This window comes from Variovorax sp. LjRoot84 (assembly GCF_964254305.1).
Taxonomy (GTDB): domain Bacteria; phylum Pseudomonadota; class Gammaproteobacteria; order Burkholderiales; family Burkholderiaceae_C; genus Variovorax.
This window is the reverse complement of sequence record NZ_CAXUTE020000002.1, coordinates 334886-447821: the sequence shown is the minus strand read 5'-3', so window position 1 is coordinate 447821 and position 112936 is coordinate 334886. Positions and strand designations below refer to the sequence as shown.

Annotated in this window: 102 protein-coding genes and 8 pseudogenes; 54 read left to right on the top strand and 56 right to left on the bottom strand. The window is 63.2% G+C overall.

Annotated features, from left to right (window positions below; genetic code table 11):
- Nucleotides 1-35: 35 nt before the first annotated feature.
- A complete protein-coding gene (locus tag ACSQ9I_RS32815; RefSeq protein ID WP_093110988.1) occupies nt 36-539 on the top strand; it encodes an Lrp/AsnC family transcriptional regulator in 504 nt (167 codons plus the stop codon).
- Nucleotides 540-647: 108 nt separating this feature from the next.
- On the opposite strand, the gene ACSQ9I_RS32810 is transcribed toward ACSQ9I_RS32815, so the two are convergent.
- Complete coding sequence (locus tag ACSQ9I_RS32810; RefSeq protein ID WP_436316201.1) at nt 648-2720, bottom strand: thioredoxin domain-containing protein; 2073 nt, start codon at nt 2718-2720, stop codon at nt 648-650.
- A 78-nt stretch (nt 2721-2798) separates the two neighbouring features.
- Here ACSQ9I_RS32810 and ACSQ9I_RS32805 point away from each other — a divergent pair, with 78 nt between their 5' ends.
- Both ACSQ9I_RS32805 and ACSQ9I_RS32800 read left to right on the top strand, forming a co-directional pair.
- The gene (locus ACSQ9I_RS32805; protein WP_436316200.1) at nt 2799-3044 is read left to right on the top strand and encodes a hypothetical protein; all 246 of its coding nucleotides are present in this window, start codon (nt 2799-2801) and stop codon (nt 3042-3044) included.
- A gap of 134 nt (nt 3045-3178) precedes the next feature.
- Entirely contained in the window at nt 3179-3490 is a 312-nt protein-coding gene (locus ACSQ9I_RS32800) for a hypothetical protein (RefSeq protein WP_436307225.1), read from the top strand.
- A 647-nt stretch (nt 3491-4137) separates the two neighbouring features.
- On the opposite strand, the gene ACSQ9I_RS32795 is transcribed toward ACSQ9I_RS32800, so the two are convergent.
- Nucleotides 4138-5727 carry a hypothetical protein gene (locus ACSQ9I_RS32795; RefSeq protein WP_436316199.1) on the bottom strand — a complete coding sequence of 530 codons (1590 nt, stop codon included), beginning with the start codon at nt 5725-5727 and terminating at the stop codon, nt 4138-4140.
- Nucleotides 5728-6261: 534 nt separating this feature from the next.
- A complete protein-coding gene (locus ACSQ9I_RS32790; protein WP_436316197.1) occupies nt 6262-7416 on the bottom strand; it encodes a GTPase in 1155 nt (384 codons plus the stop codon).
- A gap of 418 nt (nt 7417-7834) precedes the next feature.
- Here ACSQ9I_RS32790 and ACSQ9I_RS32785 point away from each other — a divergent pair, with 418 nt between their 5' ends.
- The 3 genes from ACSQ9I_RS32785 to ACSQ9I_RS32775 all read left to right on the top strand — a co-directional run bounded on the left by ACSQ9I_RS32785 (nt 7835) and on the right by ACSQ9I_RS32775 (nt 9115).
- Complete coding sequence (locus ACSQ9I_RS32785) at nt 7835-8047, top strand: hypothetical protein (RefSeq protein WP_436298182.1); 213 nt, start codon at nt 7835-7837, stop codon at nt 8045-8047.
- A gap of 267 nt (nt 8048-8314) precedes the next feature.
- Entirely contained in the window at nt 8315-8638 is a 324-nt protein-coding gene (locus ACSQ9I_RS32780; RefSeq protein ID WP_436316196.1) for a hypothetical protein, read from the top strand.
- Nucleotides 8639-8731: 93 nt separating this feature from the next.
- Complete coding sequence (locus tag ACSQ9I_RS32775; RefSeq protein ID WP_436316195.1) at nt 8732-9115, top strand: hypothetical protein; 384 nt, start codon at nt 8732-8734, stop codon at nt 9113-9115.
- A 499-nt stretch (nt 9116-9614) separates the two neighbouring features.
- Here the strand turns inward: ACSQ9I_RS32775 and ACSQ9I_RS32770 are convergent.
- Nucleotides 9615-10547 (bottom strand): annotated as a pseudogene (locus ACSQ9I_RS32770) (M20/M25/M40 family metallo-hydrolase); the annotation flags it as partial.
- A gap of 66 nt (nt 10548-10613) precedes the next feature.
- Between ACSQ9I_RS32770 and ACSQ9I_RS32765 the strand changes: the two are divergent.
- Nucleotides 10614-11648 (top strand): IS630 family transposase, encoded by a 1035-nt coding sequence (locus ACSQ9I_RS32765; protein ID WP_106561526.1) that lies wholly within the window; start codon nt 10614-10616, stop codon nt 11646-11648.
- On the opposite strand, the pseudogene ACSQ9I_RS32760 reads toward ACSQ9I_RS32765, so the two are convergent.
- The 6 genes and pseudogenes from ACSQ9I_RS32760 to ACSQ9I_RS32735 all read right to left on the bottom strand — a co-directional run.
- A pseudogene (locus tag ACSQ9I_RS32760) lies at nt 11633-12130 on the bottom strand (M20/M25/M40 family metallo-hydrolase); the annotation flags it as partial. The gene ACSQ9I_RS32765 and the pseudogene ACSQ9I_RS32760 sit on opposite strands and share 16 nt — an antisense overlap.
- A 142-nt stretch (nt 12131-12272) precedes the next feature.
- Entirely contained in the window at nt 12273-12695 is a 423-nt protein-coding gene (locus ACSQ9I_RS32755) for a GNAT family N-acetyltransferase (RefSeq protein ID WP_436316194.1), read from the bottom strand.
- A gap of 108 nt (nt 12696-12803) precedes the next feature.
- Nucleotides 12804-13529, bottom strand: a complete 726-nt coding sequence (locus ACSQ9I_RS32750) for a site-2 protease family protein (RefSeq protein ID WP_436316193.1) — start codon at nt 13527-13529, stop codon at nt 12804-12806.
- Between the two features lie 10 nt (nt 13530-13539).
- Complete coding sequence (locus ACSQ9I_RS32745; protein ID WP_436316192.1) at nt 13540-14514, bottom strand: DUF2167 domain-containing protein; 975 nt, start codon at nt 14512-14514, stop codon at nt 13540-13542.
- A gap of 417 nt (nt 14515-14931) precedes the next feature.
- Nucleotides 14932-15537: a class I SAM-dependent methyltransferase gene (locus tag ACSQ9I_RS32740; protein WP_436316191.1), complete on the bottom strand. Its 606-nt coding sequence runs from the start codon at nt 15535-15537 to the stop codon at nt 14932-14934.
- Nucleotides 15538-15639: 102 nt separating this feature from the next.
- On the bottom strand, nt 15640-16092 hold the full coding sequence (locus ACSQ9I_RS32735) for a hypothetical protein (RefSeq protein WP_436316190.1): 453 nt from the start codon (nt 16090-16092) through the stop codon (nt 15640-15642).
- Between the two features lie 695 nt (nt 16093-16787).
- On the opposite strand from ACSQ9I_RS32735, the gene ACSQ9I_RS32730 reads away from it, so the two are divergent.
- Together ACSQ9I_RS32730 and ACSQ9I_RS32725 are read left to right on the top strand one after the other, a co-directional pair.
- A complete protein-coding gene (locus ACSQ9I_RS32730; protein ID WP_436295582.1) occupies nt 16788-17273 on the top strand; it encodes a hypothetical protein in 486 nt (161 codons plus the stop codon).
- 181 nt (nt 17274-17454) lie between these two features.
- Complete coding sequence (locus ACSQ9I_RS32725; RefSeq protein WP_436310430.1) at nt 17455-18480, top strand: lysyl oxidase family protein; 1026 nt, start codon at nt 17455-17457, stop codon at nt 18478-18480.
- A 62-nt stretch (nt 18481-18542) separates the two neighbouring features.
- On the opposite strand, the gene ACSQ9I_RS32720 is transcribed toward ACSQ9I_RS32725, so the two are convergent.
- Nucleotides 18543-18974 carry a LuxR C-terminal-related transcriptional regulator gene (locus ACSQ9I_RS32720; RefSeq protein WP_436316189.1) on the bottom strand — a complete coding sequence of 144 codons (432 nt, stop codon included), beginning with the start codon at nt 18972-18974 and terminating at the stop codon, nt 18543-18545.
- Nucleotides 18975-20141: 1167 nt separating this feature from the next.
- Here ACSQ9I_RS32720 and ACSQ9I_RS32715 point away from each other — a divergent pair.
- Complete coding sequence (locus tag ACSQ9I_RS32715) at nt 20142-21113, top strand: JmjC domain-containing protein (protein ID WP_436316188.1); 972 nt, start codon at nt 20142-20144, stop codon at nt 21111-21113.
- 236 nt (nt 21114-21349) lie between these two features.
- Here ACSQ9I_RS32715 and ACSQ9I_RS32710 read toward each other — a convergent pair whose 3' ends face one another.
- Nucleotides 21350-21976, bottom strand: coding sequence for a TetR/AcrR family transcriptional regulator (locus tag ACSQ9I_RS32710; RefSeq protein WP_436316186.1), 627 nt, complete (start codon nt 21974-21976; stop codon nt 21350-21352).
- Between the two features lie 127 nt (nt 21977-22103).
- Here ACSQ9I_RS32710 and ACSQ9I_RS32705 point away from each other — a divergent pair, with 127 nt between their 5' ends.
- The gene (locus ACSQ9I_RS32705) at nt 22104-22607 is read left to right on the top strand and encodes a DinB family protein (protein ID WP_436316185.1); all 504 of its coding nucleotides are present in this window, start codon (nt 22104-22106) and stop codon (nt 22605-22607) included.
- A 97-nt stretch (nt 22608-22704) separates the two neighbouring features.
- Here the strand turns inward: ACSQ9I_RS32705 and ACSQ9I_RS32700 are convergent, their stop codons facing one another.
- Nucleotides 22705-23019, bottom strand: a complete 315-nt coding sequence (locus ACSQ9I_RS32700; RefSeq protein ID WP_436316184.1) for a helix-turn-helix domain-containing protein — start codon at nt 23017-23019, stop codon at nt 22705-22707.
- A gap of 98 nt (nt 23020-23117) precedes the next feature.
- Between ACSQ9I_RS32700 and ACSQ9I_RS32695 the strand changes: the two are divergent.
- The 3 genes and pseudogenes from ACSQ9I_RS32695 to ACSQ9I_RS32685 form a co-directional block, all read left to right on the top strand.
- Nucleotides 23118-23630 (top strand): annotated as a pseudogene (locus ACSQ9I_RS32695) (IS91 family transposase); the annotation flags it as partial.
- A gap of 558 nt (nt 23631-24188) precedes the next feature.
- Nucleotides 24189-24524, top strand: a complete 336-nt coding sequence (locus tag ACSQ9I_RS32690; protein WP_436316183.1) for a hypothetical protein — start codon at nt 24189-24191, stop codon at nt 24522-24524.
- A gap of 637 nt (nt 24525-25161) precedes the next feature.
- Nucleotides 25162-25391, top strand: a pseudogene (locus ACSQ9I_RS32685) (IS30 family transposase); the annotation flags it as partial.
- Nucleotides 25392-25429: 38 nt separating this feature from the next.
- On the opposite strand, the gene ACSQ9I_RS32680 reads toward ACSQ9I_RS32685, so the two are convergent.
- Together ACSQ9I_RS32680 and ACSQ9I_RS32675 are read right to left on the bottom strand one after the other, a co-directional pair.
- Entirely contained in the window at nt 25430-26506 is a 1077-nt protein-coding gene (locus ACSQ9I_RS32680) for a DUF4892 domain-containing protein (protein ID WP_436316182.1), read from the bottom strand.
- Between the two features lie 644 nt (nt 26507-27150).
- The gene (locus ACSQ9I_RS32675) at nt 27151-27897 is read right to left on the bottom strand and encodes an SGNH/GDSL hydrolase family protein (RefSeq protein WP_436316181.1); all 747 of its coding nucleotides are present in this window, start codon (nt 27895-27897) and stop codon (nt 27151-27153) included.
- 421 nt (nt 27898-28318) lie between these two features.
- On the opposite strand from ACSQ9I_RS32675, the gene ACSQ9I_RS32670 reads away from it, so the two are divergent.
- Nucleotides 28319-28675, top strand: a complete 357-nt coding sequence (locus tag ACSQ9I_RS32670) for a YgjV family protein (protein ID WP_436316180.1) — start codon at nt 28319-28321, stop codon at nt 28673-28675.
- Between the two features lie 413 nt (nt 28676-29088).
- On the opposite strand, the gene ACSQ9I_RS32665 is transcribed toward ACSQ9I_RS32670, so the two are convergent.
- From ACSQ9I_RS32665 to ACSQ9I_RS32655, 3 genes are all read right to left on the bottom strand, one after another.
- Entirely contained in the window at nt 29089-29802 is a 714-nt protein-coding gene (locus ACSQ9I_RS32665; RefSeq protein WP_436316178.1) for a UPF0149 family protein, read from the bottom strand.
- Between the two features lie 350 nt (nt 29803-30152).
- Entirely contained in the window at nt 30153-31052 is a 900-nt protein-coding gene (locus tag ACSQ9I_RS32660; RefSeq protein ID WP_436316177.1) for an alpha/beta hydrolase, read from the bottom strand.
- Between the two features lie 887 nt (nt 31053-31939).
- A complete protein-coding gene (locus tag ACSQ9I_RS32655; RefSeq protein ID WP_436316176.1) occupies nt 31940-32260 on the bottom strand; it encodes a hypothetical protein in 321 nt (106 codons plus the stop codon).
- 426 nt (nt 32261-32686) lie between these two features.
- Here ACSQ9I_RS32655 and ACSQ9I_RS32650 point away from each other — a divergent pair, with 426 nt between their 5' ends.
- Nucleotides 32687-33076 carry a hypothetical protein gene (locus ACSQ9I_RS32650; RefSeq protein WP_436316175.1) on the top strand — a complete coding sequence of 130 codons (390 nt, stop codon included), beginning with the start codon at nt 32687-32689 and terminating at the stop codon, nt 33074-33076.
- 569 nt (nt 33077-33645) lie between these two features.
- Here the strand turns inward: ACSQ9I_RS32650 and rraA are convergent.
- Nucleotides 33646-34278 (bottom strand): ribonuclease E activity regulator RraA, encoded by a 633-nt coding sequence (rraA, locus tag ACSQ9I_RS32645; RefSeq protein ID WP_436316174.1) that lies wholly within the window; start codon nt 34276-34278, stop codon nt 33646-33648.
- Between the two features lie 115 nt (nt 34279-34393).
- Here rraA and ACSQ9I_RS32640 point away from each other — a divergent pair, with 115 nt between their 5' ends.
- The 6 genes from ACSQ9I_RS32640 to ACSQ9I_RS32615 all read left to right on the top strand — a co-directional run bounded on the left by ACSQ9I_RS32640 (nt 34394) and on the right by ACSQ9I_RS32615 (nt 43998).
- Nucleotides 34394-36361, top strand: coding sequence for an aconitase family protein (locus ACSQ9I_RS32640; RefSeq protein ID WP_436316173.1), 1968 nt, complete (start codon nt 34394-34396; stop codon nt 36359-36361).
- Complete coding sequence (locus tag ACSQ9I_RS32635; protein ID WP_436316172.1) at nt 36351-37103, top strand: Crp/Fnr family transcriptional regulator; 753 nt, start codon at nt 36351-36353, stop codon at nt 37101-37103. Before ACSQ9I_RS32640 ends, ACSQ9I_RS32635 begins: the two co-directional genes overlap by 11 nt.
- 49 nt (nt 37104-37152) lie before the next feature.
- On the top strand, nt 37153-38040 hold the full coding sequence (locus ACSQ9I_RS32630; protein ID WP_436316171.1) for a LysR family transcriptional regulator: 888 nt from the start codon (nt 37153-37155) through the stop codon (nt 38038-38040).
- 226 nt (nt 38041-38266) lie between these two features.
- Nucleotides 38267-39256 (top strand): Bug family tripartite tricarboxylate transporter substrate binding protein, encoded by a 990-nt coding sequence (locus ACSQ9I_RS32625; RefSeq protein WP_436316170.1) that lies wholly within the window; start codon nt 38267-38269, stop codon nt 39254-39256.
- Between the two features lie 41 nt (nt 39257-39297).
- Complete coding sequence (locus ACSQ9I_RS32620; RefSeq protein ID WP_436316169.1) at nt 39298-42804, top strand: indolepyruvate ferredoxin oxidoreductase family protein; 3507 nt, start codon at nt 39298-39300, stop codon at nt 42802-42804.
- 9 nt (nt 42805-42813) lie between these two features.
- Nucleotides 42814-43998 (top strand): acetyl-CoA C-acyltransferase family protein, encoded by a 1185-nt coding sequence (locus ACSQ9I_RS32615; protein WP_436316168.1) that lies wholly within the window; start codon nt 42814-42816, stop codon nt 43996-43998.
- 552 nt (nt 43999-44550) lie between these two features.
- Here ACSQ9I_RS32615 and ACSQ9I_RS32610 read toward each other — a convergent pair.
- Both ACSQ9I_RS32610 and ACSQ9I_RS32605 read right to left on the bottom strand, forming a co-directional pair.
- On the bottom strand, nt 44551-45531 hold the full coding sequence (locus ACSQ9I_RS32610; protein ID WP_436313353.1) for an IS5 family transposase: 981 nt from the start codon (nt 45529-45531) through the stop codon (nt 44551-44553).
- Between the two features lie 898 nt (nt 45532-46429).
- Nucleotides 46430-46555: pseudogene (locus ACSQ9I_RS32605) on the bottom strand (fumarylacetoacetate hydrolase family protein); the annotation flags it as partial.
- Between the two features lie 373 nt (nt 46556-46928).
- On the opposite strand from ACSQ9I_RS32605, the gene ACSQ9I_RS32600 reads away from it, so the two are divergent.
- From ACSQ9I_RS32600 to ACSQ9I_RS32560, 9 genes are all read left to right on the top strand, one after another.
- Nucleotides 46929-47126 carry a hypothetical protein gene (locus tag ACSQ9I_RS32600; protein ID WP_436316167.1) on the top strand — a complete coding sequence of 66 codons (198 nt, stop codon included), beginning with the start codon at nt 46929-46931 and terminating at the stop codon, nt 47124-47126.
- A 141-nt stretch (nt 47127-47267) separates the two neighbouring features.
- Entirely contained in the window at nt 47268-48857 is a 1590-nt protein-coding gene (locus ACSQ9I_RS32595; protein WP_436316166.1) for a GMC family oxidoreductase, read from the top strand.
- Nucleotides 48858-48897: 40 nt separating this feature from the next.
- Nucleotides 48898-50400 carry an aldehyde dehydrogenase family protein gene (locus ACSQ9I_RS32590; protein ID WP_436316165.1) on the top strand — a complete coding sequence of 501 codons (1503 nt, stop codon included), beginning with the start codon at nt 48898-48900 and terminating at the stop codon, nt 50398-50400.
- A gap of 75 nt (nt 50401-50475) precedes the next feature.
- Nucleotides 50476-51726, top strand: a complete 1251-nt coding sequence (locus ACSQ9I_RS32585) for an ABC transporter substrate-binding protein (RefSeq protein WP_436316164.1) — start codon at nt 50476-50478, stop codon at nt 51724-51726.
- Between the two features lie 15 nt (nt 51727-51741).
- Nucleotides 51742-52599 (top strand): branched-chain amino acid ABC transporter permease, encoded by an 858-nt coding sequence (locus ACSQ9I_RS32580; protein ID WP_436316163.1) that lies wholly within the window; start codon nt 51742-51744, stop codon nt 52597-52599.
- On the top strand, nt 52596-53603 hold the full coding sequence (locus ACSQ9I_RS32575; protein ID WP_436297282.1) for a branched-chain amino acid ABC transporter permease: 1008 nt from the start codon (nt 52596-52598) through the stop codon (nt 53601-53603). The genes ACSQ9I_RS32580 and ACSQ9I_RS32575 overlap by 4 nt, the downstream gene beginning before the upstream one ends.
- On the top strand, nt 53600-54304 hold the full coding sequence (locus tag ACSQ9I_RS32570; protein WP_436296992.1) for an ABC transporter ATP-binding protein: 705 nt from the start codon (nt 53600-53602) through the stop codon (nt 54302-54304). The genes ACSQ9I_RS32575 and ACSQ9I_RS32570 overlap by 4 nt, the downstream gene beginning before the upstream one ends.
- 3 nt (nt 54305-54307) lie before the next feature.
- Nucleotides 54308-55009 (top strand): ABC transporter ATP-binding protein, encoded by a 702-nt coding sequence (locus tag ACSQ9I_RS32565; protein ID WP_436316162.1) that lies wholly within the window; start codon nt 54308-54310, stop codon nt 55007-55009.
- Between the two features lie 68 nt (nt 55010-55077).
- A complete protein-coding gene (locus tag ACSQ9I_RS32560; RefSeq protein ID WP_436296994.1) occupies nt 55078-56058 on the top strand; it encodes a tripartite tricarboxylate transporter substrate-binding protein in 981 nt (326 codons plus the stop codon).
- A gap of 463 nt (nt 56059-56521) precedes the next feature.
- Here ACSQ9I_RS32560 and ACSQ9I_RS32555 read toward each other — a convergent pair whose 3' ends face one another.
- Nucleotides 56522-56902 carry a hypothetical protein gene (locus ACSQ9I_RS32555; RefSeq protein WP_436316161.1) on the bottom strand — a complete coding sequence of 127 codons (381 nt, stop codon included), beginning with the start codon at nt 56900-56902 and terminating at the stop codon, nt 56522-56524.
- 65 nt (nt 56903-56967) lie between these two features.
- Here ACSQ9I_RS32555 and ACSQ9I_RS32550 point away from each other — a divergent pair, with 65 nt between their 5' ends.
- A complete protein-coding gene (locus ACSQ9I_RS32550; protein ID WP_436316160.1) occupies nt 56968-57930 on the top strand; it encodes a pectate lyase family protein in 963 nt (320 codons plus the stop codon).
- Nucleotides 57931-58035: 105 nt separating this feature from the next.
- On the opposite strand, the gene ACSQ9I_RS32545 is transcribed toward ACSQ9I_RS32550, so the two are convergent.
- A complete protein-coding gene (locus ACSQ9I_RS32545) occupies nt 58036-59013 on the bottom strand; it encodes a helix-turn-helix domain-containing protein (protein ID WP_436316159.1) in 978 nt (325 codons plus the stop codon).
- Between the two features lie 180 nt (nt 59014-59193).
- Here ACSQ9I_RS32545 and ACSQ9I_RS32540 point away from each other — a divergent pair.
- From ACSQ9I_RS32540 to ACSQ9I_RS32515, 6 genes and pseudogenes are all read left to right on the top strand, one after another.
- A pseudogene (locus tag ACSQ9I_RS32540) lies at nt 59194-59280 on the top strand (HAD family hydrolase); the annotation flags it as partial.
- Nucleotides 59281-59707: 427 nt separating this feature from the next.
- On the top strand, nt 59708-60073 hold the full coding sequence (locus ACSQ9I_RS32535; protein ID WP_436316158.1) for a TetR-like C-terminal domain-containing protein: 366 nt from the start codon (nt 59708-59710) through the stop codon (nt 60071-60073).
- 147 nt (nt 60074-60220) lie between these two features.
- On the top strand, nt 60221-60709 hold the full coding sequence (locus ACSQ9I_RS32530; RefSeq protein ID WP_436316157.1) for a hypothetical protein: 489 nt from the start codon (nt 60221-60223) through the stop codon (nt 60707-60709).
- 266 nt (nt 60710-60975) lie between these two features.
- Nucleotides 60976-61269 carry a type II toxin-antitoxin system Phd/YefM family antitoxin gene (locus ACSQ9I_RS32525; protein WP_436316156.1) on the top strand — a complete coding sequence of 98 codons (294 nt, stop codon included), beginning with the start codon at nt 60976-60978 and terminating at the stop codon, nt 61267-61269.
- Nucleotides 61266-61658, top strand: coding sequence for a hypothetical protein (locus ACSQ9I_RS32520; protein ID WP_436316155.1), 393 nt, complete (start codon nt 61266-61268; stop codon nt 61656-61658). Before ACSQ9I_RS32525 ends, ACSQ9I_RS32520 begins: the two co-directional genes overlap by 4 nt.
- Nucleotides 61659-61736: 78 nt before the next feature.
- A complete protein-coding gene (locus ACSQ9I_RS32515; RefSeq protein WP_436316154.1) occupies nt 61737-62324 on the top strand; it encodes a nucleotidyltransferase family protein in 588 nt (195 codons plus the stop codon).
- Nucleotides 62325-62386: 62 nt separating this feature from the next.
- Here ACSQ9I_RS32515 and ACSQ9I_RS32510 read toward each other — a convergent pair whose 3' ends face one another.
- Nucleotides 62387-62779: a carboxymuconolactone decarboxylase family protein gene (locus ACSQ9I_RS32510; protein WP_436316153.1), complete on the bottom strand. Its 393-nt coding sequence runs from the start codon at nt 62777-62779 to the stop codon at nt 62387-62389.
- The gene (locus tag ACSQ9I_RS32505) at nt 62776-63645 is read right to left on the bottom strand and encodes a hypothetical protein (RefSeq protein ID WP_436316152.1); all 870 of its coding nucleotides are present in this window, start codon (nt 63643-63645) and stop codon (nt 62776-62778) included. The genes ACSQ9I_RS32510 and ACSQ9I_RS32505 overlap by 4 nt, the downstream gene beginning before the upstream one ends.
- 33 nt (nt 63646-63678) lie before the next feature.
- Here ACSQ9I_RS32505 and ACSQ9I_RS32500 point away from each other — a divergent pair, with 33 nt between their 5' ends.
- Together ACSQ9I_RS32500 and ACSQ9I_RS32495 are read left to right on the top strand one after the other, a co-directional pair.
- A complete protein-coding gene (locus tag ACSQ9I_RS32500; RefSeq protein WP_436316151.1) occupies nt 63679-64572 on the top strand; it encodes a LysR substrate-binding domain-containing protein in 894 nt (297 codons plus the stop codon).
- A gap of 266 nt (nt 64573-64838) precedes the next feature.
- Nucleotides 64839-65219 carry a hypothetical protein gene (locus tag ACSQ9I_RS32495; protein WP_436316150.1) on the top strand — a complete coding sequence of 127 codons (381 nt, stop codon included), beginning with the start codon at nt 64839-64841 and terminating at the stop codon, nt 65217-65219.
- 249 nt (nt 65220-65468) lie between these two features.
- Here the strand turns inward: ACSQ9I_RS32495 and ACSQ9I_RS32490 are convergent, their stop codons facing one another.
- The 16 genes from ACSQ9I_RS32490 to ACSQ9I_RS32415 all read right to left on the bottom strand — a co-directional run bounded on the left by ACSQ9I_RS32490 (nt 65469) and on the right by ACSQ9I_RS32415 (nt 82465).
- Nucleotides 65469-66098 carry an EthD domain-containing protein gene (locus tag ACSQ9I_RS32490; protein WP_436316149.1) on the bottom strand — a complete coding sequence of 210 codons (630 nt, stop codon included), beginning with the start codon at nt 66096-66098 and terminating at the stop codon, nt 65469-65471.
- A gap of 28 nt (nt 66099-66126) precedes the next feature.
- Entirely contained in the window at nt 66127-66822 is a 696-nt protein-coding gene (locus ACSQ9I_RS32485; RefSeq protein ID WP_436316148.1) for an EthD family reductase, read from the bottom strand.
- A gap of 5 nt (nt 66823-66827) precedes the next feature.
- The gene (locus tag ACSQ9I_RS32480; RefSeq protein WP_436316146.1) at nt 66828-68009 is read right to left on the bottom strand and encodes an NADH:flavin oxidoreductase/NADH oxidase; all 1182 of its coding nucleotides are present in this window, start codon (nt 68007-68009) and stop codon (nt 66828-66830) included.
- 75 nt (nt 68010-68084) lie between these two features.
- Nucleotides 68085-68945 carry a DMT family transporter gene (locus ACSQ9I_RS32475; protein WP_436316145.1) on the bottom strand — a complete coding sequence of 287 codons (861 nt, stop codon included), beginning with the start codon at nt 68943-68945 and terminating at the stop codon, nt 68085-68087.
- Nucleotides 68946-68948: 3 nt separating this feature from the next.
- Nucleotides 68949-70133: an MFS transporter gene (locus ACSQ9I_RS32470; RefSeq protein ID WP_436316144.1), complete on the bottom strand. Its 1185-nt coding sequence runs from the start codon at nt 70131-70133 to the stop codon at nt 68949-68951.
- A gap of 29 nt (nt 70134-70162) precedes the next feature.
- On the bottom strand, nt 70163-70804 hold the full coding sequence (locus ACSQ9I_RS32465; RefSeq protein WP_436316143.1) for a 3-oxoacid CoA-transferase subunit B: 642 nt from the start codon (nt 70802-70804) through the stop codon (nt 70163-70165).
- Complete coding sequence (locus ACSQ9I_RS32460; RefSeq protein WP_436316142.1) at nt 70801-71460, bottom strand: CoA transferase subunit A; 660 nt, start codon at nt 71458-71460, stop codon at nt 70801-70803. The genes ACSQ9I_RS32465 and ACSQ9I_RS32460 overlap by 4 nt, the downstream gene beginning before the upstream one ends.
- Nucleotides 71457-72731, bottom strand: a complete 1275-nt coding sequence (gene fahA / locus ACSQ9I_RS32455; RefSeq protein ID WP_436316141.1) for a fumarylacetoacetase — start codon at nt 72729-72731, stop codon at nt 71457-71459. The genes ACSQ9I_RS32460 and fahA overlap by 4 nt, the downstream gene beginning before the upstream one ends.
- Nucleotides 72728-74032, bottom strand: coding sequence for a homogentisate 1,2-dioxygenase (gene hmgA, locus ACSQ9I_RS32450; RefSeq protein WP_436316140.1), 1305 nt, complete (start codon nt 74030-74032; stop codon nt 72728-72730). The genes fahA and hmgA overlap by 4 nt, the downstream gene beginning before the upstream one ends.
- Before the next feature lie 137 nt (nt 74033-74169).
- Nucleotides 74170-75129: an MBL fold metallo-hydrolase gene (locus ACSQ9I_RS32445; RefSeq protein WP_436316139.1), complete on the bottom strand. Its 960-nt coding sequence runs from the start codon at nt 75127-75129 to the stop codon at nt 74170-74172.
- Nucleotides 75130-75160: 31 nt separating this feature from the next.
- Nucleotides 75161-75871: an ABC transporter ATP-binding protein gene (locus tag ACSQ9I_RS32440; protein ID WP_093111897.1), complete on the bottom strand. Its 711-nt coding sequence runs from the start codon at nt 75869-75871 to the stop codon at nt 75161-75163.
- Between the two features lie 15 nt (nt 75872-75886).
- Nucleotides 75887-77665 carry a branched-chain amino acid ABC transporter ATP-binding protein/permease gene (locus ACSQ9I_RS32435; RefSeq protein ID WP_436316138.1) on the bottom strand — a complete coding sequence of 593 codons (1779 nt, stop codon included), beginning with the start codon at nt 77663-77665 and terminating at the stop codon, nt 75887-75889.
- Nucleotides 77662-78585 carry a branched-chain amino acid ABC transporter permease gene (locus tag ACSQ9I_RS32430; RefSeq protein ID WP_436316137.1) on the bottom strand — a complete coding sequence of 308 codons (924 nt, stop codon included), beginning with the start codon at nt 78583-78585 and terminating at the stop codon, nt 77662-77664. The genes ACSQ9I_RS32435 and ACSQ9I_RS32430 overlap by 4 nt, the downstream gene beginning before the upstream one ends.
- A gap of 57 nt (nt 78586-78642) precedes the next feature.
- Nucleotides 78643-79839, bottom strand: coding sequence for an ABC transporter substrate-binding protein (locus ACSQ9I_RS32425; protein WP_436316135.1), 1197 nt, complete (start codon nt 79837-79839; stop codon nt 78643-78645).
- A 62-nt stretch (nt 79840-79901) separates the two neighbouring features.
- Nucleotides 79902-80678, bottom strand: a complete 777-nt coding sequence (locus tag ACSQ9I_RS32420) for an SDR family NAD(P)-dependent oxidoreductase (protein ID WP_436316133.1) — start codon at nt 80676-80678, stop codon at nt 79902-79904.
- 29 nt (nt 80679-80707) lie between these two features.
- Complete coding sequence (locus ACSQ9I_RS32415) at nt 80708-82465, bottom strand: FAD-dependent oxidoreductase (RefSeq protein ID WP_436316132.1); 1758 nt, start codon at nt 82463-82465, stop codon at nt 80708-80710.
- A 135-nt stretch (nt 82466-82600) separates the two neighbouring features.
- On the opposite strand from ACSQ9I_RS32415, the gene ACSQ9I_RS32410 reads away from it, so the two are divergent.
- Nucleotides 82601-83422, top strand: coding sequence for an IclR family transcriptional regulator (locus ACSQ9I_RS32410; RefSeq protein WP_436316131.1), 822 nt, complete (start codon nt 82601-82603; stop codon nt 83420-83422).
- A gap of 301 nt (nt 83423-83723) precedes the next feature.
- Entirely contained in the window at nt 83724-83951 is a 228-nt protein-coding gene (locus ACSQ9I_RS32405; protein ID WP_436316130.1) for a hypothetical protein, read from the top strand.
- Nucleotides 83952-84070: 119 nt separating this feature from the next.
- On the opposite strand, the gene ACSQ9I_RS32400 is transcribed toward ACSQ9I_RS32405, so the two are convergent.
- From ACSQ9I_RS32400 to ACSQ9I_RS32390, 3 genes are all read right to left on the bottom strand, one after another.
- Nucleotides 84071-84973: a PEP/pyruvate-binding domain-containing protein gene (locus ACSQ9I_RS32400; protein ID WP_436316129.1), complete on the bottom strand. Its 903-nt coding sequence runs from the start codon at nt 84971-84973 to the stop codon at nt 84071-84073.
- 144 nt (nt 84974-85117) lie between these two features.
- Nucleotides 85118-86815, bottom strand: a complete 1698-nt coding sequence (locus ACSQ9I_RS32395) for a PEP-utilizing enzyme (RefSeq protein ID WP_436316128.1) — start codon at nt 86813-86815, stop codon at nt 85118-85120.
- Entirely contained in the window at nt 86796-87425 is a 630-nt protein-coding gene (locus tag ACSQ9I_RS32390) for a TetR/AcrR family transcriptional regulator (RefSeq protein WP_436296806.1), read from the bottom strand. Before ACSQ9I_RS32390 ends, ACSQ9I_RS32395 begins: the two co-directional genes overlap by 20 nt.
- A 431-nt stretch (nt 87426-87856) precedes the next feature.
- Between ACSQ9I_RS32390 and ACSQ9I_RS32385 the strand changes: the two are divergent.
- Nucleotides 87857-88475: pseudogene (locus ACSQ9I_RS32385) on the top strand (tyrosine-type recombinase/integrase).
- A gap of 101 nt (nt 88476-88576) precedes the next feature.
- On the opposite strand, the gene ACSQ9I_RS32380 reads toward ACSQ9I_RS32385, so the two are convergent.
- From ACSQ9I_RS32380 to ACSQ9I_RS32350, 7 genes and pseudogenes are all read right to left on the bottom strand, one after another.
- A complete protein-coding gene (locus ACSQ9I_RS32380; protein WP_436316127.1) occupies nt 88577-89401 on the bottom strand; it encodes an SDR family NAD(P)-dependent oxidoreductase in 825 nt (274 codons plus the stop codon).
- A 131-nt stretch (nt 89402-89532) separates the two neighbouring features.
- Nucleotides 89533-90532 (bottom strand): annotated as a pseudogene (locus ACSQ9I_RS32375) (NADP-dependent oxidoreductase).
- Between the two features lie 223 nt (nt 90533-90755).
- The gene (locus ACSQ9I_RS32370) at nt 90756-91586 is read right to left on the bottom strand and encodes an alpha/beta fold hydrolase (protein WP_436316126.1); all 831 of its coding nucleotides are present in this window, start codon (nt 91584-91586) and stop codon (nt 90756-90758) included.
- 99 nt (nt 91587-91685) lie between these two features.
- A complete protein-coding gene (gene acuI / locus ACSQ9I_RS32365) occupies nt 91686-92672 on the bottom strand; it encodes an acrylyl-CoA reductase (NADPH) (RefSeq protein WP_436316125.1) in 987 nt (328 codons plus the stop codon).
- Nucleotides 92673-92707: 35 nt separating this feature from the next.
- The gene (locus ACSQ9I_RS32360; protein WP_436316124.1) at nt 92708-93496 is read right to left on the bottom strand and encodes an SDR family NAD(P)-dependent oxidoreductase; all 789 of its coding nucleotides are present in this window, start codon (nt 93494-93496) and stop codon (nt 92708-92710) included.
- Nucleotides 93497-93556: 60 nt separating this feature from the next.
- Nucleotides 93557-94651 (bottom strand): alkene reductase, encoded by a 1095-nt coding sequence (locus tag ACSQ9I_RS32355; RefSeq protein WP_436316123.1) that lies wholly within the window; start codon nt 94649-94651, stop codon nt 93557-93559.
- 52 nt (nt 94652-94703) lie between these two features.
- Nucleotides 94704-95549: an alpha/beta fold hydrolase gene (locus tag ACSQ9I_RS32350; RefSeq protein WP_436316122.1), complete on the bottom strand. Its 846-nt coding sequence runs from the start codon at nt 95547-95549 to the stop codon at nt 94704-94706.
- Between the two features lie 132 nt (nt 95550-95681).
- Between ACSQ9I_RS32350 and ACSQ9I_RS32345 the strand changes: the two genes are divergently transcribed.
- A complete protein-coding gene (locus ACSQ9I_RS32345; RefSeq protein WP_436317094.1) occupies nt 95682-96287 on the top strand; it encodes a TetR/AcrR family transcriptional regulator in 606 nt (201 codons plus the stop codon).
- A 300-nt stretch (nt 96288-96587) separates the two neighbouring features.
- Here ACSQ9I_RS32345 and ACSQ9I_RS32340 read toward each other — a convergent pair whose 3' ends face one another.
- Genes ACSQ9I_RS32340 through acnA form a run of 3 tightly spaced genes read right to left on the bottom strand, consistent with a single transcriptional unit; the run spans nt 96588 to nt 100906 of the window.
- Nucleotides 96588-97325: an ABC transporter substrate-binding protein gene (locus tag ACSQ9I_RS32340; protein WP_436316121.1), complete on the bottom strand. Its 738-nt coding sequence runs from the start codon at nt 97323-97325 to the stop codon at nt 96588-96590.
- A 15-nt stretch (nt 97326-97340) separates the two neighbouring features.
- A complete protein-coding gene (locus ACSQ9I_RS32335) occupies nt 97341-98237 on the bottom strand; it encodes a GntR family transcriptional regulator (RefSeq protein WP_436295598.1) in 897 nt (298 codons plus the stop codon).
- A gap of 17 nt (nt 98238-98254) precedes the next feature.
- Nucleotides 98255-100906 carry an aconitate hydratase AcnA gene (gene acnA, locus ACSQ9I_RS32330; protein WP_436317093.1) on the bottom strand — a complete coding sequence of 884 codons (2652 nt, stop codon included), beginning with the start codon at nt 100904-100906 and terminating at the stop codon, nt 98255-98257.
- A 96-nt stretch (nt 100907-101002) separates the two neighbouring features.
- On the opposite strand from acnA, the gene ACSQ9I_RS32325 reads away from it, so the two are divergent.
- From ACSQ9I_RS32325 to ACSQ9I_RS32295, 7 genes are all read left to right on the top strand, one after another.
- Nucleotides 101003-102055 carry a lactonase family protein gene (locus tag ACSQ9I_RS32325; protein WP_436316120.1) on the top strand — a complete coding sequence of 351 codons (1053 nt, stop codon included), beginning with the start codon at nt 101003-101005 and terminating at the stop codon, nt 102053-102055.
- Between the two features lie 77 nt (nt 102056-102132).
- Nucleotides 102133-103116 carry a Bug family tripartite tricarboxylate transporter substrate binding protein gene (locus ACSQ9I_RS32320; RefSeq protein WP_436316119.1) on the top strand — a complete coding sequence of 328 codons (984 nt, stop codon included), beginning with the start codon at nt 102133-102135 and terminating at the stop codon, nt 103114-103116.
- A gap of 79 nt (nt 103117-103195) precedes the next feature.
- Complete coding sequence (locus tag ACSQ9I_RS32315; protein WP_436316118.1) at nt 103196-104131, top strand: Bug family tripartite tricarboxylate transporter substrate binding protein; 936 nt, start codon at nt 103196-103198, stop codon at nt 104129-104131.
- Entirely contained in the window at nt 104128-104637 is a 510-nt protein-coding gene (locus tag ACSQ9I_RS32310) for a tripartite tricarboxylate transporter TctB family protein (RefSeq protein ID WP_436316117.1), read from the top strand. Before ACSQ9I_RS32315 ends, ACSQ9I_RS32310 begins: the two co-directional genes overlap by 4 nt.
- 9 nt (nt 104638-104646) lie before the next feature.
- Nucleotides 104647-106146, top strand: a complete 1500-nt coding sequence (locus ACSQ9I_RS32305; RefSeq protein WP_436295603.1) for a tripartite tricarboxylate transporter permease — start codon at nt 104647-104649, stop codon at nt 106144-106146.
- Between the two features lie 422 nt (nt 106147-106568).
- Complete coding sequence (locus ACSQ9I_RS32300; protein WP_436317092.1) at nt 106569-106748, top strand: hypothetical protein; 180 nt, start codon at nt 106569-106571, stop codon at nt 106746-106748.
- A gap of 60 nt (nt 106749-106808) precedes the next feature.
- Nucleotides 106809-107687: an amidohydrolase family protein gene (locus ACSQ9I_RS32295; RefSeq protein ID WP_436316116.1), complete on the top strand. Its 879-nt coding sequence runs from the start codon at nt 106809-106811 to the stop codon at nt 107685-107687.
- Here ACSQ9I_RS32295 and ACSQ9I_RS32290 read toward each other — a convergent pair.
- Both ACSQ9I_RS32290 and ACSQ9I_RS32285 read right to left on the bottom strand, forming a co-directional pair.
- Nucleotides 107596-107886 carry a hypothetical protein gene (locus tag ACSQ9I_RS32290; RefSeq protein ID WP_436317124.1) on the bottom strand — a complete coding sequence of 97 codons (291 nt, stop codon included), beginning with the start codon at nt 107884-107886 and terminating at the stop codon, nt 107596-107598. The genes ACSQ9I_RS32295 and ACSQ9I_RS32290 overlap by 92 nt on opposite strands.
- A gap of 575 nt (nt 107887-108461) precedes the next feature.
- On the bottom strand, nt 108462-109007 hold the full coding sequence (locus ACSQ9I_RS32285) for a hypothetical protein (RefSeq protein ID WP_436316115.1): 546 nt from the start codon (nt 109005-109007) through the stop codon (nt 108462-108464).
- 448 nt (nt 109008-109455) lie between these two features.
- On the opposite strand from ACSQ9I_RS32285, the gene ACSQ9I_RS32280 reads away from it, so the two are divergent.
- The 3 genes from ACSQ9I_RS32280 (at nt 109456) to ACSQ9I_RS32270 (ending at nt 112572) form a co-directional block, all read left to right on the top strand.
- The gene (locus tag ACSQ9I_RS32280; protein ID WP_436316114.1) at nt 109456-109992 is read left to right on the top strand and encodes a hypothetical protein; all 537 of its coding nucleotides are present in this window, start codon (nt 109456-109458) and stop codon (nt 109990-109992) included.
- Between the two features lie 214 nt (nt 109993-110206).
- Nucleotides 110207-110590, top strand: coding sequence for a hypothetical protein (locus tag ACSQ9I_RS32275; RefSeq protein ID WP_436304951.1), 384 nt, complete (start codon nt 110207-110209; stop codon nt 110588-110590).
- 617 nt (nt 110591-111207) lie between these two features.
- Nucleotides 111208-112572 (top strand): IS1380 family transposase, encoded by a 1365-nt coding sequence (locus tag ACSQ9I_RS32270; RefSeq protein ID WP_436298218.1) that lies wholly within the window; start codon nt 111208-111210, stop codon nt 112570-112572.
- Nucleotides 112573-112936 lie beyond the last annotated feature (364 nt).

Below are 112936 nucleotides of genomic sequence, written 5' to 3'. Positions count from 1 at the left end.
CCCTAGTTCTGAGAATTTTGTTCTCCTTATCCTCCATGAACGACGTTTTCATTCCCCTTGACAACCACTCGCTCCAGATCCTGCTCGAGCTGCAGCGCGACGCGCGCCAGACGGTGCAGCAGATTGCGGACAAGGTCGGGCTTTCGTCCACGCCCTGCTGGCGCCGCATCAAGGAGATGGAAGCTTCCGGCGTGATCCGCGGCTACACGGTCGTCGTCGATCGCGAGAAGGTCGGCCTCAACCTCGCGGCCGTGACCGAGGTCAACCTCGACCGGCACAGCGAATCGAAAGTGCGCGATTTCGAGAAGGCGGTGGAGGCGAGCCCGCAGATCGTGCGCTGCGTCTCGGCGACGGGTCCGGCCGACTACATCCTCACCGTGCTGGTGCCCGACATCAAGCACTACGAGAAATTCCTGCACACCACCTTGTTCGAGCAGGCCGGCGTCACGCACGTGCGTTCGGCGATCGTGCTGAGGGAAGTGAAGTCCGAAGGAAGCCTGCCGGTCGACCTCGGGCCGACCAAGAGGGCGCGCGCCTGAGCGGGTCGAAGCCGCGTGCAACCGTCGGCGCAAGGGCACCGTCGGCCAATTTCCGCGTGTTGAACGATCGCCGGCCTTCTCTTGAACCGATGGCTCGGCCGCAAGCCCTCAAGCAGTGCCGTCCGATGCTGCGAACTTGCCGGCCGTGCCAGAGAACCCCTTTGCCAGTTGCTCTCGCAGCGCTTCGACCGATCGCGCCGGCAGCTCACAGCTTCCATTCCGACACAGGTAGGCCTCGCCCGCAATCCGTCCTTCGAGCAGCGGCACCGACCCCGGAAAGCCACGGAAGAGCGTGACCAGTGGCGCAAACGCCGGCTGCGCCGCCGCCCACAGGCGTTCGCTGCCCGGTCCCGCCGGGATCGCAAGATTAGCCCCCCGCTCAGCCAGCAGCTGTGCGTGCAGCAACGCTGGCGCGGCCATCGGCGCTCCCTCCATCAACGCGCCGCGGCCCTCGAGCGTCGCGCTTGCGATGTCGGTCCAGTCGTTGCGTTCATAGGGGCCCGCCAGTCGCAGCAACAGCTCGCACGCCGCCGCAGTACCCGAGGGCACTGCGCCGTCGTAGAGGCTGTGCGCCCGCATCGGCAGCTGCGTCGACGTGCTATCGAAGAAGCCTTCGACCGCATCGTGGAAGCGCTCGACCATTCCGCCGCACAGGTCGAGCGCGGCGTTTAGCCACTCCAGCTCGCCGGTGGCTGCATGCAGTTCCACGAGGCCGAGCCCGAGTTGCGCATGGTCGGCTAGGTACCCCTCATCGCGCAGCGTGCCGTCGCGCCAGGCGTGGTGGACCCGCCCATCCCGGACCATGGCGGCCAGCAGGAAGCGCGCGAGCTCTCGCGCAGCCTGCACGAAGTCGTCTCGCCCGAGCAGACGCCCTCCTTCAGCAAATGCGCGCAGCGCCATGCCGTTCCAGTCGGCCAGCACCTTGTCGTCGGTAATCGGCCAGGCGCGCTGGGCACGCGCGGCGTAGAGGCGCTCGCGCACCGAGCGTTCCCAGGACGCGAAGGCCTCGGGTTCCTGGTCGAGTTCGGCGCGTACGCCTTCCGGATCGCGGCGCTCGAGCACGTTCGTGCCGTGCTCCCAGTTGCCCTGCACCGTCACGCCATGCAGACGCGCCGCGGCCTGTGCATCGGCGCCGAGCACGGCGCGGAACTCGGCCAGCGTCCAGACGTGGAATTTGCCCTCGACGCCCTCAGCGTCGGCGTCCTGCGCGCAAGCGTAGGCTGCCGGCGCAGCCGCGGGGTGCATCTCGCGCAGCAGGTACGTCAATGTGCCCTCGGCGACAAGGCGCAGCCTCTCTTCGCCGGTCAGCCTGAAGGCGCCGGCATACACGCGCGCGAGCTGGGCGTTGTCGTACAGCATCTTTTCGAAGTGCGGCACATGCCAGCGCTCGTCGGTCGAGTAGCGAGCGAAGCCACCACTGACGTGGTCATACATTCCGCCTGCGGCCATGTGGTGCAGCGTCGCAACGAGCATCGTGCGCGCGTTCCCGTCGCCGCTGGCGGCCAGCGCCAGCAGATACTGCAGCAGCGGAGTCTGCGGGAACTTGGGCGCGCTGCCGAAGCCCCCGCGCGTTTCGTCGAAGCGCAGGGCGATCTGGGCCACGGCTCGCCGGTGCATGTCATCGGCCGATGTACGGGCCGAGAGGGTCGTGCCGCGGCGCACGAGATCGAGCAGCGTTTGGGCCTCCCGCTCGATGTCACCCCGCCGGTGGACCCAGGCCTCGCGCACGGCGGCGAGCACCTCGGAAAAGCTGGGGATTCCTTGGCGCGATCGCGGCGGGAAGTACGTGCCGCCGAAGAAAGCGCGAAGTTGCGGCGTGAGGAACATGCTCATCGGCCAGCCGCCGCGGCCCGTGAGCGCCTGCAGCGCGCTCATGTAGACGTGGTCGACGTCGGGCAGTTCCTCGCGGTCGACCTTGATCGCAACGAAGGCATCGGCCAACTGGCGCGCCAGCCCCACGTCCTCGAAGCTCTCGCGCTCCATCACATGGCACCAGTGGCAGGTGGCGTAGCCCACTGACAGCAAGATGGGCTTGTCCTCGGCGCGCGCCTTGGCGAACGCCTCCTCGCCCCATGGAAACCAGTCCACCGGGTTGTGCGCGTGCTGCAGCAGGTAGGGACTCGTCTCGCGAGCAAGGCGGTTGGTGGGGCGGTCCGCGGGTTGCGAACTGCGAGGCGTCATGGACAGCGGCCCCGGCCTCGGAGTTTGTCTGGGAACGTTCGCCATTGTTTTAGCCTATGCCTTATCGAAGGCGCGGTCATGATCAAGGAAAGAAAGTACGCTACACCTCCACGGGAATGTGGCGGCGCTGAGATCCACGACGCCGACAAGGTCGAAGCGGTGCTGCGCTATCACGAGCGTACCAACGCGGCCGGTACAGCCAGCGAAGTCGGCCGACGACCGACTCAGCCGATGTCCGGGTCGGTGCCTCTTGAGAGTCTCGGCCACACATGCGCGTTGATGGTCCTGTGCGAAGGCGCTGCCATGGAACCCAGCATTGCATAGATTGTCTAAGAGTCAGCGCCGCAGTCGATGATGTCCATCTTGGCAAAGTCGCCGGCCCGCAAGAGGTATCAGTCTTCCCGATACGCTGTCAGAAACGACTGCGACGAACCACCGCCACCAGAAGGAAATGAATCGTGCATGAGCTGACCTTCCACACTCTCCTGTACCGCTACTTCTTTTTCGAGTGGCTCTTCCGGGACGCCACACAAGGCAGCCTCATCGAGCGCTCAGCGGCCTGGCGGCACAACCAATCTCAAGCTCACTGGCTTCCCACTTACATGCGACGCTGGCTGTGGTGCGCCGTGCTGTTGTACGGGTTGGGGGGGATTGTCGAAATCCTGATTGGCGCGCCGGCGGTATCGGCGCTGTTCTATGTGCCGAGCGCCTTGAGCGTGTCGGTGAATGCGGTGATCGCGGCGGCTTGGCTGGGGCTGAAGACCTTGTAGGAACCTCTCTGAGATCGCGGCCCCGGGTCGACGAATCAGAAGTTGTGGGCTTTTTCGCCGTGATCGGCGAGGTCGAGTCCTTGTTCCTGATCTTCGTCGCTGGGCCTGCGGCAGCTGGGGCTACAAGGAATTTCGCGCGACCCGGAAGACCAGGGTGCGTGGCTTCTCACGTCGTCCAATGAGAATGGCATCTTCGCTTGCCGCGAGGACGCACTGAGGTGGCTCATCGCTCACGCGCAACTATTTCAGCCAAATGATCACCGGAACCGCCGGCCGGTCCGGGCAGTTCATCGATCCGCTATAACGATCTGATAGTCGTCCGCTGTACCTGCATTCGACGCCATCAAACAATATGGTTGCCTCGATTGCAGACCGAAACTTCGACAACTGAAAACGGATTTCACCTGTTCTTTCCTCCGGTCCATCCTGCGTGCAGATACCCACGTGCCGCATCGTCAACGGCCCCGAGAATTCCTTAGTTCGATTCACGGTCCGTTCGGTAACGCTGGCGCTTAACTCCCACTGCCCGAACTCGCCGGAATATCCGATAACTTGCAGCGATTGGGCCTCCGCTCGCGTCACTACAGCGACCAGTAGGATCAGACCCAAGCACGTCCTCATCAGATTCTCCCCAGGGCACCAAAATCTCATGGCCGCTTCGCCAAGAACGCGCGCGCGTCGTTAACCTCGGTTCGGGTCTTGTCAGCGCCATCGGCGATCGTGATGACCTTGCCAAAATACTCCCGAGCCCTGGCCGAATCGCCGACCTTTTCGGCGGCTTTTGCCGCACCAACATAGGCGCCCAGCCGATTGGGTTCCTTCTTCAGTGTCGCTTCGAAAGCAACGAGCGCTTCCTTGGCCATTCCGCGCTCGAGCAGCATGACGCCGTAGAGTTCGCGCGCGGGCTTGAGGACGCCCGGCGTCACCGGATGCTTGTCGGTCCCGTCCTCGGCATCGGCGGCTGCACTCATCGCTTTCAGCGCGTCGTCATGCTTGCCTTCGGCGTACAAGACCCACGCGGTTGCAACCTGGCGCTGAATATCGACCTGCTCGGACCAATATGCATCCTTGGCTTCGCGCAACTTGTCTCGCAATTCGGCGAGCTTGGCGATGTCCGCATTGGCGGCTGCAGTGTCACCCGAACGGGCAGCGCCGAGCGCCCGCGCAAAATGCGTGATCGCTTGTACGTTGGCCAGCGGGCTGGGACGGATATGGAGGTCAGCCGCGGCCTTCCAGTCGCCGCGTTCCACCGCGTAGCGCGCCGGCGAAGCGGCCAGCGCATAGGGCCCAGCGAGGGAAGTCTCGGTGAAACCGGTGACCCTGTTCATCTCGTCGATGACGGCGCTGGCATTCTTGTCCTGCCCGAGCTGCAAATTGGCATAGACCAGGTAGTCCATGGCGTGCAGTTGATCATGGCCCTCCTTGCCCTGCGCCGCGACACGTGCCGATTCCACGTTGGAGGCAATCGAGTCCTTCCAGTAGCCGACGCGCGTGAAGACGTGCGACGGCATGTGCTGAGCGTGAGCCGCCGCGGGCGCGATCTGGGAATAACGCCTGGCGGCATCAAGTCCTTTTTCTGCGAGCGCCGGAGAGTCGTAAAGATGAATCAGATAGTGCGTCACTCCCGGGTGCTGTGGCTGTCGCTTCGCGATCTCCTCCAGGATGGCCGCACCTCTTAGCTGGTTGGCGTACGTCTTGTCAGCTGGCGAAGCCGAGGTGTTGAGGGCAAGCGCATAGAAAATTTGAGCTTCATCATCATTTGGATAGCGCTGCGCCATCTGTTCCATCGCCTTGGCATAGGCCTGCATGCGCGTGCGGTGATCGACCTTGTCGTAGTCAGCGTACATGGCGCTCAGCGCATCGAGGTAGTCGCGTTCCCGCCGGGTGTTGGCGCCAACGCTCTTTCCCTTCGTCAGCGCGGCGGCGCCCTCGGCGAGATTCTTCGCGGGCGGCGGGCTGTGGGGATTCCAAAGCAGGCTCAGAGCAATGCCCCAATAGGCGATCCCGCAAGCGGGATCGGCTTTCAATACATCCTCGAAGACACTTTGCGAGCCCCGGTACCAGAACGAGTGCTGATACAGCATCCCGCGGTCGAAAAGCTTCTGTGCGTCCGGCGTGCACGACGCCTCGAAATGCACCTTGCCAAGCTTTTCGTCACCCACTTGTCCAAAGGCCGGTAGGGCAAGCGACACGCCGGTTGCAAGCATCGCAACGAGGACGAACGACGACTTGGTCATGACCGGCTCCTTAGGGCGTCAAGAGTTCGCCCGAGCGTCTTCCAGTCTATGCCTTTTTCGCGTCGATAACGAAGACTTCGCAACGGCATCGAAGCCGACGTGGACGTCCGGTTGCTCGAAGATTCTTGGGCTCGGCTTGCTCAATGCGAGTAACAGCGCGGGGCTTGACAGACTTCGGCGCTCTGCCCTCGTGGTGAAAAGGTCGGTCGGTCAAGTCACGCCTGCCCGCGATCCATCCGCTTCGCGTCGTCCTGACCTTGCCATCAGACAGCCGCTTTGGGCTCCATCTGTCGCCTTGGCGAAGGGCGGAGCCGGCCAGGAGCCGTCCTCGTCGCAAGGCGGCTTTGAGTAGCCAGAGCCAGGATGTGAGGGGCCAGGTGGGAATTGCTCCTCCTCAGGGATGACCTTCGCCAGACCATCCTGCGGAATGTGGCCACCGGCATACCGGCCCCTGGCGGAAGCCGGCTTCGGGAAGATATCGAGCAAGTGAATGGCAAACGAGTGGCGAACGGCGGGACCGAGGGCTGACACGGCTCATGTGTGCAGCTCGACGATTTCGCCATCCGCGACGCAGTGGTCGTGCCCGACCTGCTGCCCTTCGAACCCTGACCTGCCCCAGACGCGCGCGTAGCGCAACGAGCGCGCCAGATCCTGATGCACCAGCCGCGCGACGTCGCCCACAGTCTGGCCGCGGCGAAGCGTAAATGGCCGGTGCTTGTCGGCGGGATGCCCCGGAGTCTTGGTGTAGACGCGCACGATGCCGAGGTTCTGGAATAGCCACGGGCCGATGTCCCCCAGGCCGTGACCCGTGGCCGCGGAAACGGCGAACACCGGCAGGCGCGAGCCCGACAGCTCGCGCAGTGCGAGGAGTTCCGCATCGAGGTCGGCCACGCCATCCGCCTTGTTCGCGAGCATTAGGGTTGGCAGCCGCAGCGCGAAGGGGTCCTCGTCCGCGGTCGCCTCCAGACGCTCTGTAAGCGTCACGCGCTGCTGCCCCAGCATTGACCGCACGGCCTGCAGCTGCTCTATGCACGAGGGCTCGCCCAGATCCACGACCAGCAGCGCCGCGTCGGCCGTCTGCAAGGTGTTGACCAGCCATGGCACAGGATGCTCCGGGGCGATCGGCGGCAGGTCGATCAGTTGGAAGTGCACATCCTCGTGCGGCATCATCCCGGCTTCCGGGTACTGCGTCGTGAACGGATACAGACCGACGTGCGCCGCGGAACCCGTCAGCCGCGCGTGCAGCGAGGACTTTCCTGCGTTCGGTGGCCCTATCAGCGCGATCTGCGCCGCGCCTTCGGCGCGGATCACCAGCGCCGGGCCGCCGTGCCCTGCGCCCTTCGTAGCACCTTCCAGCTGTTCGGCGAGTCCCTTGATGCGGGCCTTGATATCTGCCTGCAGGTGCTCCGTGCCCTTGTGCTTGGGAATCGTGCGCAGCATCTCGCGCAACCACTCCATACGTTCGCACGGGTCGCGGCTCTTGCGGAAGGCGGCTTCGGCCGCCTTGTAGTCGGGCGAAAGATTCGCGGGCACGATATCAGCGTCCTCGCCTCTATTGTGTTCCTCGTGCAGCTCCAGGCCCCCGACCCGGCGTACGCAGGCTCCGAGCAGGCCCGAGCCCACTTCCGCCTTGCCCTCAAGATCGCCTTCGGTTTCGTCACGCTGATCTGGCTCATCGACGCGATGCAATGGGCACTGGGCCTGGAGCCGGACCCGTACGGCGTCCGCCCGCTTTCGGTGCTGGGCCGGGGTTCGGTCCACTTCGGTGTCAGCGGTTTGGTCCTGCTCAGGTTGAGGCGCCGCAGTGCCCCGGCATGCCGGTGGGGTTCACTCACTCCGAGAGCGCTCCTTCAAGTTCTATGAAGAGGCCGCTGAGAAGACAAAGGGACACCAGCAGTTTCTGACCTATCAAGGCGCGCTTTCCGAGAGCGAGAAGGTCTTGCGCAGCTGGCACGACATGCCGCAACACCAACAAAGCCCGTCTCCATCGGGTTTCGAGCTCGAGGTGGAGGTGCGCTTTCGGACGTGAGCCTACGGATTTGCGGAGGGGCGGTCGGACCAAGCTTCCATGCGGCTAAGATTGCACACCACCACATGGAGACATTGCATGACGCTCGATGAGTACACGGAAGCAGCGAAGAAAATCTATGCGGAGCAGCAGAGCCTCGCGCAGTCGATGTCGCAGCTGGCGCTCTCGGCCAGAGCTGTACCGGCCAACCCTGAATTCGTGGCTCTCATGACGAAGCAGTGGGGGCTGGTGCAGCAATTGGCCTCGCTCAATACGGAGCTGATGCTCGGCATCATGGTCCCCAAGAAATAGGGGCGGGCCACTACTGGCTGCGGCAACGCGAGCCTTTCCGTAATTTTTTGTGCGAGGCATGGCATGACGACCAGGAGCATGTATGCCAAGCAGGAAGACGACGAAGGCGGCAGCGGCCGCCGCGGCGGCGTTGCCGTCGATCCCCAAGGAGCTGATTGACCAGTTCGTGAAGGGGCCCATGAGTGCCGAGGCGGCGCAAGCCGCGGGGTGCGAGTCTGTTGCCGGACATCCAGGTTAGTGAGCCACTCGAGTTCGGAGGAGGATGCTATGCGTATTGCTCGCTGGTCCATCATTGGCGTACTTGCTTCGCTTTTGGGTGGCTGTGCAAGTACGCAAACACCCACCTCTGAAGCGCAACATGCGCTGGCGCCGACCGGTAAGCTTCGGGTGGCAATTCTCTCGGCGCCGCTCTACGCGATCAAGGACCCTGCGACAGGCGAGTTCAAAGGCCAGGCTGTCGATCTCGGGAAGGAACTGGCACGCCGCGTTGGCGTGCCGTTCGAGCCGGTCCCCTATGCAAACGCCGCAGCAATACTCAGCGCAGCGGAGTCCGCAGAATGGTATGTCGCGCTGATGGGCATCAATGCGTAGCGCGCGGCTGCCATCGAATTTTCCGCGCCCTACCTTGAAGTCGAGCAGGGGTATCTCGTCCGCACCGGCGTACCTATTTCCACGATGGCGGACGTGGACAAGCCCGGAGTCCGAATTGCGGTGTTCGAAAAGTCCGGCGCCGATCTGTACCATTCGAACACCCTGAAGAATGCGACGCTTGTCCGCGCAAAGAGTATCGATGAGTTGTTCGATGCTGTGTTCGTATCGACGCAGGCGGACGTCATCGCCGCGACCAAGTCAGCCCTCTTCGAGCGGTCCGGCAGTCACCCGGGCTCGCGAGTGCTCGACGGCCGGTTCCTCGTCGAACCAGTCGGCATGGGCGTGCCCAAGGGGCGCAAGCCCATCGCTGCTTCGTACGTCGGCAAGTTCGTCGAGGATGCAAAAGCAGTCCACCTGGTCAAGACCGCAATCGATAGAGCCAGCCTGCATGGCGTAGCCGTCGCGCCATTGAAATGACATTCTCCAACGTTGTGTAGCAGCGGACAGCAGGCAGCCGACACCATCGAGCCCCCCGTTGGACGACCGTTTTGCGGCGCCAAGTGCGACTCGCCGAAGGACGGCTTCGGGCCGCGTTCGGCCCTTGCTCACGGGTCTCGTCTTGCATGACTACGCGAAAAGAGATCTATTTCTCACGTGGCAGCCGAAAGCATCGGTGATCGAGTGGGCGCGATGGCTCGCGGAGTTTCCTTCTTCGATCTTCCGCGTCCGCTGAGAGGTGCGGCGCGAGCCGCACCCAGCATGCGCCTACTTAGAAGCGTGCTTCGGGGCGTCGCCGCCCTCTGCCACATTCCGGGGTGCTCGCAGGACTGCGGGTCCAACTACTGAACGGGCTTGTCGCACCAAGGGAAAGCCGACCTCGTCAGCAGCGCCCAAATTCATCCTACAACCACGCGCCATCTGTCGCCAGCCACGTCCCCCGCTTCATGCCCCGGGGTCGGGCTCGCCCGATGGCGAATTACTGAGAAAGCTGCTTAACCATCCGGTACATGAACTCGCGGCCATCATAGAGCCGCGGAATAGCAACACGCTCGTCCAGGCCGTGGGCGCGAGCGTCGCTGGGCTCCGAGAAGATGCCGGAAACGCCGTACATCGGGATGCCGACGTTGCGCATGAAGCGGCTGTCGGTTGCGCCCGTGCTCATCGTCGGGACCACCGGGATGCCGGGCCACATCTGTTGAGTGATGGAATCGACGACTTCCAGCACGTCGGCGCGCAGCGGCGACGGCGGGCTCTTGAGCGGCGGATTGCTTGCTTCAATCTTGATGCGACTGCTGCCCAGTACCTTGCGCAGAGTGGCATCAACCTCAGCGGGATCGTCGTGCGGCAGGATGCGGCAGTTCACCGTCGCTTTTGCCGACTGCGGCAGCGCGTTCTCCGCATGGCCGGCCACGAGTTGCGTCGCCACGCAGGTGGTGCGCAGGGTGGCGTTGTACAGCGCTGAGCGCGACAGGCGATCGATCGCGGCCTCGTCCGGCGTTCCAGACGCGACCGCGCGCATGTCCTGAGCCATCTGACCGGTTTCGAACTGGGCGCTTTTTTCGAAGTAGCTGCGCGTGACGTCGGCCAGTTTCACGGGGAAGCGGAACGCACCGAGTCGATCCAGTGACGCGCTGAGCTCGTAGATCGGGTTGGCGGGAGTAGGCAAGGAGCTGTGGCCGCCGACATCGCGCACCTCGAGCTTATAGGTCGTGTACATCTTCTCGGCTACCTGCATGCGGTGCAGCACGGGCTTGCCGTTGTTGAGCTGGCCGCCGCCGCCCTCGTTGATACCGAACTCCGCGTCGAGCAGCGCGCGCTGGTTGTTCACGAGCCAGAAAACACCGTTGGTGGGCACGTCACCGAGTTCCTCGTCTGCCGTGAGCGCCAGCACGATGTCGCGATTGGGCTTACTCAGTAGTCGATAATTTAGGCTACAAAATTCACCGCGGCGATCGGTTTGATGATCCAATAGTGCATGAAGCGAGATGGCCGCACGCTGGATCACAAAACGCTTGAAGAGATTCGCCTGATGGCGGTGGAGCGAGTTCGCGACGGGGAGAAGCCATCTGCAGTGATTGCCGCCTACGGTTTCAGCCGCACAACCATCTACAAATGGCTGAAGGCCTCGTCGGGTCGAGGCAAGGGACTCAAGGCATTGCGCGGCACGCGCGGCACCGGGCGACCACGGACGCTGAGTGCCGCGCAAGAGCGCCAAATATTTCGTTGGATCAATGGGCGCGACCCGCGACAGTACGGACTGGACTTTGGGCTGTGGACACGCGCCATTGTCGTGGCGCTGATCGAGCAGAAGTTCGGCGTGAATATGGGGGTGACCGCAGTCGGTGCGTTGCTGGCCAAGCTCGGACTGACCCCGCAAAAGCCGCTGCAACGCGCCTACCAACGCGATCCTCAAGCCATCGAGCGCTGGCAGCGTGAAACCTACCCCGGCATCGCCACGGCTGCGAGGCAAAGTGGTGCCGACGTCTACTTCTGGGACGAATCGGGCTTTCGGGCTGACACCGTGCACGGCAAGACCTGGGCGCCCATGGGCAAGACCCCGGTTATCGAGCGGCCCGGCCAACGCCAGTCGATCTCCGCGGCATCGGCCGTCAACGCCAGGGGTGGATTCTGGTTTGCGACTTACCAGGGTGCGCTCAATGCCGAACTGTTCATCGAATTGCTCAAGAAGATGATGAAGGGTCGCAGCAAGCCGGTGCACTTGGTGGTCGACGGATTGCCGGCCCACAAGAAAGCCAACGTGCGCGAGTACATCGAATCCACTCAGGGCAAGCTGAGCATGCACATTCTGCCGGGCTACGCACCGGACCTGAACCCGGACGAACTGGTCTGGAGTCACGTCAAACGTACCGGCGTGGCTCGCAACCCATTGCGAGCTGGCGAGAAACTCGAAATCCGCGTCGACCAGCAACTGCGCAACATGCAGAAGAATCGCCGGCTTGTTCGATCATTCTTCGAAGCGCCCTCTGTCGCCTATATTTCCGACTGCTGAGTAAACCCCTCGCGCTTGAGTTGGCCCAGGATAGAGACGAACGAAGCCGCCATGGCCTTGTCATCCGATGCGCCGCGCGCGGTGAAGTAACCGTCGTCTTCCTTGAGCTTGAACGGATCCGTCTTCCAGTCCTGACGGCGAGCCTCGACCACGTCGAGGTGGGCCAACAGCAGGAGCGGCTTCTTCCCGCCCGTGCCCTTGTAGCGAACGACCAGATTGCCCTTATTGGGGTAGGGCTCGAAGAGTTGAATCTCGTCGGCCTTGAAGCCCGCATCCAATAGGTGCTTGCGCATGGCCTGCGCCGCCTCGGTGTTGTTGCCCGTCAGATGGGTCGTGTTGATCTCGACGAGTTCCTTGTAGATGTCGTGGAAACGCTGCTGCTCGGGTGTCAGCGGCGGCGTCTGCGCTTCTGTTTGGGCGCCAGCCCAGGAAGTGACGCACAGCAGTGCCGCCGCGGCGCAATGTAGTAACTTGTTATTCACCAAAATGGGCCTCCGTATCGGACGATCTTCATGCCCCGCCAAAGCCGATGCGGCGAGGCTCCGCTCAGTATATTTGGCTGCTTGCAATGGGCCAGAAACGCCTGGCTGACGCGTGCTCGTGGCCGCAATCTGCCCTGGGTCCTCAAAGCTTCTTCATCATGAACGCTAGGTAGAACCCATTGGTGTGGTTGTCGATGCGGCCAAACTCATGGTAGCCGCGCCTCGCATAGAAGTCGGGGGCCTGCCACTCAAACGTGTCGAGCTTGGCGCTGCGCGCACCCAAGGTCTTCGCCTTCGCCTCGGCCTGCTCAAGCAGTTTGCTGCCAAGCCCGGTAGCCCTGACTTCCTCGTCGACCCAAAGCACGTCGATGTGGAGCCAGTACAGGAAGACGTACCCGCGAAGCCCTCCGACCATTCGACCTTCTTCATCCCTGGCGCTGAGCCACACCGGTTGCGATTCGGGATACTCGCCCACGAAACCGTAGTTGAAGTAGCGCAGCCGTCGACCGAGCTCGCCCGACCTCACCTCCTCTTGTGTCGCTTCGATGATGGTCCAGGCTGTCATTGAGAGGCTCACGATGTTGCGGAGGCGGCCGATTCTGCCCGGCCTTCAAAGTCGGCTCCTGGCCGTTACCGGGTACGCAAGAATCCAGACCGATCAGATCGACTTGGGCTAGCCATGCAGACTACGGACTGCGCCCAACATCTCGTGAGTGTCATGAGCCATGACCGCGAGAAACGCCAGAAGGCCCAGATAGTAGACGCAGTAGGTCAAACGGGTCTCGGCCGTGACCGCGTAGTACGCCTGGTTAGCAGGATCCTCCGGATCGTATTTCCAGGCGCGGATCACCTGGGGCGCCGCGAGCACGGCGACGAGAATGAGCAGCGGACTCGGTCGCCAGAGAAAGACCGCTACAAGAACGGGAACTCCGACTAGCCACACGCGCGGCGTAAGAACTGCGGTGATCCGACCACCATCCAGCGGAGAGATGGGAATCAGGTTGAAGAGGTTGATGAAGAACCCCGCGTATGCCAGCGCAAGCAACAAGGTGCTGCCCCCTTCGCGTGCAGCGAAATAACAGCCGAGCGCGGCCAGGCTACCCAACAGCGGCCCGGAAAAACCGACCCATGCCTCCGTCTCGACGTCGTGCGGCTGATCCTTCAGCTCGATCCAGGCGCCCACGAACGGGATGAAAGTTGGCAGCCCAACATCGAGTCCGCGCTGGCGCGCGGCAAGGTAGTGGCCCATCTCGTGGACGAAGATGAGTCCCACGAAGCCGACGGCGTACCGCCAGCCGAAGATGAGAGCGTATGCAACGACCGACAGCAGCATCGAGCCGCCGGTGAGCAGCATCTTGCTGAACTTGCCCGCCGTCAGCAGCAGGAGAACCAGCTTCATTGCCGGAGGCTTAGCCCTTAGGAGATGTCGGGTTGTTGCTGATCGGAGCAGTCGCATCCTCAGGGAGCTGTGCCGTCGTGGCAGGAACGTTTGTCTTCTTCTTAAAAATCTTGGTCGCGCCCCACGCAGCGGCGGCAGCTGCAAGAACGCCGACCTTTGCAAACTTCGCGAGGAAAGCGAGAAGTATTGCGAACAGGCCAAGCTTCTTCGCCGCCGCCCCCGCCACCAGCGCCGCGAGACCGTAGGCCGCGACCTTGTCTGTTGAGCTGTTGAAGTCCGCGTACTTCTTGCCGTCGTTGTACTCGAGCGCTGAAAGCAGCCTGAGTGCGTCTGGCTTGTATGTCTCGATGGCCTTCGCGTCGGTCACCAGGTTCAGGCTGATGTATCCATCGCGTCCCAGTGCGTACGTGTTGTAGTTGACGCCTTGCTCGCCCGCCGGAGCGCCCTTGTCGATCGTGAGAGCGGACCACACGAGGCGATGGCTCGACGCGTCGTAGTGCGGCTTCTGCGCCCAGCCGACGACGTCCATGGCCGGTATGCCGCGCTTGGTGCGTTCTTCGTTCGCTGCCGCAGTTCCCTCCTTCAGGCTCTTCAGCAGATCGTCGGCATTCCAATCCTTGGCGTCGTCGTCCTTGATGTAGCCCTCCTTGACGACGTTCACGACAGCGAACCAAGGCGCATCGCTTGCGGGAACGATCGCCCCAACGAACCCGTCGCCAACGCGATTTCCCATCGCTGCCAACAACTGTGTCGCAGCAGGATTCGGAATCCAGACATACCCGGCGGGCAACCTCAGATATGCTTGGTCGCGTACAGGAACATCGACCGGCCCGAGCTGCTTGGCGGCCTGCGCGGCAGCGAAAGCAGCCTGGCGCTCAGCTTCGAGTGAATTGGCCGAAGTGGTGTTGGGTGCAGCGCCGGCGCCGGCAACGGCGGACCACGCGATCAGGATTCCCGCGGCGACGCGGGCAAAGCGACAAATCATGCTCACTCCTCAGTTGTTTTTGATTTTTCCCATCTGAGAGTCTACCGAGCGGCCGCAGGTGGAGATTGTGAATTTCTGGGCGGATTTGGACACGTTTTCGTGGTGTCAATGGGATGGCACTGGCGCTAAAGCGGCGTGCGCGATGCGCACTTACAAGTTCCGGGTGCCTGCGAAGGTCCGCATTTGGCCGACTGTAGGCGGTTGCTGTCTTCGGAGCTTCGGGCCCATTGCAGACGTACGGATGGCCAGGAATCAGTGACTAGACACAATATCGTGGTCGTTGCCGGTGGCATCAACCACACTGTTGCCTCTTGGTTCGCGTGAGTGGCCTCAAAGTAACCGTTGCGGACGGCGCCCGCTCGCCAAGCGGCCCGACACAGTCGCACTTTTGCCTGGAGGGCTTTCCGGGGGGAGACGTCACTCTGCGACGTACTCCAGTGAGAACAGTGGCACCTCGGCTTGCCGGCTCAGCCACACGCCGCCGCCCACCTCCTGAAAATGCCGCGACAGCCCGTGCCGGTACACCTCGGCGCGGTGGCGAAAGATGTGCGGGTCGGTCACGCCCTCATCCACGATGTCGCGCGCGTAGTCCTCGCGCGTCACGGCCTCCACATACAGGGCGCCCTGACACAGTAGGCTCAGGTTGCGCAGAGCGCGCTTCACATCTGGCGGGCTGAGATAAGGCAGCACGCCCTGGCAGATGACGAAGTCAAAGGGCTTCCTGACTTGGTAATCCACCACCGAGCCGCGCTCCCACCCGTAGCGCCCGCACAGGTATTCGCTGAACTCCACTCCGTGGTAACTCGCCAAGGGGAATTGCCGCGCCACGATGTCACGCCAGAGCCCGATGCCGCAACCCACGTCCAGCACCCGCCTTATGGGCACGCGCAGGTATCGCAGGTAGGCGCAGACAAACGCGCCCAACCGCTCGACATGCTGGGGGTCCACCACTTTGGTCTTCTTGTCGAAGTAGTAGCGCTGGTAATAGGCTTCGTCGAAGGTGGCGGCACCGGCTGATTGCATATTCACACTACTCGTCAGGCGCTGTAATGTTACTAGGCAGACAAAGGCCGGACCTTCCGGCTGTGGCGGCCCCGAACGGCAGCTTGTGGCCCGGATTCTGACTTACTTTCCGAGCTCTGGCGCGTTGTGCGGGTCTTGCCACTGCTTGACGCCCCATGATTCGGCCAAGGAATCACGACATGCGCGCGCGAGTCGCAGCGACAATTGTTCGAGCTCTGGTCCCTTCTTGCCTGCGTTGAGCGCGTCCCTGAACTCCACCATCGCCGATTCGACGTGGCGGTCTTCCACCATCACAAGTTCTCCCCAAAACAGCAGGAGGAATCTGCTCCTCGCTGCGGCTACCTCCTCCGGTGATTTTGATGTTGCCATCGTCGAAGCAGCCTGAGTGGCATCAGTGTAAAGCTTCAGTTGTCTGTCAAGAAACGGCCTTGTGGCCTCGACTCTTCGCGTTTCAGCTTGGCCGCGTTGCGTAAGGAGGAACTGGTATGCGCCCCAGCAGAAGGCAACCACTGCGCCCATCGCCGTGAGTATTTTTAGTGTCGATTCGAGGGACATCTTGAAGGTCTCCTATTGGCCGGGGGCGGCCTACCAGCACAAAGTCAGAACTGTGGCCTCCCTGACTACGCCGATTCCGACAATCCTTGCACCTTCTAGGATCTGAAATTGTGATCCAACGACCTGATCCCCGTAGTCGACATTGGGTGCATAGATGAACGCGACCTCAGCATCCATACATATTCCGGGCTGAATCGGCGCGCTGGATTCATCGCCCGAAAAGACTACCCCCAAGTACTCTCCACTCCCGACGCGAAAGTGAGGTCTGTACTTGTGGGTCAAGTAGACGGGCCTCGTCCGACCGCCAACGTCCGCGGCAACGAACTGAACTATTACCTTCGCACCGGGCATATGTGAGCTTGATCATAGGACTGCTGATGAGCGAACTGGGGCCGGGTTGTGAGTGTCGGGTTCTGGCCGACAGCTCCAGTTCGGGGTCCGGGTTCGAAGGTCCGCTCCTGCTGCAGCCGGATCTGACAGTGTCGAAGGAAGCTTTGGCGAGTCAGTCAGGCTGAGGCGCCCGGCGTGGCCTGCCCCAACTTCATCTGGCAGCGACGAACTTTCAGATGCTGACAGCCATCGCCCGGGGTTGCACGCTGTTCCCCTTTCGTGGAATGGCGCTTAGTACTAAAAGCTGACATCGTGACGATGCCAACTGCAGATTCGAATACAGGATCTGGTGAGGGCGACCTTTGGTGACCACGCGTGACAGCCGCACCAGCTGTCGATTGTTCCGTCATGGCGTCATCGTCCCGCTCAGGCGCGGCAAATCGAAGGTGGCCGACATGACGGAAGTCCACGAGGAGACAAGCATGAAGAAGCGGTATTGGCTGAGGCCGGTCGTAGTGGCTCTGGGTGTTTACGCCGGAACGGCACTGGCTGCGCAACTCGAAAACCTGAGCGGGCAGTCTTGCGGGGACTCCACGGGCACCTGGCACTTCGTCAACAACCAGACGGGAGGCGCCGGCGCCGGCACGCTCAGCGCGACCTGGTCATCGGGGAATTCCTGCAGCGTCAGTCCCTCGAAGGTGCTCCAGAGCACCCAGCATTTCAACTGCACGGGTGCTGGCACGCTGCTCAGTGCCTCGACGAACCTGCCTGGCAGGCTGGTGCTGTCCGACTTCAGCTGCGAGACCAAAGAGCCGCCCCCGTGCGACCCGAAGAAGGAGATCTGCAAGTAGCCGATTTCGATCTCGCGCGCGCTCGGAGGGAGGGGGAACTCCCCCCGATTCGCGCGGTTGCCCGCCATCCGCGCCGCACGCTGCGTCGGAGACTGGCGTGTCGAGTGCATGACGAATGGCTCGACTTGCGGGTCCGAGCCCCAACGAAGACTTGTCTCTCATAACCTGGAAAGCCGCGCCGATGAGCACGAACCCTTCCCACTTTCGGTCGGTCGCCTTTGGCTCGCTGGCGGCTTGTGTTGTGGCGCTTGCCAGCAGTGCGATGGCTCAGACGGTGGTTGACCGGCCGCCCAACCTGAAACCTCTGCCCGCTTCGAGCCTCTCGCTCGTAGCCGACGCGTCCGCTAGCTCCATCTTGCGCTTCAGCACGACGAGTTGGAACAACGGAACCGGGCCGCTTCAACTCGAGGCAGGATCCGTCGACACAGGGTCGGGTAAGCAGCAAGTGTTTCAGCGCGTCTTCCTGAGCGATGGCACATCGTTTCTCCGTCTCGCCGGCTACTTCGAGTGGCACCCCGCCCACAGCCACTTCCACTTCGACGACTATGCGCTGTACACGCTGCAACCCGTCAACGCTCCGGGCGGCTCAGTGCGAACCGGAAGCAAGATGACCTTCTGCGTGATGGACACCACCAAGATGGACACGACGTTGCCCGGGGCGCCCGGGCAAGCGGTGTACAACACCTGCGGCCGGTCTATTCAAGGCATGTCCGTCGGCTGGGGCGACACCTACGGAAGCCATCTCGCCGGTCAAGAGATCGACTTCACGGACAACGCGGATGGCATCTATCAGCTGAAGATCGAGATCGATCCGAAGAAGGTCATCATCGAATCCGAAGAGAACGACAACGTCTCCTGTGTTCTCTTGGATATCAAGAAGCCGAGCACGGTCACCGTGCTGGACAGCAGCGGAAGCTGTTCAACGGCGGTGTCGATCACTCCGAACACGGCGCAGGCCGGAACGTCCGTTCAGGTCACCATCACGGGCTATGGATTCAGCGACGGCATGACGGTGACCTTCGAGGGCGGCAATGGTCCGCGACCGATCGCGAGCAATGTCCGCTTGGCCAGCGATACCTCGACGCTCGACATGATCACCGCCACGGTGACGGTGCCGTTCAAGAAACGTGGTGGCCGCAACCCGGTATGGGATGTTCGTGTCGGTCCGGGTGGAGTGCTGCCCAAGGCATTTACTGTGACGGAATAAGGAATGGCAACAAGAGGTGCGCATGACGGATCTGCGCACGAGGCGTCCCGGTCATTGCATCCTCAGTTGCAGCTCGAGGCCGCGGGATGCGAACGCAGCGCTACCAAGGCGCGTCGGCGCACCCCGAGCTTGCGAAACACGCTTTGCAAGTGCTTCTTGACCGTGTCTTCCATGACCCCCAGCTGGTTGGCGATTTCCTTGTTGGTGCACCCGCAGCGCAGCAGGTCGACGATCTGTTGCTCGCGGTGCGTGAGCGTGGTGCTGCTGCGTGCCGAATGGAGTGGCTTGGCTGCGACGATGCAGGGGGAGGCCGACAGCAGGTCCGCAATTGCATTCGCCAGCACGCGTATAGTTTGAATGGACTCACCATCCAGGCGGTCTAGCATGGCCTTGTCGAGCAGCAGGACAGCTGGCGACTTCTGCTCAATGCTGTAGCCCAGGCGCGCTGGGTCAGTGAGCGACTCGGCGTGCAATTCGATTCCCGGCTCGTGCATCAGCCTCGCCATCTTTGCCAGAAGCAACGCTTGGCGGTCTGACGCGATCATGACCGTGATTGGACGAGGCAACTGAGGCGTGCTGCTTTCTCTCCGTTCATCGTGCCCCTCTCTCGGTAAAAGCATGCCAGTCCTTCAAAATGTTCAGTGGTTCCTTCGTTCGTCGCAAAACCTCGACCCCGATGAACACGCGGGATCCATATCATGGAGACGAGGCTACGCCGCAAGTCCCCGTCGCTCCATAGGCGCTTTGTCATGAAGGCGCATGGGTACTATGTACTAGCGCCATAGAAGGCATCAAGGGGCGAGTTCGAGCGCGACCCGAGGTAGCGGCCCCTCGAGAGTGCGGAAGCAACCCGCAAGAGCTACACGTTGTCCCGGGTCGACATGTGGCCGAGACCGTGAGTTGAGGATGCGGCTGCGAAGGGCCACAGCGATCGAGGGCGACGGGCCGCGCTTACCCACCGGTTGCACGTGTTCCCCTTTTGTGGAATGGCGCCCAAAACCAAAAACTGACATCGTGACGATACCAACTGCAGCAAGGACGCCGTCGTGGTGCTTAGACAATGTGGAGCGCGCCTAGCGCTTGCAGGTATTTGCCTGGCAGCCCTGTCGGCAACCGCGGGGGCACCGCTGTTCGCAGCCGAAGCTCAAAAGCCGTCCTCCGTCGACGTCGTCCCGATCGAACAATCAGTCGGCGTCGATCTCCAGGCCGACGAGTCTGGCTTGGTAAGCCATGGCGGCGCGCTCTACAGCCCGTTCAGCACCGCTTTTGACACGGCCGCGTCAACACCTCACGCCTACGCCACGTCGACAAGACAGAACGCGGACGACGGATCGCCCGACCTCGTGACGACGGCGGTCACCGCCCTCGTTGCTGTTGGGTTCCTCGTCGTTCTTGTTCGCGTCCTCATTGCGAGTTAGGGGCGCCTACGTCTTGACTCAAAGGCAAACGTCTGCAGATGAGCGGTTGGATGGGCAGTACCGTGCTCGACCACGAGCGAAGGAAGCTGACCCACGCAAGGAAGGGCCGGCACGGATGAAGCCATCGCGATTGACGAGGTGTCCGGGCGAGACGAGGCCCCGACCTTCAAACACCCAGGGTATCGCGGACCTGTTGCGGGCACCATCAACTTGTACGACACAACAGTAAGAGCGTTCGTGGACATGAACAACAGCAACAGCAGTTTGAGTGGGGAGCAGACCAAGAGTTGCCGCGTGTGGACGGACGACTCCGATCGCTTTTCTGTGAACAAGATCGCGGCGTTGCGTCACAATTTCCACGAACACCCGCTCTTTCAAGTGGCTAAACTCGCACAGCTGGCAAAGGAGCTCGTCCCCTTCAAAAAGTGCCGGTTCATCCGGCCAGGCATCTCGCAGGCTTCCAGTTTCACGCACGACAGCGAGCATCCTGACGGCCGTGGCATCAACGAAGTGTTTCGACACATCGAGGAGCCTGGCTCTTGGGTCGCCCTCTACAACATCGAGGTCATTCCTCGCTACGCGGACTTGCTCGCCAGCATCGTCGACACCATGCGGCCCTATGTCGAGCGCGAGCAGCCTGGCATCTTCAATGTCAATGGCTTCGTATTCATTTCGGCGCCGCCTTCGGTGACCCCTTTCCACATCGACCGCGAGAACAATTTCTGGCTTCAGTTGCATGGCCGCAAGACCATGAACGTATGGGACCACACGGATCGGGTCGTAGTGCCGGCCGAAGCCGTGGAGGATTTCATCGTCGGGCATTCGCTGAGAAAAGTCCGCTTCAAGGAAGAGTTTCGCCAGCGCAGCCACCAGTTCGAGACCCAGCCGGGCGACGGCGTCTATTTCCCGAGCACCTCACCGCACATGACGAGTTCCGGCCCTGGCTGGGCGCGGCCTGGGGACGGCGTATCGATCTCGATCGGAGTTACCTTCTACACCTCGGTGACGCGCAGGATGGCGTGTGTCCATCAGGTCAACAGGCTCATGCGGAAGATGCAGATGTCACCCGCATTCCCTGGCGAATCGGCCGCCGCGGACGCGCTCAAGGCGCCAGTGGGCATGTTCGTTGGCATGGCTCGTTCTTCGCTGTCACGGATGATCGCCCCGTTGCGCGGCGTCAAGCTCCAAGCAAAGGCGCCGCCAGGCTCCTTCTAGGATCGGCTTCGGCAAGGCGGTGTCGAGCTCAACCATCAGCGCCCAGTTGGCGGTGAAGCGTGAAAACCGACTGGAGCGAGGACTGGGCCGTGATCGCCGGCGAGCGCACCAAGAAACGAAAGCCTCAAGCTAAGCAGACGATTGAGGGACTTGGACCTATGCGGACCCTCACAGGAGCGATCTCAGTAAACGGGCTTTTGCTGATCTGCGCGGGCCCCACGAAGATGGTTTCCGCGCTAGCCTTTGAGATATCCGGTCACGAGGCGCGCGCCCTCGTCGATGAGCGCTTCCATTCGATCGTCGGTCAGCACTTTGGAATGGTGCAGTACCGCGTTATGCGTCAACGCCTCGATTGTGGTGACACATACAAATGATGCGAGCTCGAGGTCATCGACGCCGAGTTCGTCCTGAGCTCCTTCGAGATAGGCCCTGAACAGACTGAAATTTTCACGACTGAAGGCTTCCAGCTTCTCGAGCTTTCCCACGCGCGGGATCTGCTCGGCGAGCACTCGATGCAGTTGTGGATCGAGACGATGCGCTTCTACCGCGATCGCGACGAATTTGCGCATCGCCTCGTCCAGCGACTGGGTCGAGACCTGCGTCAACTCGCTCCGGACCGTTTGCATGATCTGCTGCTGGTGGCGCTCAATCACGGCGGCGACGAGTGCCTCCTTGCTGGGGAAATATTGATAGAGCGAGCCGATGCTCACCCCCGCAACTTCCGCGATGCGGTTGGTGCTCGCTTTGTCGAAGCCGTCCTTGACCAGAATGCGAGCAGTTGCCTCAATCAGGTTGTCGACAGTCGCGCGCGATCGTTCCTGAGTCGCGATTTTTCTGGGCTTAGTGACCGGTTTTTGCGCCATTTTTTTATGCCGTCAATGCGAGTAGCAAAAGCGAATGATCGCTCATATTCTAAGCAGACGCGGAAAGGCAGCGCGGCATCTTGCATGTGAGGCCCGTAGCGCGCAAGTACCTCAGGAGACCCATGACATGGACGACACATTGCACCACCTCTTCAGATACAAAGCCTGGGCGAACGACCAGCTATTGACGGCGCTTGCCCGGCTTGGCGATAACTCCCCAATCACCGCATTGGCCATCAAGGCTTTGAGCCACACGTATGTGGTCGACCGCATATTCGCCGCGCACATTAGACGAGAAGCTCACGCGTACCCATCGGCCAACTTAAGTGAGATGCCAACGCTTGAAGCTCTAGCCACTGATCTCAGAAGAAGCGATCAGGAATACATCGACTATGTATCGACGCTCGATCTTGCCCAATTGGCCGAACGAATCGATTTCGCGTTCACTGACGGCGCACTGGGGCGTATGTCTCGCGAGGAGATGCTCATGCATGTTGTCACGCACGGAACAGGTCATCGTGGACAGATCAGCGCAGTGATGCTGCTCAATTCAGTTCCACCGGCCAAGGATGGCTTCACGACGTATCTACACGAGGCGGAAGCGTCGACGAGAGGGCGGGTTGCCGCTTGAACGCAGTTGAGCAGCGCAGGGTGTGCTAATAGAGGTGAGTCGATGTCCGCTGTTGGCCGGCCGGCGACGGACATCAGCCATCGTTTATCGACAAGACTCAAACGGATGCGAGCCGATCCACCGTATCAGGGAAGCGCTGGACAAGACGGATCAAAAGTGCAGCCTGCGCATTCGGCCTGGCGCGGCCCTGTTCCCAGTTCTCCAGCGTCCTCGGATTGGTGCGCAAGTAGCGGGCGAATACAGGACGGGACAAATGGAGGCTTTCGCGCAGGGCGATCAACTCGCTCGCCGGGATCGCTGGCGCCGGCATGTCCTGAACTTCATGCGTGCGCAGCGTGCGCTTGCCGGCGCGATGCTCTGCGAGGGCCTCGAAGCCCTCAGAAATCTCGGCAAAGAGGTTTCGCTTCGTCATTTTCTGGACTCCAGTTCGCGTTTCAGCATGCTCTTGAGCGCCTTCTTTTCGTCGGGCCTCAAGTCGGTCGCCTCATCCTTTGTCATAGAGGGTGAACAGCCAAGGCGTTCGCCCGCTGGCTGGCACCGCTGCGTCAATGCGAGTGGGTGGTCTACGCCAAGCGCCCGTTCGCCGGACCCGGGGCAGTGCTGGCGTACCTGTCGCGCTACACGCACCGTGTGGCCATCTCCAACAGCCGTCTCATCGCGCTTGATGAGCGCGGTGTGACCTTCCGATGGAAGGACTACCGCGCCAAGGGCAGCACCCGCCACAAGGCCATGACGCTCGACGCGGGCGAGTTCATGCGCCGCTTTCTGTTGCACGTGCTACCCGGCGGCTTCCACCGCATCCGCCACTACGGGCTGCTGGCCAACTGCAAGCGAACCGCCTGCCTGGCGCTCGCACGTCAGTCGCTGCAAGTGCCACTACAGGATCCGCAACCCTGCGACGATTCGCAGGACACAGCGCGACCGACCTTCGTCTGCCCGCACTGCGGCCACGCGATGATCATCGTGCTGACCTTCACGCGCGGCGAGACGATCCGCGCGCCACCTCATCGGCCCACGCCATGAACGCTCCTGGCTGCCAGCGCCACTCAAGTTCGTCGACGCTTCACGCGTCGGCACGGTCAGCTCGTGTTCAGCGCGCTGTACCCTTACGTCCATGCCTGCACACAATCTTGTCTGACGCGACCTTGCGCACCATTGCCTGCATTCGCCTCGTCGCCGAGAGTCTGCGTGCCGATCGAGCGCACCATCCCCGCGCCACCGCACGCATGCAATCGCCATAGCGTCAACCGGCACCGCCACGTGCGCCGCGGTTTCCTCCCTCGAGGTTTGTTCGACACCTGCCCTCCATTCAGGGGCATCACGTCATCGGTGTGTCGCGCGGGCAGGTGTCGAACAAACCTAAACGGTTGCGGACATCGCTCCAGGCCGATCAGAACGATTGCTTTGCGCCCCTAAGCGGAAGCTCGACCTGCCCGCCATCTGCCATTAGGCCGAGCAGCCCCGCACACTGCCGCGGTCCGCAGGATTCCCTCCTCGTTTCGAAGTACGGCGCAATCGACCTCAGCGGGCTGGAGGCGGAACCCTAATTTTACGCTTGACCTTGGGCCGCAGGCGCCCAAAATGCTGCATTGCAACATGACTACTGCGCCCCCCTGGTCTGACAGCCTTCTTCTCGCTCTCGAGGATCTCGCCGCGGAGGTGTTGCAGGCGCGGCGCAAGCTCGATCTGCCACACCTTGCGACGCTTTGCTATTGTGAAATTCGTCCGTGGGCTCGTTGTGCGGACGAGCGGCACTTGGCCGAACTGTCGTGGGCCTTGTGCACACAAGGCCTGCCGCTGGACAAAGCTGCGTTTCTGAGCCAGATCGACTTGTTGATCGAGGAACTCGAACATACCTGCGAGCGCGCGGGCCTCCCGGATGTCGCAGGTTCGCTGCGCTACGCTCGACTGCGATGAGAAAGGCACGGCCGCGGAACAAGTGGCCGCCAGCGTCCCCCGCGCGTCGTGAATTGCGAGTGCGCATCGATGTCCCGGCGTCGAGCAGCTACGCAGCGATGGCCTGCATGCCCGCACCGGCTGCGATGCGGCGGAAAACCGGCATGGGCGGGATCGCCGAGCGCATCGGGGATCGGGCCCAGCGAGATGGCTGCGGGCGGTCTGCCTCAGGCGATCAGCGCGGGAGAGTGGCGCGCGCCGTGGCAGGCGTAGACCGAACCGCGTTGGCGCAGCCCGGTGAACACATCGACCGCGGTCAGCTGCCGTGGCTCGCTGACTCCGCCCGTGTGATGAGCCTTTGAGAAGCTTCCATCTCGAATGACAAGGATTTCAGGCGATGGGGAGAAGAGATCCCCGAGACCGCGCTGCTGATTCGGAAGAATGTCACTCGCTCGCCCTGTGCTTCTCAGTCCTGCTGCGATGCCGTTGATGCACAGGTGAATCCCATCCCAAATGCATTCGTCATTCTTTGAACCTGCTCTGACCGGTGCAAAAGTTCGACCCAGATGATGAAGCCGCGGAACGAACGCGCAAGCGACGGGTTGCGTGCGAGGCGTTCGAGGTGCCGCCCCTTTTGTAGGCAGAAGGAGTGTTGCAGATGAAGTATCGAACGCGGACCTACTACACGGACAGTCAGAAGGCTCTGATGTGGGAGCGCTGGAAGCAAGGTGAGACAACTTCACCAGATTGCGCAGCTGTTCGGTCGATCGCATTCGTCGATCCAACAGATTCGGGCCGAGTCAGGCGAAGCCGCCGGAGCGTCACCGTTCCCGCTTGGCGCTGACATTGGCAGAGCGGGAGGAAGTTTCACGTGCGATGGAGGCTGGCTTTCGATTCGCACGATCGCCATACGTTCTACATCGTACTCAGATCTCCACCAGTTCAACCCGCCGGTTCTTTGCGCGACCCTCCTCGGACTTGTTGGAAGCCACCGGGCTCGCAAAAGCTACGCCATGGGGTGTCAGGCGGTCATTGCGTACGCCATGCTTCACCAGCGCCGCGACCACCGCCGCCGCGCGACGCTGCGACAAGTCCCTGTTGAACGCGAATCCGCCCACGTTGTCGGTATGGCCCACAACAAGCAGCTTCAACGCCGGGTTGTCGCTCATCAGCTTGGCAATCTGCTCCAGGGTGGGGCCAGACTCGGGCTTGACGTCGGCCTTGTTGAAATCGAAATAGATGCCGTACAGAGCGATTCGCCCCATGCCCTCGATCGCGGCGCCCATTTCAGCAGCCTGGACCGTGACCATTCTCTGCTCTCGCTCTTTGGTCTCGACGATGTCGACCACCGCAACGGTGCGCTCATTGAGGCCATGACACGAGTCACTGCGATCGGGTGAGACCAGCGTGTAGGCGAGGACGGAGACATGCGCAGCGCGATCGGGTATCTCTGCTGCCACATAACGCTGATCGACGATCTTCTCGGAGACTGCGCAGTAGCCGGCCGACCCATGGGCATCGGTCAGCCGAGCCTTGGGGTACAGATACATGCTCAGGCTCATGTTCCCACCGCCGCCGGAAATGCCACGCCCTGGATCGCCCCCGCATTCAGCGCCCGTGCATTCAAAAAGGATCTGCCCGCCCTTGCCTTGAATCTCGTCCCGGTAGTTGCGCAAGACCTCTAGGGGCGAGCGGTTGGGCGGAATCAGGTACACGAGCCGCGTGTACGCGCCTTCCAAAACCTTTTTGTTCGTGGGCTCGTGCAGGCGGTTGTTTGTCGCACCCCGCCTTCCCTCGACGAGTTCCAGCTTCGACAACGGAAGCGTGAACTCGGCAAAGCTCTTGCGCTCGTACCCCACGATGAAAGAGCCCTGGTAGCGCTTCAGCAGGGCGGTGTCCCTGGCGCCGCTCCGGTCGGTCGCAGGCGATGTCGCCCTGGGCTGGGCCGAGCCGATGGCGCAAACGCCGAACAGGATGAAGAGCGAGAGGAACAGCCTGAGCATGGGTCGACTCCCGCAAGCAGCCACGGCTTAGCACCACCGAGGGATTGTCGGCAGGCAAGCGCCGGCGCCTGCAAAGATGGCAGCAGGTAACGATCCGATGTGTCCTCTGGATCGAAAGCAAGGACTTGCGATCAGTTTAGTCGGGCGGGTGGCCGCCCGCGTCTATCGATGTAGATAGCACCTTCGGTAGTTGCGCGACCTCGGCAAGCTGCCGTCGGCGCAGCATTTGACCCTTGCAGCGGGCGAGGGCGATATCCCGCTCCAGCGCATCTCTCGCCGTTATGTCAAATCGGCGGAGGCGAGCGGGAACTGCCGCTGAAGAACGGCAGTTGACACCAAGATGATAGCCACGGTACATGCTGCTTCGCAGCGGAAGCGGTCGTTGCCAGCAAAATGTTGAACTTCGGCAGCCGGCCACAACCCGACCTTCGAGATGAACTCCCTAAACCAACTATGGCATCCCCCGGGGGTGGAGAGTTCATGGCAGTGGGGGCGGATACGGGAGACGAGGTCCGGGACTTGTCGGCCGGACGATCGCGCCGGCGGCTCCGTACTTGAGCGGCTGCCTACTCGGCCTGCAAACCGCATCCAGGACCTGTTGCCGCATCGCTCGCAGCCTGCGCGCGCAGGACGCATACCCCCGATCAGGCCGGAGGAAATAGAGTTTTCGTGCAGCTCGTCGTGATCGCGTCGAGTGTCAACGCGAGTCGCCCGATCAGACGGTCGCTGTAGTTCTTGTTTGGATGCACGGTGTCGACCAGATCCCAGGAGCCATAGAAAGGCACCGATCCCCAGTCCGCAAAGGTTGTGTTCGTGTTCGTGGCGATCGCTTGAACGACTGTGTCGTAAAAGTCCCGGAGCTGGAGTTGGAAGTAATTAAGTTCTCCCCTGGACTGGCGGGAAAAGCCGGTCAGCACCGGAACGCGTCCCTCATCCCGAACCTTCTGGATGATGGCGTAGTACTCGCCGATCACCGTGTTAATGTTTCTCCCTTGCCACGCATCGATTACACCGTTTTCGATGATCACGTAGTGCGCGCTGCGGGTCAGGCCGGCAAAGTTAGCCGCCAGTTCGCCAAGGCTCATGCCCCCGACCGAATGATCGGCGACCACCAGAAGGTTGGGCCTGACGAGCTGCAGCGTCATGGCGGGGGTTACCGCGGTCCCGTTGGTTAGCATGATCGAGTCGCCATAAATCTCGACCGAGCAGAGAGATGCATCGGCAGACTTGCTTGGGGTCGCAGCATCTTGCCCCTTTGAGGAACCGGCACCAGGCGTCGCCACGAACTGGCCGACGGTGGAGGGTGCGGCATTCCCTCCGCCCCCTTCGCCCCCTCCTCCACAACCGGCAAGGAATACAGTCAGCAACACGGAGACAAGAACAGGAATCATGTATTCATCTCCTCAAGCTCGGTGTAAGCACACCATTGGTGTTGCCGTCAGGACAACGACATTATCTGATGCGGAATGGCGAGTTACCAAGTCAACGGCACCGTCAAAAAGGTTAACCCTGCCACAGTGCCGGAGCGAAGGCATTCGACGCGCGTCCACAGCGGCCTCGGAAATCCCTTTGCGCCGGCTTCTGCGCTATTTAGTCTGATCCGGGTCGCAAGGGAGCAACGCGCATCCAGATCGCGCACTCCGAGGCGGCGGTTACGGCTCCTGCCTTGAGTCATGACGCGAAGCGCTGATTCGGATACGGGGTGAAGCACCCGAACCAGCAGGCCCTGCGCGCTTACGCCTCAGAGATTGCCGCGCTTCCAGGGCCCCTTGATTGCGAACGTGATGCCCGGCCTAAGGATGCCGACGAACAGTGCCAACCCCTGCTGGTCGAAGCACGCCCCGGCGAACTCGATGCCGCGATAGTCGGCCGGTCGTCACCCGCTGCCTGCTCAGTCCGCGTGGTCGGACAAACAGAAGATTGCCTAGAGACGCGCCCGTGGCGATCGGTCGGCAGGCCTCGGCAGAAGTTGTTCAGTCGCGCAGCTCGAGGACACGGCTGCTGGCTTTCCTCTTCATCGTGGCCATCAGTCTCGTAGCCAGTGCTCTGACGTGGGAAGGCTGGACCTCTGTGTACACAGCTGCTGGCTCCTTGGTGGGTACCTGGGCGATGTTCTACTTGCGCGGTACCGCCCTTCGCTTGGCTATGGTCCTTGTAGCCGCGCTGTGAATGTACAACGCCTGGGCGTACAACTCCTGGTGGCAGATGGTCGGGATCTTCGCGACCGGTTCCGCAGGGTTGTGTGGCGCGTGGCGAGCCCGAGTGACGGTTGCCGGCACAGGGACCTAGGGGCCCCGCGCTGCCCAGCCGCCTTCGGCTACCGGCCAACACCGGACATTCCCATCGCCTTCCCAATCTGATGAAAAACGAACTGTCGGTTGACCCCAACGGCTTTGTCGGCCACTGGGTCTTGTGCCGTTGGAACGCAGTTGCTGGCCAGGGCGGCCCTCATCCTGCCGACGCGCAGAAACTCGCGCCTGCCGGAGGTTGCACCGCTCTTTGCGTTGGAATCGATGACGGCTACCTCGTCTTGTCCGTCGACGGGCAGCGCGTTCGATTGGCCTGAGGGTCCACGATCTGCCTCAATGCAGGTCACCCGCTGCTCCGCAGCACCTCTTGAACTTCTTGCCGCTGCCGCAGGGGCAAGGCTCGTTGCGCCCCACCTTGGGTTGCATCGACTTGGCCACCTCGCGCTGATAGACAGCGAGTCTCAGCGGTAGCCAGTGAGCATGCATGTCCAGGACAGCTTGCGGGATTTGAAGTGCCAGCTCCGCCCTCATGGCAGGCGTCTTAGTGAGCTCGTCCTGATCCACGGAGAAGTCGCCTTCGCCGAGCAGGGCGATCGGCCTGAACCAGGCATGCCCTTGCGGTGTCGACAACAACGGCTGCCAGTCATTCCAGCAAAGCCTCATTCCCTCAACAAAGCCGTAGGCCCACGCCTCAGCGTCGTCATATTCCTGCTCGTCGCCGTCGTAGGTCATCGTTGACCAGCTAGGACTGATCACTCGTGGGTCATCCTCCAGCCCGGCAATGATGCTGTTGAAGTGACGCATGACCAACCCCAAAATATGATTCAACTGCTCGATTGAATTCATCGGAGGCATCATCTCCTTGGTGCCCCAGATCTTGGGGAGCCACTGCTTCGGATGCATGGTTGTCGGACCGACCGCAAGGGCGTGCAAGAACCCATCCACCATGTCCAGCGTCATGACCTCTTCCGTGTCGACGTCATAGAGCAGGAACTGGTCAAGTTCGTGGAACTCGTCCTCGGACAACGGGGCAAATGGGGTGGTCATCGATTGAATGTGGGATGCCGGTACGACCGAGATTCTCGCCCTCGGCGCGCCGCTGACCGACATCCTAACCACCCGTCGGTCCCTTACCCCAACGGTCATCTAGGCACAAGGGCGTGGTCAAAAGAGGGCCATGACCTGCCGGTCGCGACGGTCACTTGTCGGGCTCGTCGATGACGGTCGGACTCGCGTTGCGTGCGCTGGCCCAAAGGTCGAAGCGACCGGGCGCGCGGCGACAGACACGGTGAGCCAACGGTGCATTGAACCGCTGCCTCCCACGCATACGCCAAACAGCAATGACCCAATACAGCAGGCCGCAGTCTGAGAAGCGATCTTCTCGCCGTACCGATGCATCAGCCTTGGTCGCTCGAAGGCGCTTCCACGGCTTCACGCAGCAGCCTTCCAGCTCTGGCGACACCTTGCCTGCCTTGCGCCAACACCTGATGGTAGGTGGGCCAGACGTGGAACATCTTCGGCCAAATCTCCAGCCGCACGCTCACATCGGCGAGTCCCGCCGCGCGGGCAAGTGCGACCGCGTCATCCAGCAAGGCCTCCGTGGCCCCCACGAAGATCGTGAGAGGCGCGATGGCGCTGAGATCGGCGAAAACCGGCGACGCGAGAGGTGTCTCTCGTGGTCGCATTCCAAGGTACTGCTCGGCCAAAAACTGCATGATCTCGCGGTTGAGGACCGGATCTCGCTTCGCGTTGCGGCTGTAGCTGTCCGCGGTCGCTGTCATATCGGCCCAGGGCGAGAGAAGCAATGCGCAGGCCGGCTGCTGCATGCCCAGTTCTTTCAGCCGGACAAGCAAGGCCACGGCCAGGCCCGCTCCCGCGCTATCGCCGGCGACCGCGATCTGACGAGGTTTGAAGCCGGAACCCAGGAGGAATCTGTATCCACTGACCGCATCTTCCAGGGCATGCGGAAACGGGAACTCAGGGGCACGCCTGTAGTCGAGGGCGAGCGTTCTCATCGTCGCCGCGCGGCCCAACTCGCTCACGAGGTGCCGGTGGCTCTTCAGCGAGCCCCAAACATATCCCCCGCTGTGCAGATAGAGGATGACTTCGCTCGTGCTCGCGACAGGCGTGGACGTCCATTCAGCGGGAACGCCGTGCGCCTCCACCTGTTCCACACGGACATCCGCTGCCAGCGGGAAGACATCTCCCAGAGCGTCGGACGCTGCCCGACGTTGCTCAATGGTGAGGGACGCCGGCTGCGCACGAAACATGGCTTCCAGTCGTTCAAGCTCATTCATCGGAAACACCTCTTTCAGCACAACAGGCCCCAAGGCCGCTTGAACACGCACCTGATTATGGACAAGCCTCAGCGGCTCATCGACAGGCTCCTCGCAGTGGCAGCGACGAGGAATCCTACGGAATCGCTCCTATGCGCGCCACATCGTGGAGACGGGCAACGAGAGCCATCGCTTCCTGCACAGCAGCGCGACAGCCAAGAAGCGCATCAGGGCCAGGGAGCGGAACCGCAGGGCAGGCGCCAAGGCCGATCCAACAGACGCCGCCGACTGACGGCCGCCGCGCGTGGCAAGACATACACTTATCCACAGCCGACCATCACAGCGTCGGCTTCCACCCCTGGCTCACGATTCAGTCGGCACGGTGGCTCAGTTCTACTTCGGCGCGGACATCCTATGCCGACAACAAGCCAAATGGCCACTGTCGAGCGGACGACATGCGGTCTGCTTATCGCCAAGTCGCCAGGAGCTGTGCCAGTGCCGTGGCGTGCGCCACTGGGTCCCCATCGAAGTTGGAGCCCATCCGCGCCGAGGTCCTCAGCCCCCTCCACCCCCTCATCGCTTCCGGGAGCCAGGCTGGCGCAGTTTCTCGGTGATGAACCCGAAAGAAGGTGCCGCCGCTCTGGAGGTCCCAGAGTTCTATCGACCGAACGCCGAAGTCGTTCGGCAAGAACTTGAGCTTGGAGAAGTCCTGCTTTGCTTCGTAGACCAGGCCCATTGCTCACAAGGTGGGCCTTCAGACCTGATTCGTCGAAGATTTGGATGAGTTGGCTTGTTCTGTCCATGGCGTGGGTGGTTCGGCCAAAGAGCGTGCCCTTGGCGCAGATTGTCGCCGGCGGTAGCTGTCCTGCGAGACGCCCGAGACGCGCGAACGCCGAAGGAGCGGCGGCTCACGCAGCGTGCCGAGTCACCTCGAAATGCGTGCCACCCTGCCGGCCGACGATGTCTGACGCGAAATCCGCGTAGCCGGGCTCGATGTAGACGAGCTCGAGGTCACTGTTCAGCTTCGCGACCTCGCGCCAATCCTGCTGCTGGTGCGTCGACGTGAGGTCAGCCGGTGTCTGGTTGGGAGCCATGGGGTAGGGCATCGCGTAAACCCGCGACGGAGGCCGGCCGGGGGCGATGTACAGAGTTTCAACCCACTCTTGAGAGGACATGTTTTTGCTCGGTAGCTTGCGCTTTGTGCTCCGGCCAATGTAGCGGGCCAACATGACAGTTCTGCTGCGGGTATCCACCACATCGACGCCCCACTACGTGGTGGAAGTCACGAATGCTCCAGGTGCGCGGCTGCGCCCGCGGAGGAGCGCGTGAGGGAATGGCGCGCCGAGCTCAGGTAGAGGGCGGCTTTGCCGCAATCGAGGGCCGCGTGACTTGCAAGCCTTTGCGTGGATCGATATGCCGGCTTCCGCGGGGAATCCTCAGTCTGTCAAGAATCGCGATCAACTCCTCACGATCCTCAACGCGTCGCAGAAAACGCAAGCCCGTGAGCTGGCCGCGGACTAGGCGAAACGATACGGCCAGAAGCGGTAGCACGGTGAGCGCGCCCATGCACCGCGCCGGCGCGTCGGGCTACAGTCGGCTAATTGCGGACCTTCGTTGCTACGGCAGAATTCGTTCGAGAGGTACACGACCCAGCTATGGAACAGCAAAGCACCAGCCCAGACGGTAGGCACCAGTTGAAGCGCCGTCGGGGCGGCGAACTCGCCATGAGCGGCCCTCAATGGGACTACCTCTCCGTCAATGGCGGAGCCGAATTTCGGTGTTTCTCCTCCGATGTCGTTTGGTCTGACGACTCCAAGTTCGTAGCCTTCGTCGAATGGCACATTGAAGACATGCCCAACCGCAAAGGTTCGGAGGGGATGACTTCCCGAGTGGTGGTGCAGCGTCTATGCGACGGGCAGCATCGCCGCTTCCTTGGGAATGCTGGTCTAGCTGGCGTGGAGTTGCTTGGCTTTCTGGACGGAAAGTTGTCGCTGCTCGTCAACGGAGAGCGACGGGAACTCCAGATTGAGAAGGCGGATTGGTAGCTGTGAGATGTCTCCGAAAGTGATTGCCTGCCGCCGGCGCACATGATGGGCCGGACGCGGCCAGAACCCGTCGTTCGGCGGTGGTTCCCAATTTGCCCAGAAGCGGTCGCTCGGTGCCTACTACGCGCGACGTTCCACCGCGCCAATGTCGTCGAGGATGTGGTGGTACCGCTCCGATGAGATGCCAAGGGTGGCATCGAATGGCTAGCTGGTGCTCAGAGTTCGCCGGCAGGACAATCCTCGGCCGTTGGGAAGCGATTCCGAACTGAATATTCGCAGGCACGCCAACTATTGACTCGTAGCCTTTTGGTCGGTTGGCGATAGATGCCGGATGGGGTGGCTCGGCAGTCGCGTCCTCTTCGTAGACGGCAAGGTACCGCTCAAAGACCGACCACTCGACTTCTACCCCCTTGGTCTGCACCGACGACTTGGACCAAAAGTGCGACGAGCAGGCTTCGAACACGAGTGGCCGTTCGTGCCAGCAGCTGGAATGCAAGGGACGATTTGCGGGCGCGAGCCGCGTTGAGCAGCCACTGCTTCGCCAACTCAGTGAATCAGGACGAGCATTCTCACCTCGAGTTTGGTCCAGCTGCGTACTCTGCGGTCGCGGCAATTGCATCGACAACGACGATGTTCGATTCCGTCAGACCCTGCGGAAGCACGATCACGCCGTCGTCATCGGCGACCAGCCGGGCGCCAGGAGTGAATGTGATCCCACCGAAGTGGACCGGGAGGTCGATCTCGCCCCTGCCACCGATGTCGGCCCGGCGCGGAATCGTTCCGAGCGCTTTTACTCCGATGTCCATCTCGTCGATCTCGGCCCGATCGCGGATCATGCCGTTGACGATCACGCCGGCCCATCCGTTGCGCGCCACGAGACCGGCCATGACATCTCCAAACAGCGCACGCCACTCTAAACCGCCGGCGTCAATGACGAGCACCTGTCCATTTCCGGCTTGATTGATCAGGACGCGAAGCGCGCTGATCCCATCCGTGTAGCGCGCCGTGCGGATGTCGCCCGCGAAAGCGCGTCTCAGGCCGAATCCCACAAAGGGAACCTCGCATACCTGCGCGCCATCGCAGGCGTCGCATAGATCGGTTGTTTTGAAGCGCATGCGCACATGGTAGGTGCGCGCAATTGCTAGCGGATAGCGCATTCCGCGATAGCCCCAATGCCGTCTGAGCACCAGTGCTTGCCGCACTGGACACTGCGGCTGGCATCCAAATGCTATGCCAAGCTGCGATAGCCCCTGTGGCGCATCAGCACTACATGCGCAGGTCCTGTGCCCCTTAAAGTGCCGCCACAAGGTTCAGCCCATGACGACCATCCAACTCAATTCGCGCATCCTTTTCTTGAGCGATGACCCTGAGGTCGTCGAGCGGCAGCTCCAGGGTGCAAACCTGGCGTTGGTCGAGGCTGGCGCGCTCCGGGACAGCATTTCAACGGACGAGATCACCCCGGCGACGGTAGGCACAGTCTGGGACGAGCGACTCGGCCGCTATCCCTACACGGGGTTCGTATCGGGGGGGCGTTGTCCGATCGGGATCGATGCGGTCAGGAACGGCGGTTTCGCGGTCACCGTCGCCGGCAAGCGTTACGGCAAGGGCTCTTCGCGCGAGCACAGTCCGAGATCAGAGCGAACCGCCGGCATTCGTTTAGTGATCGCGGAAAGCTTCGAGCGGATCTACCGCCAGAATGCGGACAACCTCGGCCTGTTCACCTCCACCGACTTCAGCCTCATCGAGCGAATCCAGCATGGCGAGCCGATCGACATCGAGGAACTGGTGGCTTCGCGTGACGCTCAGGCGGCAGCAATCCTGCGCCATGGAGGGTTGCTGCGCTATGGGCGCGAGCGGATGAAGCAGATCAGCCTGCCGCCCATGGATGCCGCCAGCAACGGCGCCCTAACGCTGGTCGAGAAGATCATCGCGAGGCACTTGGCCGTGACCGGCGACAGCGGCTCCGGTCTGAAGCCGGGCAGCGGAGCCTTCGTTCGGCCCGACTGGCGCTTTCTTATCGAGTACTACACACCCATGTGCGCGCACATGCTTCACGCGGAGTTCGGCCGGCCACTGCAGTTGCACGATGCGCAGAGTGTGCGGCTGTTCGAGGACCACACCTCCTATGTTCATCGCAGCATTGCCCACACGCGCGCCGGATTGATACCTGCCGTTCAGAACGTTGTTCGCGAGCATCGCAAATTCGTCGAGGAGTACGGCTTGATTGCCCATGGCCTGCTGGCGGATGGTATTGGTAGCGAAGGCATCTCGCACCCGATGATGTCCGAGCGCTATGCATTGCCCGGCCAGATGATTGTCGGCACCGACTCGCACACCACCCACAGCGGCGCGCTCGGCTGCATTGCCTTCGGCGTCGGCAGCACCGAGATGGCAAACGCGCTCGTCACCGGATTGGTTCGGATCACCGTTCCTGCGTCTCTGCGAATCGAACTCGCGGGACGACTGGCAACGGGGGTGAGTGCCAAGGACGTCGTCCTGCACTTGCTGGCCGACCCTCGCATTCGAGCCGGTTCTGGTGTCGGCAAGGTGTTTGAATTCACCGGTCCGGTGATCGCCCAGCTTTCCACCGACGAGCGGGCGACCCTGACGAACATGACCGCAGAGCTCGGCGGCTTCACCGGCATCGTTGCTCCCGACCAGGAAACCGTGCGCTTCTTGCGCGAACGCCGGGGCATCGACTTTCAGCTGCAGGATTGGATGTACAGCGACGCGGGGGCTTCATATGCGGAACTCATCCAGGTCGACTGTTCTACGCTCGCGCCGATGGTGGCTCGCCCCGGCGATCCTGGCAACGGCGTGCCTGTCACCGAGTTGCCGGAGCGCCCCAAGGTCGACATCGCCTACGGCGGCTCGTGCACGGGCGGCAAGCGCGAGGACTTCGACGCGTATCACCAGGTGCTTTCGTGGGCTGTGGCGCGGGGCTTGCGCGCGCATCCGGGCGTGAAGCTCTATCTCCAGTTCGGAACGATCGATGTTCGCGATTACTGCGTGAAGAAGGGCTATCTCCATGTCTTCGAACGCGCGGGCGCCGAGATGCTGCAGCCGTCCTGCGGCGCCTGCGTCAACGGGGGGCCCGGAACGTCGGGGCGAGCGGACGAGATCACGATCAGCGCCATCAATCGCAACTTTCCTGGGCGATGCGGTCCGGGAAAAGTCTGGCTCGCGAGTCCCGCCACGGTAGCGGCGAGCGCGATTGCGGGCGAGATCGCGGCTTTTTCGGAGGTGCAGGCCCGTGCTGACGAAGGATCCTTGCATGCCGGCTGAGCAGGCATGCCCTCGGCGCCCGGGGGCCAAGCTGAGCCTCCGCAATCAAGAGCGCGAAGCGATCACCACCGATCCTTGGTTCTCTGCGCTCTCGGCGAGCCTTCGTCACGACATCCTGCGACGTGCCCGGGTGCGACGCCATCCTGACGCCGATGTGATTTGCCGGCGTGGTGATCCCGCCGATGCCTGGCTGGCGGTGTTGGCCGGCGCCGTACGCATCGGATCCCATACACCCGAGGATAGGCAGATCACGCTGCGCTATGTCGAACCGGGCGTGTGGTTCGGGGAAGTCGAGATGTTCGATCTGAAGGGTCGCCCCTACGACGTCCTGGCGCACGGGAAAACCACTCTGCTGCGTGTCGGGCGGGAGGACGTGCAGCAGCTTCTGGTCGATCATCCCGAGTTCTGTCTTGCGCTGTTGCGTCTTCAATCGCAACGCGCGCGGCAGCTATATCGTCTCGCGGAGGATCTGAAGACCAAGTCATTGCGGGCTCGAATCGCACGACAGCTTTCGCAACTCGCACGCACCTACGGAGAACCGGCGGGTGCAAGCGGTCCGGGGGTACGGATCGCCTTGCGTCTACGGCAGAACGAACTTGCCGACTTGGTAGGTTGCTCGCGGCAGAGGCTGAACCAGGAGCTGAAGCTGATAGAGCGGGACCGAACGATCCGCATCGAACCCGGCGGCGTCGTCGTGTGCAACGACCAGGCGCTGCGGCAGATCTACGAACGGGCTTTATAACTACCGACCCTGGGCGACAATCCAGTCCCCCCAGCCCTGACCCAGGAACATGCGTCGCGTCGATCCCGTCAGCCTTCAATTGTTCCTCGCCGCCGCGCGCGAAGGCTCGATCAAGCGCGCAGCGGATGCCGAGCACATTGCGCAATCTGCGCTCAGCCGGCGCATTGCCGACCTGGAGCACGCGCTGGGAGTGCAGCTCCTGAGCCGCTCCCCCCTCGGTGTCACCCTCACGGAAGCGGGGCAACGAGCGTATGCCCTCGGCGAAAAACTCGACGCCGATATTCAATCGTTCGCGCGAGAGGTGCAGGCGTTGAGCGGGGAGGTCGCCGGCACGGTACGCCTGTTTGCCAACCTCTCCTCGATAGTTGGATTTCTCCCTGAGCGGCTGCATGCGTTTCGGGTCGAGCACCCGGGCGTGGAAATCGTGCTGCAGGAGCGCTCGTCAAGCGAGTGCATCCGAGCCTGCCTGGACGACCGTGCGGATGTGGCGATCTGCCTCGCAGGCGTGGCGGCACCGCCTGCGCTTGAGTCCTGGCATTTCGCTGACGACCCGCTGATCGTGATCCTGCCGCCGAATCATCCATTGACCAAGCAGCGCGCGATTCGTTTCGAGGAATTGCTGCGTCACCCGATCGTACGCATCCAGTCCGGTGGAGCGGGCGACAGCTTTATACAAGAGCAGGCTGAAAAGCTCCGGATGCCGTACACACCGGTTGTTGCGGTCAGCAGTTACGAGGCCGCCTGCCGCATGGTGGAGGTCGGCCTGGGCGTCGCAATCATGACCGGCAGTGCGTTGCGAGCGCTCGCCGGCACGAAACGCTTCGTGCGACGACCGCTCGACGAGCCTTGGAAGGACCGGGAACTGCGCGTGTTTGCGCTCAAGAAATCAAGCCGGCTGCGGGCCGTCGACGCCATGATCGCTGCTCTACACAGCTGATCCTCGCGCGCGCTTTCTGCTCGGCCCGAACCATCTGGGGCCGGGTCGCCCAGCGGCTTCGTGCAAGGGTATCGCGTACGGACATATCCCTTCTGACGCAAGAGCACTTCGCCCATCGACGGCATCCCACCTACAGTCCCCTCGAGCGAGCATCGCTCTACAAGAACTGCCAGGCGGCGCGGCCGCTGAGGCAGCGGCACTTTCCGCCAATCCCACGGAGACATCCATGCGCCTTTCATTGCTTCTCGGCCGCAGAGCCGCCGTCGCCCTTTCACTGTTGAGCATCGCCGGCGCGTTCTCGCCGGCGCAGGCGCAAACGGCCGATAGCAGGCCCCTGCGCCTGATCGTTCCCAATCAGGCAGGTTCCGGCGTGGACGCCGTGGCTCGTTCCATGAGCAACGGCCTGGCTACTGCCTTCGGGCGGCCGATCGTCATCGAGAACCTGCCCGGCAGTGGCGGGTTGATCGGGACGCAGCAGATCGTGCGGGCCCCGAAGGACGGTTCGGTCCTGGGCATGGTGTCCTCCAATCACGTCATCAATCCCTTCATCTACAAGCACGTACCGTTCGACGCCATCAAGGACATCACGCCGATTTCCGTGATCGCGTCATCCGCTCTTGTGCTGGCGGTGAACCCGGACACGGTCAAGGCCAGGACCACGCGCGAGTTCATTGCCGAGCTGAAGGCCAGCCCCAAGAAGTTCTCCTATGGTTCGGCCGGCAACGGGACAGTCCTGCACTTGGCTGCGGAGTATTTCCTCGGCGAGGCAGGAGTCCAGGCCCAGCACATCCCGTACAAGGGCACAGGCAACATGATCACCGACATCATCGGCGGGCAGGTCCATTTCGGCATGTTGCCGCTGGCGGTCGCGGCCCCTCAGATCAAGGCCGGGAAGCTCCGCGCTCTTGCGGTGAGTACTTCATCGCGCAGCCCGGCACTGCCCGACGTCCCAACAGTGGCTGAAAGCGGCATTCCGAACTTCGAGTTCGACAGCTGGGTCGCGATTATCGGCCCTGCAGGCTTGCCACCCGCCGTGATCGCGAGCACGTACCAGAAACTCAGGGACGCGTTGGCGACGAAAGAGATTCATGACAGCTTCGTGGCGCAAGGCTTCACGCCGATGACGACCACACCCGAGCAGACGCAGCTTTTGCTGGTGTCCGAGCTGGAGAAGCACGGCAAGCTAGTGAAGCGGTCTGGCGCCACGGCTGACTGATCTCCCGCAATCCTGATCCCTGATCCAACGGAGAAGAAGGCATGAGCACGGTGGTTTCCCTCAACGACAAATACGAGTTGCCGAAGGGCCGCGTGTTCATGACTGGCACGCAAGCGCTCGTGCGTCTGCTTGTAGCGCAGAAGGCGCGCGACGAAGCAGCGGGCCTGAATACCGGCGGCTTCGTGTCTGGATACCGCGGCTCACCGCTGGGTTCCGTCGATCAGGAGCTCTGGAAGGCCAGGAAGCATCTCGAGCAGAACAAGGTCACTTTCAATCCTGGCCTCAACGAGGAGCTTGCCGCCACCTCCGTATGGGGATCCCAGATGGCCGGCATGGACCCGAAGGCCACAGTCGATGGCGTGTTCGCCATGTGGTATGGCAAGGGCCCGGGCGTGGATCGCAGCGGCGACGTCTTCAAGCACGGGAATATCGCGGGCACATCGAAGTTCGGCGGCGTGTTGGCCATCGCCGGCGACGACCACACGTGCAAGTCATCGACGCTGCCGCACCAAAGTGAACAGGCCTTCATCGCCGCCGCGATCCCCGTGCTCAACCCTTCCGGCGTACGCGAATTCCTTGAGTTCGGGCTTCACGGCTGGGCGATGTCGCGCTACTCGGGCTGCTGGATCGGCTTCAAGGCCATCAGCGAAACCATCGAGACCACCTCGTCCTTCGAGATCGACCCGATGGCGATCGAGATAAGGATTCCCGACAACCAGCAGTTGCCGGCGGGTTCGCTATCGATCCGTTGGCCGGATCCGCCGATGGAGCAAGAGGCGCGGCTGCTGCGCGACAAGCTTCAAGCCGTGCTCGAGTACGTCCGGCTGAACGGATTGAACCGGCAGGAGTGGAAGGTCCCGAACGCAAAACTGGGCATCGTGACCACGGGCAAGAGCTACCTGGATACGCGTGAAGCCCTGTCGCTGCTCGGCATTGACGAAGCCGGCGCCAAATCCCTCGGACTGCGCGTGCTGAAGATCGGCGTAACCTGGCCGCTCGAACCTGACTGCGTGACGGAGTTCGCCCAGGGGTTGCACGAGATCCTCGTCGTGGAAGAGAAGCGAGGTGTGCTCGAGCCGCAGATCAAGGAACAGCTGTACAACGCGCCCTCTGATTCCCGCCCCCGCGTTGTCGGCAAGGCGGATGGTGGGGGGGAATGGGTCCGGTCGCCGAACGGGTTCTTGCTGCCTCCGAACGGCGAACTCACGCCGGCGCTGATCGCTAAGGTCATTGCGCAGCGCCTGCTTCAGGTGCTCGGCGCTGGCGCACTGCCGCAGTCGGCGACAGCAGTTCTGGCGGACGCCGGCTGCGCCGCGGCCCTCGATCCGACGCTGCCACAGCGACTGCCGTTCTTCTGCTCTGGCTGTCCGCACAACACTTCGACCAAGGTCCCCGAGGGCTCGCGAGCAGGCGCGGGGATCGGCTGTCACGGGATGGCGACCTGGATGGATCGCAACACGGGCAACATCACGCAGATGGGCGGTGAAGGCGCTGCCTGGATCGGCCATGCACCGTTCACCTCCGAGGGCCACATCTTCCAGAACCTTGGCGATGGCACCTACAGCCACTCTGGTTCGCTGGCGCTGCGCGCCGCCATCGCCGCAGGCGTCAACATCACCTACAAGATTTTGGCCAATGACGCAGTCGCGATGACCGGCGGACAGCCGATCGAGGGGAGCCTGAGCGCCGTTCAAATCTTGCAGCAGGTTGCTGCCGAGGGTGTCAAGAACCTGCACCTGGTGTCCGACGACCCCGCGTCGTGGCAGGCGCTGGGCGGGCTGCCCGCCGGATCGGTCATCAACCATCGTGACCAGCTCGACGAGGTGCAGCGGCAGCTGCGGGAAACGTCCGGAGTTTCCGTCATCGTCTACGCGCAAACGTGCGCCGCCGAGAAACGCCGCCGGCGCAAGAAGAAGGAGATGGTTGATCTGCCGAAGCGCGTCGTGATCAACGAGGAAGTGTGCGAAGGCTGCGGCGACTGCGGGGCGCAGTCGAACTGCGTCTCCATCGTGCCGCTGGAAACGCCGCTCGGCCGCAAGCGAGCGATCGACCAGAGCTCGTGCAACAAGGACTACTCCTGCGTCAAAGGCTTCTGTCCCAGCTTCGTGACCGTCGAAGGCGGTGCTCTTCGCAAGGCTGCCAGAACCAAGAATGCGCTTCCTGCCAACCTGCCCCAGCCCATCATTCCGGCGCTGGAGGAGCCGTACAACGTGCTGATCACCGGCGTCGGCGGCACCGGCGTGGTCACCATCGGTGCGCTCATGGGCATGGCCGCGCACCTCGAAGGCAAGGGCGTCATCATCTTGGACATGGCGGGTCTGGCGCAGAAGGGCGGCGCGGTGATGTCGCATGTGCGCCTGGCTGCGCGGCCCGAAGCATTGCATGGCGCACGAATCGGACAGAAGCAGGCGGACCTGCTGCTGGCCTGCGATCTCATGGTCGCGGCAGGAAAGGAGGCGATGGCCGCATCCGGCATCGAGCGGACTGCCGCGGTCGTGAACACCCAAGTCGCGCCCACCGGCGGCTTCACGAAGAGCCCGGATTGGCAGGCGCGTCCCGACGACCTGTTGGAGCAGTTGAAGTCGGGGGTCAAGCAGACCACGACGGTCGACGCTTCGCGGCTTGCCACCAGGCTACTGGGCGACGCAGTGGCGACGAACGTCTTCATGCTCGGGTTTGCCTGGCAGTTAGGGCGGGTCCCCCTGTCGGAGGCAGCGCTGCTGCGGGCCATCGAACTCAACGATACCGCCGTAGAGATGAACACCGCGGCGTTCGCCTGGGGACGTCAGGCCGCCCTGGAGCCGGACAAGGTGCGTGCAGCGGCCGGCGTCGACACGCCGCAAGTGATGCTGCTGCCGCAGCGCGTACCTGCACTGGACACGGTCGTTGCCGATCGAAAGAAGCGGCTTGCCGGCTTCCAGAGTGAAAAGTACGCACAGCATTTCGAGGATCTTGTTCGTGAACTGGCCGCCCTCGAGAACTCGAGGTTGGGGAGCGAGCGCGTGGCTCGCGAGGTCGCCATCAGCCTCTACAAGTTGATGGCGTACAAGGACGAGTACGAGGTGGCCCGCCTCTATACGGAGAGCGGGTTCTTCGAGCGCCTCGACCGCGAGTTCGAGGGCGACTACAAGCTGCACTTCCACCTGGCACCGCCGCTCTTGGCCAAGCGAGACGGCAATGGGCGTTTGCTGAAGAAGGCCTACGGGCCCTGGTTGGCCAAGGCTTTCCGATGGCTCGCCAAGGGCAAGGTTCTGCGGGGCACCGTTTTCGACATATTCGGCTACACGGCGGAGCGCCGCAGCGAGCGTGCCGAGATCGAGCGTTACCTCGAGCAGATGCGGCAGGTGCTCGCCGAGGCGCGGCCCGAGCAGACTGCAACTCTTCTGGAACTCGCGAGGCTGCCGCAAACCATGCGCGGCTATGGGCATGTGAAAGAGGCGAACGTGAACGCTGCGCGCAAGCGCGAGGCTTACCTTCTTGAACAGCTGCATAAGCCGGTCGCAGCCAAGGATGCACAAGTCCAGGACCGTGAAGTCCAGGTTGTCTGAGGGAATGACATGAAGAACCAAGATGTATTCGTGGTTGGTGCTGTCCGTACCGCCATCGGCACCTTCGGCGGATCGCTAAAGGAGATTCCGCTTTCGCACTTGGCGACCACGGCGGTCAAGGCCGCACTGGAGCGTAGCGGGGTCGATCCTGCAAGCGTCGGCCATGTCGTAGTGGGCAACGTCATACCCACTGAACCTCGCGACGCTTATCTTTCGCGTGTTGCCGCGGTCGAAGCCGGCATCCCGCATCAGACTCCGGCGTTCAATGTCAATCGTCTCTGCGGATCCGGCTTGCAGGCCATCATCTCGGCCGCGCAGACGCTTTTGCTTGGGGAAGCGTCGATTGCCGTAGCCGGCGGCGCCGAATCCATGAGCCGAGGGCCCTACCTGCTGGCTGCTGCCCGCTGGGGCAGCCGGATGGGAGACATCCAGGCGACGGACTACATGATGGGCATCCTGCACGACCCGTTCCATCGGATCCACATGGGGATCACGGCGGAGAACGTTGCTGACCGAGCTGCGATCACACGCGAGATGCAGGACGAACTGGCGTTGGAAAGCCAGGTGCGGGCTACCCGCGCCGTCGCCGAAGGTTGGTTCAGGTCACAGATCGTTGCCATCGACGTCCCAAGCCGGAAGGGAACAGTGATCTTCGATACTGACGAACACGTGCGCGGCGGCACCACCCTGGAGCAACTTGCGAAGATGAAACCCGCGTTCAAGGAGAACGGGACGGTCACGGCGGGGAACGCCTCCGGTATCAATGACGGTGCCTCCGCCGTGGTGCTGGCTACAGAGGATGCCCTCCGGCAGGGAAAGCTGAAGCCGTTGGCACGGCTCGTGAGCTATGCGCATGCGGGCGTGGATCCCAGATACATGGGGCTCGGCCCCGTCCCTGCGACTCACCTGGCGCTGCAGCGGGCGGGATTGACCGTAGACGAACTTGACGTGATTGAATCGAATGAGGCGTTTGCGGCGCAGGCATGTGCGGTGAGTCGGGCGCTTCATTTCGACCCGGCTAAGGTCAATCCCAATGGATCCGGCATTTCGCTTGGACATCCTGTGGGAGCGACCGGGTCCATCATCGCCACCAAAGCCGTCCATGAGCTGCGGCGCATTGGCGGAAGGTACGCGCTGGCTACGATGTGTATCGGTGGCGGACAGGGCGTTGCGGCAATCTTCGAACGAGTGTGAGCATTACAAGCTCGAACTTCTTAGACGGCGACCGGTAGTCAGCAGCCGGCCCCTCAACGAAGTTTCCCAACTTCCAAGGATTCTTCGGCTCGTACCCCCATCAGGACTGCTTTGAGAGACGATGCCATGGGCATCGGCGTGAAAGCCCTTGGTACCATCCATATCCGGTGCAACATCGCGGCGCTGGGGGAGCGCAACGTCACCGTGAGCTTCGGCGGGACTTCTTTTGTTCCAGGCCGGGGTTTTGGGGGCAGACCAGACGGTGTAATTGTCCTGCAGCCCGGTGTCACTGAGAAAGCGATCGAGTTGGCAACTTCACTAGCCGCAACGGGCGGGGGCGTAGGCGGAGCTGGAGGCCGGGCGGCGGTCTTTGGTCCCAACGGCGATTTAGGGCAACGCTGATCAAGCCACTGTTTTCGTTGAACAGTGGTGATGGCTTGCGGGCGACGTGAAATCCGGCGATTTCACTGCTGTCTGATCGATTGTGGGGCGCATTCAAAGGCGAATTGGCCCGTTCGGACTCTGGCTGGGGGCCATTGGCCCACTCCTGGTTCACTTTGCACGCATTTGTGCCAACAGTGGTTGCCTCGCCAGATAGATGTTGGCCATCGCCAGCGCCACGAACGCCCGGGTCGCGTTCTTCGCGAGGCCTCGATATCGCACCTTGTTGAAACCCCACAAGCGCTTGACCACCGCGAAGACATGTTCGACCCGCGAGCGAATCTTCGACTTGTTGCGGTTCTTCGCCTTCTTCACCTCGTCGACCTCGCACCCCGCCTTGCGCGTGCGCTGGTTGGTGAAGTCCAGCGCGTTCGGCGCCTTGCCCCGAATCAGGTCCTTCTGGCTCGCGTAGGCGCTGTCGCCGTAGACGCGGCGCTCGTTGCCGTGCAGCAAGTCGGGCAGTGGATGCTTGTCATGCACGTTGGCAGCCGTCACCACGGCGCTGTGTACCAGCCCGCTCTGGCTGTCCACGCCAATGTGCAATTTCATGCCGAAGTGCCATTGCATCCCCTTGCGCGTCTGGTGCATCTCGGGGTCTCGCGCCTTGTCTGCGTTCTTGGTCGAACTCGGTGCGCCAATGAGTGTTGCATCCACGATGGTGCCGGTCTTGATCTGGAAGCCGCTGGACTGCAGCACCTTGCCCACTTCGTCAAACAGCTTCTTGCCCAGGTCGTGTTTGTCCAGCAGATGGCGGAACTTCAGCACCGTGGTCTCGTCAGGCACCCGCTCGACACCCAGGTCGATGCCCACAAAGCTGCGCAGGCTGGCGATGTCATACAACGCCTCCTCAACCGCGTTGTCAGCCAGGTTGAACCAGTGCTGCAGCAGGTGGATGCGCAGCATGCGCTCCAGTCCGATTGGAGGGCGCCCATTGCCAGCCTTGGGATAGTGCGGCTCGATCACTGCGCACAACGCGGCCCACGGAACGATCGCGTCCATGGCCTTCAGAAAGTCCTCGCGCTTGGTGCGACGACGAAATCGTTCGAATCCCGCACCCTGGTCCGCCGCCATCGCCAATGTCTGCTGCTTCATGTTCGGCACTCTCGCTATGACTATGCCTTCAACACAGCAAGCCACGGGCCAGGGGACTTGATCAGACTTGCCCTAGGTGACCCGCCAGTGCGCCGCCGCACACAATCTACCAACCGCTGATGATCCGGGAGCGCAACGGGCGGGCGAGTCGCCGGTGCTGTTCAGCATCTCAGCGCTCGCGCCCCTTTTTTTCGACTGGCCTTACGGCCACAATTGCCATTGCTGAGGCGGGATTCTGCGCTCGCTGAAGCGTAGCGGCAAGGCGCTACGCCTCAATCGCTTGTCGTGTTCGTTCTGAACGTCGCACTCACGCCGCACTCAAGAGCGCGCGATCGGACTTACCGTGTCGCCGATCTCGCACCGCGAGTCATGGTGCGGATGGGGATAGAGTCCGAGCGACCGCCGAATGTGGGCAGCTTCTCGACGGGGCAGCGACGCTTCCTGGAGTTCCATCGCGAGAACGTGCTGCTGCGGTCTAGCTTTCCGAATCATCTGATCGAGATTGGCTCGCGTTAGGACCTTGCTTGGCCACAGGCGCGAGGCTGAAATGTTCATCACACGAAGGCAACTTTGCAGATGCGGCCCAGGCAGAAATCTGCGCGCGCGCGGCGGCACAGCGCAGCCTCCTGGCAAAGGAGGCACTCGTGTCGAGCGTGAAGGCCGCGCTGGCTCTGCGCTATGACGATCCCGAATGGGCGCGCACCTGCCCCCTCTGCAGGCGCGCACGCCAGCGCAGCGACAGGCGTCAGAACTCGAAAACGCAGGCTGGAAGTTCAGCATCGAAGCTGCCTGAGTTGCAGAGGTCAGGGCTTCGGTGGGAGCGCTCGTACTCGAACTTGCCGGCTCGAGCGCCAGCACTTGGCCGGCGATCGAGTCGACCATTGCAGGCGCCTTCGTCCTATTCGGCGCGGATGCCATTGCGCAGGATGCCGATGGCGTCGACCTCGATCTCCACGACGTCACCCGGCTTCATCCAGACCGGCGGATTGCGCTTCGCGCCGACGCCGCCCGGCGTACCCGCGACGCGATGCTGGCGGGTGGGCACACCGAAGTGTGGGCCTATCGCTTCGATTGGGACGAGGCGCCTGCGATGCCTTTCGTGCGCCCGGACCTGCTTCTCGGCGCGGCTCACGCCATGGAGATGGCCTTCGCCTTCCGTGACACGGCCGGCGAACTCGACATCTTTGGCGTCAACACGCCGTTCAATCGCGCCGGCAGGGCCGTGCTCGCCCACCCAGGCGATGGGCGATGCCTGGACCAGCTTCGCACGCGGCGGGATGCCGACGTTGCCAAGCCATGAGTGGTCGCGCCGCAGGATCGAGAAGGAACGTCCCGATTGCCTGCTTTTCGACACTGCACGTGATGGCGACATTCGCATGGCGAGGCTCAGCACAGACATGGCAGCGGTCAAGCAGATGCTGAAGACTGACTCAGAGGCCGAGCCTGCCACCTTGCGCTGCCGCATCTACGCGCGCGTCTTCGTATGGAATCCGTTGTTCGCCGGCCATGGCGACGCATCTGAGTACGAGCTTTGGTGCCGCAAATTTGGTTGCGCCATTCCAGCTATCGAGTTCCGGCCAAGGCTTGAAGTTTGACGCAACGCTGGTGACGCATTTCCTTGGCTGCCCGAGCGGGCACTACGAATTGATTCAGAGCGCACTCGACGCGGTTTGCCTTGAAGCAACGCGGCAATCGGTCGACCATCACTTCCCAGTAAAGCAAGTACGGAGACAGACGTGGAGACTCAAGTTGTCGACTACATCGTGGTCGGCGCCGGCTCGGCCGGATGTGTGATCGCGCACCGCCTCATCAAGGCGGGTCATTCGGTGCTTCTGCTCGAGGCAGGCCCGACCGATAGGATCAAGTTCGTGAAGATGCCAGCGACGTTCGTTCGTGTCATCGGGACCGAGCGTTCGTGGGTTTACGAAACCGTCGCTCAGCCGCACGCCAACGGCCGCAAGATGTACGTACCGCAGGGACGCATGAACGGTGGCGGCAGTTCGCTCAACGCGATGATCTACATCCGCGGCGCGGCCGCCGACTACGATGGATGGGCTGAGGCAGGCTGCAACGACTGGGCCTGGAAGGATGTTCTGCCCGCGTTCAAGCGCGCCGAGAACAACATGCGCTTCTCCGGCGAGATGCATGGTACCGACGGGCCGCTGCATGTCAGCGACACGAAGTACCGGCACCCTCTGAGTCTGGCATTCGTGAAGGCCGCGCAGGAGGCGGGCCTTCCGTACAACGATGATTTCAACAGCGGCGCCCAGGGGGGCGTGGGCTTCTACCAAACCACGACGATCGACGGCTCGCGCGGCAGCACGGCCGCGACGTACCTCGCCGCGGTTCTCGACGACGCAAAGCTCACCGTGGTCAACGGCGCCCACGTGCTGCGCGTGACCATAGAGAGCGGCAATGCGACCGGTGTCGAGTACCGCCGCGATGGCGGCGGGACCGTGAAGGCGCTCGCCAACCGCGAGGTCGTGCTGAGCGCTGGTGCGCTCGCGTCGCCGAAGCTGCTGCAGGTGTCCGGTATCGGCCCCGGCGAACTGCTCCGACAGCTTGGCGTCCCGGTGCAAAGCGATCTGCCCGGCGTAGGCGAGAACTTCCAGGACCACTTGGAGATCATTGCGCACGGCCGCTGCAAGGAACCGATCAGCCTGCTCGGCCAGGACAAGGGCCTCACGGCGTTGAAGCACGGCGTGCAGTGGGAGCTGTTCAAGACAGGCCTTCTCACCTCCAACGTGGTGGAGAGCGGCGGCTTCGTCGACACAGCCGGTACCGGGCGCCCAGATGTGCAGTTCCATGTGCTGCCCGTGCTGGTGGGCGACGTGGACCGCCCGATGCCGGAGGTGCACGGCATTTCGATCGACCCCTGTTTCCTGCGCCCGAAGTCGCGCGGACGCGTGCGGGCCGTCAGCGCGAACGCCCTCGATCCGGCGCAGTTCGATGGAGGCTTCCTGTCGGAGCAGGAAGATGTGGATACGCTCGTGCGCGGCCTCAAATTGGCACGACGTATTCTGCGCATGCCCTCGCTGCGCAAGGTCGTCGCCGAAGAGCTCTACCCGGGCCCTCAGGAGCACATTCCCGACAGCGAGCTTGAGCAGTTCGTGCGCCAGTACGCCAAGACCGTCTACCACCCCGTGGGCACCTGCCGGATGGGGAATGATCCGATGGCTGTCGTCGATTCCCAACTCCGCGTGCGCGGCGTCGGCCGCCTGCGTGTGTGCGATGCGTCGGTGATGCCCACCATCTGCAGCGGCAACACCAATGCGCCCACCATCATGATCGCCGAGCGCGGTGCCGAGTTCATGCTCGGCCGCTAAAGCGGTGCGAACTTTCTTCTTCCCCCAACCAACCCGCACCATGAACCCCAAAGACCTTTCCCAACAGGAGCTGGCACGCATCGGCTTCCTCTCGCGGCGCAGCTTCGGCAATTTCATTGACGGCGAGTTCCGCGAATCCCGCAGCGGCAAGCGCATCGATGTCGTCGATCCAGCTTCGGAAATGATCGTGGCCGACACGCCCGACAGCGACCAGGGCGATGTGGATGCCGCTGTCGCCGCGGCGCGCAGGGCACTGGAGGACTCGGCCTGGTCACGCATGCGGCCGGCCGATCGCGAGCGCGCGCTGTTTCGCCTTTCGCAGCTGATCGAAGACCACGCGGACGAACTGAGCGCCATGGAGACCCTGCAAAGCGGCAAGCTGCAGGGCGTCGCGCGAATGATCGACGTGGGCTTTTCCGCCGAGTTCGTGCGCTACATGGCCGGCTGGGCCACCAAGCTCGAAGGCAGCACGTTGCAGCCTTCGATTGCGTTTCCTCCGGAGGCTCGCTACCACACCTACACGCAGCGCGAACCGGTGGGCGTGGTCGGCGCGGTGGTGCCATGGAACTTCCCCCTGGCCATCGCCCTGTGGAAGATCGCTCCGGCGCTGGCGGCGGGTTGCACGGTGGTGCTCAAGCCATCGCCTGAAACGCCGTTGACCGCGCTGCGCCTGGCCGCACTCGCGCTGGAGGCAGGCATCCCCGCCGGTGCGCTGAACGTGGTTTGCGGCGGAAGCACGGCCGGCGCGGCCTTGTGCGCGCACCCCGGCGTCGACAAGATCAGCTTTACCGGCAGCACGCCGACCGGGCGCGCCATCGGTCACGCCGCGGTCGACCGCATGGCACGTTTCACGTTGGAGCTGGGCGGCAAGTCCCCCATGATCGTGTTGCCGGATGCCGATCCTGTCGCAGCTGCCGCAGGCGCCGCCATGGGCATCTTTTTCCACCAGGGTCAGGTCTGCGCCGCGAGTTCGCGGCTGTATGTTCACCGCACCCTGTTCGACCAGGTCGTGAACGAGGTGGCACGCCAGGCAGAGGGAATGCGCATCGGCTCCGGGTTCGATGCCACCGCACAGCTGGGGCCGGTCGTGTCGCGCCGGCACTTCGACCGGGTCATGGGTTTCATTGATGGCGCACGCCGCGACGGAGCCACGGCTCTGACCGGCGGGGAACGCGCGCGCGATGCGGGCTGCTTCATCCAGCCCACCGTGCTCGTGGACGTGAATCCCGGCATGCAGGTCGTGCGTGAAGAGATCTTTGGCCCTGTGCTCGTCGCCATGCCCTTCGACGACGTGGAGGACGCCATCCGCCAGGCCAATGACACCCCCTTCGGCTTGGCGGCCAGCGTGTGGTCGAACGACCTGTCGGCCGTGCACCGGATCGTCCCACGCATCAAGGCGGGAACGGTCTGGGTCAACACCCACAACCTGCTCGACGCCAACCTGCCCTTCGGTGGCTACAAGCAAAGCGGCTTCGGCCGCGACCTCGGTCGCGCTGCGGTCGAGTCCTATACCGAACAGAAGAGCGTCTGCATGGCGGTCTGACGCACCGACCCATCTACAACCAAGGGGACAACCATGAGGAAGACAGGAACGCGCCGTTCAAACCGGGGAGATCACATGAAGCAAACTTTTCAGCGAATCCTCGTTGCCGCGGCCTTCGTGGCAGGCAGCAGCGCAATGGCGCAAGGCAAGCCCGTTTGCGGGCTGAACAACGGCAAGGCTGCGACGGGCGAGCCGATCGCGATCGGCGCCGTGGTCGGCAAGACCGGGCCCGACGACTTCAGCGCCTCGGCGCTGGCGGCCCAGGCGTACTTCAAGTGCGTCAATGCCAACGGCGGCATCAACGGTCGTCCGATTGAGTTCACGATCGCCGATGACCAATGGAATCCCGAGGTGGCCGCCCAGGTCGCAGCCAAGCTCGTGAAGGACCGCAAGGTGGTCGCGATGGTGGGCAGCTCCAGCTTCGTCGAGTGCGGCGTCAACGCCAAGATGTACGCCCAGGAGGACGTCATGGTGATCGCCGGGGTCGGCGTGCCTCGCGAGTGCTTCTTTGCGAAGAACTACGTTCCGGTGAATACCGGACCACGCGTGTCCGCCACAGTGGTCGCGATGCACGCCGCGCAGAAATACAAAGCCAAGCGGATGGTCTGCGTCATTCCGAACATACCGAGCCTGGGCAACTGGGCCTGCGACGGCGCGAAGGATTGGGGCAAGGCCAACGGTGTCGAGGTCGACGTGATCACCATCGATCCAGGATCGCCTGACTCCACCTCCACGATGCTGCAGGCCGCCGCCAAGAAGCCGGAGGTCATCATCCTGAACGTGCCCAAGGGCATCATGGTGCCGATGCTCGCAGCGGCCGAGCAGCAGGGTCTCGCCAAGAAGATCCACTTCGTCAGCAGCACGCCCGCCTACAACTTCGACGTGCCGAAGACGATCGGCCCAGCGTGGAGTGGCAACTTCGACATCCACCTGGAGTTCATGCCCGTCGAATCCGCCGGCAAGGACAACATGAACTGGAAGGCAACCATGGAGACCTTCGGTGGCAGGAACGACCCGCGTGACTCCTTCGCGCAGGCGGGCTATCTGGCAGCCCGCATCGCGACCGAGGCCCTGCTCAAGCTCGATCCGAAAAAGATCGATCGCGCCTCTGCCAGTGCCGCGCTGCGCGATGTGAAGGGCTTCCAGAGCGACATCCTGTGTCGCCCGTTCTACGTCGGCGCGGGCGCACGCCACAACGCGAACAGCAGCGGTCCCATCGCCCAGGTGAGCGGCAGCGGCTTCAAGCAGGTGAGCAACGGCTGCCTGATGGCCGCGGACCCTGAACTGGCTGACGTGCGCGCGCAGGAAAAGCAGCTGGGCCTTTAACCCCCCGGGGCCGCTATGTCTGAAATGCTGCCATTCCTGGTCTCTGGCCTCGGCGTCGGCGCGGTGTACGCAATGTCCGGCGTGGGCCTTGTCGTCCTGTACCGCTCTTCGGGTGTGCTGAACTTCGCGTTCGGCGCATTCGGTGCGGTCGCCGCCTATGTGGCGTGGTCGGCATTGGATCGCGGGTGGCCGCTCGCGCTTGCCGCCCTTGCCGCCGTCTTCACCGCCATTGCGATCTCGTTCGCCTACGGACGCCTGCTCGCTCCGCGCCTGGCCACAAGCGACCCCACGGTGCGATCGATCGGCACGCTGGGCCTCGCGCTCGTGCTGCTCGGTTTCACCGAATGGTTTTGGGGAGAGCAGCCACGCAGGTTGGTGCTCCCGACGGACAGCCATGCCATCGAGCTGGCCGAAGTGCGCCTGACCTACACGCGCGTGGTGGCCCTGGCGCTGGCCGTCTCGATGATGACCGCCGTGGGCCTGCTGCTCGCGCGGACCCGCATCGGCCTGGCGATGCGTGCGTTGGCCGACCAGCGCGGACTGAGCGCCATCCTCGGCATTCGGGTGCTCCAAGTCGATACCGCGGCCTGGGTGATTTCAGGCGCTTTCGCAGGCGTGTGCGGCCTGCTGCTGGCCAACATCGTGCGGCTGCAGGCGACGGTGCTGACCTTTCTGGTGATCCCCGCGTTCGCCGCCGCCATCATCGGCCGCCTCTCTTCCCTGCCTGCGACAGCCGCCGCTGGCCTGGCCATCGGAATCCTGGAGGCGGTCGCCGTCCTGCTGCCGGGATTCTCGCCATTCAGGGCGGCCACCCCCTTTCTCATCGCGCTCGCCACCATCGTTCTGTGGCGCGACGCATCCCGCAAAGCATGACTCCTGACTCCGTCCGGCGTGAGCGGCGTGCCGCCCGCCTCAGCCTTGCACGCATGGTGCTTATCGTCCTGGCCTTGGGCGCGCTGCTGCCGTGGGTCGCGAACGCCTACTGGATCAAGACGCTGACCTCCTCCCTGGCACTGGCCATCGCCGCCGCAGGCGTTTCCTTGCTCTACGGCCAACTGGGATTGGTGAGCTTGTGCCAGTACGCCCTGCTGGGTGCGGGAGGCTGGGTGGCGCTGCGTGTCGGCCATGGGCTTCAGTGGCCGTTTGAAGCCTGCGTGCTTGCAGGCGGGCTGTCTGCCGGTGTCCTCGGAATGCTCGCCGGATTGCCGGCCCTGCGCTTGAAAGGCCTTTACCTGGCCTTGGTGACGCTGATGCTCGCAGGAGGGTTCCAGGTGGTGATCAGCGCGACGGGCTTTCCCGATGGCGGCCCAGGCTGGCTTGGACGCATCACCGGCAGCGAAAGGTTGGTAATGCCACGGCCTGCGTTGGCGCAGGACGAGGGCGCCTACCTGGCCTACGTCGCCGCGTGGCTGGCGGCGATGCTCGCCATCATCGAACTGCATCGCCGCACGCGCGCCGGCCGGTCCTGGGCGCTGATCCGCCGAGGCGAGGCGGCGGCCGAGGGTGCGGGAGTCAATGTGCTGCTCTACCAGACCTGGGCCTTCGGTCTCGCGGGCGTCTGCGCCGGCGTGGCCGGCGCCCTGCTGGCGGGCGCGGTGGGCCAGCTTGACGGCCGCGCATTCGCGGCCAGCGAGTCGGTGATGCTCTTCGCGCTCACGCTGATCGGCGGCGCCTATCACTGGGCCGGCGCGCTGGTCGCCGGGCTGCTCCTGCGAGCCGTACCGTCGCTGCTGGTCGACCTGGGAGTAAACGGCTACCTCGCCATGATCTTCTTTGGCGCGGCGCTTCTGCATGCGCTCATCACTGCGCCGCGCGGACTTGTCGGCCAATGGATGGCGGCAATCGCCCGCACGCGCGCACGATGGAGCGGCGCATGATCGACATTCGCGGCCTGACCGTCGCGTTCGGGGCCGTCACAGTCATCGATGGACTGGACGCCGTGTTGGAGGCGCCGGTGTGCGGTCTGATCGGCCCCAACGGCGCCGGAAAAACGACCCTGGTCAATGTTCTCAGCGGCTTTGTCCGTGCCAAGGCTGGTGAGGTGTGTATTGCCGGCACATCGCTTCTGGGTTTGGACACGGCGCGGCGCGTGCGGCTCGGCCTGCGTCGGTCGTTCCAGACCGAGCAGGTGGTGGAAGACCTCAGCACGTGGGACAACGTGCAGGCCATGCTCGATCACGTGCCGCACGCGCTCGGGGACGCCCAGCGGCAGGTCCACCGCGCTCTGGAGCACACAGGCCTGCTGGACTGCGCCGCCACGCTCGGGGGTGAGTTGGACCAGTTCCGGCGCCGCATGGTCGAAGTGGCGAAGGCGCTGGTGGGCAAGCCCCGGCTCATTCTCTTCGACGAGCCAGGCGCGGGACTGGACGAGCGCGAATCGCGCGTGCTTCGCGATGCGATAGCCGCCATCCCCGAACAGTTCGGCGCCCAGGTACTTCTGATCGACCATGACGTGGACCTGATCGCCAACCTGTGCACGCAGACGCTGGTGCTCGACTTCGGCAAGAGGCTTGCGCTGGGACCGACGCGCGCCGTGCTTGACGACCCCGTGGTGCGCCAAGCCTATCTCGGAAGCTGACCCATGCTCGAAGTCCGTCAGCTCCACATTTCCCGCGGCGCCAAATCCGTCGTCCATGGTGTCGATCTCGACGTCGCACCCGGCGAGATCGTCGCGCTGCTCGGTCCCAACGGCGCTGGCAAGTCGAGCATCGTGCTCGCGCTGGCCGGCGCCATCGCGCGATCGCAGGGGCAGGTCCGCATGGGCGACGTGGCCCTGGACGGCCTTGCGCCCGACGCGGTGCGCCGGGCTGGGCTCGCCATCGTGCCTGAGGGCCATCACGTGCTCGGCAGCCTGTCGGTCCGCGACAACTTGCGTGCGGCGGCCCTGGTGCTCCCCGCCAACGAAGTCGAGACGGCGATCGAGCGCGTGCTGATGACCTTTCCCGAACTGACGCCCAGGCTCGAACATCTGGGGCGCTCCCTTTCCGGGGGGCAAAAGCAGATGGTCTGCATGGCGCAGGCGCTGCTGGCACGGCCTCGCGTCCTGGTGGTGGATGAACTGTCGCTCGGGCTCGCCCCTTTGGTTGTGAAGCGACTGGCCGACGTCGTGCAGAGCGTCGCGGCGGACGGTGTTGGCGTACTGCTGATCGAGCAGTTCACCACACTGGCGCTGAGGCTCGCTCAACGCGCCGTCGTCCTGCAAAGGGGCAGAGTCGCTTGGCGCGGCCCGGCGCAAACGCTGCGCGAATCGCCTGAAATTCTGCAAGCGAGCTATCTGGCCTGAACGAGAGATCCGTTCTCGAGCCGCCCGGATCACCAACGACAACACACCAACCACCACGAGACCGAGAGATGCCTACACGCCGGAAATTCACAAGCCAGCTCGCCGGGATCGCAGCATTGACCGCTGCCCCGTTGCGCTACGCGCATTCGCAGAGCATTGAGCTCGCAAAGATACTGGTCGGCTTTCCGCCCGGCGGACCTACGGATACGGTTGCTCGGCGATTGGCCGAAAAGATGCGAGGCGACTACGCGAATACTGTTGTGGTGGACAACAAGCCGGGCGCGGCGATGCAGATCTCCATCTCAGCGCTTAAGGACAGTGCGCCGGATGGAAGAACCTTGCTGTTGTCGCCCACCGCGCCGTTTTCCATCTATCCCTTTACCTACCGCAAGCTCCCCTACGCCATAGAGGACGTGGCGCCGGTCTCATCAGTTTGCTCGTTCGCATTCGGGTTCGCCGTGGGGGCGGCGGTGCCTCCCAGCGTGCGCGGGATCAATGACTACATCGCGTGGTGCAAGGCAAATCCGGGCAACGCCAACTTTGGATCGCCAGCCGCGGGTTCCACGCCCCATCTGCTTGGCATCCTGCTGTCGAAGCTTTCAAACACGGAGTTGACCCACATCGGATATCGCGGAGACGCCCCGGGATTGCAGGATCTGATGGGTGGCCAAGTGTCCGCCTATTCATCGACGGTGGGGAGCTTCCTGCCGCACCTCAAAAGCGGCAGGCTTCGTCTCATTGCTGTCTCAGGGAACGGGCGAAACGCGTTCGTGCGTGACGTGCCGACATACCGTGAGCAGGGATATCCGATCACAGCAACGGAATCGTTTGGCTTGTTCCTTCCGGGAAGGACCCCGCAACATATCGTGCGCCGCGCAGCTGCCTACCTTCAACCAATCCTGGCGCAGGAAGAAGTGGTCGCTGCGCTGGGCGCCGTCGGCATGACTGCGAGATCCAGTACCCCACAGGACTTGGCAAACCTCATCAAGGCCGATACCGAAGAGTGGCGCCGATTGATCAAGATCATCGGCTTTACGGCGGAGTCCTGATGCATCGAGGCGGGATACGCAAAACGGCGGCTCAACGAACGCGCGCGGACGCTCACAGCCAGGCAGCTCAGTTGGCAGGGCGGACCGCATCCCAGCGCCGCGGTCGTTGTTGAAGGATCTTGCAAGGGCATCCTCGCCTACCGAGAGCCATTGCTTCACGCTCTGTTCCTTCGGCGCACGCTCTCAGATTGGTGCATCGCGCACGCTGCCTGCGCTTGATATCAGGCAAGCGTTACGCGCCGACCCTCAGGATCCAACAACCGTCACAACTAGAACAAATATTGTCATCCTGATGCCGAGTTAACTGCCTTGTGCGCGGGAATCTCGGTCACTTCCGACAAAGTGCGCTCACATTGGAGAGAAGAGATCGAATCGCAACTCCGGCACGCAGCGTGCGTATCGGTGTTGCTCCCGGTTCGGACAATTCGTCCTTCAATGCCGGGGCATCGACACAAAAACAACCTCATGAGAAAAATGAAGCAAACAAACCAGAAACTGCACCGTTCGCGCGCTGCGGGTGCTCTGTTGACATCGCTCCTGCTGGTGGCCTGCGGCGGCGGCGAGTCGGGCTCGCCATCGGTGGCCCAGGCGCCTGCACTGGCACCGGCACCGGCGCCTCCATCTGCATCTGCGCCTGCAGCGGCACCTGCATCTGCGCCTGCGCCCGCACCCGCACCCGCACCTGCACCTGCACCGGCACCTGCACCTGCACCGGCACCGGCACCTGCACCTGCACCTGCACCTGCACCGGCACCGGCACCTGCACCTGCACCTGCTCCTGCACCTGCTCCTGCTCCTGCTCCTGCTCCTGCTCCTGCGCCTGCGCCTGCGCCGGCAGCGGCACCGGCCACGACCAGCGATAGCGGCGGCTTCGCCGGCCAGGTCACAGGCGGCGGCAACGTCGCGGCGGTGACGGTCTCGACCGCGGCGCAGATGCAGGTCGCCATCAACGCCTACACCGGCAACGGCGGGCTCGTGATCCGCTACAACGGAACGTTCGACTTCGCCAGCATCACCGACGCCTGCACGCAGTGGAAGTTGCCCGCTGGCGCCATCGTCGAGATCAAGGACAAGAGCAACGTCACCATCGAGGGCGTCGATGGCTCATCGGCCAACTTCGGGCTGGCCATCAAGGCGGATGCCACGAACATCGTCATCCGCAACATGACGATCGGCCTGCTGCCAGGTTCGATCGATGCGATTGGCATCGAGGGCCAGGGGGGCAAGTTCCCGGGCTACATCTGGATAGACCACAACACGCTGTTCAGCAGCCTGAAGGAGTGCTCGGGCGCGGGCGACCTGGAGTTCGACGGCCTGCTCGACAACAAGGCCGGCGCGCACCACCTCACCTACTCCTACAACTACATCCACGATCACCACAAGGTCGGCCTCATCGGCTCGAGCGACACCGATTCCAGCGATCGCTTCATCACCTTCCACCACAACTTCTACGAGAACCTCGGCTCGCGCCTACCGCTGCAGCGCGGCGGCTACACCCACCTCTACAACAACCTGTACAGCGGCGTGATCACGACGGGCGCCAACATTCGCATGGGCGGCTTCTCGCTGATCGAAAGCAACTACTTCGAGAATTCGCAGAACCCCGTGACCTCGCGCGACAGCTCGGCAATCGGCTACTGGGAACTGCGCAACAACAACATCAAAACCCAGGCCGACTTCAGCGTCTTCGGCATCACCTGGGTGGCCAGCGGATCCTCTCCGTCGCGCGACGCCACCGACTGGATCACGACTGCCGCCTTCCCGGTTGGCATTCCCTATGCGTACACGGCGCAGGATCCGGCCTGCGTGAAGCAGAAGTTGCCCGCGGTGGCCGGCGCGGGTAAGGCGCTCGCCCGTCTCACCTGCACCTGACGACGGTCGCTGACGATGGCGCAACCAGAGCCCGATGGCGGGCGGGTCGCCATCCAAAACCGGCGTGTCGATGGTTCGATTCGCGGCGCGCTGCGGGAGCGTCGCTTACTGTAGAACCGCAGTGCGACGTGAAGCGAGGGCCAGGCGCTGGCATTCGCCCGGTGTCATGCCGTATTGCTGCTTGAAGAGGCGGCAGAAGTGGGCGCTGCTCTTGAACCCCCACGCGTAGGCGATTTGCGCAGCGGATCGGCCACCGTTGCACTCGTGCATGAGTGCTGCATGGCAGCGCTCGAGCCTCGCATTCCAGATTTGCCGCTCCAGGCCCATTGGATCGTCTTCGAAGACCCGGTGCAGGTAGCGCTTGGAACAACGCAACGCATCGGCGATGCCCTGGATGCTCAGGTCTGGCTCACAAAGGTGGGCGTGAATGTACTGCCGCGCACGCAGCTTCAGAACAGAAGGCAGGGGCACCGGCTCGCCGATCCGTCGGAAGCTCTCGGCCAGAGTTGAGCCGAGAAGCCCCATGACAGACTCGCTGATCGCCTGGCCGACGCCGTCTGGCAGGCCGGGCAATTGCTCACTCAGCGCGCGCAGGTAGGTGCCGAATACGCCATGCAGGCCTGCCGCATTGTCGTGGCCAGTCTGGCCCGCCAGGGGGCCGGACAGCTTCAGCCCTGAAAGAAGCACACGCGGCACCTGAGTCACCAGCAGCGTGCAGCGCTCCCTGTTGGTGATCGAGTACGGCGCGCGGGGGTCGTAAAGGATCCACTGCCCCGGCGAAAGCTCCACGCGGCGCTGCTGTTGCTCGACGATGCCGCTGCCGGAGACCTGCAGCACCAGCTTGTAGAACTCGTCCGTCGGGAGCTCACCGCAAGTGTTGTCGCGCGCCACGTGGTGGGCCGGCGCGGTAATGCTGAACATGCGCAGGGCGCCGACTTCGTAACTATCGAGTGATGCATCGAGCGGCTCTTCATCCAGGCTGGACACCTTCAGACGCCCAAAGTACCGCGTGTTGATGCTGCTCCATGCGGCGGCACGCTCGCAGACGAACACGCGGTTTGTTGACCAATGGGTATTGTGCATGGTGACCCCCAGAAATTGAGGACGGGGCAGTCTATGTCGGCTGTTCTTACGTCGAGTCGGTAGAAACGAGTAAGGAGCGCCGTCATTATTCCATCACGCGGCTCAATAGATTGACCGACAGTGCACACGTGGAGCTCCGGTGCGGATACATCGGCTGCTTTTGCTCTGGCCTCGTCGGAACTGGGCGCTTTCGACATGCTGCTCTCCTGCGACGACGCGTTGTGCGAGAAGCCCGATGCGCGCTACTTCGCCTGCGCCCGCAGCCGCCTGCGATGCTTGCGATATGCTTTCATGCCCATGCCCAAGGTCAAGACGCCACCACCCGCCAAGGATGCGCCGGTTCAGCACGAATCGCCGGATGCGCAACGCGAAGAATCGCCGCGCAGTTCCTACCACCACGGCAACCTGCATGACGCGCTGGTCATGCGCGGTATCGAGATCCTGAACACGCAGGGCTTTGCCGCGCTCAGCCTGAGGCAGGCCGCGCGCGACGTCGGCGTGTCGCAGACCGCCCCCCCCACCATTTCGAGGGTAAGCTGGGCTACTTGGCGGCCATCGCGGCACAGGGCTTCCGGATGATGTTCGAGCAGCGAATCCTGGCGCTGCGCAGCCTCAAGGAACCACGGCAGCGGCTGTTGAGCGTGATGCTGGCCATCTGCGCTTTTCAATTGCACACCCCGCGCTTTTTCGCGTGATGTACGGGCCCGACATCCCGAACAAGGCGCAGTTTCCGGAACTCGAGCAGGCGGCCACGCGGTCCTATGGCATTCTGGAAACTTGCGTGGGCGACTACCTGAGCGACCGCGGCGTACCGCTCACGCGCGTGCGACCGGCCGCGCTGGCGGCGTGGACCGCTTGCCACGGCCTGGCGACGATCATGGCGGATCGGCAGAATGCCTGGGAGATCGTCGGCAGTGATGACGGGATGATGGCAATCGCGAAGGACGCTTTCAGCCACTGGGACAACCTGCGGATGACCAATCCGCCCAAGAAGCAAGCCAAAATGCGCGAGAACTTCGTTGCCGCCATGAAGTTTCAAGGCATCACGGTAGTACCGTGAACGGCCACAACCGGTCTTTTGCATCCCGTTGACAATCACCGCCTTGAGCCGAGATCGACGGCCTTCGGCTTTCTCGGGAGACGCCAGGGCGAGCCGATAGAGTTGGCGCTCGTTTGAGCCTCATGTCTGCGCCTACAACTTGGGAGGATGCACTATGTTCAAGAATGCCAAGACCGCATTGATGCTGGGCGCGTTCTCGCCGTGAAGCTGATGAAGGCCATTGCCGTCGTCGGCGTGGGAGCGGCGGCACTACTCGCGGTTGCTGCTACTTTCTTTACTAGTGGCTGGTCGTTGATCAAATCTGTCTTTACGCAAGACGACCTTCCGACGTGCAGCGCAGGCGGCTTCGAAATTGAGAGCCGCAGTGCGCGCGTCGAGGGCGGACGCATGATCGTCACGGGCGCGGTGCGCAACAACAATGCCATTGCCTGCGGTGTGCGAGTGAGCGTCGCTGTGAAAGACGAGGCCGGCAAGGTGATCGCTATCGAGCCTCTCTGGGTGGCCGGCGTCGACAACATCCCCGCTGGCGCGACGCATAGCTTTCCCGTCTACCTGTCGCCGGAGGTGACCAAACAGGCGCAAGGTGGCGACTACGACATCAAGCCGATCGAGACGAGGGTCTGGAAACGGCAATGAATCGATCGCGCTGGTTCCACTCGCGCCCTCTTGGTGCGGGGAGGAGGCACCGGCCGTCAGGCGGAGTTTTTGCTGCGCTGAGCGATGCCGTGAGGGCGCGCGGGTGCGAGGCTCCGCGGCCATTGCGGGAACGGCAGAATGCCGCCAAGCAGCCGGAGACGGCCAACTGCGGACTTTCGCAGGGCCGAACATCTCCGGCGGCGATTGCGGGGTACAAGTTTGGCTGCTAGACTGGCATTAACGCAAATCTTAACGTATACTGCAACATGTCATTGAGAGCATCAGACATTGTCCCCATCAGCGAAGCGCGCGCCCGGCTCACCGAGCTCGCCGAAGACGTGGTCGGCAGCGGCTCAGAGAAGGTGCTGACCAAGAACGGGGCGAGCTACGTTGCCTTGGTCGATGCACGCCGGCTGGACTACTACCATGCCCTCGAAGCGGAGCACGCCAGCCTCGTGCTGGCTGAAGACGCCATCACCGGCCTGCGACAGGCCTTGGCAGGACAGTTCGTGTCTGACGAGGAACTGGACCAGGCACTCGGCGCCGCATCGTCGCCGTGAGCATTCCCGTCAACGCAAACGTTCGGGCGGTTCCGAACTTTTTGGTGTGCCTGCACGCTGCACGTAGCTTCATGGAGGAACAGGACGCCACTTCTGCGTCGGTGCGCTTCAAGAAATTGCAGGCTGAAGTGGTCAAAGCGCGGGCACTTCTTTCGTTCGCACCCACAAGCGGGCGACCTGCTCGATTCCTTGATGCCAAGTCGGGCTGGGGGCAGTTTCAAGCTGAGCAGGCAAGGCAAATTGCCCGATCACTTGGCCAGCCCGAGTTGCGGGAGCTGGTGCTGGCTCGTCACGTAGTGCTCTACGCTCATTCCGAGGGAGAAGTGGTGTTGCTTTCAATACGGCACGAGCGTCAGTTGGGTTACGGATTGCCCAAGCCATCCACCTGACGATCACTGAAAGACCTGACCGCCAGCAGTCGGCCAAAAGCCGACGGTCGCGGACAGCTTCTGCCTTCGCCACAAACCATGAACCTCCACTCTCAGCCTGAACTCGGGGCACGGCTTGTCGCCATGGTGCGCTCGTCGAGCAGCTTGATGGCGGCATTGAGGGTGGTGCGCTCACTTGGTTTGAACTCTTGGTGCATCGGTGCCGGCGCCGTGCGTTCGCTCGTGTGGGACGCGCTCCATGGCTATGAACGGCCTTCAGCGATTGAAGACGTCGACGTCGTCTACTTCGACGACGCGGCAGACGGTCCCGGGCAGGACGCGGACCTTGAACGTCGCCTCCGCGAGGCGATGCCGGCGTTGCGTTGGGAGGTCACGAACCAAGCCACGGTCCACGACTGGTTCGCCAACAATTTCGGTCAGGTGGTACCGCCGGTTCGGTCCCTCGAAGAAGGCGTGGGCACCTGGCCGGAGTTCGCCACATGCGTGGGCGTCAACCTGAATGATGAGGAATCGATTGGGGTCGTGGCTCCACACGGGCTCGACGACCTGTTCGAACTGCTCGTTCGGCACAACCCGCTCAGAGCGAGCGCCGCTACGTACCGGCAGCGAGTTCAATCAAAGCGGTTCGGCGAGCGGTGGCCGTTGCTCTCGATAGAAGAATGCTGAAAGCAGAATTCGCCCAACAGCCGTCACCGGCCAGGATCGGTCGTTCGTCCGACGGTGTGCCCTCAGGCCAGTGGGAGCTGAATTCCTGTCTCTGCGAAAACCTCCCGCACGACGGACAGTCCGTTCAGCGCCGCCGGAAATCCCGCATAGACCGCCATCTGCATCACCACCTCGACCACCTCCTCCGGTTTGCAGCCGACGTGCAATGCAGCATGCACGTGCACACGCAGTTGGGGCATCGCATGGCCAAGTGCGCACAACGCTGCCACCGTCGCCAGTTCGCGTTCACGCAAGCCCAGCCCGTTCCGTGCGTAGATGTCGCCAAACGGGAATTCAAGCACATAGCGCGCGAAGTCCGGGAACGACTTCGCGAGCCCTTCGACCACCGCCAGGCCCGCAGGGCCATCCACGGCAGTCAACATGCGCGAACCGCGTTCGTAACGTTCGGAGCTCATTGACCATCTCCTTTGCGGTACCGCCGCACAGTGCCGTCGCCCCAGTTGCCCACGGCGACTTCCGAGCCGTCGGCGGACCGGGCCATGGCCACAGGGCTTCGGAGGTCTTGAATCACTGTCGAGGCTGAGCCGCTGCGGGTCACGCGCCATACCGAAGTGCCTGCATAGTCGGACACCAGTACTGCGTCGGCCCCATCCGCCACGATGCCGACCGCTGGTGCACCGAGTTTTCTAGTCAGCTCACTCTGCGTGCCGTCGGGCCGAACCTCGACAACGCTGCCGGCAAAGTTCGAAACGACCAGCGTCCCATCAGCGAGCTCGACTGCACCGACGGGTGTCGGAAGCCCATCCGCCAATACTCGAGTCGTGCCAGATGCGTCCGCCCGCAAGACCTGATTGAGGCCCCGGTCGGCAATGAGCAGGTTGCCATCCCTGCCTATGGAGAGACCTGCCGGAGTGCGCAAACCGCGTACAAACACCTGGGGTCTGCCGTCGGCGGACAGGCGATGGACCACTCCGTCCGAGTAGGACGACACGTAGACGACGCCGTCGCGCCCAACTGCGATGCCCGAGGGCGAACGGACCAGGTCGGTTACGACCTTTCTCGCGCCAGTCTTGTCGATGTGGGTCACCCGATGGGCCGACCATTCGGTGATGTACAGGCTGCCGCTTGCGTCATACGCGAGGCCGGTCGGCGCTGAGAACGTACCTGGTATGGATTCGGCGCTCCATGGTTTCACTGGCTGCCCGGCGATAGCAGATATCGCGGCGAGGGCGGCGAGGCCGGCCGCCGCGACGTTGCGAGAAAGGGTCATGAAGTCCTCCAAGAAGTTGACGTAGGTCACTGTAGAGATGACCTGCAGCATGCGGAATGACCAAGTTCGTGATACCTTTTTGATATGTCAACCCGCCTGGATTCCCGCTCACTCGCGTTCTTCCTTGCCGTCGCGGATGCGCTGAGCTTTCGTCAGGCGGCCGAGACATTGCACCTGTCGCAGCCGCCGCTGAGCCGGGCGATTCGAGAACTCGAGGAGCGGTTGGGAACACGGCTGTTCGACCGCAACACGAAGGGCGTGAACCTCACCGACGCTGGGCACAGACTGCTGCCCTATGCGCGCAGCATCGGGAAGTTGCTTCGCGACGCCGAAGCGGAGCTCGCGACCCAGGGCTTGCCGGCCACGCTTCGGCTAGGCCTGACTAGCGCAGTGGAGCCGACCTGGTTCCGTGGGCTGGCACAACGAGTGCAAGCAACTCATCCCGGAACGGCCGTGTCAACCTTTTCCGACACCTCGCCGAGGCTTGTACGCCAGCTTCGCGCCGGCAAATTGGATGCGGCGTTCGTAGCACTCCCTACAGATGCACATGGGTTGGATGTCTTGGAACTCGACCGCCTGCCGATGGTGGTCGCGATGCAGTCTTCCCATCAGTTGGCGAAGCGCAAGGCGGTTCGTCTCGCGGACCTGGCGCGTGAATCGGTCTTTTGGTTCGAGCGCGCGCGGCAGCCCGCGTTTTACGACCACTGCCAGAAGGTCTTCTCGCGCCATGGCTTTGCCCCGCCAAAGCTGAGGGAACCGACCGACCACCACGTTCTGTTGGGTGAAGTGGCTAGTGGACGTGGTGTGGCCCTACTGCCAAAATCGTTCACTGGATTGAGACGGGCGGGCGTTGCCTACCGGTCTCTAGTCGAGGGCGACGAACTGGCTGTCGGCATCGGGCTGGCTACGCTCAGGGACCGGCAAGCAATGCGCGACATGCTGACCGTAGTGGCAGGGGTAACTGACGCCTCGCACTAGCCCCCAAGGGCGCCATGGGCCTTCTGGCCAAGTTCGAGGATTGACAACAGCCCCGAGACCAACTTGTCGCTTCGAGAGCACTGGCGTTCGCACTTGGACGTCCGGACTTCGCATCGAGGCCAGCGCTCTACGGCAGAATGCCACTTCCGGACATTCGGGAGCCACCTCCGAATGCACTAGATGACCGGCCCAATCCCGCGAATCGTATCTCCGAAATGAACTCCTTTCGACTGACAGTTGAGCCTCTCTGGAGAGACGAGGATTCGATGCTCGAGCTCCGCCTGACGGTCACGGGCGGTGGCTATGCGGCATGGGAGGTGGTCTACGTCTATCCGGACAGCGTTGCGCTTTTCGCTGAGCGGCTGAGAGAGTTTTCCGGGGCCGTGTCCGAGGATGCCGTCCTCGAAGTAGGTTCAACAGAACCGCACGCCTTGAACTGGCTGCGGCTCCGCGCATACGTTCTTGACTCTGTCGGTCACTGCGCCTTTCAGTTCGCATCGAGTAGAGCAGGCGCGCCCGTGATCACGTCCAAGTTTGACTTCTCCCTACCCATCGAAGTAGCGGCGCTGAATGAAATGGGGAAGCAGTTGGCAATATGGGCGTTGTCGTGCGATGCTCCCCTTGTCTTTGAGGCGCAGTGCGACTAGAACGCATACTTTGTTCCTGGCTGACGGCCGTCGGCCATCACCGGACCTTCGCCGGGCACGGCCGACCGTCCGCTTGCGCCCGGATTGCTGACCATGCAGCCGTATTCTCAGGGCGCTTTCGCACCATCGAATTGAGCAGTTCGCGTCAGGCCACCGGGCGCAGTTCGCGGCCCAGATTGTTGCCGACGGTCGACTTGAGAAATGCCGCGCCGGCCTCGCCGGCTCAGCTCACGACGCGGAGGCGAGGGATTACCTGATGTGAAGTTGATCGATGAGATAGGCGACTCCGTCACTCGTATGCGTCTGGACGACGCGGCGTAGCTCGGACGAAGGCTCGAACGCCTCATGGGCCCCCGCGACGCTGTCGAGCCAGACGCAGATGAAGCCGGTCGGGGGATACGGCTCCGCCCACAGTCGCTCGCGACGAGCCGTCGAGACCGTCCAGTTCAACGCGATCTTGCTCCCAGTGGCTGCCGCCGCCTGTCGCAGTTCGCGCCAGAGCGTGTCACGAGTCTTCGCCTGCGCATGAAACGGGATGAGGACTTTGACAGGCTGTTCGGTGGGCTCATCTCCGTCGGTCTCGACCACGCACAAGGTCCAGCCCTTAAGAAAGATCGGCTCGTCGGTAGGGATGTATTTCTGACCGACCGCGGACGCTTGGGCCAGGCGCATGGCGTCTGCATCAGAGAAGAAAAGTTCCACGATCCCGTCCACGTCGAAAGCAGGCTCGCCGTCGCTCGTCCACAGCACTTTGTCCACGCGGTTGTGGGTGTACCTGGTGATGCCCTCCATGCCGAGCGCGAGCTTGGCATGGGGGCCCGCCCAGTACGCCCTGAAGTCGCACGTAGCCGTCCCTTCCTTCTTAGCAAGGAGCGTCATCCTCTTCATCATTCCGGGCCTTTCGGAGTTACAGAACTTGTCGCTCGGCTACTACGAATGCCGTGATCTCGGCCAAGAACGTCTTCGCGTGTGCCATCGTCACTTTCCCAGCTTCGGAGCCGAACGCTGCTTCCAGCGTCGCGGCATCCTCGAACCAAAGCTCGACGATACCGTCGATCGGAAAATCGTCGTAGTCACATGATTGCCCCTTCACCAATTCACGGGCGATCACGACGTTCTGCCTGTAAGCGCTGACGCCTGGCATCTTGCGGACCAGGTCGCCGTGGACCTTCCATTCGCGTCGAAAGTCCTCCTCGCTGAGATCAGGACGACGCTTCAAGATCGACATGCGCTTCAGTAGCCGAGCGCGCGCCTGCGGCTCCGGCAACTCGATGACCACACGCTGCTCGGCGGTCACAATGTGCAGTCCGCCGAGGAAGTGGCTTTCGTCTGCGATGAGGGCTGCAGCGAGCTCACTGTCGTTGAACGCGTGGTTCGCCTTGCCCACATCATCGAACCACAATTGCGAGAAGCCGTCGAAGTCCCACGGTCCGCGCGGGAAATCAATGCCCCGCTGCAAGCGCTCGGTCACCGGGTTTTGCCAGTACCCCCGCAAGCCGGGCGCTCTCTTGGCGAGCTCTCCATGGTGGCCACGCCAGTATTCGCTGAATTCTTCCGTCGACCAATCGGACTTCTTGCGGATCAGGCCCATTCTTACGTTCATGTCATTCACTCCTGGTTGGTCGGTTCAATGAGTTCGGCTGCAGCCTGTGCACGAGCACGTGCGAGGCCCGGAGCGCGTTTTGCAAGCCAGACGCCGTGCCGGATTGGCCAGCGCTTGTATGCGGGGTCGACCCCCAAGGTGATGGCGGCGTGATGCGGCCAGTACGGATCGAAGAGAGCTTCGCGACCCAGGGCGATCAGGTCGGCCTTCCCGTCAGCTAGCACTTCTTCTGCCTGATGCGCATCGACGATCATTCCGACGGCTTGCGTCTTGATCTGCGCCTCCTGGCGGATCCGCTCCGAGAACGGCACCTGAAATCCGAGTCCTCGCGGGACCGGCAGCGCGCGCGTTTCTTCTGTCAGTCCACCGGACGAGCAGTCAATTACATCGACGCCGCAGTCGGCAAGCTCGCGCGACAGGACGATGGAGTCCTCAAGACTCCACCCGTCCACACTGCCGTCTACCGCCGACAGCCGGCAGAACAGCGGCTTGCCCGCTGGCCAGGCCGCACGAACCTTGCGCGCGATCTCGAGGGCCAGACGCATGCGCCCTTCGAGGCTGCCGCCCCATTCGTCATCGCGGTGGTTCGAGTTGGGCGACAAGAAGCTTGCGACCAAATAGCCGTGGCCGAAATGGAGCTCAACCACATCGAACCCGGCCTGATCGGCGCGCACGGTCGCATCGACGAAAGACTGAACCACATCTGTGATGCCAGCGGCGTCCAGCGCAATCGGTGCAGACCATCCAGGTCCTGCGGGCAACGCACTTGGCCCGAGACGCTGCCAGGGCTGCAGATCCGACGCCAGGCGTTGTTCGGACAGCGCCGCGCCTCCTTCCCACAGCGGCTGGCTTCCCGACTTGCGTCCAGCATGAGCCAACTGCACGCCGATTGCTGCGCCGTTGGCATGGACGAAATCAACCACCTGCTTCAACGGTTCGACCTGGCTGTCTTCCCAGAGGCCCAGATCCGCCGTGCCGATGCGGCCTCGCGGATCGACAGCGGTACTTTCCGTCAGGATCAGCCCTGCGCCACCAAGGGCGAATTTCCCGAGGTGAACCATGTGCCACGGCGAAGCGCGCCCCGATTCGGCCGCATGCTGGCACATGGGTGAGATGACGATCCGATTGTTCAGAACCAGCTCGCGTAGCTGAATCGGCTGAAAAAGAAGTGGTTCACTGGTGGTCATAGGAAAGCCTGTTCAGTTAGGGGGCGACGACCGGAACGGTCGCGGGTTGCCGAGTACCCAGATAGGTGCCGCCCATCACGGAAAAAAAACGAAGAGATGCCAGAGGTTCAGCCGCTCGCCAAGCAACACGGCCGCGAAGCCGACGCCGAAGACCGGAACCCAGTAAAGGAAGACGGCAGTACGAGCTACGCCGATGCGCGCAATGGCGCGGTTCCAGACGAGGTTGGACAGCGCGGTCGCCATGACACCCGAAAACAGGATGAACGCCCAAGGGCGCCAGCCTGGAAAGAGCCCATCGAATCCAATCGCTCGCGACTCGAGGGTGGCGTGGACCGCCAGAAGGAACGAGCCAACCACATAGATCGCCCAGCTGTTGGTCAAGGGGTGGAGCTGCTTGGCCAGGCGCTGGACGATGGCGCCACCCGCGGCAAAGCTAACCACGGCGGCCACCAACATCAAGTCTCCGGCGCCTGCGCTCGAAAGACCGGCTCCGGGATGGCTCAACACCGCTGCCGCCACGCCCGCGAATCCGAGAAGGACACCTACGAGGCGCATCAAAGTCAGCCGCTCTCGGAACGCGACCGCTGCGAGCAAGGCGGATACCAGCGGGCTCAATGCCATGATCAGCGCGCCATTGGTGGCCGTGGATCGCAGCAAGCCCTGCGCAAACAGTATCTGGTTGAGGTACACCATCAGGACCGCACAGACCACGATCGCCCCGCACTGCCGCCACGACAACGACGGGAGTCCGCAGCGTTTCACCAGCACGATCAGGCTCAAAGCGGCGCATGCCACGAGCATCCGGAGCGCGGCCACTGTGGTGGGATCGAATACCCCTGTCAGGACCTTTACTGCGGCCACGTTCAGGCCCCAGATGGCCATCGCCCCGATCAAGGTCGCCTGCACCGCAGCTGGACTTACTTGGCGATCAGGCATGAATCAGGCCCCTTTCAGTTGGCGATCGCGCTGTCGGATCATTGATGCAAATGCACCGCCGAGCAGCAGCAGGCCGATGGCTGAAGATGCAAAGACCATGGTTGACGCGAAGGTGTCGACCACCCACGCGGCAAGCAGTACCCCAAGCGACTGTCCAAGGAACAGAACACACGCGAACAGAGAGACTGCCGTTCCGCGCACAGTCGGCGCCATTTGGGTCGCATGGGTCTGCAGCGTGTTGTGCAAGGCATAGAAGCCGAATCCGGCAAGCAGGCAGGCGGGAAGCGTCCACTGCCAAGATGGTGCGGATGCGATCGTTGCGAATGCGATGCCCAGGCAGACACCCCCAGTTGTCGCCAAGCCGGTTTCACCAAATCGCCGCAACAATGCGCGGGCGCAGCGGCTGTAAAGAAGCCCGCCGACGCCGTAGAGCGCGACGATGGCGCCTGCCATTGGCATCGACAGGTTGAAGGTCGCGTACAGGTAAGAGGGAATGAAGGCCAGTGCGCTGAACGCCAGCGCCCCTTCGATGCAGGTGACAAGCAACACAGTCCTTGCCCACGGCCTCGCCAGCACGTCCAAAACTCGACGAAGCACGCTACCCACGTCACCCGCCACCGGCAACGTGAGGCCGTGAGCACGCTTGGCAAGCATCGTGCCGCTGATCAGGAAGACCACCGCGAGCAGCCCGAACGCCGCTCGCCAGCTCAATAAGTCGGCGATGAGCCCGCCCAGCCATTGGCCGCAGATCATTCCAAACATGGTCGCGCCGAGCAGTCTGGCCAGCACTTCCTGACGACCTTCGTAGGCAACGCTGTCGCCGATCCACGCCATCGTCAAGGGGATGATTCCAGCGGCTGCAACGCCAGACAGAATGCGACTGACAACCAGCCAGTCCAAAGTGGGCGAGAACGCTGCGGCCGCGCTTCCGATCGTGCACGCCAGCGTCGCAAAGCCGATGAGGCGCACCTTGCCGAAACGATCCCCAAGCGGCCCGTAGAACAGCTGGAGAATGCCGTAGGCCAAAGCGAAGCTGGAAATGGTCTGCGCGGCCTGGCCCGTCGTAGCCGCAAACTCCGCTGCCAACGACGGAAGCATGGCATCACAGATTCGCATTGAAGCCATGCTTGCGAATGCGCATGTTCCGAGTAGCCAGAGCGTTCGGGTATCAAGGGAGCGGATGCTCATGGTCGCATCGCTCGGTACGGCGCCCACTGTCATGCCACCAAACCTGGTGCAAGGATCAGGCTTGCTTCGGTCGCCTCGATCACCTCACGAACTGACACGCCAGGGGCGGTCTCTTGAAGGACGAGCCCGTTCTCCGTCGGTCGGATCACTGCGAGTTCTGTGACGACCAGGTCGACGCGGCGCACCGAAGTAATTGGAAGGCTGCAGCGCGGAACGATCTTGGAGCCATTCTTCGACCGATGCGTCATCGCTACGATGACCCGCCGGGCTCCTGTCACCAGATCCATCGCGCCGCCCATGCCGGGAATCATGGAACCTGGAACCATCCAGTTCGCCAGTTGCCCAAGTTCATCGACCTCGAGACCGCCAAGTACAGTGACGTCGAGGTGACCGCCCCGGATCATTCCAAAGGAAAAGGCGGAGTCGAACGCGCACGCACCGGGCAAGGCACCGACGGGGCGTCCCCCTGCGTCGGTGAGATTGATGTCTTCGAATCCCTCACCGGGCAACGGGCTCATGCCCATGATGCCGTTCTCGGAATGGAAGAATACGTGAAGCGTCGGGGGCAGGTACTGGGCAACCAGTGTTGGCAGGCCGATGCCGAGGTTGACGCGGTCGCCATCTTTGAGCTCGCGCGCGACCCGTCGGGCAATCACTTCCTTGTCGTTCATGCGGCGCGCTCCTTTCCCACCAGGACATGGACGAGCACGCCCGGCGTGATCACCGCATCCGGCGCGATCATTCCGACGGGCACGATGCTTTCTGCTTCGGCAATCGTCGTGGTTGCCGCCATGGCCATCAGCGGATTGAAGTTGCGTGCGGTGAGCGTGTACTCAAGGTTGCCGTAGTAGTCCGCCCGCTTCGCGCTGATCAGGGAGAAATCAGCCTTCAAGGCGGTTTCGAGCAGGTAGCTTCGGTCGTCGACCTCGAGGGTGCGCTTGCCCTCTGCGACCAGGGTGCCGACGCCCGTGGGCGTCAAGATGCCGCCGAGACCGAATCCACCGGCGCGAATTCTTTCCGCCAAGGTTCCCTGAGGTACGAGCTCGACCTCGACGGAGCCGTCCAGCATGAGCCGCTGCGTCACGGCATTGGTCCCGATGTGGCTGGCGATGACCTTGCGGACCAACCCCGCATCGATGAGCCGGCCAACGCCAACCCCGGGTCGCGCGGTGTCGTTGCTGATCAGGGTGAGCCCACTACGCCGCTGTCGAATCAACTCGTCGATGAGCCGCGGTGGGCAGCCCACACCCATGAACCCGCCCACCATCAGCGAGGCCCCTTCCGGGATCATCGCGATGGCCTGCTCGAGCGGGACGGCTTTTTTCATCTTGCTTCGACGATGCCGACAACTTCGCCCAGACCAATGCGAGCTGCGCCTTCGCGCTCGCACCACCCTCGCATGATCAATGCGTCGCCGTCCTCCAGGAAGCTGCGCTGCTCGCCGTTGGGCAGCGTGATCGGCTGCTTGCCGCCGCTGGTGAGCTCCATCAGCGAGCCTGCTTCGTCCGCGGCAGGCCCGGACAGGGTGCCCGAGCCCAGCAGGTCGCCCGGCTGCAGATTGCAGCCATTTACCGTGTGGTGGGCGATCAACTGGGCTGGCGTCCAGTAGGCTGCGCGGGTGGTGTTGGTCCGAGAGAGCCGAACAGGCTCCTCACCCGCTTCGCGCATCCTCGCGGTCTGCAGCAGGACCTCCAGCTCGATGGAGAACGCGCCCTGCGCGCGGTTCGTCTCCGAGTCCAGGTAAGGCAGCGGTTGCGGATCTTCCGCCGGACGCCCGAAGCCCACGCGAAATGGCGCCAGCGCCTCGGCCGTGACCAGCCAGGGCGAAACCGTGCTGGCGAAGCTCTTTGAGAGGAACGGACCCAGAGGCTGGTACTCCCAGCCTTGGATGTCGCGCGCCGACCAATCGTTGAAGAGCGTCACGCCGAACAGGTGCGCCTCGGCCGCATCCATGCCGATGGGTTCCCCCTGCGTATTTCCTTGGGAGACGAACCAGCCGAGCTCGAGCTCGTAGTCCAAGCGCTTCGATGGGCCAAGGTTCGGCGCGCTGGCGTCCGGTGCCTTGGTCTGTCCCTGTGGTCGCTTAAAGCGCTGGCCGCTGACGCCGATGGACGAGGCACGCCCGTGATAGCCGATCGGCACCCATTTGTAGTTCGGAAGCAGCGGGTTATCCGGACGGAACTGTTTGCCGACGGTGGTCGCGTGGTGAATGCTGGTGTAGAAGTCGGTGTAGTCGCCGATGCGGCAAGGCACCGTCATCTCGACCGCAGACTGAGCAAAGAGGAAATGGCCCCACTCGGCCGCCTGCGCGCTGCCTTCGGCCAGGCCGGCGGAGATCGCGGCACGCAGGGTTTGGCGCTCCGTCGGGCTCTTCGCCATCAACACGTTCATGTCGTCCGTATGGACGAGGCCGGTCGCCTTCAAGTCGAGCACCTGGTCGCCGATCGCAACCCCGATGCGAAAGGCCTCGCCGCTGCCTGCAGGCCGGAAGCGGCCGAAAGGCAGGTTCTGGATCGGGAAATCGCAGCCGGCCTCGTTGGCCGAAGCAACCCAGCTGCGCAGCTTCGGATCGTGGGTGGCGTTCAGTTCGTTGTTCATGGCTTGAATTGGTCCTTGAGGCCGGCCCAGCAGTCGGCATAGTCGGTGTCCAGCGCCGAGCTCTGCAGCGCCCAGGCGGTGGGGATGAAGCGCAAGCGGCTCTCGAACATGAAGGCCAGCGTGTTGTCCAGCTTCTGCGGCTTGAGGTCGGCACGGCTCGCCTTCTCGAAGGCTTCCTCGTCGGGGCCGTGCGGCACCATCGCGTTGTGCAGGCTGGCGCCGCCGGGCTTGAAGCCGCCGGGCTTGGCGTCGTACTCGCCGTAGACCAGGCCCATGAACTCGCTCATGAGGTTGCGGTGGTACCAGGGCGGACGGAAGGTGTCTTCCATCACCAGCCAGCGCGGCGGGAAGATCACGAAGTCGCAGTTGGCGGTGCCGGGCGTGTCCGAGGGCGAGGTGAGCACGGTGAAGATCGACGGGTCCGGATGGTCGAAGCTGATCGAGCCGATGGTCATGAAGTTGGCGGTGTCGTACTTCACCGGCGCCAGGTTGCCGTGCCAGGCGACGACGTTGAAGGGAGACTGCTTCGTGGGCGCCGACCAGAAGCGGCCGCCGAATTTCTTGACCAGCTCGTAGCCACCGCCCTCGTCCTCGAAGGCCGCGACCGGCGCCTGGAAGTCGCGCGCGTTCGCGAGCCCATTCGATCCGATCGGGCCCAGCTCGGGCAGGCGAAACTGCGCGCCGTAGTTCTCGCAGATGTAGCCGCGGGACGGTCCATCGGGCACGGCAACCTTGAACACCACGCCGCGCGGCAATAGCGCAATTTCGCCGGGCTTGACCTCGAGCACGCCCATCTCGGTGGTGATCGCGAGGCGGCCTTGCTGCGGCACCAGCAGCATCTCGCCGTCGGCATTGACGAAAGCGCGGCGTTCCATCGAACGGCTCGCGAGGTAGATGTGCGCAGCGACGCCGCTGTGCGCCTCGGCGTCGCCGTTGGCGGCCAAGGTATGGATGCCGTCGATGAAATCGACATCGGCGTTGTCGAGCGGAAGCGGATGCCAGCGCATCGGCTCGGGCGCGAGCGCGATATCGCGGTCGGCGCCGGTCTGCCAGTGCGGCTGCGCATAGGCCTGGTAGCGGCCGGAGACCACCGAGGGCTGGCGCCGGTACATCCAGCTGCGCCGGTTCTCGTGGCGCGGCGCGGTGAAGGCGGTGCCCGAGATCAGCTCGGGATAGAGGTCGAAGGGCGCGCGCTGCGGGCTGTTGCGGCCCTGCGGCAACGCGCCGGCCACAGCCTCGGTGGCGTATTCGTTGCCGAAGCCGCTCTGATAGCGGCGCTCCGTGGTCAGGCGATCGTTCACGACTGGCTCCTTGACGTATGCGGGGGGATCGTCGTTTTCTCCCGCTGTGTATGGACGTGACGAGTCCCATCGCACCGGCTCGGCGCCGGTGCGAGACAAACAACAGACTTCGACGACTGCTCTTGGCGGTGGAGGCGCTAGCCTTCCAGCGTCTTCCACATTTCGACGTCGCGTTCCGCGGTCCAGATGCGCGGGTCTGTGTACTGGGTCGCTTCGTCGTAGCAACGCGTGACGTCGAAGGGCATGCAGTGATCGAAGATCACCCAGTGGCCGTACTTGGGCTTGAGCGCGGCGAAGGTGTCCTTGTAGACCGCGTTCAAGTCCTTGCCCGCGGCGACGCCCTTCTGCACGTTGGCGTAGACGTCGGCGATGAAGTCGCGCGTCTCGTTCAGGCCCTTGGCAACTTCGTCGGGCGTCGTCAGTGCCGCACCACGGCCCGGCACCAGCACTTTGGGCTTGAGTGCGGCGACGTTGTTCAGCGTCTGCGGCCAATCCTTGAAGTAGGCATCGCCTGCATACGGCGTAGCGCCGAATTCGACCAGGTCACCCGACAGCAACGCACCCTCACCCGGCAGCCAGACCACAGTGTCGCCCTTGGTGTGGCCGCGGCCGAGCTGCAGCAGTTGCACTTCGAGCTTGCCCAGCCAGAGTGTCATCTTGCCGGTGAAGGTCATCGTCGGCCAGGTCATGCCGGGCGGCACCGTCTCGACGTTGCTGAAGAGACGCGGAAACCGCCCGATCTCGCTCGCCTTGTCCTGCTCGCCGCGTTCGACGATGAGGTCGTACGTGTCCTGGCTCGCGATGATTTGCTGAGGCTGATAGGCACTGGCGCCGAGGACGCGCACTGCGTGGTAGTGCGTGAGCACCACATACTTGATCGGCTTGTCGGTCACTTCGCGAATGCGCCGAATGACATCGGCCGCCATGGCCGGCGTGGCCTGTGTGTCGGCGACCAACACGGCGTCGTCGCCGATGATGATGCCCGTGTTCGGGTCGCCCTCGGCGGTGTACGCCCAGGCGTGCTCGGAGATCTGGCTGAAGGTGACTTTCTTCTCTTCCAGGTCGGCCTGGCTCGCGAATTTTTTGGTTTCGGTCATGGGGTGTTCCTTGTGTGGACAGGTGATTGGGTCAGTGCGAGCCGAGATAGGCTGCCTTGACCTTGGGATCGTTGAGGAGTGCGCGACCTGTGCCCTCCAAGGTGATATGTCCTGTTTCGAGCACGTAGGCTCGGTCGGCCACGCCAAGCGCTTGCTTGGCCATTTGCTCGACCAGCAGGATGGTCAGTCCTGATTCCCGCAGTTGGCGAATGGCGTTGAAGATGTCTTTGATGATCAATGGCGCCAAGCCGAGCGAAGGTTCGTCCAACAGCAGCAAGCGCGGCTCGCTCATCAAGGCGCGTGCGATGGCCAGCATCTGCTGCTCACCGCCCGACAAGGTCCCGGACAACTGGTCCTGGCGCTCACGCAGCCGCGGGAATCGCTTGAATTCGCGTTCGATGGCGGCCGCGGTGGCGGCGGGGTCATTCCTTCGCGAATAGGCACCGAGCATCAGGTTCTCGCGCACCGTCTGATCGGCGAATACCCCGCGGCCTTCCGGCGACATCGCGACGCCAAGGCCCACACGTTGATGCGATGCAACGTTCGTGATGTCCTTGCCATCAAGCAAGATGCGGCCTTCGGTGACGGGCTCCAACCCGCAGATGCTCTTGAGCAAGGTGCTCTTTCCGGCTCCGTTGGCGCCGATGATGGTCACCACTTCGCCCTTGCGCACTTCGATGCTCACGCCCTTGACTGCCTGGATCGCACCGTAGGCGACCTTGACTGATTCGAGTTTCAGCATGTTTGACTTTCCGGTTCAGGCTGCGGCGAGCGCTTCTTCGGGCTCGTCGACGCCAAGATAGGCTTCGACAACACGGGGGTTGGCCTGCACCTCGGCGGGCTTGCCCTCGGCGATCTTGATGCCGTAGTCGAGCACGATGACGTGGTCCGAGATCGACATGACGAGATCCATGTGATGCTCGACCATCAAGATGCTCACGCCGCACTTGCCGATACGGAGCAAGAGCTGGCCCAGCTCGGCCGTCTCTTGCGGGTTGAGACCTGCAGCAGGTTCATCAAGCAGGAGGAGTTGCGGCTCCGTCGCCAACGCCCGTGCGAGCTCGACGCGGCGTTGCAGGCCGTACGGCAGGCTGCCTGCCGCGTGGTGCGCCAGATGCAGCAGCCCCACCAGATCCAGCAACTGCAGGGCGCGGGCTCGCGTTGCGGCCTCTTGCTTCCTTGCACTGGGCAGGTGAAGCAGCGATGCGAAGAAGCCGTTCGTCATACGGCTGTGACGACCCAGCATGACATTGTCGAGTACCGAAAGTTCAGCGAAGAGGCGCAGGTTCTGGAACGTGCGCCCCATGCCCATGCAGCAGATCGAGTGCACCGGTCGACCGGAGACTTCCTGGCCAAGGAACTGGATCGAACCTTCGGTCGGATCGATCAGGCCGGTGAGCATGTTGATCATCGTGCTCTTGCCGGCACCGTTCGGTCCGATCAGCGCATGGATGTGCCCGCGCTGCAGCCGAAACGAGACGTTCTGGGCCGGCTTCACGCCGCCGAAGTTCTTGGTGACCCCCTGAACCACCAGCAACTCACCCTTGCCTTCGGGACCGATGCGGGTGGGGACGGCGGCCGTATTCGATACCTCGGGCGCCGCGGTCGACCGCCTGAACCACTTCGCGAACAATCCCGTCACGCCGCCAGGCATGACATAGAGCGCAAACAGCAACAGGAAGCCATACAGGAAGTGCTGCGCCGAAGGCCAGCGCGCCAATGCCGCATCGACCGCCGTGAGGATCACCGTGCCGACCAGCGGCCCGTACTGGGAGCCCGCGCCGCCGAACAGGACCAGCAGGAGGATGAAGATCGACAGGTGGAAGGTGATGAAGTCGGAGTTGATGTACTGGTTCTGTTGGGCGACCAGTGCGCCGGCGATACCGCAGGTGACAGCCGCAACGACGAACGCGATGACCTTGGCGCGATAGACGCGAACGCCCACCGAGGACGAGGCAATCTCGTCTGCCTGCAGCGACAGCAGCGCGCGACCGAACCGACCCTGCAGAAGATTGCGCAACAAGAGGTGAGTGAAAGCGCACAGGCCAATGCCAAGCCAGACCCATTGCAGCGACGTCAATGGTTGCCCGTCCCAGGTCAAGGCCTTGATGCCGTAGATCCCTTGCGCGCCCCCGAACACGTCGGTCCACTCGCCCACGAGCTTTTCCACGACGATGCCGAACGCCAGCGTCACCATGGCAAGGTACGGCCCCTTGACTCGCAGTGATGGCAGAGCGATCAGGACGCCACAAACCGCAGAGATACTGGCTGCAATCACAAGCGCAAGCCATGGGTTGATCTCGGTACGGGTCGTCAGCAGTGCAACCGCGTAGGCTCCTGCGGCGAAGAGACCTGCCTGGCCGAGCGATTTCTGCCCTGCATAACCGACCAACACGTTCATGCCGGCGGCGCAAAGGTAGTAGACGCACATCATGAAGACGATGCGCAGGTAGTAGTCGTTCCCGAAGAGGGAGGTGATGCCGACGAGCGCGGCGGCGACGAGGACGACGCCCAAGAGATGTTGACTGCGCTTCATACCTTTTCCACCAGCTTCTTGCCGAACAGTCCGGTGGGACGGAACGCGAGGACCAGGATCACGAGACCGAAGACAGCGACCTCGCGCCACTGCGCCTGCCACAGGTTCACCAGTGACTCGAAGACACCTAGAACGAATCCGCCAATGACGCAGCCTCGCGGATTGCTCAGGCCTCCGATCATGGCGCCGGAGAAGCCTTTGAGGCCGACCGTCAGGCCCATAAAGAGCGAGGCTTGCGCGATCGGTGCGAGAAGGAAGCCGGACAGGCCGGCGAGTGCCGAACTGACCACGAAGGCGCCAATCATCACTGCGTTGGTGTTGATGCCCATGAGGCTGGCTACGTTGCCATTTGCCGCCACCGCGCGCATGGCCTTTCCCACCATCGTCCGGTTCATGACGAAATCGAAGCCGATCATGATGACCACGGCGACCGCTAGCGTCAGAAGCTCCTGGGGACGGACGCCGATGCCGAGCAGTCGGATCACCGTGTCGCCCACCGGTCCGGGCACCACTACGGGCTTCGGTCCCCAGATGGCCAATCCAATACTTTGCAGGATGACTCCGAAGCCCAGGGTGCTCATGACCCAGGCCATGCCTGGTCGTCCAGCAAAGGGCCGCACACCGATCACGTAGAGGAGCCATCCGAGAAGGCCCATGACACCGAGCGCCGCCGCAAGGGCCAGGAGTTGAGCGCTGGCGCCGGGAAGTGCCTGGCCGAACGTGGTCGAGGTCACAGGAAGACCCAGGACCAGGAAGAGCGCGCTCATGCCGATGAATGCACCCGCCGACACGAACTCCCCATGAGAGAAGTTGAGGGTCTTGGTGGTCGTGAATGTGATGCTGAAACCTAGAGCGACCAGTGCGTAGGCTCCGCCCACGGCCAAGCCACTGAGAATCGCCTGCAAGAGCGCCTCTGTCATAGTGCCTCCGAGATGATTGCCCGAGCCGCGGAATGCGGCTCGGATACGCGTGGTGCGTTACTGCTTGAAATCAGCGGTTGCCAGCGAGCCGACAATCGGGTCGGTGTAGGGCAGCAGCTTGCCGTCCTTCCAGCGAATCCAGACCAGGTCCTTGGCGGTCAGGGCTTCGTGATTGGTCTTGCTGAACGGCTTGTCATAGGTCTTCAGAACACCCTGCACCGGAGTCTTCAGGTCCTCCAGCGCGAGGCGAATGGCCGACCCATCAAAGCTGTTGGCTTGCTTGGCCGCGGCGGCATACAGCAGGACCGAGTCGTAGCCGTGCAGCGCGAAGGAGAAGGAGCCCGGCGCCTTGAGCTTGGGGCCGACGCGGTCGAACAGCTTCTGCTGCGCAGGCGAGCGCGTCTCACTGACCGTGCGCATGAAGATCGGCTTCTCCGCCAGCGTCTTGCCTGCTGCATCGTAGAACGTGATGTTGTCTGCTGCCCACGATGTCAGCACCAGCGGGAAGTAGTTGATCTTTTCCATGCTTCGCACCAGCTGTGCGATGGGAGTTCCCTGTGCCCAGACCACCACCGTATCGACACCGGCAGACTTCATCTTGCTCAGCTGAGAGGTCATATCCGTATCGCCAACACCAAAACGCTCGGTCGCTGCGATCTTGATGTTCTGAAGCTTTGCAAGCTCCTCCATGTCCTTCAGCCCGCCTTGGCCGTAGCCGGTGGTCTCGGCCATCAGGCCAACGACCTTCGACTGCGCGGTGTTCTTCTTGACGTACGCCATCAGGGCAGCGACCTGTTCACGATCAACCATCGAGACGCGGAACATGTAGTTGTCTGCGCCGGGGCTCATTGGCTTGGTGATGTCGGTGCCCGAACCCACGTTGCCGATGACCGGAATCTTCTTCTGGTTGGCGATGTGCTTCCAGGCCATCGCATTGCCTGAATTGGTCGGGCCGAACACGGCGGCAACCTTTTCGTTGTCGACCAGCTCGCTCATGTTCTGGATCGACTTCGGCGGTGCCGAAGTGTCATCGCGAGTGACGAGCGCCAGCTTCTTGCCGAGGACGCCGCCAGCCGCATTGATGTCGGCAATCGCCGCCTCCATGCCGAGCACTGCCGCCTGGCCGCTTTGCGCGGAGGGAGAGGCTGACAGATCTCCGTTGTAGCCCAACTTGACGTCTTGAGCGCTTGCGGCTGTGGCAGCAACAAGGCTCGCGGCAAGAGCGGCTCGCTTCAGGAACTTGGGAATGCTCATAGCTGTCTCCGGTTATTCGAACTCGGTGAGTTCAGGGTTGCGATCAAAAATGAAGTGAAAAATCAGGAAGCGAGGAAGCCGCCGTCAACGGGAAGAGTCACGCCCGTCACATAGGTGGCCATGCTCGATGCGAGGAATACAACGGGGCCGACCAGTTCCTCGGGCTGCCCGACGCGCGCCATCGGCGTGCGCAACATGAACTTGTCGAGGCGCTCCGGCGCCTCCCGCGTGTACGACGTCATGGGTGTCTCGATGACGCCAGGCGCAATTGCGTTGACACGGATACCGTCCTTCGCCAACTCGACGGCGAGCGCTTGCGTCATGAGCTTGACCGCGCCCTTGGACGGGGAGTAACCCACTACATTGGGAATTCCGGTGCTCGAGGCGATGGACCCGACATTGATGATCACGCCCTTGGTTTCCCTCAGCGCATCCAACCACGCATGCGTTGGAAGGAAGGTACCCATCACGTTCACCGTCAGCGTGCGCTCGAGGTTCGACGCGACCTTCGGGCTGTCCAAACCCTCGCGAATGATGATGCCGGCGTTGTTCACCAGGATGTCAATGTTTCCGACTTCGCTTGCCACGGTGAGTGCGAGTGCCTGGCAAGCATCTCTCGAAGTCACGTCCAACTTGTACGCGACTGCCTTCCCGCCCGCGGCACTGATTTCGGCAGCAACTGCCTTGGCGTTTTCATCGTTCAGGTCGGTCACGACGACCTGGGCTCCCGCTTTCGCAAGGCCCTTGGCGATGGCTTTGCCATTGCCCTGCCCTGCGCCGGTCACAAGCGCGATGCGCCCGCCCAACACCTGCGGCGCCATGAGTTCGGAGATTTCCATTTGTCTTTCCGGATAGGTTTGTCTTGAGATCAGGCGGCGTGGACACGCTGGCGCGGAGCGGCCAACTGGACGACATCAGCCGCAGGTCGCGTTGTTTGGTTTGCGAGCGTTTGACCCACGACGTAGCCGAAGGTCAGCGCCGGGCCGAGGGTGATGCCCGCTCCGGGGTAGTTGCCACCCATGATGCTGGCAGCGTCGTTGCCGACGGCGTAGAGGCCCTTGATCGGTTGCCGGTCCTGCGTTAGGACCTGGCACGAGTCATCGGTCAGCAGTCCGGCGAATGTGCCGATCTCGCCGACAACGATCTTGATCGCGTAGTAAGGGCCCTGGCGGATGGGCGCCATGCACGGGTTCGGAGTCACCAAGGAGTCGCCCTGGAAACGGTTGTAGGCCGTGCTGCCCTTGGCGAATTTTGTGTCGATGCCCTTGGCGGCATCGCGGTTGAAAGATTCAACCTCCTCTTGCAGCACGCCGGAAGGCACGCCGATCACCTGGGCCAGTTCTTGCAGGCTGTTGCCGCGCTTGAGGTAGCCAGTTTGCAAGTGCCTGCCGATCGGCAGGGGGAACGGCGCAACGCAACCCATCCCGTATTCGCGCAGGTGCTTGTGGTCGCAGATCAGCCAGCAGGTCACTTCGGAGTTGCCCTCGCACGCCTTCACGAGGTCCTGAACGAAGTCGTGGTACGAGAGCGCTTCGTTGGTGAAGCGGCGACCCCGTGGCGTGACGGCGATCACACCTGGCTTCGCCCGATCGATGAAGTGAGGCATGACGCCCTCGGAGCCATCTTTGCGCTTCGTCACCGAGGTCGGGCACCAGGCGGCGGCGTTCGGAATGGTGGGGTCGACCCAGCCACCGACGGATTCGCCGAGCCGCAGACCATCGCCGGTGTTCAGTGCCGGAGAGGGGGTGAAGTGTTCGTGGCCGGTCGGCGCATGCGGGAACAACTGCTTGCGGCGCTCCACGTCATAGGGGAAGCCACCGCATGCCAGGACCACCCCACGGCGCACTCGGATCTCGAGCGGCTTGCCGTCTTGCACGATGGTCGCACCGACAACGGCATCGCCTTCCACGATGAGCGACTTCACCGGCGAGTTCAGCCACACGGGAACGTTGAGGTCCATCGCGGCCTTGGCGAGACGGCCAGCCAAGGCGTTTCCGTTCGTCAGGGTCATCCCGCGGCCATACCTCACCACATCGAGCAGGTGACCGCCGAAGCGCTTGGCGACGTACCAGAAGGACTCGAAAGATTTAAAGGCACGCAGGAAGTGCCACAGTTCCTTGCCCGAGCCGAGCATCATGCCGAACACGGTCAGCTCGGGCACGGGCGGCGCCAGCTGGGCGATGCGGCTGCCGAGTTCTCGCCCGTCGAAGGGACGGGTCACCATGGAGCGACCGCCCGGTTGGCCGCCAGGCGCTTCTGCGTGGTAGTCGGGAAACACCGGCGGCATGTCGAACTGCACGCAGGTGTTCTCGGTAAAGAAGTCGAAGGCTTTCGGTCCGTTCTCGATGAAGGCGTCGACGCGCGCGGCGTCGAAATGCGTGGTCGCCTCGTGCTGCAGATAGGCGCGGGCCGCTCCCGGCGGTTCGTTGATGCCCTGCTCTTTCGCGAGCTTGGTGCCAGGGATCCAGAGCCATCCACCTGAGCGGGCTGTAGTGCCGCCATAGACCGGCGCCTTGTCGACGACGAGCACCTTGAGGCCCTGATAAGCCGCGGTGACCGCCGCCGACATGCCAGACGCGCCAGTGCCGACCACCAGAACGTCGTACTCGGATTCCTGCTTGCTCATTGACCATCACTCCTAGAGGTAGGGGCCGCATCTGTCGACCCGATGGCGTTAGTATCATGCTAACGCATCTTTCCTATACTAATGGTTTACCCTGAGCTAATGAAGTTGTTAGAATCAAAACGTTAGGAGACAGCCATGGGCGCACTTGAAAGTGACAGCAGCGAATCGAACTCGGAGAAGGAACGCAGGGGCATCCAGTCCATCGAAGCGGGCGGCCAATTGCTACTGGCGCTGGGCGCCCAGGGACGACCTATGCCCTTGAGGGAGCTCGCCAAGGCAGCTGACATGGCGCCCGGGAAGGCCCACCCGTACCTGGTGAGCTTCTCCAAGCTGGGGTTGGTCACCCAGGAGGCTTCGACGGGCTACTACTGGCTGGGACCGACCGCAATGCAGCTTGGCCTCGTGACTCTCCGGATGCTCAATCCGGTTCGCGAGGCCACGCCCTTCGCGGAGCAATTGGCCAGGGAAACTGGACACAGCGTTGCCCTTTCCGTGTGGGGCAACCAGGGGCCGACGATCGTGTATCTCTTTGATGCGATCTATCCGCTACACACCAATATCCGAACGGGAACCGTCATGTCGTTGGCGGGCACAGCGACGGGCCGCTTATTCGCCGCCTACCTGCCGGCCAAGCTGATTGAGGAATCTCTGCTCGAGGACGAGCGGCGATTAGGACCGGACATCGCCAAGCCTACCGAGCGCGTCGATTTCCAAGGCATGTTGAACGAGGTACGAAAACACGGCGTGTCTCGCTCAGTCAACAACCCCACTCCAGGGGTCTCCTCGTTCGCGGCGCCTGTTTTCGACTATTCGGGAAACATCGTGCTCGGAGTCACGCTCATGGGGCGCTCACGATCCTTCGATACCGACTGGGCCGGTAGTCAGGCGATAGCAGCGAAAGCTTGTGGCGTTGAGGTTTCCAAGCGCCTCGGTCATCAAACGCTGCGCTCCGGTTGAACTCTCGGGCAGCGTTGCGCCGCGCCACACCGCTCCATACCTTGAGTTCGAGTCGAAGGGCGTCGCTGCAATCCGCCTCTGAGCCGAAGTCAGCCTTTCCGTACGGCAGCTGTGCGGCGAAAGCCGTCCTTCACAACGCGACGGCCTACGACTCGGACCGGCCAACAGCGGCCGGTCGTTTCCGGTCCCGATGCAGGCCGAAAGCTGACACTCAGCTCCAGCTCCAGCTCCAGCGCCGCGCCTTCCATCGCACGGATTGAGGGGCCGAACTGAAGCGCTCATGCGGCAGAATCGGCTGCCCATGAAAAGTTTTTCCCTGTTCGACCGCGTATCGGTTTCGCCGCTTGGCGGATGGAAATGCACCTTTCGTGGAGTAGTCGTGAGCGAGCCTGAGCCTGTCGATACGGTGAAGGGACCGGAGTACTTCTACTGGGTGGAGTTCGACGAGCCTCAACAAGCCGTCGACGGGACGGACACGTATCGCAAAGCGCAGATTCTGAGCTGCTACCTTGACAGGGATTCGCCGTAAGGGTCTCAGTTCGGCCACCACTGGCCGTTCGCCGACGAGACCGCCGATGACGTAGCTCCAGCCCCGGCACCCTGGACAGGCGGAAAGGGTCGTCCTTCGCGTAGCTGTGCTCGGCCTGATCACGAGGCGCCTGCGGGGCGTGCCGGTTGCTGCGGGTCTGCTAGTTCGGCAGGCGCAGGTGCTCGTCCGTGTGGGTCGCCTGCAGCTGGACTTGGGATCGCTGTGAGCGCTCGCCGCTGCAGGAGGTAGAGCCGGCCGCCGGCGAACGCCCACTCGAGGTCGTGGCTCCCGCCGAACACCTCGTCGCAGCGAAGCGCGAGCGCATGAAGCGCGGCGAGCTGTGCATCGTCGAGGCAGAGCACGCGGGCGAGCCCCTCGGGAACGCATGTGCGGCTTGTGCCGCCTTCCGGGTCGGTGCGTATGGCGACGTCCTTCAGTCCCGCGATTCGCGCGACGACGGCACCGTCACGCCTCAAGCAGAACCGATCTGGGATGACGAGACCGGCAACGACCGACTCCCCGAGCCCCCAGGCCGCCTCGACCACGATCTCGTCCGACCCGTTGACGGGGTTACGGCTGAAGAGCACGCCAGCGGAGTCCGCGTCGACGAGCTCCTGTACGACGACGGCCATTCTCGGCTCGCGGGGCAGCCGAAGGCGCTCGCGGTACGCGAACGCTGAAGGCGAGCGCGCCGAGCGCCAGATGGCGGACACGGCGTCAACGAGTTCGGGCTCGGAGCGCAGGTTCAGCTGCGTCAGATGCTGTCCTGCGAAGCTCGCCTGCTCGGAGTCCTCACCCACTGCGGACGAGCGCGCCACGAGCCGGGCGCCGAGCGTGCGAAAGACTGCAGCCAGCCGCTGCCTCGCGTCGCGTTCGTCAGCAGCGAGTGCATCCACGAACCCGTACGGAAGCGCGACACCCGCGGGAACGGGCAGGCCCGCACGCGTGGCGGCGGCTAGCTGCGCGGCCTTGCCGCCGAACAGGCTCTCCTCGAGCTCCTCGGTAAGCGCTGCCGGTTTCATCGTCGCCTGCCCGAAATCAGGGTGAACGCGTCAAGCCGCAGTCGGCGGCCACCGCGCATGCCGCTTGAAGGACGGCCGCCCGCGCAGGAGTGATGGGCAGCGCCTGATCCGGCCGTACCCGTTCAGACGGTGCGGCTGCTTCGGTCATGCGACGACCTCGGCCTTGCCCGCGGTGCCATCGACGATGATCCTCGCGCCGTCCAGGAGCACGGAGGTTGCATCGGTGCACCCGACGACTGCTGGCAGCCCGTACTCGCGCGCGACGATCGCGGCGTGCGAGAGCAGCCCGCCCCGGTCGGTCACGATCGCGCCGAGGAGCGGCAGCACGATGTTGAATGCCGTCGTCGTGGAGTTCGTGACGAGGATGTCGCCCCGCTCGATGCGACCAAACTCCTCGGTGCCGCGAATCACCCGTGCGGTGCCCTCGTACACGCCCGGGCTGGCGCCGAGACCGTGAACCTTTCGCTCCTCGGTGCGTGGCTTCGGCGCGGCGAAGATCGCCTGCACGGCTGCACCGATCGCGCGCTCCAGCCTTGCCGCCGAGGGCGGCAGCCACTCGGGCGGCAGCGGATCGCCCGGCTCGCCGCCGAGAAACGCCGGCGCATCCGCGTAGCGCGCCTTGAGCCGGTAGCGCGCACGCTCGGCCAGTTCCTCGCCCGATGGGCCGTCGCCGGACTCGACGAGGCTTCGAAGCTCCGCGTAGCCAGCCTCGACGAGATGGCCCGGATCGGCGAGCCGCCCCGCCGCCGTAAGCCGGCGGCCGGCCGCCAGGATCGCGCGCCGCATAATCCCGATCGCCCAGAGGTCGGCGTAGATGCCCCGCTCGTCGCGTAGCCGGTAGGTCGCCCGAGCCTCCTCGAGCAGCGCGTCGAAGGCATCGCGATGCCGAGCGGGCACTGCGTCGCGCAACTCAGAGGTCTTCCGGTCCAGGTCGTTCGCCGGTGGAGTCTCGAGGCGATCGAATGCTGTGCGGATCGCTCCGACGATCAGCTCGGGAAGCTCGTGCACCGACGGGTCGCCCACGTCCTCGCCGTTTACCGGCCGGTAGGCGACACGATCGACGTATGCCGAAGCGAGCCGGCCCGTGTCGCCGGACAGCGAGCGAAGCGCGGCGACCACCTCGCCCGGCTCTCCGGCCGACGTGAGCAAGGCCGTCGCCGTCGTATCCAGTCGGAGCGCGCCGACCAGTCGCTCGAGCTCCTCGTCTGCACCGAGCGGGTCGGGGTTCGCGCCCTGGAGGAGACCGAGTAACTGGGCCGGCGAGCGGCCTGTCCACTCTTGCGCGTGCACGAGGAAGTCGCCCACAGACAGGAGCGCCGGCACGTTGAAGCGGTGATGGATGTACGCGCCATGGATCTGGTTCTCGCGGCAGCGATCGATGTATGCGAGGAGCGCAGGCGTGTCGAGCGCCGCCGGGTCAACCGCGAGCAGCGCGAGGTGAGCTCGGATCGCCGCGGGCTTCACCTCCCGGTCCCAGCGCTCGAGGTCCTCACGCCAGAGCTTGCGCTCGAACACGGTCGCGCTCGTCTCGAGCCGGCGCCGAATCATTGGGTGACTGCGCGCGAGCTCGTCCCACACCTCTTTCGGAGGGTGACCGACCGCCTCCCTCGGCGCGCCGACGGGACGTGCGCAGTAGTACGGGAACCCGTTGACGAAGCCCGCCTCCAGGTACTCGAGCAACGATCCGTAGCGGCGGAGGCTCTCGCCGAAGCCGCGCTGGAACGCGTCGGGAAAGATCTCCACTTGGAAGCGGGTCACCGGCCGCGTCCAGTGAGTCGGGTCAAGGAACCACGATCCCGGACCGGGTGGGGCGAAGGTCTGCTCAGCGACGAGTGTCATCATTACCAACCTCCTTCATGCTTGCCGGATTGCGGCGAAGTTCGTCCGTCAGCACGCGTACGGCCCAGGCGGCGGCCTTGCCGGCCTCCTGGCCCTCGAGGTCCCACTGGTCGCGCATCGCCTGCCAAGCGGGCGCGCTCACGAGCAGGTAGATCACCGCAAGGGCGCGTCGGCGCTCGGCCGGCCCGAGCCCGCCGGTGACCTCCCGCATCGCCTTCTCGAACGTCGCCAGTCGCCGGCGCCGCGTGCGGGCCCGGATCTCCTGTCCGCGCTTCGATAGGAGGGCGCGGATCAGCGGCGCTCGCTCGTCGTACATGCGATAGAGCGCAGGCGCCATCTCGCGGACGCCCTCGAGCGTGTCCGGGTAGGAAAGGAGGACGACCCGGAGGTGCTCCTCCGCCCACTCACCGAACTCGTCGAAGAGAGCCTCCTTGGTCGGGAAGTGCCGGTAGACGGTACGGACCGACACGCGGGCGCGCATGGCGACAAGCGGAACCGTGACCTCGTTGACCTCCTCGTCCGCCAGCACATCTGCCGTCGCCTCCAGTATCCGAAGGCGCGTCTGCTCCATCTGTTCTGCGCGGAGCGGGCTCTCGTACGTGGTCGTGCTCATAACACGAGGAGGATAATCATGTCACGGTGTCGTGTCAAGAAGGCACGCTGACATGTCGCCAAATGCCACGCCCTCATGATGGCGTGGCGAAGCCGATTGGAAATCGTGAATCTCTACGCTGCGTCGCGACTGATCCCGCGGACCTGCGCCGCGCGCGTGCCAGCCCGTTAGCCGCGACACGACGCACACATCGCGGCGGCGGTGCGGGAGTGCGAGCCCGTAGCACTGGCGTGGGGCGTCCATGCCAAGCACCTCGATCGCCAGGTCCGCCCGATCACCGATGCTTCTGGCCGTTCAGCAACTTTAACGAAGGTCCGCTTCTCTCGATGCTGAAGGACCGCAACGGGCCCCTACCTGCAGAAGGAAGCATGCCGCCCGTCATGCCAGCCGCCGGCGCAGACTGAGTCTCCATTCCCCAACAGGAGCTCATCATGGAGGCAACTTCGACGTGTCGCCGCGAGCCGTGGAACAAGGGTAAGCTCGTCGGGCAGAAGACCCCCTTCAGACTCAGGGAAATTTGGGCCATCCGGGTGCGTTTGCAGCTCCAAGACCGTGTTCGGGACCTTGCGCTCTTCAACCTCGGCATCGACAGCAAGCTCCGGGCGTGCGACCTCGTGCAGCTTCGCGTCCGCGAAGTTTCAAACGGGGAGCGCGTGGCCGCCCGCGCGAAGGTGATGCAGCAGAAGACCGGTCAACCGGTTCAGTTCGAGATGACAGGCCCGACGCGGCTGGCCGTCGAGACGTGGATTGCTACGGCCCAGTTGAAGCCCGGAGATTTTCTGTTCCCGAGCCGCGTTCATGAGTCGCCGCACATCGGGACCCGACAGTACGCCCGAATCGTGGACGGCTGGGTCGAGGAAATTGGATTGGACAGCACGACCTACGGCACGCACTCGATGCGCAGGACGAAGGCATCGTTGATTTACCGGCTCACAGAACCTGCGCGCCGTGCAACTTCTGCTCGGACACAGCAAGCTCGAGAGCACGGTGCGCTACCTTGGCATCGAGGTTGAGGATGCGCTGGATCTGACGGAGCAGACCGACGCCTGAGGCGGTCGGCCGCCCGGACATACTGAACCGGGCTGCTCTCCGGCAGAATGCGGCCAGCAGCGGTCTTCCACCCCCAAGGCAGAATTTCCCCGTCGCTTCTCTCAAATCCCTCTTCGCGTCGGCAGCACGAACCGCGGCTTACCAAGCACTTGAGTCGCCACCCGCGACGCGAACCGCCGCGTCAAGAAACGCACGCCAAAGCACGACAGCTTATTGAACAGGCCGGGCACAACCGTGCGCTTGCCGCGCAGCATCGCGCGGATCGCGGCGTGCGCCACGAACTCCGCGCTTTTCGTCGACGCGTTCGCGATCCACGAGTAGTCACCTCCGCCGGACGTGGCGTGGAACGCGGTTTCGGTGCCGCCAGGGCAGACGCAGGTCACCGCCAGCGGCGTGCCGCGGTGCTCGTCATGGAGACCTTCGCTGAAGTTGCGGACGAACGCCTTCGACGCGGCGTACAACGCCATGTTCGGCACTGACTGGTACGCGCCGGTCGACGCGATGTTCACCATATGCGCGGGTTCGGCGCTTGTCTTACGAGCGTCAACGAAGCACCGCGCGAGCGCGACCAGCGAGGTCATGTTGAGTTGAATGAGTTCCGCGTCGCGCGCCCAGTCGACCTCGTCGAACCGGCGGAAATAGCCGAATCCGGCGTTGTTGATCAGGATGTCGATCGGGCCGCCGGCGATCGCGTCGGCCCACAACGCGCGCGCGGCATCGGGCTTGCCGAGATCTGCGGTGATGATCTCGACCTTCACGCCCTTGCAGCTCGTGGCGACCGCATCGAGAGCGTCCCGGCGCCGCGCCGTCAGCACGAGATCAACGCCGAGCGCCGCGAGCTCACGCGCGATTGCCGCACCTATGCCGCTGGATGCGCCGGTCACCAGTGCGCGCTTGCCAATGCTGGCGGTTGTGTATGAACTCAAGATCGTTCTCCTTGTCATGCAGAGCGGGTACAGAACTCCAAGGCCACCGGGGGCTTGCGCGTCGGCCATGCGATGGCCTGAGCAGGCCGGGCAAGGGCCTGATCGAAGACGCTAGCGCAGGCATGCGGCAGTTACACCACTTGCACCACGACCTTGCCCTTGGCGCGCCCACTGTCGACGTAAGCCAAAGCTTTGTGGGTGTCCTGAAACGGGAATACTTTGTCGACGACCGGGCGGATGGCGCCTGACTCGATGAGGGCAGTGATCTCGCGCAACTGCGCCCCATCGGCCCGCATGAAGACGAAGGTGTATTGGCCCCCATTCTTCTTTGCCTTGTTCCTGATGCCGAAACTCAACAGGCGCAGCACTTGCCTGAGCGGCCAGGCCAGTCCTCGCGCGATGGCGAACGCCGGGGTGGGCGGCCCCGAGATGGAGATGAGATGCCCGCCCGGCTTGAGAATCTGGAGGGATTTGTTCAGCTCGTCATTGCCGAGGCTGTTCAGCACTACGTCGTAGTCACGAAGCACCGTGGCGAAGTCCTGCTGCTTGTAATCGATGACGACGCGCGCCCAAGGCCTTCACCCAGGCGATGTTGGCCGTACTGGTGGTCGTGGCCACGAACGCCCCGAGATGCTTGGCAAGCTGGATGGCGATGGTGCCGACGCCGCCGGAGCCGGCATGGATCAGAACCTTCTGTCCCATTTTCAGCTTGGCGGTTTCGACCAGCACCTGCCAAGCGGTCAGGGCCACCAGAGGAACGGAGGCGGCCTCGACCATGCTGAGATTCGTGGGCTTAAGTGCCAGCGACGACGCCTTGACGGCAATGAACTCGGCGAAGGTGCCGATGCGATCATCGTCGGGGCGCGCATAGACCTCGTCGCCCGGTTTGAAGCTGCGAACGCGAGCGCCGACCCGCACGACCGTACCGGCCACGTCGTTGCCCAGGATCAGGGGAAAGCGGTAGGGAAGAATCAGTTTGAGTTCGCCGCTCTTGATCTTCGAGTCCAGGGCATTGATGCTCGCCGCGTGGATCTGGATCAGGACGTCATCGTCCCGCACCTCGGGTTCGGGCATTTCGGCAATGCGGCCGGCTTCCTTCTTTTCATAACGATCGATGATGAACGCTTTCATGCGGGGACTGTTCTCCAGAGTTTTTGAATAGATGGGTTTCGGGCAGCCCCGCCTGCAGGTTCTGACTTGGGCCTCGGCGCTCGAATCGACGTAGTTACCAGTTTTCCTTGAACACGGCGCCGCCGACGCCCCGCACCGATCCCACGCCGAACACGATTGCCGTTGGCTGACTCATTTCATCGTTTCCGTTGTTGATGAGGCTGATCGTCCCCATGGAATCGTTTCAGGCATTGAGGAAGGCCAGCGCCTTGGGCACGAACTCGCCGTGGTACTGGAAAATCCCGCCATGCCCGGCGTCTTTGTAGATGACCAGTTGTGAGCCAGGGATGCGACGCGCCATGTCATGACTGTTCACGGTCGGCACCATGATGTCGTTGTCGCCATTGGCGATCAACACAGGGATGCGGATGCCGCCCAGATCCTGGGGCACCTGCCGGCCCCAGGTCTTGATTGCCTTCAGCTGCCGCAGGAAGGCACTGGGCGTCGGCCCCTTGTCCCGATCCGCCTTGCGCTCCTTCAGTCGCTCCAGGAAGGCTTTCGCGGCTTGACGACCATTGGCCGTGGAGGTGAAGAACAGGTAGGTCTTTGGATCCCGCAGCGTTAACAAGCCCTTCACCATCAGCGGCCAGGAGACTGCTCCGACCTCGTCGATGCCTTTGCCGCCTGCCGGCCCCGTACCGGTCAGGATGAGTCGGCGCACCAGGTCGGGGGCTTTCAGCACGATGTCCTGCGCCACGAATCCTCCGAGGGAGAAGCCAAGCAGATCGACCTTCTCGAAGCCCAGCGCATGGATCAGTGTGATCGCATCCCGTGCCATCGCATCGATGGTCACAGGTGCTGTTCCGCCTGAAGCGCCGATCCCCCGGTAGTCGGTGGCAATGACGCGATGCCTGCGGGCAAGTCCATCGACGATCCGTGGGTCGAAATTGTCGAGGACCGCGCCCCAGTGGTTCAGCAGGACCAGCGGCACGCCACTGCGCGGCCCCAGGTCGCGGTACGTGAATGCAGTCCCGTCGACATCGATCGATCGGTTGGGGGCGTCGATGTAGGGCATGTGCGATCCTGGGTGCCGGTCGATAGGGGTCATCGTCTCTTCAAGGTGCTTCGTGTGGCGCGGCGAATCGAGGGGAGTCAAGCGCCACCGCGTTGGCGGTCAGGCGTTCACATCGACGATGGTGCGCCCCTGAACCTTCCCTGCGAGTACTTGGCTGGCGACTTCAGGAACCTCTGCCAGGCCAATCACCTTGGTGGTCCGTGCAAGCTTGTCCAGATCCAGGTCGCTGGCCAGACGCGACCACGCCTGCAGCCGCACAGGCTGCGGCGCATTGACCGAGTCGATACCGGCGAGGGTGACGTTGCGCAAGATGAAGGGCAAGACCGACGCAGGCAGATCCGCGCCCTGGGCGAGGCCGAAGGCCGCGACCACGCCGCGATAGCGGGTCTGCGCCAGGACGTTTGCCAACGTATGGCTGCCGACCGAATCAATGGCCCCGGCCCATCGCTCCTTTGAGATGGGTGCTCCCGGTTCGGACAGGGTGTGGCGGTCGATGACGTCCGCCGCGCCCAGCGCACGCAGGTAGGCGGCTTCGTCGAGGCGACCGGTCGATGCGATCACGCGATAGCCCAGGCCCGACAGCAGTGCGATCGCCACGGAGCCGGCGCCGCCATTGGCGCCGGTCACCAGGATGTCGCCAAGCTCGGGCGTCAGGCCGCCATGCTCCAGTGCGAGCACGGACAACATGGCGGTGAACCCGGCAGTGCCGATGGCCATGGCATCCCGGGTCGAAAAGACCTCCGGGATCTTGACCAGCCAATCACCGCTCACCCGCGCCTTCTGCGCGAAGCCACCGTGGTGCGTCTGGCTCAGCCCCCAGCCGGTCGCCAGCACACGGTCGCCAGCGACGAGGCCGGGATAGGTCGACGACTCGACGACACCGGCAAAGTCGATGCCCGGAATCAGCGGAAACTGGCGAATGACCGGTGACCGGCCACTGAGCGCCATCGCGTCTTTGTAGTTCACAGTCGAGTACTCGACCGCGACGGTGACGTCGCCCGGCCTCAGATCCTCGTTCTCGAAGTCGACCAGGCTGGTTGAAACTGTGTCGCCAGTCTTGCTCGCGAGCAGTGCCTTAAAGGTCATGTGCTGTCCCTTCCGTTCTGGAGTTTTTTGCCGATTCAGGCGGCGGTTCGATAGCGCTCTGCCACATGCGCCTGCCGGATGTCTGCGATCAGGGTCTGACGTGCCGCGTTCAGCACTTCCCAGCGCGCGGCATCATGCAGCGGCGGGATGGTCACGAGTTCACGGCGGTCGAATCCGACCAGCGCGGCATCCACCAGCTCATCCACTCCCATTAGGTCAGGCATCGCCCTGATATCGATGCCCGCGCGCTCCCAAATCTCGGTACGGGTTCCGGCAGGCAACACCGCCTGCACGTAGACCCCCTTGGGCGCGAGCTCCAGGCTCAGCCCCTGGGACAGGAACAGCACGAAGGCCTTGGTCGCGCCGTAGACCGACATGCCGAACTCGGGCGCCAGGCCGACCACCGAGCCGATGTTGACGATCGCGCCTTTGCCGGCCTGCACCAGGCGCGGGGCGATGGCACTGGCCAGCCTGACCAGCGCGGTGGTGTTGAGGGTGATCAGGCGAGCGACATCGTCTGTCGGTTGGTCGATGAACTGGCCGGACAGCGCGGCCCCGGCGTTGTTGATCAGGGTTTCGATCCTGGCGTCCTCGCGCAGGCGCGCCTCGACTGCGGCCAGGTCGCCGGGCTTGGTCAGATCGGCCGCAAGGATATCGACGGCAGCGCCGGTTTCCTCACGCAGGCGCGCCGCGAGCGTTTCCAGCCGCGCCTTGTCGCGTGCCACCAGCACAAGGTCGTGGCCGCGGCGTGCGAAGCGGTCGGCATAGATGGCGCCAATGCCGGTCGAGGCGCCCGTGATGAGAACAGTGGAATGGGAAGTCATGTCTTTTGCTCTTGATCTAAAAGGTGAGTCCATGCCGCGATATGCAGCGTGGAAAAACGACTATCGGACGCTGGAATCAGCGAGGGTCGGATAGTCGATGTAGCCCTGGGCGCCACCGCCATAGAGCGTGGCGGGATCCAGCGCGGTGAGGGGTGCACCGATCTCCAGTCTTTCGACCAGATCGGGGTTGCTGATGAAGGGGCGGCCGAAGACGAACAGGTCGGCCTTGCCCTTGATCAGACGGGCGTTGGCCAGTTCGAGGTCATACCCGTTGTTGGCCAGGTAGGTGTTCTTGAAGCGAGTGCGCAAGGAGTCGAAATCGAACGGTGCGACATCGCGTGGACCACCGGTGGCACCTTCGACCACGTGCAGGTAGACGATGTCCAGCGCACTGAGTTGCTCGGCGATGTAGTCATACTGCGACTGCGGATCGCTGCAGGAAATGGCGCCGGCCGGCGACACCGGCGAGAGGCGCACACCGGTGCGTTCGGCGCCGATTTCCTTCGCCACGGCTGCTGTGACTTCGAGCAACAGGCGCGCGCGGTTCTCGATGGAGCCGCCGTAGGCATCCGTCCGGGTATTGGCACCGTCCTTGATGAACTGTTCCAGCAGGTAGCCGTTGGCACCGTGGACCTCGACGCCGTCGAACCCCGCAGTGATCGCATGGGCCGCAGCCTGGCGGAAATCCTCGACGATGCCTGGAATCTCATCCAACGTCAGGGCACGTGGCTCGGAGACGTCGTGAAAACCATTGTTGACGAAGGTCTTGGTCGCGGCACGGATGGCGGAGGGTGCCACCGGCGCGGTGCCACCAGGGCGCAGGTCGACGTGTGAGATGCGGCCCACGTGCCACAACTGGACGAAGATTCGCCCCCCCTTGGCGTGAACGGCGTCGGTCACCTTGCGCCAGCCGTCAATCTGCGGCTGCGTGTAGAGGCCGGGGGTGTCCTGGTAGCCCTGGGCATCGGCCGAGATCTGGGTGGCCTCGGTGATGATCAGGCCCGCTGAGGCGCGTTGACTGTAGTAGGCGGCGGCGTACTCGCTGGGCACCAGACCCGGACCCGCACGATTGCGTGTCAGCGGCGCCATCACGATACGGTTGGAAAGTTTGAGTGAACCGAGGATGTAGGGATCGAAAAGCGTTTTGTCAGTCATGTTTGTCCGCTGTGTTCGTTGATCAGGCAGGAAAAGGGGATGCGCGACGGCATCACTCTTCCAGGAACTGGATCGCGTGTTGGAGGAAGCGCTCGGGATACTGGAACTGCGCGCCGTGTCCGGCGTCGGGATAGATCAACAGCTGCGCGTTGGGAATGTTCTGCGACAGATGCCAGGAGTTGATCGTGGGAATCATGATGTCGTTGACGCCGTTGAGCACCAGGGTCGGCTGCGTGACGGCGTTCAGGAAGGCATAGGGGTTGGCACCTGTCGGCGGCTGCAGATAGGCTGCGTGCGCTTCGGCCTGGGCTTGAGCGACGGCCATTGAGCTGGGCGGGTCCTGGTCAACGCGCTGGTGGCGGCGCTCCCAGAAGGCCAGACCCGCCTGCTTCGCGGCCTCCGAGCGGCCGAAGAACAGGTAGAGGAAGTCTTCTGCGATGGGCACCGGATTCGGCGCGACCTCCAGCACCCTGGGCTCCATCTTCGGATCGCCGCCGCGCAGCCCGGTGCCGAGCAAGAGGAGCTTACGAACGAGTTGTGGATGACGCAGCACGACCTCCTGCACCTGGAAGCCGCCAATCGAGAAACCAAGCAGATCGACCTGAGACAGACCCAGCGTCCGGATCACCAGGGCGATGTCGTCTGCCATGTCTTCGATCCGGTTGCGGGGCGAGCCGGTCGAGGAGGCAATGCCGCGACCGTTGTAGAGGATGACCTCGCGGCCTGCGGCCAGACCATCGGTCAACAGGGGATCCCAGTGGTCCAGGCCACCGCGGAAATGCTGGACGAAGAGCAGAGGGGGCTGTCCGCCGGAGGTGTTGCCCCAACGGCGATAGGCGAATTTGTCGCCATCCACCTCGACGAAGCGGGTGGGGGCGGTCAGGTGGGTATCGCTCATGTCCAGAAGCCTTTCAAGCTAAGTTGACCCAATGATGTCGATCATCATCTTTATTGTCAAGGACTTTGATGATGATCGACATCAATGTATATTCATGGCTTCACTGATGGCATATCTAGAGAGATCCTGGACATGAAGGTCACCAAAGCGCAGGCGCAGGCGAACCGGGCGCACATCGTCGAGACGGCCTCCACGCTGTTTCGCGAGCGTGGCTACGACGGGGTGGGGATTGCGGACTTGATGGCGGTCGCCGGCTTTACGCATGGTGGGTTCTACAAGCACTTCCCGTCCAAGGCCGACCTGCTGGCGGAAGCGGCGACCTGTGGTTTTGCGCAGTCGGCCGCCAAAGCCGAAGGGGTCGATGCGGTGGAAGTCGTCAAGCAATACCTGTCCCGAGAGCATCGTGACGCTCGCGGTGAAGGTTGCACGATGGCCGCGCTATGCGGAGACGCTGCGCGTCAGCCGGAGTCGATCAAGATGGCTTTTGCGACCGGCGTTGAAAGCCTGCTGGCGACCCTGGCAAACCAGTCCGGCGCGCCAGAGGAAGGCGATCAGGGCGGCGACGCGCGCGCCAAGCGGATCGACGTCATTGCGCAGGTAATCGGCGCAATAGTGCTGTCGCGGGCGTGTCCTGACGACTCGCCACTCGCCGATGAAATTCTGGATGTCTGCCGCGCCGCAGTCCTATCGAGGCTTTCCTCGACGACTCTTGGTTCTTCCAGTTCCCAGATCAGCTAGTCCAGCTTCTTGCTCACGCTGAACACTCGGCACTTGATGCTGCATGCATGGATGAGCTGACACCGATGAGCTTCAAGTCGATGCGGAGGAGCTACGACCCGTGGTGCTGGATCTTCAGAGACTCGCCAAGCAAGCGGTCGCTGAACAGAGATGGGGGTATCTGTGGGGTAGCTTGCAGGAACGCTTCTTAGGTCCATCTGACAGATGACCGCTTTGCGGATTGGTGGACTTCGGCTTTGGGCCTGCAAGCAGACATAGGTCAACGAGCAGCAGATCAACGCGATTGGTTGAAGCGGGGCTCTATGCCTCATTCGGCGCAACTGAGGCGCCCTCAATGCTGTGACGTTGCAATGCGTCGGCGACGGATCCGCTGTCCTTCATCTCTTCGACGAAAGCGTGAAGTGCACGTGCGGCGCCCGCTCCTCTTGTTTTCGGCACACCCATGGCTTGCCGAATCACCATGAAGCGACCGGGTAGCAGGCGCAGTCCGGCATGCTTGCGGCAGTCCGACTCCAGCTGCTGCTTCACGCCGGCGGCCACATCCAGTTCCTGCTCGAGGAAGGTTTGAACAACGGTGGGCGAGGTCGGCGCCCTGACGATGTGCGCATGCTTCAGTTCGCGCGTGAGGAAGAGGTCATAGGCACTCCCCTTTCCTACGGCTACGAGGCAGCCGTCGCGATCGACCTCGTCGTTGTGCAGCAGCGGGGATTCTTCTCGCACGAGATAGCTACCCTCGATCAGGACGTAGGCTGCGCTGAAAGCGATTTCCGCGCCGCGCACCGGATCGATGGCGAAGAAGCCGATGTCGGCCTGCTCGCTGGCAACCGCCTGCACCGACCTGCCGGCCGCGTCGAAGACGACGAGTTCGACGTCCACGCCCAGGTGTTGCGCAAAGGCGCGTGCCAGGTCTATCGAAACGCCCTCCGGCTCGCCAGTCGACTTGCTGGTGTTGGCGAGGATGGGATTGCCGAGGTTGATGGAGGCGCGCAGCACACCGGTCGGCGCGAGGGCTTTGATGACTTCTCGATCGAGGTTCATTCAGGTGCGGTGAGCTCAGGGTTTGAGAATGCTGCTGATCTTCTTGAAGTTGCGCAGCGTGCTGGAGAGGTGTTCGTGCATGGCCTTCGATGCTTCTTCGTTGCGCCCGCGCTCCAGAAGATCGAGCAGATGCAGGTGCTGCTGGCAGTGTTCCTTGTAGCGGCTGCGATCCTGCATCGATCGGTACGACAAGAGGCGCCTCACGCGGTTCACGCGCCGGATCGTGTCGATGAAGAATGCATTGCCGGACCCTTCGACCAGCGATTCGTGGAAGCGCACGCCGCGATCGTGGAGTTGGTCCGCGGTATCGGTCTCGATCCCGCCTTCGAGAAGATGCTTTTCTGCAGCGCGGCAGCGCTCGATGACGTGAGATGGAAGACGGTAGTTGGGCTCGAGCAAGGCGGCCGGCTCGAGTGCGAGGCGAAGGCGGTATGACTGCAGCAGACTGTCAGCCGTGGTCAGCATCGAAGAAAACGCCCATCCGTAGCCCGGCTTCTTCTCAGCCCAGCCTTCGTTCGCGATGCGGCCCAATACAGCGTTCAGTTGCGCGGGCGTCAGGCCGTAGCGCTGCTTGATCAGCGCTTCGGAGAATTCGTCCGGCAGAGCACCCCGGAGGCGATCGTCCGCGATCCGAAAGTAGATCTGCGTGACGACGTCCGACTCGTCCAGCCCCAGGCGGTCCGCCAGCGCGCTGACGGTTTCGCTGATGGGTTGGACCAGGAAGTAGCCTCGGTTGGGTTGGCGCTGCAGGATTCCTTTTTCAGCGAGCAGCGACAAGGCGTCGTTGACAGGAGAACGCGAGACGCGCAGCCGGTCGGCGAGCAGTTGCGCGGGCAGATGACTGCCCGCGGGCAAGGCATCCGCCTTGATGAGATCCAGGATCTGCGAGGGAATGGATTGTTCGGGCCGCATGGACACGGATTGTCCGATCAGTTTGTTGCCGACGCTGGAGCAATCCCCTTGGCGTGCTTGTCCACCATCTTGCGCAATGTCGACGGAATCACGCCGCCCGCGCGCAACAGCTCGACCTCCAGCTGGGTTTCGACCGCGGCTGTCGCCTCAAGTCGCTCTACGTTCCCGTCCGCCCGGTGAAGCAGCACGGCGACCGCTCCGCGCGGCGCGATCGCTGCAGGGTCGGCATCGACTTCCAGCCGGTCTCCTGCCTTGAGCTTCACCGTGAACGGTGTCGTTCCTGCCGGCAGGCGCAAAGGAAGCACCCCCATGCCGATCAAGTTCGAGCGGTGGATCCTCTCGAAGCTGTTCGCAAGCACAGCCCGGATTCCCAGGAGCCGCTGGCCCTTGGCGGCCCAGTCTCTGGAAGAGCCTGTTCCATACCGCTCGCCCGCCACCAGAACCACGGATTCACCGGCTGCCTTGTAGCGCTGGGCGGCATCCCACAGCGGCATGACATCGCCGCTCGGAACGTGCAGCGTGTGCGCGACCGGCGCACCGGGGGCCAGCAGGTTCGTGAGCGTCTTGCTGTGGAAGGCGGCCCGCACCATCACCTCCCAGTTGCCACGGCGCGATGCAAACACGTTCAGATCGTTCCGGTCGTCGCCGCACGCCACCAGGAAGTCGGCGACCAGGCTATCGCGCGGAATGGCGCTCGCCGGTGAAATGTGATCCGTCGTGATGTCGTCGCCGACCACCAGCAGTGGGAACGCCTTGTAGTGGCCAAGCAGGCTGCCTTCGCTCAGGGCCGCGAAGGGCGGGCGCCGCAGGGCAGTCGATGCGGGGTTCCATGGATACAACTCGGTATCTGGCGCCTGCAGCCCGTGCCAGAGCGGATTGCCGGTCGCGATGGCAAATGCGCGCTGGTAGTCCGCCGGATCCTGAGAGCGCTGAAACAGCTCCTCGATCTCTTCGCTGGTCGGCCAAAGATCTTTCAGGTGCACCGGGCGTCCATCGGTGGTCGTTTGCACCGGATCGACCGTCAAGTCGCGTTCTGCATCGCCTGCCAGCCCGAATGCAATCACCAGCGGCGGCGACATCAGGAAGCCCAGGTCCAGATCCGGATGCACACGGCCCGGAAAATTGCGGTTGCCCGACAACGCGGCGACGGGGTGGATGGCGCCTCTGGCCATCGCGTCCTGGATCACTTCGGGCAGCTGGCCCGAGTTGCCGATGCACGTGGTGCAGCCGTAGCCCACGATGTCGAAGCCCACTGCCGCCAGGTCTTGCGTGAGTCCGGCGCGCTCAAGGTAGGACGCCGCCGCCGGCGAACCCGGCCCCATCGACGTCTTGACCCATGGCGGCACTTTCAGGCCCAGGGCCCGTGCCTTGCGGGCAACCAGGCCCGCTGCGATCAGCAGACGCGGGTCGGAGGTGTTGGTACAGCTTGTGATGGCGGCGATCGCTACCGGGTGCCGCGGCAACACGTCGTCCGCGACTGCCGGCAGAAAGTTCAGTGCCGCGAGCATTGCCCTTGTCTCCCCGAAGCCGAGCAGGTCCTGCGGCCGGCGTGGGCCTGCCACGTGCATGCGGACCGCGTCGAGGTCGATGTGGATGGCCCGCGTGTAGTTCGCCTCGCAGGTCGGGTCGAACCACAGTCCGACCGCCTGCGTGAGCGCTTTCACCTTGTCAATGTGCGTCGATGAGCGACCGGTGGCCTTCAGGTAGTCCAGGGTGTGTTGGTCGACCGGAAAGAACCCGGTCGTGGCGCCGTATTCCGGCGCCATGTTGGCGACGACGCCGCGGTCTCCTGCGGTGAGGGTGCTGACACCTGGGCCGTAGAACTCGACGAACTCGCCGGAGACGCCGATGGCGCGCAGGCGCTGCGTCACCGTGAGGGCCAGGTCCGTCGCCAGCACGCCCGGCTGGAGCTTGCCCGTCATACGCACTCCGATCACATCGGGAATGCGCAGCATCGTCGGCATCCCGAACATGACGGTTTGCGCCTCAAGGCCGCCGACACCCCAACCGAGCACGCCGATGCCATTGACCATGGGCGTGTGGCTGTCGGTCCCGATCATCATGTCCGGCACGAGCCAGGCCGCACCGTTGCGCTCCTCGGTCGTGACGACCGTCGCCAGTTGCTCCAGGTTGATCGTGTGCATGATCCCGGTCCCCGGCGGGTTGATGCGAACACCGCGCAGCACCTTGGAAGCCCAGCGCAGGAACGAATACCGCTCGGCGTTGCGCCGTATCTCGTACGCCATGTTCAGTTCGGGCGCGTCGTGGCGCGCGAATGCTTCGACTGCCAGTGAGTGATCGACCGAGACATCCACCTGCAGGCTCGAATTGAGCACCGAGGGATCCACACCGGCTTCGGCCAGGGTGCTTCGCATGGCCGCCAGGTCCACAAGCGCTGGGGTACTGGTCGTGTCGTGCATGAGCACGCGACCTGGCTGGAACGCAATCTCCGCGTCGCTGGTGCGCGTCTCGGTCCATGCCAGCAGCGCCGCCACAGCAGACGCTTTCTCAGAGCCTTCCATATTGCGCGCGACGTTTTCCAGCAAGAGCCTGAGGACCACGGGCAACTCGCTCAGCTTCGTGCCGCACAACGTCTTCAGGTCGACAGCGCTGTAGCTGTTGTCGGCGACGGCAACCTGCCGCACCGGCGTCGTATCAGTGTTTTCCATGAGCTCATTTTGCATTTCTGATATCTAAAATGCAATTCAGTGCAAACCCTCAGCTGCCGTTAGCTGTCGTGCAACTCGCAACACCCAAGGATCCTCATGTACGCCTATGTAGGCAGCCGAACCACCCGTGAGCGCAACGCGAGGGGCGACGGCATCAGCATCTTCACGGTCGATACCGAGCGCGGCACGCTGGCACTGGTGGACGTCGTCGGGGATCTGGTCAATCCATCGTTCCTGGCCATGAGCCGATCTGGGGAGTTCCTCTACACGGTGCACGGTGACCAAAGCGAAGCGAGCGCCTTCAAGGTCGACCGAAACACGGGTCTGCTCACTCTCATCAACCGGGAGAGCACGCAGGGGAAAAATCCTGTGCACTTGGCACTGGATCCCGCGGGGCGTTACCTGGTGGTGTCCAACCACATCGGTGCCAGCCTGGCCGTGCTGCCGGTGAATGAAGACGGGTCGCTCGGCGCACTGGTGCAACTCGTCGCGCTCGAAGGCCCGATCGGGCCGCACCGGGTAGAGCAGAAGCAGGCCAAGCCACATTTCAATCCCTTCGATCCGACCGGACGCTTCGTGGTCGTCCCGGACAAGGGCCTGGACCGGGTGTTCGTTTTCCGGTTCGAGCATGGACGCCTGACGCCGGCATCAGTGCCATTCGTCGGCACGCGTGAAACGTCGGGGCCGCGCCATCTGTCGTTCCATCCCAACTCACCGTTCGCTTACGTAGTGAACGAACTGGATTCCACCGTCACGGCCTACCGCGTCACCGAGGAGACTGGTGCGCTCACCCCGTTCCAGATCGTCTCCGCCCTGCCGGAGAGCTATACGGGCAACAGCCGCGCCTCGGAGCTGCAGATCGATGCGCAGGGACGCTTCCTGTACGCGTCGAACCGCGGCTACGACAGCATCGCCGTCTTCCGCATCGACCCGAAGAGCGCTGGCCTGAAGTTCATCGAGGCCGCACCCACACTGGGGAAGACGCCGCGCTTCATCGCCCCGACTCCCGACGGTCGCTTCATGTTTGCCCTTAACGAGGACAGCGACTCCATCGTGACACTGGCCATCGACCCCGAAGCCGGAACGCTCAAGCCGACGGGCGCTTCAGTGGGCTGCGGGAGCCCGGTCTGCATGGTGTTCTCCGCATGAGCCATGCGATGCAAGGAACCAGCTTTCAGCGCCACCGCGATCAGCGTGTGGCACCTCTCAAACGCCAAGGAAATCAAATGCATTCGATTCGACGCCGTGCGCTGCTTTGCGCCATCGCGGGAATGGCCACGCTGCCGCTGTCCACTCTCGCGCAAGACTATCCCAGCCGCCCCATCACGATCGTCGTTCCCTTCTCTGCTGGAGGCGGCGTCGACGCCATGGCGCGCCTGGTGGCAGAGAAGCTGCGCGTATCGCTGAAGCAATCCGTCGTCGTCGACAACAAACCGGGCGCGAGCGGCATGCTTGGTGCAGGGTATGTCGCGAAGGCGAATCCCGACGGCTACACGCTGCTGCTCGGATCGGCGGGTGAGACGGCGATCAATCCCCTGGTCTACAAGGGAAAGATGCAGTACTCGCCCGAGAAGGACCTGGCGGCGATCACTGCGGTCACTCGCGTGCCCAACGTGCTCGTGGCAAATCCGACGTTCCCGGCCAAGACCGTGGCGGAACTCGTGGCCTATGCCAAGAAGAACCCTGGCAAGGTGACCTACGCGACCAGCGGTGTCGGCAACCCTCAGCATCTCAACGGCGAGCTGCTTCAATCGCTGGCCGGCATCCAGATGCAGCACGTGCCGTACAAGGGCGCTTCGAATCAGCTGGTCGACGTAGCGTCTGGCACCGTCGACGTCACCTTCGTGAGCCTCGCCGGCGCGACGCCCTTCATCAAGGGCAGCAGGGTGAAGGCGTTGGCGGTGACTTCTGCCAAGCGTGCGAGCTTTGCGCCGGACATCCCGGCGATTGCCGAGTTCGCACCGACGGCCGCCTACGACCTGGACAACTGGTTTGGTCTTTTTGCACCCGCAAAGACGCCGCCTGCCGTGCAAGCGCGACTCAACGAAGCGGTCACAGCCGCCCTGCGGGACCCAGACTTGATCAAGCGATTGCGCGAGCAAGGCGGCGAACCCATGCCGCTCTCGCAAACCCAGTTCCGCGACTTCATCAAGAACGAATCCGTCAAGTACGCGCACATCGTCGATAGCGCAAAGATCGTCGCGGAATAGTCCTTTCACAAGCCCACAGGAGACCTTCATGAAATCCACTTTCACGTCAAATCGCCGCGCCTTGCTCGCCGCCTCCATCATGACCATGCTGCTCGGCTTCGCAGCGGCGCCCGCCGCCGCGCAGGCGCCCCTCGATCTCAAGATCATGGCTCCGGCCGGGCCGGGTGGCGGCTGGGACAGCGCGTCGCGCTCGCTGCAGCAGGTGCTCACCGCCACCGGCGCCGCCAAGAACGTACAGGTCGTCAATGTCCCGGGCGCCGGCGGCACCGTCGGCCTGGCGCAGTTCGTCAACAACGCCAAGGGCGACGGCAGCCAGTTGATGGTGATGGGTATCACGATGGTGGGCGCGGTTCTCACCAACAAGTCGCCGGTTGGTCTCGACGCTGTCACGCCTATCGCACGGATGACCGGCGATCCGCTGGTGGTCGTCGTTCCCGCGAATTCACCCCACAAATCGCTGAAGGATCTCGCCGCGGCCGTGAAGGCGGACACCTCCAAGGTCGTCTGGGCCGGCGGGTCGGCCGGCGGCGCGGACCACATCCTGGCCGGGCTCATTGCCAAACAGGCCGGCGGCGAAGCGGCCAAGCTGAACTATGTGCCTTTCTCGGGCGGTGGTGAGGCGCTTGCCGAAATGCTGGGAGGTCGCGTCACCGCCGGGATCTCGGGCTACAACGAATTCGAAAGCCAGATCAAGGCCGGCAAGTTGCGGGCCCTCGGCGTGTCGACGGCCAAGCGTATTGATGGGGTCGATGTGCCAACCCTCAAGGAGCAAGGCATCGACGTCGAAGTCGTCAACTGGCGCGGCGTCGTCGCCGGTCCGGCGATCACCGCGCCGCAGAAGGCAGCACTCGTGGCGGCCGTCAACAAGGCGCTGAAGTCGCCTGAATGGGCCAAGATTTCGAAGGCCCGCGGCTGGGACGATGCTTACCTCGACGCGGATGCTTTCGGCGCATTCCTCAAGTCCGACCAGCAGCGCGTGGAAGAAGTGCTGACCTCCATTGGCTTGGTGAAATGAGCGAGTCGGAAGTCAATGGCCCGGGATGGCACGCGCTGGCCACGGTGGGGGTCGTGCTGTTCGGGCTCGCCGCGGTGATCAGCTATGACGTGACGCTCATGGCGCCTGCACAGGCGGTGGGCGTCGGGCCGACAGCCGCCATGCGAATGGTCGCGGTCCTGCTGATCGTGCTCGGCCTGGCGCACGTTGTTGCAGCCCTGCGCGTGCGTGCTTCGCTGCACGGAAAGGAGACGTCGGAGCTCGATGAGGTGCTCACCAATCGAGCGGCGCTGGGCTGGGTGCTTGGCGGCCTGATCGGCATGATCCTGATCCTTCAGTTCGGTGGCGGCTTCATCGTCGGCTCGACCTGGCTCTTCGCCGCGACCGCACGAGCATTCGGGCAGCCGATCTGGATCAAGTCGCCTGCCATCGGTTTCGTGCTCGCAGCGCTCGTGTATGCCTTCTTCACCAAGGCGTTGTCCTTGTCGTTGCCGGCTGGGCCGCTCGAGCGACTGCTCCTCAGCTAAAGGCACGACATGGAAGTTTTCACGCTCCTGGGGCAGGGCCTGTTGATCGCCATCCAGCCGACAAACCTGCTCTTCGCAGGCATCGGCGTACTGCTCGGTACGCTGGTCGGCATCTTGCCGGGCATCAGCCCGTCGCTGACGGTGGCACTGCTGTTGCCCATCACCTTCAAGCTGGATCCGACGGGTTCCATCATCATGTTCGCCGGCATTTATTTCGGCGGCATGTACGGCAGCTCGACGACCGCGATCCTGCTCAACACGCCGGGCGAGGCGGCATCGATCGCGACCGCGATCGAGGGCCACAAGATGGCGAAGGCCGGACGTGGCGGCCCCGCACTCGCCACCGCCGCCATCGGGTCCTTCGTCGCTGGCCTGGTCGCGACCATCGGAATCTCCGTGCTCGCGCCCTGGCTGGTCGACTTCGCGGTGCAATTCGGTCCGTGGGACTACTTCGCGCTCATGGTGCTGGCCTTCGTGACCGTGTCGGCGACCTTCGGTGACTCGGTGCTGCGCGGCATAACGAGCCTGGCCCTCGGCCTGGTGCTGGGGCTCGTCGGCATCGACAAGCTCACCGGACAGTCGCGCCTTGCATTCGGAGTCCCCGCGCTACTAGACGGCGTGTCGATCACGACACTGGCCGTAGGCCTGTTCGCGATGGGCGAGACGCTTTACATCGCTTCGCGCTTCACTGGCGTGCAAGAGAAGATCGAGGCGGTACGCGGCTCGCTGTGGATGACCAAGGAAGACTGGAAACGCTCCTGGAAGCCCTGGCTGCGCGGCATCGGACTGGGATTTCCCATCGGCGCGCTGCCCGCGGGGGGCGCTGAGGTGCCGACACTCCTGTCGTACACGCTCGAACGAAAGCTCGCCGTCAAGCCCGAGGAGTTCGGCAAGGGTGCGATCGAAGGCGTCGCCGGCCCCGAAGCGGCGAACAACGCGGCGGCCACCGGCACGCTGGTGCCGCTCCTGGCACTCGGCCTTCCGACCTCTGCGACGGCGGCCATGATGCTCGCCGGCTTCCAGCAATACGGACTTGTGCCGGGGCCGCTGCTCTTCGTCACGAACGCCGACCTGGTCTGGGGCCTGATTGCCAGCTTCTTCATCGGCAACCTGATGCTGCTGGTGCTCAACCTGCCGCTCGTGGGTCTGTGGGTTCGACTGCTGAAGGTGCCGCAGCCGTGGCTCTATGCTGGGATCCTGGTCTTCGCGGTGATGGGTACGCTGGCAGCAAATCCGTCCACGGTCGAACTCGTCATGCTCGTGACCTTCGGCATCTGCGGCTACCTGATGCGCTGCTGGGACTATCCGGTGGCTCCGATGATCGTTGGACTCATCCTGGGCCCGATGGCCGAGAGCCAGTTCAGGCGCGCATTGCAAATCAGCCTCGGGGACAGCTTGGTGTTCTTCAAGCACGCGGGTTCGGCGACCCTGCTGGCGCTTGCATTGCTGGCTCTGGTCGCGCCGCTGATCTTCAAGGGACTGAAGCGGTTCAAGGGCGACGACGCCTGAACGGAAACAGCAAAGTTCACTTCGGGCTGCCTTGCCAGAAACCCGCCACGGCCAATCGCGTCTGCCTCCCGTTCTTCGACTGACCAAGGACCTCGAATGGACAGCACGCGCAACCCCGCCCTGCCCGAGGTCTCGGCAATCGACTCGAGGTGAGCTGAATCTATCGATGTCCGCTTCGGTCCTGTATAGCCGACATACATCCTCGCGCCCCGAAAGGCAGCAGTGGGCCCTGCCCTGCCCTTCGCAAGCGACCGTCGTACGGCAGGTATGCAGTTCCGGTCTTCCCCTGCGGTTCGGCGAACTCTCGTTGTGTGGCCGATTCCGGTCATCTAGTGCCAAGGAGATCCCAGTGTCGACGACCGGTCTCAAGGTAGTGAAGACATAGCCCTTCGCCAGCACCAGGCGGCACACCGCCTGCGCTCATCGCCACGCTACATGGGCAGATCGGCAAGGCGCTGACCGCCCCCGAACTGGTGCAGAAGTACGCCGAACTGGGGGCGACTCCTGTCGCAGGCTCACAGGACGAGTTTCAGAAATTCGTGGGCAAAGAACTGGTCAAGTGGAAGCAGGTCGTCAAGAGCGCGAATATTCAAGCTCAATAGAAGCTCCCGCGTGGTCATGCAGCTCGCCCCGCGAGGCCTCGCAGGTTGAACCTCAGGACAATGACACTCCCTCCCCTGGCCACTGACTGCCACGTGCATGTCTTCGATCCAGAGCGCTTTCCTTACGCACCGGATCGGCGCTACACCCCGCCACCCGCCACTGTCGAGGCGTTGCAGCAGATGCACGCAACGCTGGGCATCGAGCGCGTCGTGCTGGTGCAGCCCAGCGTTTACAGCGCGGACAACCGCTGCCTGATGGACGCACTGGTCCGCCTGGGTCCCAGTGCGCGCGGAATCGCGGTGATCGATGCGAGCTTCGGAAGGCGAGAAGTTGAGGCTCTGCACGGCGCAGGTATCCGCGGGGTGCGCATCAATCTTCATGTGACCAAGGGCTCCGGCCCTGGGGCAGCAGTGCAGGTGCTTCAAGAGACCGCAAAGACCTTGGGCGACGTGCCGATGCTTATCCAGCTCTATGCCTCGTTGCCGGTGCTGCTGGCATGCGCACCCACGCTGCGAGCGATGCCGCAACGGGTCCTGATCGATCACTTCGGGCTGGCGATGGCGGCGGCAGGTCCCAAGCAAGCGGGGTTCGCCGATCTGCTGGATTTGCTGTCTAGCGAAAGCGTGTGGCGTACGCGCGCAAGCCACGTCCATCGTCAAACCACACGCGGCGCAAGTCCGGGCAATGTTCCCGCACCTCTACCAATTTGTCGACTTGCTCCTGATCCTCGACGATCGCGAACGCTACCTTTGCGCTGGTCAGGGGATAGGCGTACTCGGTGGCGGGCGCGTCCTGGTAGAGAGGTACGGGTATCGCCCCCAAGGCCTGGAGCGCAGCCAATGAAACCTAAAGGCGGGGCCGGTTGCCACCGATCAAAGCGACGTGATCTCCGCGCGAGACGCCGGCCTGTGATAGGCCGCAGGCCAGATCGCGCGTGAGCTTCGACACTTCCAGCCAAGAGTATGTCTGCCAGATTCCGAATTTCTTCTCACGCATCGCAATCCGCGCACCGCTTGCCCGTACCTGCGACGCGAGGAGCGCCGGAAGGGTTGCGGGGTCGCTCGACTCCCGCGCCGGCGCCGACCGCTCCACGTTGGCGACCACCGATGGCGAGGCGTTCCTAAGCTCCGATTTCACGTCCCGGTCTCCTATTGTTGGTGAGGCCCCTTGACCTTGCGCTTGCATGAAAGCAAGTGGTGGAGTGTTCGTCGGATGCCAGGTCGCCAATGTCCTAGCAATGACATTTCGGGGTTATCCCCTACAAGTGATCATCTGCACGCTAGAACGCAGGCGACAGCGGCAACGCAAGAATCCGCAACCCCATGGTCGTGAAGGCCAAATGGGCGGACGGTATGCGGCTAAGCGTCAGGCCGCTGCCCACTTGGCGACGAACGGCCTTCTCTCGATGACTCCGCCAAGTTGATGACCTGGCGACCCAAATTGCACTCTGATGTCGACAGCGACCAATGCTGAAGACCAGGCATCAGCGGCGACGCAGACATGAGTACGACGCAGCAAACGCCGCTCGTCGGGCGCCCTCGCGTGCCTTGCACGCTTAGCCAGATCTGCCGACGCGCGGGTGCAGCGGCAGCGTGACGAAGGTCCAATGTCGTTCCGCGCTTGAATCTTTTGCAGCCTAGACATTCACGAGGTGCTGGAGGAAGTTCGCCTGAGGCCGGGTGACTCGTTATCGCGGCTGAAGGCACCGACATCTACGCCAGCAAGGCGTGTATCCCCGCAAGCCCGAGGAGCATGGCCGTGCCAAGGAAGCCGAGCGCTGCCGGCGTTCGCGACGCGGGCTGTAGGGCCAGCGTTCCCAGGCAGCCCAGGAAGAGGAATGGCAGCGGGACAATGACTGGAAGTGAAAACACCAGGGCGTCCGCGAAGGAAGACCATGTCGCCATACCCTCCGGCGTGGTCCAGCGAGTGCCTATCAACGGCAGAGCGGTTACCGCCATGCACAGGAAGAAGCTCGGAAAGACCCAATCACCGTGCGTCTGCCGCTCGCTTTTGCTAGCCGACGCGCAGCCCCAGTCCACTTCATCGAGCTCGTCCAGCGCCTCTACCGTGCTGGCAGCACCGCGACGGCGGTAACTGCGGCCGCGCAGAACAGGGGCTGCGAGCACGTGGAACCCGAGCACCAAGAGCTTGAACCAGGCAGGCGGTCGTCGCGAGCTGCGGTGATGAACGTCCTCGTCAATGCCGTCGGCGCGTTGGAAGGCCTTTTCCTCGGTAGCTCGTGGGGTATGCGATGTCATGCCGCGCAATGTACTGAGGGCGGGCTAGCCTGCCATCGTCCGAGTTGTGCAGTATCGGCTGGCGCTACTGGGCGTTGCAACGCATGGGTCCTCTCGGGAGGCCGCCTACTCCCCCTCGGTTCAGCGGGAAGGGCAGAATGCGGCCAACACCAGACCTTCGCCAATGACCTTGCGTAAAAATTTCCGAAGCCAGGTTGCCAAGATTCGAGCGCCATGCGTCGCCCGAGGCTTGACCGCGCTACCCGCATAAGCGAAGAATCGCGCCGAAGAACAGGGCGAAGGCGAAGCCGGCCAGTGGCGCGGATCGCATTTTCAAGGCCCGGCTTGTTTGATAGCCTGTCGGCTGGTGGCCTCATAGGGTTGAAGGTCAAGATGGGACAGCCTCGCCGGGGGCTAGCGAATTTCGACTTCTCGAAGGTCATCCGCGCAGATTCTGTAGGGGGAAAAGATGAAATCGATCGTGCATCTCGCGTTCGGCGTTCTGCTGCTTTCTGCTGTGGCGTTCCACGCCGGCGCAACGGGGACGAACAAGCTATGCAACGGACGACAGACGGACATCGTCTTTGCTGTAATCCATGAGAATTCGGACGATTCGGGTTCGAGATGCGAGCTTCAGGGATCGCGGTGCTACGTGACGCTCCAAGGCTGGTACACCATGAGGCCGGGAGTCTGCATGGACGTCGACGTGGGAAATCAATGGGAATCCTATCTGTCGATCTTCGTCAAGGATACGGCGGCCGGCCAGTACAGGCCAGAAACCTTCCCAGTCAACGACAGGTTCTACGAGGACAGAAACGAGAAGAACTCCGGAGTCGTTAACGTCACCGCGTGCATGCCTGTCGGGCCGTTCAAGAAAAAGCTGCCTGGAGCGCTCGCGCCCATGCTGAATTCAGCAGTCGCATGCGATCCCGGCGAGGCGCTGCATCCGGTCAATTACGTCATGCGCGGCGGACCGCAAACCCACGTCGTGGTCACGTTGAACTAGTGGGCTGTAAAGATTGGATCGTTCGCCGTGTCGCCACGGTCGGTCCTTCGCCCGAAACGGCCTACGTCTCAGATCGGCCAGAAGCAGGTATTGGCGACAGGCCATTCTCCGGCAGCAGAAATTCACTGCCGCAAGGGCGAAGCCACACAAATCGATTGGCAGGACGCGGCGGGCTGGCCTACATTGGTCCTCCAACCACCATGAGGATCGCAACATGCCCATTCGCATCGCATCGCTGACCCACCGCATCGCGAAGAACGGCGCGATGCTTCACCAGGCGAAGATGGACCGCGTCCACTCGCTGGGGGCAGACCATGAGCCGTCCGAAGCCGAACAGGCGCTGGCCGAGGAGCGCCGCCTGCTCAAGGAGGAGCGTGCGAAGCGCCAAGCGCAAGCGCAACAGCCGAGGGCGAAGGCCGTCGACAAGCTGGTGAGGACGCACCACCCGCAGGCCAAGGAGAAGCCCAAGGAAAAAAAGGAGCCCAAGGAGGCCAAGGCTGGCAAGGCCCACAGGCCCTCGCGTGCCGAGAAGCACGCCGCGCAGGCGGCGGCCCTGCAGGCCGCGAGTAGAGCGCCGAAGAAGTCGGCGAAGACCTGAGAAAGCTCTCAGGCACCGCGCGGAGCGCGGACGCGCTCTTCCGAGTACAGGCGGAGTACGAATCGCCCTGCTTCGGTGTCGCGCAGGCCCCGAACCTCCTCGCGCATGGCAGGCGGCACTTCGTCGAGCACACGGTAAGCGGCACCGCATCCTGCAGGAAGCAGCATCGGTAACGCGAGCGCGGCAAACGTGAGATCCGCAGCCCTGAACCGATCGCCGACCAAGTACCGTCGCCCCTCGCGTTCGTCGACTTCCTCGAAGATCTCGCGTACGCGCAGCCTGGAACGTTCCGCGCTGTCTGGGGTGATCCGGAGTGTCCGCCTGCAGCAGACCCGCAGCTTAGCTGTGTGCGCCGAACAGCCGCATTCGCGGCGCCTGACGTTCGATCTTGGGTCGGCAGTATGCCTAGTTCGTAAGGCGCAAGCCGGCCATGACCAGCCAAACAATGTGGATGCCAGAAGCAGTCGTTGGTGGTTAACTCATGACCTGGATCCGTGAGCTCACGAGCGAAAGTGGTTCACCCTGCGGGTGCGGGTGATTCGAGGTAGTTTGGTAAACGCGAGACAGGTGCGGCGCGTTCATGCTGCTGTTGCAAACGCAGTCCCTGAATCTTTCGAATGCGCCCCTTCATCGTCAAGCAACTCGACTACGACCTTACGCCGGTGGCCGGCCTGGCGCTGGTGGGTCATTATCTGAATCGACTCGCACCGGTGTTCAAGCAACTCGATGCCGCATTGCCCGTGAGAAGTGGCGTTGCCAACAGCGACATCCTGCGCAGCTACCTGGGCCTGCTGGTGCAAGGCAAGTCGGACTTCGATGCGATCGAGAACTTCCGCGGCGATGCCTTCTTCAAGCAGGCGCTGGGCATCAAGCTGCTGCCCTCCAGCCCGACGCTGCGCCAGCGCATGGACGCCCGCGCTGTCGAGCTGTTTGACTTCCTGCCAGTGCTGATCGAGACGCTGCTGTCCGACGTGCGGCTCGACTATGGCGTCTTGCCTTGCGGCTGGCTGGCGCTGGACGTGGACACCTTCGCGATGGACAACGGCGGCACTGTCAAGGACGGCGTGGGCCGTACCTATGCAGGCGTCGATGGCTACTGTCCGCTGGCGGCGTACCTCGGCTCGCACGGGTTCTGCCTGGAGCTGGCGCTGCGCCCGGGCGTGCAGCACTCGGCGTCGGAGACGCAATTCAACTTCGAGCGTGTGATCCCGATGGCGCAGCGCCTGAGTGCGGCCGGTCCGAAGGCGCCGATCCTGGCGCGGCTGGACGCGGGCTTCGACTCCACAGCGCTGATGCGCGAGATCGAGTCGTACAACCGCGCAGGCGTGCCGCAGCTGAACTGGCTGATCAAGTGGAACCCGCGCACGAGCGACGTGGCGGCGCTGGCCGAGCGGCTTGAGGCCGACGCCACCACGCTCTGGGAGCATCCCCGCGCGGGCAAACGCGTGACGCTGTGGGAACAGGCGCTGGAGATCGAAGGCATCGAGCGGCCCCTGCGCCGCGTGCTGCGCCTGACCGAGCGCACCATCGATGCGCAGGGCCAGTTGTTGATCGAGCCCAAGCTCACGCTGGAGGGCTGGAGCACGAGCCTGAGCGCCAAACAGTTCGATGCGAAAGCCGTCATCGCGCTGTACGCCGACCACGGCACGCATGAGCAGTTCCACTCCGAATTCAAGACCGACCTCGATCTGGAGCGGCTGCCCTCGGGCAAGTTCGACACCAATTACGTCGTGTGCGAGCTGGCTGCGTTGGCGATGAACATCCTGCGCTTGATGGGCCAGGCCGGCCTGCATGGGCCGGATGCGCCGGTGCGCCATGCGGCCAAGCGCCGGCGCATCAAGACCGTGATGCAGGAACTCGTTTACCGCGCCGGGCGACTCATCGAACATGGTCGGCAATTGATCCTCGGGCTGGGGGCCAATGACCGTGCAGCAAGGGCCTTCGCGCGCGTACACGGCGAGTTGTTTGCCGCGTGCGGATAGCGCGACGCAAAGACGCCTGTTACTCCCCACGGATTCCAAAATCGTGCGTCCAACGCACGTTGCGGCGTCGGTGATGTGCCGCCAACCAAGTTCGAAGGCACAAACCACTTGCCCCGTGGAGCCAACTTGCCGGCGTCGTCCGTGTGCGCGGGCATCATCGGTCGCGATCTCGTGGCAGTGGGCATCACAGTCGAGCAGACTCGCTCAGCTCGTCACTGAGCTCACGGATTCAGGTCATGACATAAGCGGTGTACGCAGCAGCACCATCCGATGTGCCTGTCCGCGCGCGTCCAGGTCGAGCAGCTCATCGAGCAACGAGCTCAGGCGCGGTCAGTGGTGGCGGTCCGGGAGCCTCATTGGTTTT

Coding starts and splice junctions, on each gene's coding strand:
- ACSQ9I_RS32795 (WP_436316199.1), bottom strand. CDS start 5,727: ATGACCAAGTCGTCGTTCGTCCTCGTTGCGATGCTTGCAACCGGCGTG.
- ACSQ9I_RS32495 (WP_436316150.1), top strand. CDS start 64,839: ATGCTCGAGCTCCGCCTGACGGTCACGGGCGGTGGCTATGCGGCATGG.
- ACSQ9I_RS32475 (WP_436316145.1), bottom strand. CDS start 68,945: ATGCCTGATCGCCAAGTAAGTCCAGCTGCGGTGCAGGCGACCTTGATC.
- ACSQ9I_RS32420 (WP_436316133.1), bottom strand. CDS start 80,678: ATGGAAATCTCCGAACTCATGGCGCCGCAGGTGTTGGGCGGGCGCATC.
- ACSQ9I_RS32585 (WP_436316164.1), top strand. CDS start 50,476: ATGAAGCAAACTTTTCAGCGAATCCTCGTTGCCGCGGCCTTCGTGGCA.
- acnA (WP_436317093.1), bottom strand. CDS start 100,906: ATGGAAAACACTGATACGACGCCGGTGCGGCAGGTTGCCGTCGCCGAC.
- ACSQ9I_RS32270 (WP_436298218.1), top strand. CDS start 111,208: ATGCGCCCCTTCATCGTCAAGCAACTCGACTACGACCTTACGCCGGTG.
- ACSQ9I_RS32535 (WP_436316158.1), top strand. CDS start 59,708: ATGTACGGGCCCGACATCCCGAACAAGGCGCAGTTTCCGGAACTCGAG.
- ACSQ9I_RS32370 (WP_436316126.1), bottom strand. CDS start 91,586: ATGCCCTACATCGACGCCCCCAACCGATCGATCGATGTCGACGGGACT.
- ACSQ9I_RS32680 (WP_436316182.1), bottom strand. CDS start 26,506: ATGCTCAGGCTGTTCCTCTCGCTCTTCATCCTGTTCGGCGTTTGCGCC.
- ACSQ9I_RS32650 (WP_436316175.1), top strand. CDS start 32,687: ATGGAACAGCAAAGCACCAGCCCAGACGGTAGGCACCAGTTGAAGCGC.
- ACSQ9I_RS32510 (WP_436316153.1), bottom strand. CDS start 62,779: ATGAGCTCCGAACGTTACGAACGCGGTTCGCGCATGTTGACTGCCGTG.
- ACSQ9I_RS32615 (WP_436316168.1), top strand. CDS start 42,814: ATGAAGAACCAAGATGTATTCGTGGTTGGTGCTGTCCGTACCGCCATC.
- ACSQ9I_RS32600 (WP_436316167.1), top strand. CDS start 46,929: ATGGCAGCGGTCAAGCAGATGCTGAAGACTGACTCAGAGGCCGAGCCT.
- ACSQ9I_RS32675 (WP_436316181.1), bottom strand. CDS start 27,897: ATGATTCCTGTTCTTGTCTCCGTGTTGCTGACTGTATTCCTTGCCGGT.
- fahA (WP_436316141.1), bottom strand. CDS start 72,731: ATGAACAACGAACTGAACGCCACCCACGATCCGAAGCTGCGCAGCTGG.
- ACSQ9I_RS32815 (WP_093110988.1), top strand. CDS start 36: ATGAACGACGTTTTCATTCCCCTTGACAACCACTCGCTCCAGATCCTG.
- ACSQ9I_RS32740 (WP_436316191.1), bottom strand. CDS start 15,537: ATGCAATCAGCCGGTGCCGCCACCTTCGACGAAGCCTATTACCAGCGC.
- ACSQ9I_RS32690 (WP_436316183.1), top strand. CDS start 24,189: ATGCTGCATTGCAACATGACTACTGCGCCCCCCTGGTCTGACAGCCTT.
- ACSQ9I_RS32425 (WP_436316135.1), bottom strand. CDS start 79,839: ATGAGCATTCCCAAGTTCCTGAAGCGAGCCGCTCTTGCCGCGAGCCTT.
- ACSQ9I_RS32480 (WP_436316146.1), bottom strand. CDS start 68,009: ATGACCACCAGTGAACCACTTCTTTTTCAGCCGATTCAGCTACGCGAG.
- ACSQ9I_RS32560 (WP_436296994.1), top strand. CDS start 55,078: ATGCCTACACGCCGGAAATTCACAAGCCAGCTCGCCGGGATCGCAGCA.
- ACSQ9I_RS32320 (WP_436316119.1), top strand. CDS start 102,133: ATGCATTCGATTCGACGCCGTGCGCTGCTTTGCGCCATCGCGGGAATG.
- ACSQ9I_RS32505 (WP_436316152.1), bottom strand. CDS start 63,645: ATGCTGCAGGTCATCTCTACAGTGACCTACGTCAACTTCTTGGAGGAC.
- ACSQ9I_RS32435 (WP_436316138.1), bottom strand. CDS start 77,665: ATGAAGCGCAGTCAACATCTCTTGGGCGTCGTCCTCGTCGCCGCCGCG.
- ACSQ9I_RS32335 (WP_436295598.1), bottom strand. CDS start 98,237: ATGCGGCCCGAACAATCCATTCCCTCGCAGATCCTGGATCTCATCAAG.
- ACSQ9I_RS32655 (WP_436316176.1), bottom strand. CDS start 32,260: ATGTTGGCCCGCTACATTGGCCGGAGCACAAAGCGCAAGCTACCGAGC.
- ACSQ9I_RS32430 (WP_436316137.1), bottom strand. CDS start 78,585: ATGACAGAGGCGCTCTTGCAGGCGATTCTCAGTGGCTTGGCCGTGGGC.
- ACSQ9I_RS32700 (WP_436316184.1), bottom strand. CDS start 23,019: ATGACGAAGCGAAACCTCTTTGCCGAGATTTCTGAGGGCTTCGAGGCC.
- ACSQ9I_RS32460 (WP_436316142.1), bottom strand. CDS start 71,460: ATGAAAAAAGCCGTCCCGCTCGAGCAGGCCATCGCGATGATCCCGGAA.
- ACSQ9I_RS32280 (WP_436316114.1), top strand. CDS start 109,456: ATGAAATCGATCGTGCATCTCGCGTTCGGCGTTCTGCTGCTTTCTGCT.
- ACSQ9I_RS32470 (WP_436316144.1), bottom strand. CDS start 70,133: ATGAGCATCCGCTCCCTTGATACCCGAACGCTCTGGCTACTCGGAACA.
- ACSQ9I_RS32620 (WP_436316169.1), top strand. CDS start 39,298: ATGAGCACGGTGGTTTCCCTCAACGACAAATACGAGTTGCCGAAGGGC.
- ACSQ9I_RS32565 (WP_436316162.1), top strand. CDS start 54,308: ATGCTCGAAGTCCGTCAGCTCCACATTTCCCGCGGCGCCAAATCCGTC.
- ACSQ9I_RS32305 (WP_436295603.1), top strand. CDS start 104,647: ATGGAAGTTTTCACGCTCCTGGGGCAGGGCCTGTTGATCGCCATCCAG.
- ACSQ9I_RS32345 (WP_436317094.1), top strand. CDS start 95,682: ATGAAGGTCACCAAAGCGCAGGCGCAGGCGAACCGGGCGCACATCGTC.
- ACSQ9I_RS32525 (WP_436316156.1), top strand. CDS start 60,976: ATGTCATTGAGAGCATCAGACATTGTCCCCATCAGCGAAGCGCGCGCC.
- ACSQ9I_RS32500 (WP_436316151.1), top strand. CDS start 63,679: ATGTCAACCCGCCTGGATTCCCGCTCACTCGCGTTCTTCCTTGCCGTC.
- ACSQ9I_RS32415 (WP_436316132.1), bottom strand. CDS start 82,465: ATGAGCAAGCAGGAATCCGAGTACGACGTTCTGGTGGTCGGCACTGGC.
- ACSQ9I_RS32720 (WP_436316189.1), bottom strand. CDS start 18,974: ATGCACGAGCCGGGAATCGAATTGCACGCCGAGTCGCTCACTGACCCA.
- ACSQ9I_RS32625 (WP_436316170.1), top strand. CDS start 38,267: ATGCGCCTTTCATTGCTTCTCGGCCGCAGAGCCGCCGTCGCCCTTTCA.
- ACSQ9I_RS32575 (WP_436297282.1), top strand. CDS start 52,596: ATGACTCCTGACTCCGTCCGGCGTGAGCGGCGTGCCGCCCGCCTCAGC.
- ACSQ9I_RS32660 (WP_436316177.1), bottom strand. CDS start 31,052: ATGAATGAGCTTGAACGACTGGAAGCCATGTTTCGTGCGCAGCCGGCG.
- ACSQ9I_RS32710 (WP_436316186.1), bottom strand. CDS start 21,976: ATGGCGCAAAAACCGGTCACTAAGCCCAGAAAAATCGCGACTCAGGAA.
- ACSQ9I_RS32440 (WP_093111897.1), bottom strand. CDS start 75,871: ATGCTGAAACTCGAATCAGTCAAGGTCGCCTACGGTGCGATCCAGGCA.
- ACSQ9I_RS32490 (WP_436316149.1), bottom strand. CDS start 66,098: ATGACGCTCCTTGCTAAGAAGGAAGGGACGGCTACGTGCGACTTCAGG.
- ACSQ9I_RS32610 (WP_436313353.1), bottom strand. CDS start 45,531: ATGAAGCAGCAGACATTGGCGATGGCGGCGGACCAGGGTGCGGGATTC.
- ACSQ9I_RS32545 (WP_436316159.1), bottom strand. CDS start 59,013: ATGCACAATACCCATTGGTCAACAAACCGCGTGTTCGTCTGCGAGCGT.
- ACSQ9I_RS32360 (WP_436316124.1), bottom strand. CDS start 93,496: ATGACTTCCCATTCCACTGTTCTCATCACGGGCGCCTCGACCGGCATT.
- ACSQ9I_RS32590 (WP_436316165.1), top strand. CDS start 48,898: ATGAACCCCAAAGACCTTTCCCAACAGGAGCTGGCACGCATCGGCTTC.
- ACSQ9I_RS32725 (WP_436310430.1), top strand. CDS start 17,455: ATGAGCACGAACCCTTCCCACTTTCGGTCGGTCGCCTTTGGCTCGCTG.
- ACSQ9I_RS32485 (WP_436316148.1), bottom strand. CDS start 66,822: ATGAACGTAAGAATGGGCCTGATCCGCAAGAAGTCCGATTGGTCGACG.
- ACSQ9I_RS32810 (WP_436316201.1), bottom strand. CDS start 2,720: ATGACGCCTCGCAGTTCGCAACCCGCGGACCGCCCCACCAACCGCCTT.
- ACSQ9I_RS32780 (WP_436316196.1), top strand. CDS start 8,315: ATGCGTATTGCTCGCTGGTCCATCATTGGCGTACTTGCTTCGCTTTTG.
- ACSQ9I_RS32285 (WP_436316115.1), bottom strand. CDS start 109,007: ATGACATCGCATACCCCACGAGCTACCGAGGAAAAGGCCTTCCAACGC.
- ACSQ9I_RS32745 (WP_436316192.1), bottom strand. CDS start 14,514: ATGATTTGTCGCTTTGCCCGCGTCGCCGCGGGAATCCTGATCGCGTGG.
- ACSQ9I_RS32275 (WP_436304951.1), top strand. CDS start 110,207: ATGCCCATTCGCATCGCATCGCTGACCCACCGCATCGCGAAGAACGGC.
- ACSQ9I_RS32355 (WP_436316123.1), bottom strand. CDS start 94,651: ATGACTGACAAAACGCTTTTCGATCCCTACATCCTCGGTTCACTCAAA.
- ACSQ9I_RS32315 (WP_436316118.1), top strand. CDS start 103,196: ATGACCATGCTGCTCGGCTTCGCAGCGGCGCCCGCCGCCGCGCAGGCG.
- ACSQ9I_RS32750 (WP_436316193.1), bottom strand. CDS start 13,529: ATGAAGCTGGTTCTCCTGCTGCTGACGGCGGGCAAGTTCAGCAAGATG.
- ACSQ9I_RS32665 (WP_436316178.1), bottom strand. CDS start 29,802: ATGACCACCCCATTTGCCCCGTTGTCCGAGGACGAGTTCCACGAACTT.
- ACSQ9I_RS32570 (WP_436296992.1), top strand. CDS start 53,600: ATGATCGACATTCGCGGCCTGACCGTCGCGTTCGGGGCCGTCACAGTC.
- ACSQ9I_RS32350 (WP_436316122.1), bottom strand. CDS start 95,549: ATGAGCGATACCCACCTGACCGCCCCCACCCGCTTCGTCGAGGTGGAT.
- ACSQ9I_RS32755 (WP_436316194.1), bottom strand. CDS start 12,695: ATGACAGCCTGGACCATCATCGAAGCGACACAAGAGGAGGTGAGGTCG.
- ACSQ9I_RS32400 (WP_436316129.1), bottom strand. CDS start 84,973: ATGAAACCGGCAGCGCTTACCGAGGAGCTCGAGGAGAGCCTGTTCGGC.
- ACSQ9I_RS32640 (WP_436316173.1), top strand. CDS start 34,394: ATGACGACCATCCAACTCAATTCGCGCATCCTTTTCTTGAGCGATGAC.
- ACSQ9I_RS32715 (WP_436316188.1), top strand. CDS start 20,142: ATGAACAACAGCAACAGCAGTTTGAGTGGGGAGCAGACCAAGAGTTGC.
- ACSQ9I_RS32705 (WP_436316185.1), top strand. CDS start 22,104: ATGGACGACACATTGCACCACCTCTTCAGATACAAAGCCTGGGCGAAC.
- ACSQ9I_RS32530 (WP_436316157.1), top strand. CDS start 60,221: ATGCACTATGTTCAAGAATGCCAAGACCGCATTGATGCTGGGCGCGTT.
- ACSQ9I_RS32805 (WP_436316200.1), top strand. CDS start 2,799: ATGATCAAGGAAAGAAAGTACGCTACACCTCCACGGGAATGTGGCGGC.
- ACSQ9I_RS32765 (WP_106561526.1), top strand. CDS start 10,614: ATGAAGCGAGATGGCCGCACGCTGGATCACAAAACGCTTGAAGAGATT.
- ACSQ9I_RS32410 (WP_436316131.1), top strand. CDS start 82,601: ATGGGCGCACTTGAAAGTGACAGCAGCGAATCGAACTCGGAGAAGGAA.
- ACSQ9I_RS32515 (WP_436316154.1), top strand. CDS start 61,737: ATGAACCTCCACTCTCAGCCTGAACTCGGGGCACGGCTTGTCGCCATG.
- ACSQ9I_RS32325 (WP_436316120.1), top strand. CDS start 101,003: ATGTACGCCTATGTAGGCAGCCGAACCACCCGTGAGCGCAACGCGAGG.
- ACSQ9I_RS32295 (WP_436316116.1), top strand. CDS start 106,809: ATGACACTCCCTCCCCTGGCCACTGACTGCCACGTGCATGTCTTCGAT.
- ACSQ9I_RS32465 (WP_436316143.1), bottom strand. CDS start 70,804: ATGAACGACAAGGAAGTGATTGCCCGACGGGTCGCGCGCGAGCTCAAA.
- ACSQ9I_RS32630 (WP_436316171.1), top strand. CDS start 37,153: ATGCGTCGCGTCGATCCCGTCAGCCTTCAATTGTTCCTCGCCGCCGCG.
- ACSQ9I_RS32405 (WP_436316130.1), top strand. CDS start 83,724: ATGAAAAGTTTTTCCCTGTTCGACCGCGTATCGGTTTCGCCGCTTGGC.
- ACSQ9I_RS32340 (WP_436316121.1), bottom strand. CDS start 97,325: ATGAACCTCGATCGAGAAGTCATCAAAGCCCTCGCGCCGACCGGTGTG.
- ACSQ9I_RS32735 (WP_436316190.1), bottom strand. CDS start 16,092: ATGTCCCTCGAATCGACACTAAAAATACTCACGGCGATGGGCGCAGTG.
- ACSQ9I_RS32580 (WP_436316163.1), top strand. CDS start 51,742: ATGTCTGAAATGCTGCCATTCCTGGTCTCTGGCCTCGGCGTCGGCGCG.
- ACSQ9I_RS32635 (WP_436316172.1), top strand. CDS start 36,351: ATGCCGGCTGAGCAGGCATGCCCTCGGCGCCCGGGGGCCAAGCTGAGC.
- ACSQ9I_RS32445 (WP_436316139.1), bottom strand. CDS start 75,129: ATGACCGAAACCAAAAAATTCGCGAGCCAGGCCGACCTGGAAGAGAAG.
- acuI (WP_436316125.1), bottom strand. CDS start 92,672: ATGACCTTTAAGGCACTGCTCGCGAGCAAGACTGGCGACACAGTTTCA.
- ACSQ9I_RS32785 (WP_436298182.1), top strand. CDS start 7,835: ATGACGCTCGATGAGTACACGGAAGCAGCGAAGAAAATCTATGCGGAG.
- ACSQ9I_RS32390 (WP_436296806.1), bottom strand. CDS start 87,425: ATGAGCACGACCACGTACGAGAGCCCGCTCCGCGCAGAACAGATGGAG.
- ACSQ9I_RS32310 (WP_436316117.1), top strand. CDS start 104,128: ATGAGCGAGTCGGAAGTCAATGGCCCGGGATGGCACGCGCTGGCCACG.
- ACSQ9I_RS32395 (WP_436316128.1), bottom strand. CDS start 86,815: ATGATGACACTCGTCGCTGAGCAGACCTTCGCCCCACCCGGTCCGGGA.